Annotated in this window: 76 protein-coding genes; 38 read left to right on the plus strand and 38 right to left on the minus strand. The window is 66.9% G+C overall.

All coding sequences use genetic code 11. From position 1 onward, the window contains the following. Positions 1-80 precede the first annotated feature (80 nt). Together U858_RS0130705 and U858_RS0130710 are read right to left on the minus strand one after the other, a co-directional pair. The gene (locus U858_RS0130705; protein ID WP_025140936.1) at positions 81-935 is read right to left on the minus strand and encodes a 3-keto-5-aminohexanoate cleavage protein; all 855 of its coding nucleotides are present in this window, start codon (positions 933-935) and stop codon (positions 81-83) included. Further along, the gene (locus U858_RS0130710) at positions 932-1,894 is read right to left on the minus strand and encodes a 3-hydroxyacyl-CoA dehydrogenase family protein (RefSeq protein ID WP_025140937.1); all 963 of its coding nucleotides are present in this window, start codon (positions 1,892-1,894) and stop codon (positions 932-934) included. The genes U858_RS0130705 and U858_RS0130710 overlap by 4 nt, the downstream gene beginning before the upstream one ends. A gap of 136 nt (positions 1,895-2,030) precedes the next feature. On the opposite strand from U858_RS0130710, the gene U858_RS0130715 reads away from it, so the two are divergent. After that, on the plus strand, positions 2,031-2,939 hold the full coding sequence (locus U858_RS0130715) for a LysR family transcriptional regulator (RefSeq protein WP_025140938.1): 909 nt from the start codon (positions 2,031-2,033) through the stop codon (positions 2,937-2,939). An 86-nt stretch (positions 2,940-3,025) separates the two neighbouring features. On the opposite strand, the gene U858_RS0130720 is transcribed toward U858_RS0130715, so the two are convergent. Both U858_RS0130720 and U858_RS0130725 read right to left on the minus strand, forming a co-directional pair. Further along, entirely contained in the window at positions 3,026-3,709 is a 684-nt protein-coding gene (locus U858_RS0130720; RefSeq protein ID WP_025140939.1) for a GntR family transcriptional regulator, read from the minus strand. A 20-nt stretch (positions 3,710-3,729) separates the two neighbouring features. Continuing rightward, complete coding sequence (locus U858_RS0130725; RefSeq protein WP_025140940.1) at positions 3,730-5,505, minus strand: IlvD/Edd family dehydratase; 1,776 nt, start codon at positions 5,503-5,505, stop codon at positions 3,730-3,732. A 222-nt stretch (positions 5,506-5,727) separates the two neighbouring features. Here U858_RS0130725 and U858_RS0130730 point away from each other — a divergent pair, with 222 nt between their 5' ends. Next, on the plus strand, positions 5,728-6,723 hold the full coding sequence (locus tag U858_RS0130730; RefSeq protein ID WP_025140941.1) for a tripartite tricarboxylate transporter substrate binding protein: 996 nt from the start codon (positions 5,728-5,730) through the stop codon (positions 6,721-6,723). Between the two features lie 365 nt (positions 6,724-7,088). Next, positions 7,089-9,086, plus strand: coding sequence for a cyclic di-GMP phosphodiesterase (gene pdeR / locus U858_RS0130735; RefSeq protein WP_025140942.1), 1,998 nt, complete (start codon positions 7,089-7,091; stop codon positions 9,084-9,086). A 43-nt stretch (positions 9,087-9,129) separates the two neighbouring features. Here the strand turns inward: pdeR and U858_RS0130740 are convergent, their stop codons facing one another. Continuing rightward, entirely contained in the window at positions 9,130-10,014 is an 885-nt protein-coding gene (locus U858_RS0130740) for a crotonase/enoyl-CoA hydratase family protein (RefSeq protein WP_025140943.1), read from the minus strand. Positions 10,015-10,448: 434 nt separating this feature from the next. Here U858_RS0130740 and U858_RS0130745 point away from each other — a divergent pair, with 434 nt between their 5' ends. Continuing rightward, the gene (locus U858_RS0130745; RefSeq protein ID WP_025140944.1) at positions 10,449-12,548 is read left to right on the plus strand and encodes a TonB-dependent siderophore receptor; all 2,100 of its coding nucleotides are present in this window, start codon (positions 10,449-10,451) and stop codon (positions 12,546-12,548) included. A 117-nt stretch (positions 12,549-12,665) separates the two neighbouring features. Next, positions 12,666-12,989 carry a DNA-binding protein gene (locus U858_RS0130750; RefSeq protein ID WP_025140945.1) on the plus strand — a complete coding sequence of 108 codons (324 nt, stop codon included), beginning with the start codon at positions 12,666-12,668 and terminating at the stop codon, positions 12,987-12,989. Positions 12,990-13,004: 15 nt separating this feature from the next. On the opposite strand, the gene U858_RS0130755 is transcribed toward U858_RS0130750, so the two are convergent. The 4 genes from U858_RS0130755 to U858_RS0130770 form a co-directional block, all read right to left on the minus strand. Further along, positions 13,005-13,988 (minus strand): tripartite tricarboxylate transporter substrate binding protein, encoded by a 984-nt coding sequence (locus U858_RS0130755; protein WP_025140946.1) that lies wholly within the window; start codon positions 13,986-13,988, stop codon positions 13,005-13,007. Between the two features lie 210 nt (positions 13,989-14,198). Beyond that, on the minus strand, positions 14,199-15,179 hold the full coding sequence (locus U858_RS0130760) for a LysR family transcriptional regulator (protein WP_025140947.1): 981 nt from the start codon (positions 15,177-15,179) through the stop codon (positions 14,199-14,201). A gap of 69 nt (positions 15,180-15,248) precedes the next feature. Then, on the minus strand, positions 15,249-16,397 hold the full coding sequence (locus tag U858_RS0130765; RefSeq protein ID WP_025140948.1) for a CaiB/BaiF CoA-transferase family protein: 1,149 nt from the start codon (positions 16,395-16,397) through the stop codon (positions 15,249-15,251). Next, positions 16,394-17,194 (minus strand): enoyl-CoA hydratase, encoded by an 801-nt coding sequence (locus U858_RS0130770; RefSeq protein ID WP_025140949.1) that lies wholly within the window; start codon positions 17,192-17,194, stop codon positions 16,394-16,396. Before U858_RS0130770 ends, U858_RS0130765 begins: the two co-directional genes overlap by 4 nt. Positions 17,195-17,433: 239 nt before the next feature. Here U858_RS0130770 and U858_RS0130775 point away from each other — a divergent pair, with 239 nt between their 5' ends. Further along, entirely contained in the window at positions 17,434-18,279 is an 846-nt protein-coding gene (locus U858_RS0130775) for a dienelactone hydrolase family protein (RefSeq protein ID WP_025140950.1), read from the plus strand. Positions 18,280-18,290: 11 nt separating this feature from the next. Here the strand turns inward: U858_RS0130775 and U858_RS0130780 are convergent, their stop codons facing one another. Continuing rightward, positions 18,291-18,671, minus strand: a complete 381-nt coding sequence (locus tag U858_RS0130780; RefSeq protein WP_025140951.1) for a tautomerase family protein — start codon at positions 18,669-18,671, stop codon at positions 18,291-18,293. An 84-nt stretch (positions 18,672-18,755) separates the two neighbouring features. On the opposite strand from U858_RS0130780, the gene U858_RS0130785 reads away from it, so the two are divergent. Continuing rightward, positions 18,756-19,613, plus strand: a complete 858-nt coding sequence (locus tag U858_RS0130785) for a LysR family transcriptional regulator (RefSeq protein WP_025140952.1) — start codon at positions 18,756-18,758, stop codon at positions 19,611-19,613. Positions 19,614-19,659: 46 nt separating this feature from the next. Here the strand turns inward: U858_RS0130785 and U858_RS0130790 are convergent, their stop codons facing one another. Further along, positions 19,660-20,097, minus strand: coding sequence for a rhodanese-like domain-containing protein (locus U858_RS0130790; RefSeq protein WP_025140953.1), 438 nt, complete (start codon positions 20,095-20,097; stop codon positions 19,660-19,662). Between the two features lie 125 nt (positions 20,098-20,222). On the opposite strand from U858_RS0130790, the gene ftrA reads away from it, so the two are divergent. Both ftrA and U858_RS0130800 read left to right on the plus strand, forming a co-directional pair. Next, positions 20,223-21,230: a transcriptional regulator FtrA gene (ftrA, locus tag U858_RS0130795; protein ID WP_025140954.1), complete on the plus strand. Its 1,008-nt coding sequence runs from the start codon at positions 20,223-20,225 to the stop codon at positions 21,228-21,230. A gap of 29 nt (positions 21,231-21,259) precedes the next feature. After that, positions 21,260-22,030 carry an APH(3') family aminoglycoside O-phosphotransferase gene (locus U858_RS0130800; RefSeq protein ID WP_025140955.1) on the plus strand — a complete coding sequence of 257 codons (771 nt, stop codon included), beginning with the start codon at positions 21,260-21,262 and terminating at the stop codon, positions 22,028-22,030. Positions 22,031-22,115: 85 nt separating this feature from the next. Here U858_RS0130800 and U858_RS0130805 read toward each other — a convergent pair whose 3' ends face one another. From U858_RS0130805 to U858_RS34510, 3 genes are read right to left on the minus strand one after another with little or no spacing between them, the layout of a single operon-like run. After that, positions 22,116-23,042 (minus strand): alpha/beta hydrolase, encoded by a 927-nt coding sequence (locus tag U858_RS0130805; RefSeq protein WP_025140956.1) that lies wholly within the window; start codon positions 23,040-23,042, stop codon positions 22,116-22,118. Positions 23,043-23,096: 54 nt separating this feature from the next. After that, positions 23,097-23,954 (minus strand): alpha/beta fold hydrolase, encoded by an 858-nt coding sequence (locus U858_RS0130810; protein ID WP_025140957.1) that lies wholly within the window; start codon positions 23,952-23,954, stop codon positions 23,097-23,099. 16 nt (positions 23,955-23,970) lie between these two features. Beyond that, entirely contained in the window at positions 23,971-27,114 is a 3,144-nt protein-coding gene (locus U858_RS34510; protein WP_081821788.1) for an autotransporter outer membrane beta-barrel domain-containing protein, read from the minus strand. A 401-nt stretch (positions 27,115-27,515) separates the two neighbouring features. On the opposite strand from U858_RS34510, the gene U858_RS0130820 reads away from it, so the two are divergent. The 3 genes from U858_RS0130820 (at position 27,516) to U858_RS0130830 (ending at position 32,224) form a co-directional block, all read left to right on the plus strand. Next, positions 27,516-29,165 carry a sensor domain-containing diguanylate cyclase gene (locus U858_RS0130820; RefSeq protein ID WP_232786638.1) on the plus strand — a complete coding sequence of 550 codons (1,650 nt, stop codon included), beginning with the start codon at positions 27,516-27,518 and terminating at the stop codon, positions 29,163-29,165. A 252-nt stretch (positions 29,166-29,417) separates the two neighbouring features. Further along, positions 29,418-30,884, plus strand: coding sequence for a DUF1254 domain-containing protein (locus U858_RS0130825; protein ID WP_029954582.1), 1,467 nt, complete (start codon positions 29,418-29,420; stop codon positions 30,882-30,884). Further along, the gene (locus tag U858_RS0130830; RefSeq protein WP_198529772.1) at positions 30,854-32,224 is read left to right on the plus strand and encodes a DUF1214 domain-containing protein; all 1,371 of its coding nucleotides are present in this window, start codon (positions 30,854-30,856) and stop codon (positions 32,222-32,224) included. The genes U858_RS0130825 and U858_RS0130830 overlap by 31 nt, the downstream gene beginning before the upstream one ends. Before the next feature lie 286 nt (positions 32,225-32,510). On the opposite strand, the gene U858_RS34515 is transcribed toward U858_RS0130830, so the two are convergent. Then, positions 32,511-33,890: an HNH endonuclease gene (locus tag U858_RS34515; protein WP_157838884.1), complete on the minus strand. Its 1,380-nt coding sequence runs from the start codon at positions 33,888-33,890 to the stop codon at positions 32,511-32,513. Positions 33,891-34,815: 925 nt separating this feature from the next. Between U858_RS34515 and U858_RS36040 the strand changes: the two genes are divergently transcribed. From U858_RS36040 to U858_RS0130870, 8 genes are all read left to right on the plus strand, one after another. After that, positions 34,816-35,154 (plus strand): hypothetical protein, encoded by a 339-nt coding sequence (locus tag U858_RS36040; RefSeq protein ID WP_198529773.1) that lies wholly within the window; start codon positions 34,816-34,818, stop codon positions 35,152-35,154. Continuing rightward, positions 35,069-35,782, plus strand: a complete 714-nt coding sequence (locus U858_RS0130840) for an imm11 family protein (protein ID WP_051593726.1) — start codon at positions 35,069-35,071, stop codon at positions 35,780-35,782. Before U858_RS36040 ends, U858_RS0130840 begins: the two co-directional genes overlap by 86 nt. A 259-nt stretch (positions 35,783-36,041) precedes the next feature. Beyond that, complete coding sequence (locus U858_RS0130845; RefSeq protein WP_025140964.1) at positions 36,042-37,022, plus strand: tripartite tricarboxylate transporter substrate binding protein; 981 nt, start codon at positions 36,042-36,044, stop codon at positions 37,020-37,022. 35 nt (positions 37,023-37,057) lie between these two features. Beyond that, on the plus strand, positions 37,058-38,014 hold the full coding sequence (locus U858_RS0130850; protein ID WP_081821789.1) for a tripartite tricarboxylate transporter substrate binding protein: 957 nt from the start codon (positions 37,058-37,060) through the stop codon (positions 38,012-38,014). A gap of 22 nt (positions 38,015-38,036) precedes the next feature. Continuing rightward, positions 38,037-38,681, plus strand: a complete 645-nt coding sequence (locus U858_RS0130855; RefSeq protein ID WP_025140966.1) for a flavin reductase family protein — start codon at positions 38,037-38,039, stop codon at positions 38,679-38,681. Between the two features lie 37 nt (positions 38,682-38,718). Continuing rightward, positions 38,719-39,333, plus strand: a complete 615-nt coding sequence (locus U858_RS0130860; RefSeq protein WP_025140967.1) for a glutathione S-transferase family protein — start codon at positions 38,719-38,721, stop codon at positions 39,331-39,333. Positions 39,334-39,346: 13 nt separating this feature from the next. Further along, positions 39,347-39,961, plus strand: a complete 615-nt coding sequence (locus U858_RS0130865; RefSeq protein ID WP_025140968.1) for a carboxymuconolactone decarboxylase family protein — start codon at positions 39,347-39,349, stop codon at positions 39,959-39,961. Further along, the gene (locus tag U858_RS0130870) at positions 39,958-40,854 is read left to right on the plus strand and encodes an amidohydrolase (protein WP_025140969.1); all 897 of its coding nucleotides are present in this window, start codon (positions 39,958-39,960) and stop codon (positions 40,852-40,854) included. The genes U858_RS0130865 and U858_RS0130870 overlap by 4 nt, the downstream gene beginning before the upstream one ends. Before the next feature lie 13 nt (positions 40,855-40,867). Here U858_RS0130870 and U858_RS0130875 read toward each other — a convergent pair whose 3' ends face one another. From U858_RS0130875 to U858_RS0130910, 8 genes are all read right to left on the minus strand, one after another. Continuing rightward, positions 40,868-41,830: a LysR family transcriptional regulator gene (locus tag U858_RS0130875; protein ID WP_025140970.1), complete on the minus strand. Its 963-nt coding sequence runs from the start codon at positions 41,828-41,830 to the stop codon at positions 40,868-40,870. A 63-nt stretch (positions 41,831-41,893) separates the two neighbouring features. After that, positions 41,894-42,865, minus strand: a complete 972-nt coding sequence (locus tag U858_RS0130880) for a tripartite tricarboxylate transporter substrate binding protein (protein ID WP_025140971.1) — start codon at positions 42,863-42,865, stop codon at positions 41,894-41,896. 44 nt (positions 42,866-42,909) lie between these two features. Continuing rightward, positions 42,910-45,240, minus strand: coding sequence for an acyl-CoA dehydrogenase (locus U858_RS0130885; RefSeq protein ID WP_029954586.1), 2,331 nt, complete (start codon positions 45,238-45,240; stop codon positions 42,910-42,912). Further along, complete coding sequence (locus tag U858_RS0130890) at positions 45,237-46,460, minus strand: CaiB/BaiF CoA-transferase family protein (RefSeq protein WP_025140973.1); 1,224 nt, start codon at positions 46,458-46,460, stop codon at positions 45,237-45,239. The genes U858_RS0130885 and U858_RS0130890 overlap by 4 nt, the downstream gene beginning before the upstream one ends. Before the next feature lie 101 nt (positions 46,461-46,561). Continuing rightward, positions 46,562-47,359, minus strand: a complete 798-nt coding sequence (locus tag U858_RS0130895) for an enoyl-CoA hydratase/isomerase family protein (protein WP_115597051.1) — start codon at positions 47,357-47,359, stop codon at positions 46,562-46,564. 36 nt (positions 47,360-47,395) lie between these two features. Then, on the minus strand, positions 47,396-48,616 hold the full coding sequence (locus U858_RS0130900) for a CaiB/BaiF CoA-transferase family protein (protein ID WP_025140975.1): 1,221 nt from the start codon (positions 48,614-48,616) through the stop codon (positions 47,396-47,398). Between the two features lie 83 nt (positions 48,617-48,699). Further along, a complete protein-coding gene (locus U858_RS0130905) occupies positions 48,700-49,602 on the minus strand; it encodes an SDR family oxidoreductase (protein WP_025140976.1) in 903 nt (300 codons plus the stop codon). Positions 49,603-49,694: 92 nt separating this feature from the next. Beyond that, positions 49,695-50,438 carry an SDR family oxidoreductase gene (locus U858_RS0130910; protein ID WP_025140977.1) on the minus strand — a complete coding sequence of 248 codons (744 nt, stop codon included), beginning with the start codon at positions 50,436-50,438 and terminating at the stop codon, positions 49,695-49,697. Between the two features lie 112 nt (positions 50,439-50,550). Here U858_RS0130910 and U858_RS0130915 point away from each other — a divergent pair, with 112 nt between their 5' ends. Next, a complete protein-coding gene (locus tag U858_RS0130915; RefSeq protein WP_025140978.1) occupies positions 50,551-51,462 on the plus strand; it encodes a LysR family transcriptional regulator in 912 nt (303 codons plus the stop codon). Here U858_RS0130915 and U858_RS0130920 read toward each other — a convergent pair. Further along, on the minus strand, positions 51,441-52,835 hold the full coding sequence (locus U858_RS0130920) for a GntP family permease (RefSeq protein WP_025140979.1): 1,395 nt from the start codon (positions 52,833-52,835) through the stop codon (positions 51,441-51,443). The two genes, U858_RS0130915 and U858_RS0130920, sit on opposite strands and share 22 nt — an antisense overlap. 110 nt (positions 52,836-52,945) lie before the next feature. Further along, complete coding sequence (locus U858_RS0130925; protein ID WP_025140980.1) at positions 52,946-55,126, minus strand: TonB-dependent siderophore receptor; 2,181 nt, start codon at positions 55,124-55,126, stop codon at positions 52,946-52,948. Between the two features lie 138 nt (positions 55,127-55,264). On the opposite strand from U858_RS0130925, the gene U858_RS0130930 reads away from it, so the two are divergent. Next, complete coding sequence (locus U858_RS0130930) at positions 55,265-56,023, plus strand: helix-turn-helix domain-containing protein (RefSeq protein WP_025140981.1); 759 nt, start codon at positions 55,265-55,267, stop codon at positions 56,021-56,023. Positions 56,024-56,070: 47 nt separating this feature from the next. On the opposite strand, the gene U858_RS0130935 is transcribed toward U858_RS0130930, so the two are convergent. The 3 genes from U858_RS0130935 to tetR all read right to left on the minus strand — a co-directional run bounded on the left by U858_RS0130935 (position 56,071) and on the right by tetR (position 58,066). Next, entirely contained in the window at positions 56,071-56,880 is an 810-nt protein-coding gene (locus U858_RS0130935) for an aminoglycoside phosphotransferase family protein (protein WP_025140982.1), read from the minus strand. A 49-nt stretch (positions 56,881-56,929) separates the two neighbouring features. After that, on the minus strand, positions 56,930-57,376 hold the full coding sequence (locus U858_RS0130940; RefSeq protein ID WP_025140983.1) for an NUDIX hydrolase: 447 nt from the start codon (positions 57,374-57,376) through the stop codon (positions 56,930-56,932). A gap of 96 nt (positions 57,377-57,472) precedes the next feature. After that, positions 57,473-58,066: a tetracycline resistance transcriptional repressor TetR gene (gene tetR / locus U858_RS0130945; RefSeq protein WP_025140984.1), complete on the minus strand. Its 594-nt coding sequence runs from the start codon at positions 58,064-58,066 to the stop codon at positions 57,473-57,475. A gap of 80 nt (positions 58,067-58,146) precedes the next feature. Here tetR and tet point away from each other — a divergent pair, with 80 nt between their 5' ends. The 5 genes from tet (at position 58,147) to U858_RS0130970 (ending at position 63,220) form a co-directional block, all read left to right on the plus strand. Continuing rightward, positions 58,147-59,325 carry a Tet(A)/Tet(B)/Tet(C) family tetracycline efflux MFS transporter gene (gene tet, locus U858_RS0130950; RefSeq protein ID WP_029954591.1) on the plus strand — a complete coding sequence of 393 codons (1,179 nt, stop codon included), beginning with the start codon at positions 58,147-58,149 and terminating at the stop codon, positions 59,323-59,325. Between the two features lie 122 nt (positions 59,326-59,447). Then, positions 59,448-60,323, plus strand: coding sequence for a LysR family transcriptional regulator (locus U858_RS0130955; RefSeq protein WP_025140986.1), 876 nt, complete (start codon positions 59,448-59,450; stop codon positions 60,321-60,323). Positions 60,324-60,460: 137 nt separating this feature from the next. Beyond that, positions 60,461-61,246, plus strand: coding sequence for an aldolase (locus tag U858_RS0130960; RefSeq protein WP_025140987.1), 786 nt, complete (start codon positions 60,461-60,463; stop codon positions 61,244-61,246). A gap of 41 nt (positions 61,247-61,287) precedes the next feature. Continuing rightward, positions 61,288-62,613, plus strand: coding sequence for an MFS transporter (locus U858_RS0130965; RefSeq protein ID WP_025140988.1), 1,326 nt, complete (start codon positions 61,288-61,290; stop codon positions 62,611-62,613). Between the two features lie 7 nt (positions 62,614-62,620). Beyond that, a complete protein-coding gene (locus U858_RS0130970) occupies positions 62,621-63,220 on the plus strand; it encodes a 2-hydroxychromene-2-carboxylate isomerase (RefSeq protein WP_025140989.1) in 600 nt (199 codons plus the stop codon). A gap of 85 nt (positions 63,221-63,305) precedes the next feature. Here the strand turns inward: U858_RS0130970 and U858_RS0130975 are convergent, their stop codons facing one another. From U858_RS0130975 to U858_RS0130990, 4 genes are all read right to left on the minus strand, one after another. Beyond that, entirely contained in the window at positions 63,306-64,583 is a 1,278-nt protein-coding gene (locus U858_RS0130975) for an ABC transporter substrate-binding protein (RefSeq protein ID WP_051593731.1), read from the minus strand. A 122-nt stretch (positions 64,584-64,705) separates the two neighbouring features. Next, entirely contained in the window at positions 64,706-65,449 is a 744-nt protein-coding gene (locus U858_RS0130980) for a GntR family transcriptional regulator (RefSeq protein ID WP_025140991.1), read from the minus strand. A gap of 11 nt (positions 65,450-65,460) precedes the next feature. After that, a complete protein-coding gene (locus U858_RS0130985; RefSeq protein WP_025140992.1) occupies positions 65,461-67,146 on the minus strand; it encodes an AMP-binding protein in 1,686 nt (561 codons plus the stop codon). A gap of 3 nt (positions 67,147-67,149) precedes the next feature. Then, complete coding sequence (locus tag U858_RS0130990; protein ID WP_025140993.1) at positions 67,150-68,184, minus strand: cyclase family protein; 1,035 nt, start codon at positions 68,182-68,184, stop codon at positions 67,150-67,152. Positions 68,185-68,366: 182 nt separating this feature from the next. On the opposite strand from U858_RS0130990, the gene U858_RS0130995 reads away from it, so the two are divergent. Continuing rightward, on the plus strand, positions 68,367-69,362 hold the full coding sequence (locus U858_RS0130995) for a tripartite tricarboxylate transporter substrate binding protein (RefSeq protein ID WP_025140994.1): 996 nt from the start codon (positions 68,367-68,369) through the stop codon (positions 69,360-69,362). Continuing rightward, on the plus strand, positions 69,359-70,084 hold the full coding sequence (locus U858_RS0131000; RefSeq protein ID WP_025140995.1) for an SDR family NAD(P)-dependent oxidoreductase: 726 nt from the start codon (positions 69,359-69,361) through the stop codon (positions 70,082-70,084). The genes U858_RS0130995 and U858_RS0131000 overlap by 4 nt, the downstream gene beginning before the upstream one ends. Positions 70,085-70,102: 18 nt before the next feature. On the opposite strand, the gene U858_RS0131005 is transcribed toward U858_RS0131000, so the two are convergent. Then, the gene (locus U858_RS0131005) at positions 70,103-70,498 is read right to left on the minus strand and encodes a hypothetical protein (protein ID WP_025140996.1); all 396 of its coding nucleotides are present in this window, start codon (positions 70,496-70,498) and stop codon (positions 70,103-70,105) included. Positions 70,499-70,682: 184 nt separating this feature from the next. Between U858_RS0131005 and U858_RS0131010 the strand changes: the two genes are divergently transcribed. After that, positions 70,683-71,321: an alanyl-tRNA editing protein gene (locus U858_RS0131010; RefSeq protein ID WP_025140997.1), complete on the plus strand. Its 639-nt coding sequence runs from the start codon at positions 70,683-70,685 to the stop codon at positions 71,319-71,321. A gap of 20 nt (positions 71,322-71,341) precedes the next feature. Here the strand turns inward: U858_RS0131010 and U858_RS0131015 are convergent, their stop codons facing one another. After that, the gene (locus U858_RS0131015; protein ID WP_029954596.1) at positions 71,342-72,319 is read right to left on the minus strand and encodes a GlxA family transcriptional regulator; all 978 of its coding nucleotides are present in this window, start codon (positions 72,317-72,319) and stop codon (positions 71,342-71,344) included. Between U858_RS0131015 and U858_RS0131020 the strand changes: the two genes are divergently transcribed. Further along, positions 72,314-72,994, plus strand: coding sequence for a DJ-1/PfpI family protein (locus tag U858_RS0131020; RefSeq protein ID WP_025140999.1), 681 nt, complete (start codon positions 72,314-72,316; stop codon positions 72,992-72,994). The two genes, U858_RS0131015 and U858_RS0131020, sit on opposite strands and share 6 nt — an antisense overlap. Before the next feature lie 57 nt (positions 72,995-73,051). Here U858_RS0131020 and U858_RS0131025 read toward each other — a convergent pair whose 3' ends face one another. Beyond that, positions 73,052-73,534 carry an Lrp/AsnC family transcriptional regulator gene (locus U858_RS0131025; protein WP_025141000.1) on the minus strand — a complete coding sequence of 161 codons (483 nt, stop codon included), beginning with the start codon at positions 73,532-73,534 and terminating at the stop codon, positions 73,052-73,054. Positions 73,535-73,667: 133 nt separating this feature from the next. Between U858_RS0131025 and U858_RS0131030 the strand changes: the two genes are divergently transcribed. Further along, complete coding sequence (locus U858_RS0131030; protein ID WP_025141001.1) at positions 73,668-74,297, plus strand: LysE family translocator; 630 nt, start codon at positions 73,668-73,670, stop codon at positions 74,295-74,297. A gap of 129 nt (positions 74,298-74,426) precedes the next feature. On the opposite strand, the gene U858_RS0131035 is transcribed toward U858_RS0131030, so the two are convergent. The 3 genes from U858_RS0131035 to U858_RS0131045 form a co-directional block, all read right to left on the minus strand. Continuing rightward, on the minus strand, positions 74,427-76,325 hold the full coding sequence (locus tag U858_RS0131035) for an ABC transporter ATP-binding protein (RefSeq protein WP_025141002.1): 1,899 nt from the start codon (positions 76,323-76,325) through the stop codon (positions 74,427-74,429). A gap of 426 nt (positions 76,326-76,751) precedes the next feature. Continuing rightward, entirely contained in the window at positions 76,752-78,644 is a 1,893-nt protein-coding gene (locus U858_RS0131040) for a TRAP transporter large permease subunit (RefSeq protein WP_025141003.1), read from the minus strand. Then, positions 78,641-79,654 carry a TRAP transporter substrate-binding protein gene (locus U858_RS0131045; protein ID WP_025141004.1) on the minus strand — a complete coding sequence of 338 codons (1,014 nt, stop codon included), beginning with the start codon at positions 79,652-79,654 and terminating at the stop codon, positions 78,641-78,643. Before U858_RS0131045 ends, U858_RS0131040 begins: the two co-directional genes overlap by 4 nt. A gap of 235 nt (positions 79,655-79,889) precedes the next feature. On the opposite strand from U858_RS0131045, the gene U858_RS0131050 reads away from it, so the two are divergent. From U858_RS0131050 to U858_RS0131075, 6 genes are all read left to right on the plus strand, one after another. Continuing rightward, complete coding sequence (locus tag U858_RS0131050) at positions 79,890-80,717, plus strand: IclR family transcriptional regulator (protein WP_232786640.1); 828 nt, start codon at positions 79,890-79,892, stop codon at positions 80,715-80,717. 44 nt (positions 80,718-80,761) lie between these two features. Continuing rightward, on the plus strand, positions 80,762-81,934 hold the full coding sequence (locus U858_RS0131055) for an acetyl-CoA acetyltransferase (protein ID WP_025141006.1): 1,173 nt from the start codon (positions 80,762-80,764) through the stop codon (positions 81,932-81,934). Next, complete coding sequence (locus U858_RS0131060) at positions 81,931-83,565, plus strand: acyl-CoA synthetase (protein WP_025141007.1); 1,635 nt, start codon at positions 81,931-81,933, stop codon at positions 83,563-83,565. The genes U858_RS0131055 and U858_RS0131060 overlap by 4 nt, the downstream gene beginning before the upstream one ends. A gap of 90 nt (positions 83,566-83,655) precedes the next feature. Continuing rightward, on the plus strand, positions 83,656-84,420 hold the full coding sequence (locus U858_RS0131065; protein ID WP_025141008.1) for an SDR family NAD(P)-dependent oxidoreductase: 765 nt from the start codon (positions 83,656-83,658) through the stop codon (positions 84,418-84,420). A 215-nt stretch (positions 84,421-84,635) separates the two neighbouring features. Then, positions 84,636-85,058 carry a PCC domain-containing protein gene (locus tag U858_RS0131070; RefSeq protein ID WP_255358834.1) on the plus strand — a complete coding sequence of 141 codons (423 nt, stop codon included), beginning with the start codon at positions 84,636-84,638 and terminating at the stop codon, positions 85,056-85,058. A gap of 2 nt (positions 85,059-85,060) precedes the next feature. Then, the coding region (locus U858_RS0131075) for a PPC domain-containing DNA-binding protein (RefSeq protein ID WP_025141010.1) at positions 85,061-85,391 on the plus strand (331 nt) is incomplete at its 3' end.

Consider the following 85,391-nt stretch of genomic DNA (forward strand, 5'->3'; position numbering starts at 1 on the left):
GGCCGCGCTCGGCAGGCCGCCGACGCCCCAGGCGGCCCAAGAACACAGCCCCAGGCAAGCAACCAAAAACCAACAGCGGCCTAAGCAACCGCCCCATAAATGGCCCGAGCCTGCGCCGCATCCGCCACAGGCCGCCCCAACGCAAGCGCCCCTTCAACCGCCTGCCGAACCAGATCGGCATTCCCCCCCGCCACCGACCCATCCCGCAACTTCAGATTATTCTCGAACCCCACCCGCATATGCCCCCCAAACGCCGCCGCCGTCGTCACGCAAGCATTCTCCTCAGCCCCGAACGCACAAACCGCCCAAGGCAGCGTATGGTCGTAAGCCGCCAGAAACGGCAGCAGATCGTAAGCCGATGACGTCTGCCCCACGCTATAGCGCCCCAGCACGAACAGCACCGACCAGGCCCCCGGCGGCACCAGCCCCCGCGCCCGCAGCGACAGCCAGCGCCGCACATCCCCTTCGTCGTACAGAATGATCTGCGCCATGATCCGGCGCTCTGCCACCCACGCCAGGAAAGCCGCCAGCTCCGCCTCAGGGATCTCCGGCACCGCGATCTCCCGCAATCCCATCGACACCGCTTCCGGCTGCAACTCGCGTACCAATGCGATCTGCTCCGCCGCCTTGTACACCCCCGCCGCCTCGCTCGTCACCTGCACCAGCAGCTCGCGGCCCACGGCGCGGTCCACCGCCGCCAGCGCCTCGCGGTACGCGTGCGCGTCCAGCAGATGGCTGCCGTCCGGCTTGCGCACGTGCATGTGCATCATCGCCGCGCCTGCGTCCAGGCAGGCGCGCGCCTCCAACGCCAGCGCGTCCGGCGTCATCGGCACCGCCGGATGGTCCGCCGCCTTCTTGTACGCCCCGTTCGGCGCCACCGTCACGATCACCGGCGACTCGGCCAGCGCCGCGCGGGCAAACGTAGCCGCGCTCATGGCTGGATCTCCGGCAGTTCCGGCGCAATCAGGTCCAGCCCCGCACGCAGCAGCCGGTCGTAGCGCGCGCGTTCGGCCGCGATCGTTTCCGGCGTCCAGGTATAGAACCCTTCACCGGCTTTCATCCCGTAGCGTCCGTCCGCCGCGCGTTCCGCCAGGCATTGCGCCGGATGGTCATCGTTGCAGAACGTCGGATACATCGTCGCGCCCGCCGCCGCGTGCACATCGATGCCCGCGTGGTCGCGCTGCATCACCGGGCCGGCCGCCAGGAAACGGAAGCCAAAACCGAAACGCACCGCCGCGTCCACGTCTTCCGGCGACGCAATACCGCGGTCGATCAGATTGAACGCCTCGCGCGACAGCGCATGCTGCAGGCGGTTGGCCAGGAAACCCGGCAGGTCCTGGCGCACCTTCACCGGCACGCTGCCGCAGCGGCGCATGAATGCGATCAGTGCATCCGCACGGGCCTCGTCGCTGGCCTTGCCCATCACCACTTCCACCAGCGGCACCAGGTGCGCCGGCATGAAAAAGTGCAAGCCCAGCATGCGTTCCCGCGTCGTCAACCCCTGGCTGATCGCGCTGATCGGGAAACTGGAACTGTTGCTGGCCAGCACCGCATCCGGCCGCGCGCGCTGCACCAGGTCGGCGAACAGCGCCTGCTTGATGTCCAGCCGTTCCGGCACGCACTCGATCACCAGGTCCACACTGGCCCAGTCCACCGCGTCCAGGCTGGGCGCCGTGCCCAGCAGCGGCGCGTTGGCCTCGCGGCCAATGGTCTTGAGGTTTTCCGCCACGCGGGCGGGCAGCGCGGCGGCGCGCGCGGCGTCCGGCTCGATCACTGTCGTGCGGCAGGCGGCGCGCGTCAGCACCACCGCCACGTCGGCGCCCATCGTGCCGCCGCCCACCACTACCGCATGCGCCGCGCCCGGATTGGGCAGGGCCTTCGCGTCCGTCTGCATGGTTTGCTCCTTATTCTGAAACCGCTGCTGCATCAGTATTGGGCGCCGAGTGTAGAGAAGCTTGTTTGATTGATGAATCAGATTTTTTGGATAGAATGATCGACAAATCAGATCAATAATCGAGACCGCCGACAGCATGCAGATCAATCTTTCGATGCGCGATATCGACACCACCCTGGTGCTCGGGCGCACGCTCAACTTTCGCCAGGCGGCCGCGCAGTTGCACCTGTCGCAGTCGGCCCTGTCCACCCAGGTCCAGCGCATCGAGGAAGCGCTGGGCGTGAAGCTGTTCGACCGCACCACGCGCACCGTGCGGCTGACGGCCGCGGGCGAAGTCTTCATGCAGCAGGCCGCGGCATTGCAGGTGGCGTTTCGTGATGCCATCGCCGCCGTCAGCGGCATCGCCAGCGCCGAGCACGGCCAGGTGTCGGTCGCCGCGCTGCCGTCGCTGGCCGCACGGCTGTTGCCGCGCGTGCTGATGGCCTACCGCCAGGCCCACCCGCAGGTCGCGCTGAAAGTACGCGATACGCTGTCCGGCCCCGCCTTCGACCTGGTACGGGCCGGCGAGGTGGACTTTGCCCTGACCGCCGCCGACCCGCAGCACGCCGACCTGCACTACGTGCCGCTCATGTCCGACAGCTTCATCCTGCTGATCCCCCAGGCGCACCCGCTGGCCAAGTCGCGCGGGCCTTTGCGCTGGGCCGACACGGCGTCTGCCGCGCACGTGTCCATGGTGCATCCCAGCAGCGTGCGCCAGTACACCGAATGGGCCTTTCTGCAGAACCGCATCCGCTTCACGCCGGCCTTCGAGGCCGAGCACCTGACCACCATCGTCGCGATGGTGGAATGCGGCTTTGGCGTGGCGGCGCTGCCCGAGATCGCTGCGGGGGCGGTGGCGCAGAACGGCATCGTGCAGCGGCCGCTGATCGGGCCGGTGGCCGAGCGGTCGATCGGCCTGGTCACGGCGCGCAACCGCAGCCTGCCGCCGGCGGCGGCCGCGCTGGTGGCGACGCTGAGGGAATATCTGGCGGACCCGGCGCGCTGACGGCGGGCGGGAAACCGCTGGGGGATCCGCGGGCAGTGCGGGGTGCCAAGGCAAGAGGGCCCCCCAGGCGCGGCACCTCTCGCGGCTCAGGTCCCGCGCCGGGCCTGTTCCGACGCCAGATAGGCGTCACGCGAGGGCAGCAGATGGTCCCGGCACACCGCCATCAGCGTGTCGCGATCACCATCGCGCAGCGCATGGATCATGGCCCAGTGTTCCTGGCGTGCGCGTTCGCGGTAATTGGCCGCGGCCAGCGAGCCGAAGCGGATCGGGTGGGTGCGGCGCGCGTATTCCTCGATGGCCTGGCCCAGCACGGCGTTGTCCAGCAGGCCGAAGAATTCGCGATGAAAGCGCTGGTTGCTGCGAAACACGCGACGCGCGTCGCCATCGGCCACCGCCGCGTCGTGTTCGCGCTGCACTGCGGTCAGCGCCGCCAGCCGCGCCGGGGGCACGGGCAGCGGCATGAGGCTGGCGGCATGCACTTCAAGCACCTCGCGCAGCGCGTACAGTTCCATCACCTCGTTCACCGAAAACGCCCGCACCACCGCGCCCACGTTGCGCTTGCGTTCCACCACCCCCAGCAGCTCCAGGTCGACCAGCACCTGGCGCACCGCGTGGCGCTTCATGCCGAAGCGCGCCATCAGCTCGTCTTCGGTCAGCCGTTCGCGTGGATGCAGCCGGCCGAAGACGATGTCTTCTTCCAGCGCCGCCACCGCTTGCGAGACGGCGTCGGGCGCTTGCGGTTGCAGGGCGTCGGGGGTGATGGCGTTCATGGTGCAGGGCAGGGGCAGGGTTATTTCTTGGGCACCGTATCCCGCGTGACCCCGGCGCGCAGGAAGTCGAAATCGACGCCCTGGTCGGCCTGCGTGACGGTCTGCAGGAACAGCTTGCGGTAGCCGCGGTCGGCGGTGGGGCGTTCGACCGGGCGGGCCGCCATGCGGCGGGCCAGCTCGGCGTCGTCCACCAGCAGCGCGATTTCTCGCCGCGCCACCGACAGGCGGATACGGTCGCCATTTTGCACGTAGGCCAGCGGTCCGCCAATCGCGGCCTCGGGCGTGACATGCAGCACGATGGTGCCGGCCGCCGTGCCGCTCATGCGGCCGTCGGAAATGCGCACCATGTCCTTGACCCCGGCGCGCGCCAGCTTCTTGGGAATCGGCATGTAGCCGGCTTCGGGCATGCCCGGCGCGCCGGTGGGGCCGATGCGCTTGAGCACCAGCACGTCGTCGGCAGTCACGTCCAGCGCCTCGTCGTCGATGCGGCGGGCCATGTCTTCGGCGTCTTCGAACACCACCGCGCGGCCTTCGTGTTCCATCAGCTTGGGGTTGGCGGCCGACTGCTTGATGATGGCGCCGCCCGGGGCCAGGTTGCCGCGCAGCACGGCCAGGCCGCCCACGGGGTAGATCGGGTCGGCGGCGCTGCGGATCACGTCCTGCTTGAAAGGGGCGGGGGCGTCGTCCAGTTCCTCGCCCAGGGTGCGGCCCGATACCGTCAGGGCGTCCAGGTGCAGGAAGGGGCGCAGCTCGCGCAGCAGGGCGGGCATGCCGCCGGCATGGTGGAAGTCTTCCATGTAGTGCTGGCCCGAGGGCTTCAGGTCCACCAGCACCGGGGTCTCGCGGCTGATGCGGTCCAGGCCTGCCAGGTCGATGTCGATGCCCAGGCGGCCTGCAATGGCCGTCAGGTGCACGATGCCGTTGGTCGAGCCGCCGATGGCCAGCAGCACGCGCAGCGCGTTTTCGATGGACTTGCCGGTCAGGATCTGGTCGGGCGTCAGGCGCGAAGCGGCCATGGTGACGGCGGTCGCGCCGGTGCGCTCGGCCACGCGGACCCGGTCGGCCGTGACGGCGGGGGCCGATGCGCCGCCCGCCACCATCATGCCCAGCGCTTCGGTGATGCAGGCCATGGTGCTGGCCGTGCCCATGACCGAACAGGTGCCCACGCTGGCCACCAACTGGTTGTTGACGTCGGCGATCTCGGGCGCATCGATCTCTTCGGCGCGGTAGCGGCCCCAGTAGCGGCGGCAGTCGGTGCAGGCGCCCACGCGTTCACCGCGATGCGAGCCGGTCAGCATGGACCCGGTCACCAGCTGGATCGCCGGCACGCCAGCCGACGCGGCGCCCATCAGCTGCGCCGGCACGGTCTTGTCGCAGCCGCCGATCAGCACCACGGCATCCATGGGCTGGGCGCGGATCATTTCCTCGGTGTCCATGGACATGAGGTTGCGCAGGTACATGCTGGTGGGCTGCGAGAAGCTCTCGTGCACCGAGATGGTGGGGAAGTCCATCGGCAGGCCGCCGGCCAGCATCACGCCGCGCTTGACCGCTTCGATCAGCTGCGGCGCGTTGCCGTGGCAGGGGTTGTAGCTGCTGCCGGTGTTGACGATGCCGATGATGGGGCGCGACAGCGCGTCGTCGGACAGGCCGGCGCCCTTGATGAAGGCCTTGCGCAGGAACAGGGAAAAACCGATGTCGCCGTAGTTGGTCAGCCCGCGCGCCACGCCGCGCGACTGCGCGCCGTCGCTGTCGAAGGGGCCTTTGGCGGGCTTGCCGCCCTGGGTGTCGTCCGTCATTTTTGTTCCCGATAATATTATTGATAATTCAGGGGCATGATCATATCCAGCCTTTGAAAGTCGCCGCAAGCGGTTTCAGCAGGTTTTTTTATTGATCAAAATAAACGATCAGTCGATAGAAAAATTCTGATTCATCTATCAAGTTTCGGCTCCTACACTGGCGCGGTTGACGAGCCGGGCGTCCGTTTCATTCCTATACTCATCCCGGCAGGAGACCTACCCATGTCCGACCTGCGCCTGCGGCCTCGCCGCGCCTTGCTGCTTTCCCTGCTGGCCGTCTGCGCCGGCGCCGCGACCCCGGCGATGGCTGCCGATGCGTACCCCGACAAGCCCATCCGCCTGATCGTGCCGTACCCGCCCGGAGGCGCCACCGACGTGATCGGCCGCGTGCTGGCGCAGGAACTGACCGGCGCGCTGGGCCAGTCGGTGATCGTGGAAAACCGCGCGGGCGCGGCCGGCAACATCGGCGCCGACCAGGTGGCCAAGGCGCAACCCGACGGCTACACGCTGCTGATGGGCGCGCTGACCAGCCATGCCATCAACGCCGCGCTGTACCGCGGCCGAGTCACGTACGACGTGGAAAAGAGCTTCGCGCCGGTATCCATCGTGGGCACGGTGCCGCTGGTGTTCGTGGTCAACCCGACGGTGCAGGCCAACAACCTGCAGCAGCTGATTGCGCTGGCCAAGTCGCGCCCGGGCTACGTCACCATGGCCTCGGCCGGCAACGGTTCGCCGCAGCACCTGGCCGGTGAAATGTTCAAGCGCGCCGCTGGCGTGGACATCCTGCACGTGCCCTACAAGGGCAGCGGCCCGGCCATGACCGACCTGATGGGCGGCCAGGTGCTGAGCATGATCGAAACCGTGCCGGCTTCGCAGGCCAGCATCAAGGCCGGCAAGCTGCGCGCGCTGGCGGTGACATCGCCGCAGCGCGTCGAAGCCTTGCCCGATGTGCCCACCGCGGCCGAGGCCGGCCTGAAGGACTTCGAAGTCAGCTCCATGTTCGGCATCGTCGCGCCCGCCAATACTCCGGCACCGGTCATCGAACGCCTGAACGGCGAGTTGAAGAAGATCCTGGCCAAGCCCACGGTCAAGGCGTCGCTGCTGAACCAGGGCGCCATCGCCGAATGGACCAGCCCGGCCGATGCCCGCGCCCGCGTGTCGGCCGAACTGGCCCGCTGGACCAAGGTCATCGACGAAGCCGGCGTCAAGCCGGAATAAACCGGCAGGTTTCATCAAAAAAAGGGGCGGCACGCAGACGCGGCCGCCCGCCTGCGGCCCCCCGGTATCCGGCGGGCCGCATTGTTGCGTCTGCCGGCTGCCGCTTTTGCGCCACATGCCAAAAATAGTCACAAATTTTCGGCGTTATTGTTTGCGTGCATTGCGGTGCAGCACGCAACGGACATGAAGATTGGGATAGATTGAGGAATCATTCATAGCGCCGATGACGGGCAGGCACGCACACTCGCCGACTATGTTGAAATATTCCGCAATACAGCATCGGCGCCCGTCCGCCGGGTGGTTGACCCCAAACTGACTACACCGTAATGTTCTTTGCAGCCTTCCTAGGACGGCGGGGGACTCCAATGACTGAGACTCAGGACGAAAAGTCGATCCTGTACCTGCATTTCGGTACGCCTAGCCCGTATTGGAGGCTGGCGGCCGACAGCGATGCGATCGAACTATCCGCCGTCAAGGGCGCCACCAACATTGCCATGGCGCTGCAGCCCGAGCAGGCGCAAGCCATTCGCGCCCTGACCGGCATCACCTCAAGCCTGCGTATCGACATCTCGCTGTATGGCGAGCCGGTACGCCTGCACCTGGTCGGCCGCAAGATCAACCCCACCGAATGGGCCGGCACTGCGTCGGCCCATACCGATACCGATTCTGTCGCGCGCGACCTGGTCGAAGGCCTGTCGTTCGCCGAAACCGTGGTGTCCGAAGCCAATTCGGTCATCGTCATCGTCGACCAGCACGGCCGCGTGCAGCGCTTCAACAAGGTCAGCGAGGAATACACCGGCAAGCGCGAACAGGACATCGTCGGGCGCAGCGTGTTCGACATGTTCATGACGCGCGAAGAGGCCGCGGCCTCGCGCCGCAACATCGCCGAGTTCTACAAGCGTGGCCAGTCGTACGAGGTCGAACGGCTGATCAACACGGTCAAGGGCCCGCGCCTGTTCCTGTTCCGCAACAAGTTCGTCACCAGCGGCAGCGGCGAAAAGCGCGTCTACCTGATCTGCTCGGGCACCGACATCACCGAAGAACGCCAGGCGCAGGAGCGCCTGCGGGTGCTGGCCAACACCGACATGCTGACCAACCTGCCCAACCGCCACGCCATCACGGCGCGGTTGCAGGCGGCGCTGGCCGAAGGCGAGGGCGCCAGCGGCGGCGTGCTGTTCCTGGACCTGGACAATTTCAAGCGCATCAACGACCACTACGGCCACGGCTTTGGCGACCGCCTGCTCAAGTCGGTGGCAGTGGCCATTTCCAGCTGCCTGTCGCCGGGCCAGACGCTGGCGCGGCTGGGCGGCGACGAATTCATCGTGCTGCAGGAAGGCGCGCAGGCCTGGCAACTGGAAGCCACCGCCGAGCGCATCATCGAGCGCCTGCGCGAACCGTTCCGCCAGGAACTGATCGAGGTCTACACCAGCTGCTCGATCGGCATCGCCATGTACCCGCAGCACGGCGAAGACCTGGACAGCGTGGTGCGCAGCGCCGATATCGCCATGTACGTGGCCAAAGAGGCCGGCCGCCACACGTACCGCGTGTTCCAGCCCGATATGGACCGCCGCAACGCCGACTACGTCTGGCTGGACACCAACCTGCGCAAGGCGTTGGCTGAAGGCCACCTGATGCTGTATTACCAGCCCAAGCTGGCCGGCCGCGGCGGCGACGTCGACAGCGTCGAAGCCCTGCTGCGCTGGCGCTCGCCCGAGCGCGGCATGATCTGCCCCAGCGTCTTCATCCCCTATGCCGAGGAATCCGGCCTGATCTCGCAATTGGGCGTCTGGGTGATGCGCGAGGCCGCGCGCCAGGCCGCCGCCTGGAAGCGCGACGGCCTGAACCTGCGCGTGGCCGTCAACATGTCGGCGCGCCAACTGGATGACAAGGGCGTGGTCAGCGAATTCATGCGGGCGGTCAGCGATGCCGGGCTGGATCCCTGCCTGCTGGACATCGAACTGACCGAAAGCTGCCTGATCGAAGACGAAGTCGCCGCGATCGAGCTCATGAAGCAGTTCCGCCAACTGGGCGCGCGGGTGCACCTGGATGACTTCGGCACCGGCTATTCGTCGCTGTCGCAGCTGGCGCGCATTCCGCTGGACGCGATCAAGCTGGACGCCAGCTTCGTGCGCGGCGTGAACGAGAACCCGGTGTCGCAAGCGCTGGCGCGGGCCATCGTGGCCGTGGCCCGCACGCTGGAACTGAAGGTGATCGCCGAAGGCGTGGAAACCCAGGAAGAAACCGCCTTCCTGGACACGCTGGGCGTCGATGCCAAGCAGGGCTACCTGTACGCCAAGCCGATGCCGGCGGCGGAATTCACCGCCTGGCTGGCGCAGCGGCGCCGGCTGCACCTGATCGCCTGACGCCGTGCGTGGCGGCGGGCAGGCCCGCCGCGGCCTGCCCCTTTCAATGCATCGTCGCGTCCAGCGTCGTCTCGGCGCCGCCGGACGAGCGCCGGTTCTGCGCCATCACCAGCCGTTCCATGTAGGCCCGATCCTTCGGGTCGATCATGAAGGCGGCGTCCACCCAGTCTTCGGTAATGTCCATCAGCTCTGACCGCGTCAGCTGCAACACGCGCTGGCGCGCCCGCAGCATGGCGCGCATGCCGTTGAGCTTGGGCCGCATCACGTCGATGAAGGTGCGGGTGGCCTTGTAGGCGTCGCCCGGCTCGAACACCACGTCCACCAGGCCGCGGGCCTGGAACCATTCGGCGGTGTGCGATTCGCCCGAACCGATCAGTTCCTCGGCCAGCTTCATGCCCGAGCGCCGCGCCACCAGCGAATAGCCGCCCATGCCCGGGAACAGGTTGAACGCCATTTCAGGAAAGCCCATGCGGGCGTTGTTCTGCGCCAGCACGAAGTGGTGGGCCAGGGCCGCCTCGAAGCCGCCGCCCAGGGCCGTGCCTTCGATCATGGCCAGCGACACGGCGCCGGTGTCAAAGCCGCGCGTGGCCGCGTGCACGCAATCCACGCAAGCGCGCGCATAGGCGCGCAGCGCTTCGCGCTTGCCCGTGCGGATGGCTTCGGCAAAGAAGTTCAGGTCGCCGCCCACGTTGTAGATCTGCGGCACCAGCGAACCGGTGACCCAGAAGTCGATGGGCAGGCCCGAATCCTTGGCGGCGCGCGCCAGGGTCATGATTTCGTCGATCAGTTCATGGTTAAAGCAGGGGCGCGGCTGGGCGCGCAGCATCATCCACATGACGCGTCGTCCTTCTTCGTAGAACGCGGAGACTTGCTTCAGAGTGCCTGCGGCGGTGAAGGGATGGCAATCCGGATGAATGAGTTGATTCATTAGCTTTCGTCCAATCGATCAAGGTGAGTCGGAGTACTGCGGGGCCAGCCTAAACCAGCTGGCGCCCAGTCCCTCTCATGCAAACCTCGTTCGGCCGGCCAGAGTTCTCTGTAGTGCAAACATCCGAGTGATTGTTGGGAAAACTTTGCATCGGCGGCGCCCGGTCATGCACGTGGATGACGTGCGCCTCGTCAATGCGGATGAGGACTGTCGCGAATTCGCGAGGATCGGCGTTGCCGCGATGCGGGGCCGTGGCCTCATGCAAAAGGAGGGGGCAGACGCTTGTCGTGGCGTGCTGGGGCGGTGCGCACGAGGCCTCGTTGTGACGCTGCAACAGAAATCAGGGAATCCCGTTAAATGCGAATAATCTCATTTACTAATAAGATTCATTCTCGATATTATCGCGGCTCGATAAAACCTACACACTGCTCGCGATGTCTTCGTTTCCTGTCCCGCGCGCCCTGATCCTGGGCGCCGCGTTTGCCTTGCCATTCCCCTTTTCTGCCCTTGCCGCCGAGCCGGCGCAGCTGGCGCCCATCAGTGTCGAGGGCGCCAATGCCGACGACCCCCGCCTGCCCGAAACGTCCACCGCCACCCGCACCCAGACCCCGGCCCGCTACGTGCCGCAGGCCATCGACAGCGTCAAGGTCGAGAACCTGCAGAACTACGGCATCCGCACGCTCGGCGACGCCCTGGCCGGCATACCCAACGTCACCAACGCACAGGACACGCGCTTTGACTCGCTGCGCATCCGCGGCTTTGACGCCAGCAACGACTTCTACCTGGACGGCATCCGCGACGACAGCCAGTACGTGCGCGACCTCCACAACATCGAGCGGATCGACGTGCTGAAGGGCCCGGCGGCGGTGCTGTACGGCCGCGGCAGCCAGGGCGGCATCGTCAACCGCGTCAGCAAGGCGCCGCAGCCGGGCCGCGAATCCACCTTCGAAGCCCAGGCCGGCAGCTGGGACCTGCGCAGCGTCTACGGCGACCTGAGCGCCGACCCCACCGATCACGTCAGCGTGCGCCTGAACATCGGCCAGGAAGAGACCAACAGCTTTCGCCACAAGATCGGCGGCACCCGCCAACTGGTCGCGCCGTCGCTGAACTGGCGCATCACGCCTGACCTGGACTGGCTGGTGCAGTACGAATACAGCCGCTACGACCGCACCCCCGACCGCGGCATTCCCAGCGTCAACGGCCGCCCCGCCGACGTGGGCCGCAGCACCGTCTACGGCAACCCCGACCGCGACTACATCGACGACCGCGCACAATCGTTCCGTTCGCGTCTGTCCTACGCGCTGGCCCCGGGCTGGCAACTGCGCTACACGCTGGCCGTGTTCGCGCTGGACAGCGAGTTCGACAACACCTACCTGACGGGCTACAACGCCGCCACCCGCAAGGTCGCGCGCACCCGCTGGCAGCAGGACCTGTCCACCCGCAACCTGACCAACAACCTGGAAACCGAAGGCCTGTTCCATACTGGCAGCATCGAACACCGTGTGCTGTTCGGCGTAGAACTGGCCAACCAGGACCGTTCTCCCAAGCTCTACACCACCGCCACCCGCGGCCCCGGCGCGCAGGCCGTGCCGTCGCTGGACCTGTACGACCCCGACTTGTCGCAGCAGCACAATGGCGCCATGGCGATCAACAGCGACGCGCGCCATAAGGTCAAGAGCCAGGGCTACTACGTGCAGGACCAGATCAAGCTGGACGACGCCTGGCAAGTGCTGCTGGGCCTGCGCATGGACCGCTTCAGCATCGATTCCACCAACCGCCTGCTGGACGCCTCGGCCAACCGCGACAGCCACGGCCTGAGCCCGCGCGCCGGGGTGGTGTGGACGCCGGTACGCGACCATTCCTTCTACGCCTCGTACAGCAAGACGTTCTCGCCCACGGGCGGCGGCACCATTGGCATCACGCCGAACGCACGCGGCAACACCAACGACCTGGACCCGGAACACACGCGGCAGTACGAAGTCGGCGTCAAGAGCGACTGGCTGGACGGCCAGCTGAGCACCACGCTGGCCCTGTATCAGCTGGAGCTCTACAACCGCCGCACCACCGATCCGGTGGACCCGAGCATCGTGCTGCTGACCGGCCTGCAACGTTCGCGCGGCATCGAGCTGACGGCGGCCGGGCGCCTGACGGGCAACTGGTACCTGCGCGGCGGCATCGGCCTGCAGAACGCATCCATCGTCGAAGACAACAACGGCCTGGCCGGCAACCGCGTCAGCAATGTGGCGCGGCGCAACGGCAGCGTGTTCCTGACCTACAAGCCGGCCGAAGGCCTGTACGGCGAAACCGGCCTGACCTTCGTCGGCCAGCGCTACGCCGACAACGCCAACTCGGCCGTGCTGCCCGGCTACGCCACCTGGGACGCGCTGGTCGGCTACCGCACCGGCCGCTGGGACTGGCGCCTGGCCATGCGCAACATCACCGACAAGGGCTATTACGCCTCGGCCACCAGCGCCGGCCAGATCCTGGTCGGCGAACCGCGCACGGTGGTGGCGACGGCGCAGTATCGCTTCTGATCGGGGCGGTTCCGGCAAGACGGACGGGCGCTTCGGCGCCCGTTTTTTATGGGACGTTTTCCGGCTTGTTCAGGCTTTGCCGATGAACGAACATGGCACAGTGATGGAGAACGAATGATGCGAAGCAGGGCCAATGAAGAGGCGATGGCCGAGATGTACCGCGATGACCCAGCCTTTGCGCTGGAACTGGTCAATCAAATTCTCGCGGATGGAGATCAGGAAGAATTGCTTATCGTGCTGCGCCAGATGGCGTTGGCTTTCGGCGGTATGCAGATGGTGGCTGAACAGGCTCGGCTGAATCCGACTCAGCTTTATCGCACCTTGTCGCCCAAAGGTAATCCCGCCCTGAGCAGTCTGCTCGCCATCCTCCGGGCGATGGGGCTGCGGCTGGCCGTGGCACCCCTTGCGCAGGCGGCCCCCGCCCCGGTCAGAATGGGCTGAGGCCGTGCACCGGACTTACTGTGGCTCGATCTTCGCGTCGATTGCCCGCTGGGTCCAGATCTGGCGTTGCGATTGGGCAAACGCCTGGTGTTCGGCCAGCGTATTGGGGGCGACCTGCATGCCCAGGGTCTCGAATTTCGCCACGCTGTCGGGTTCCTGCAGGATCTGCGTGATTTCCCGGTTCAGGCGTTCGACCACGGGGGCAGGGGTGCCTTTCGGGGCCGCCACGCCGACCCATACCACCAGGTCGAAGTTCTTGTAGCCCAGCTCGGCCAGCGTCGGCACCGCGGGAAAGTCCTTGGACCGCGCCTGGCCCGTGAAGGCAATGCCGCGCAGCTTGCCGCTGTGCATGAACGACGTCACCACCGACAGGTCGGCGAACAGGTAGTCGACGTGGCCGCCCAGCAGGTCGGTGACGGCGGGCGGCTGGCTCTTGTAGGGCACGGCGTTGGCGGCGGCGCCGGCCACGCTGTTGAAGGTGGCGCCAGCGATCTGGCTGGTGGGCGAGCCGTAGGCGTAGTTCAGCGGCTTGTCGCGGGTGGCCTGCACCAGCCTGGACACCGAGTCGTAGGGCGAGTCTTCGCGCACCACCAGCATCATCGGGATGGTGGCAATACGGATGACGTGGATGAAATCGCCCGTCGGGTCATAGGGCAGCTTGCGAAACAGGGCCGGCGTGGCCGAGTGGGTCGAGCTGCTGGTCAGGATCAGCGTGTAGCCGTCGGCGGCGGCGCGGGCGGCGGTCGACGAGCCGATGGTGCCCGAGGCGCCGGGCTTGTTCTCGATGACGATCGGCACGCCCAGGCGCGGACCGAGCTTTTCGGTCAGGATGCGCGCGCTGGTGTCGGTGGCGCTGCCGGGCGAGAACGGCACGACGATGGTGATGGGCTTGCTGGGGTAGGCGTCTTCGGCCTGGGCGGGGCCGGCGAAGGCGGCCAGGGCCAGGGCGCAGGCGGCGGCAAACAGGCGCGGGCGGCTGCGGTCCGGAATGGGGGTCATGAAAGTCTCCTGTGTTTTTTCTTGAGGCCCGGCCGTGCGTCGAACCGTGTGCGGGTGGCCCGCGTCGGGTCGCCTGCGGGTCGTCCAGGCCTGCGCCATGATGCGGCCGCCCGGCTTATCCCAACAAGGGACTAATTTTCATAGACCTATTCCGTATCCCGATAAGTGACGGGTCTGGCGGCGATGCCGCGGCGGCAAGGCCGGCCGCGGTCAGCCGTTGTCCGAAGCGCTCACCGATGGGCTGACCGAAGCGCCGTCTGGCGCCTCATCGAACCGCGTCGGATCCGGCGCGGCCTCGCGGGCCTGTAGCGTCGCTTCCAGACTGGCAAGAAAGGCGCTGGCGGCCAGCGGCAGCCGGGCGCTGTGGCGCTGGATCAGCCACAGCGCATGCCCACGCTGGCCTGCGCCGCCAATGGGCGCGGTGCGCAGGCCCAACTGGCGGGCAAAGGCGCAGACGTAGCCGGGCACCACGGTGATGCCCAGACCGGCGCACACCAGGTTCAGCACCGACGTCAGCATGCCGGCCTCGATGCCCGAGCGAAACTGCAGATCCAGTTCGCCGCTGATGCGGTCCACGGCGCGGCGCACGCTGTAGACGTTGCGCAGGGTGATGTGTTCATACGCGGCCAGGTCGGCCCAGCGCACGCTTTTCTTGCGCGCCAGCGGGTGGTCGGGGGCGCAGACGGCGTGCATCGCGTCGCGGTAGATCACCCGGGCGGCCAGGCCGTCGCCTGCGATCTCGGTGGAGACGATGCCGAAGTCGGCGTGGCCGTGGCGCACGTGTTCGATGGTTTCGTCGGTGTTCAGTTCGAACAGGTCCAGCTTCACGCCCGGATGGCTGCGGTGGTAGCGCGCGATCACGTTGCCCAACAGGCCCACCATCATCATCGGCGAGCAGGCCACGCCCACCGTGCCGCGCTCCAACGCCCGCATGCCGGACATGCTGCGTTCGGCGGCGCGCACGGTGCCCAGGATTTCCTGGGCATAGGCGTAGAAGTCGGCCGCGCCTTCGCACGGCGTGACGCTGCGGGTCGATCGCTCGAACAGCGGCTGGCCGACCTCGGCTTCCAGTTCGGCGCACAGCTTGCTGACGGCCGATTGCGTGATGAAGGCCGCGCGGGCAGCGGCCGTGAAGCTGCGCAATTCATACAGCGCGCAGAATGCGCGCAACTGCTTCAAGGTGATATTCATGGTCGGGGCGGGCAGGGGTCAGGCTTGCGGCGGGCCGGGAGCGGCAGGTGTCGTCGCATCCCGGCAAGCCTATTGCCGACCCAGCATATCCCGATCCGCGTCCTGGCGTGGCGCCAGGCTGCGAATCGACCCCGGCGTACGCGAAAAACGCACCGGAATGGACGTGGCCGTCAGGGTGCCCTCGGTGGGGTGCTCGACCTGCTGGAAAAAGCCCGTGGCGGCCAGGTGCGGGTCGTCGAACAGGGCGTCGGGCGTATTGACCCGGGAATGCGGGATGTCGGCATCGGCCAGCCGCGCCAGCCAGTCGTCGGTGGTGTGCAAGGCCACGATGGCGGCCAGGTCCGCATACAGCGCATCGAAGTGGCGGGCGCGCGCGGGCGGACTGGCGTAGCGCGGGTCGGTGGCCAGGTCGGCGCGCCCGGCCAGCGCAAAGAAGCGCTGCCATTGCGCATCCGTATAGGGCAGCAGCGCCAGATGGCCGTCCAGGGTGCGGTAGGGCCGGCGTTCGGGCGACAGGACCCGGCGGTAGCCCATGTCGCCGCGCGGCGGGTCGAAAGTGCGTCCGCCCATATGCTCGATCAGCGTGAACGACACCAGGGTCTCGAACATGGGCACCTCGATGGCCTGGCCGCGCCCGGACTTCTCGCGTTCGTACAGCGCCATCGGAATCGCATAGGCCAGGGTCAGCCCGGCCACCTTGTCGGCCATGATGGTGTTGATATAGGCGGGCGCGCCGCTGTTGCGGCCTTGCAGGTCGGCCAGGCCGCTCATGGCCTGGATGATGTCGTCGAAGGCGGGCTGCGCGGCATATGGCCCGTCCTGGCCAAAGCCTACCGCCGAACAGTAGATCAGCCGCGGGTTGCGGGCGCACAGGCTGGCGGCGTCCAGCCCGGCCCGCGCCAGCGCGCGCGGCCGCACGTTCGAGATGAACACGTCGGCGCCGTCGACCAATTCCAGCAGGCGCTGGCGGTCGTCGGGGTGCTTGGCGTCCAGCGTGATGCTGCGCTTGTTGCGGTTCAGGTTCAGGTACACCGCGCCCATGCCCGGCGAGGCGGCCGGTACCGAGGCCCGGAACACGTCGCCTTCCGGGGACTCGACCTTGATGACGTCGGCCCCCATGTCACCCAGGATCTGCGTGGCGTACGGGCCCATGCCGACCGAGGTCATGTCCACCACCCGCACGCCGGCCAGCGGGCCGGTGGCCGGGGCGGCGGTCATTGCGCCTCCGGGGCGCGCTTGCGGGCCAGGAAGGGCGCCATGTGACGGCGCGGCTCGTCGGTGGTGAAGGCGTTGCCGAAGGCGTCGACGCTGCGGTCCAGACCGGCTTCAAGCGTGGACGTCTCCCAGTAGCGCAGCAGCGCCTTTTGCGAGCGCACGGCCAGCGGTCCGCTGGCCGCGATGGGGCCGACGGTGCGTTCCACCAGGGCGTCCAGCGCCTCGGCGCCAGGTTCGCACAGGAATTGCAGGAATCCCCAGCGCAGCGCCTGGTCGGCGTCGACGGTGGCGCCGGTCAGCAGCAGCCAGTTCGTGGCGCCCGGGCCGATCAGGGCGGGCAGCAGCACGGCGTGGATCACCGACGGAATGCCGACGTGCACTTCCGGCATGCCGAACACGCCATCGCGCGACCCCAGGCGGATGTCGCAGGCTGCGGCCAGTTCCATGCCGGCGCCCAGGCAGAAGCCGGGCAGGCGGGCAATGGTGGGCACCGGCACGTCGCGCACGGCGTCGCACAGGTGGCGCAGGTTGGTGATGAAGGCGCGGCCACCGGCCGGGTCCAGTTCGGCCATTTCATAGATATTGGCGCCGCCGACAAAAGCCTTGTCGCCGCTGCCGCGGATGACCAGCGCGCGGGCGTCGGGCTGTGCGGCGATCCAGCGCACGGCCTCGGTCAGGCCCAGGGTGACGGGCGTGGCCAGGATGTTCAGGCTCTTGGCATCGTGGATCTGCAAGGTGTACACGCCGCGCTCGTCGCGCTGGACGAGGCTGTGGGCAAAGGCGGGAATGGGGGCGGTCATGGCAAGTGTCTCTTTCGTGGAATCGTTGGCGTTGCCAGCCATCCTAGGCCCGGTCGTTGATCACGACAAACAAGTAATTTTCATGGAATAAGTCTGAAGTGGAATGAATCGACGGGGCGGGTTCAAGGCAATGGCGAACCGGCCGCGGCGGGAGTAGTCTTGCCGCTACCCGGGCGACGAGCCTGTTCATGACGAGGGTCTACATGGGTGCTCTGACAAGAATCGCGATGATCGCAAGCATGAGTCTGCTGACGGCCTGCGCCGCGCCGCCGCCCAGGCAGGCCGCCAACGAAAGCGTCGAGAAAGTCCCCGTCAAGGTCGCGCTGGAAAACGGCGGCACCGCCTCGGGTGACCTGGTCGTGACCGTATTCACGCCCGCCGGCGCCGGCAAGCATCCGCTGATCGTCATCAACCATGGCCGGGCGGGCGACCCGGCCGGCCGGGCCAAGCTGGGCCGGGCGCGCTACACGTCGGCCTCGCAGTTCTTCGCGGATGCGGGCTTCGTGGTGGCCGTGCCGGTGCGCCTGGGCTACGGGGCCACCGGCGGCCCCGACCTGGAAAACAGCGGCCCCTGCGGCGACCGCCGCTTCACCCCCATGTTCGACCGGGCCGCCAGCCAGATCAGCCAGGTGGTGCAGGCAATGTCGCAACGCCCGGACGTGGACGCCTCGCGCATCGTCGTGCTGGGCCAGTCGGTGGGCGGAGGCTCCACCGTGGCGCTGGCGGCCCAGAACCCGCCCGGGGTCAAGGCCGCCATCAACTTCGCAGGCGGGGCGGGCGGCGACCCCGTGCGCTCGCCCGGCAAGTCCTGCGGGCCGGAACGGTTGCAAGCCACCTACGCCGCCTATGGCCAGGCGACCCGCCTGCCGATGCTATGGATCTACACCGAAAACGACCTGTACTGGGGCCCCGACTGGCCCAAGCAGTGGGTCGCCGCCTACAACCAGGCAGGCGGCCACGCCACGTTTGTGCCGATGGGGCCGGATGGCGAGAACGGGCATAGCCTGTTTACCCATTCGCCGCAGAAGTGGAAGCCGATCGTGGCGAAGTTCTTGCGCGAGCAGGGGTTTTCGATGGGGGAGTAGCGGGCAGGCGATCAGGCGTATTGCGCGAGGCCATTGCCCATCGACCAGTTCTCTTTCGCCACCTCCACCAGGTTCACGAACACGTCTTCCGGGCGAATGCCTGGGCTTTCGGCGAGCAGTTCCGCCGTCCGCGCAAACAGCGCCTTCTTCTGTTCCAGCGTGCGGGTGTTGTTGGCGGTGATCTGGATGAACACCAGGTCATCGCTACGCGCAACGCCCAGGTACGACTTGCCATAGCGGAAGTCCGCCGCGTCATGCTGGGTAACGGTCATGAACTGATCGTCTTCGGGAACGTTGAAGGTGTCGCGCAGCGCGCGATAGACGCTGTCGAAGATGGCCTGCCTGTAGGCGTCGCTCTTTCCGGTGCGCATTGAGATATGAACGAGTGGCATGTTGGGGCTCTCCTTGGGTTGGACCGCTCCATACTAATCATTCTGATACGCTATGGATGTTTATTTCAACGATAAATATCTGAAATGACTGCGCAATCGCTTGACCTCGATGCCGTGAAAGCCTTCGTCCGCATCGTAGAGCTGGGAAGCTTTACCCGGGCCGCCGAGGCGCTGCAGACGACGCAGGCCGGCATCAGCCTGAAGCTCAAGCGGCTGGAAGACCGGCTGGATACCCGACTGATCGAGCGCACGCCCCGGTATGTCGAGCTATCCGCAAGCGGAGCAATGTTTCTGGAACATGCGCGTGAACTGCTGGCGGCCCATGACCGCGCCCTGGCGGCATTTTCCAGCGCTCGGCAGCGAATCACAGTTGGCATCAGCGATCACGTTGCGGGGCCGGAACTGCCTGCGCTGATCGCACGCATGAACGCGCAAGATCCCGGGTTGTTGATCGACATCCGGATCGGATCGTCCGGCGACCTGCTGCAAAGCTTCGACCGCCGCGAACTCGACACGGTCATCGTCCGCCTGAATGCCGGCCGCAGCGATGGGACCCTGATTGCCGAAGAAAAACTGGGCTGGTTCGCCGCGCCGGGCTGGCAATACCGAGCCGACGAACCCCTGCCGCTTGCCACCCTGGCAGAGCCCTGCGGGGTTCGTGCGCTGGCCGCCAGTCTTCTGGATGCCGCGCACGTCCCCTGGCGAGAAGTCTTTGTCGGCGGCGGCGTGGCGGCCGTCGCGGCGGCGGTCATGGCGGGGTTGGGCGTAGCCGCGCTGGCGCCGAGGATGCTGCCCTTCGGCGCCGTGGATATCGGCGCGAAACTCGGGCTGCCCGAATTGCCGTCTCTGCCCGTCGTGCTTCACACCCGAAGCCAGGATGCCCGCACGCAGGATGCGCTGGCCGCACTTTCCGCTGCGTTTCGCAGCGTGGTGCGCGGGTAGCCGACGCTACCCGCCCCGGCCCGGATCGCCGTCCCGCGCCGGGCCATCAACCCGGCTGAGCGGTTTCACTGCGATTCGTCGCAACGTCCGTCGCCAGCGCGAAGCCTTCATCGAGCCACCCGGTAATCCCGCCGATCATCACCTTCACCGGCCGCCCCAACTGGGCAAACCGTATCGCGCCCCGTGTCGCGCCATTGCAGTGTGGCCCGGCGCAGTACGTCACAAACAGCGTATCCGCCGGGTAGTCCACGAGTTTGGACTCGACGATCTTGCCGTGCGGCAGATTCAGCGCGCCCGGCACGTGGCCCTGCGCATACAGCGCCGGACTGCGCACATCCAGCAGCACGAAACCCGGTGCGCCGCTGGCCAGCGCGCTGGAAACATCGGAACAATCGGTCTCGAACTGCATGGCCGCACGAAAGTGGGCCAGGGCAGTTTCGCTGTGGGCGGCGGGGATGGCGGTGACGGCGTTGGGGGTCGACATGGTTGATCTCTGCGGGAAGGGGTTGTTGAAGCGGTGCCTGGAAAACCAATCCAGTGACGTCATTCTGGCCGTTGGCCGCCATTCGCAGTAGTGGCGTAAATGCCATTCTTCGGTAACATCACGCCATGGCTAATCATCTTGTCGTTGCGCTGGCTTATGACCGGCTCTGTACCTTCGAATTTGGCTGCGTCACCGAGCTGTTCGCGCTGGAACGGCCGGAACTCGGCGTCGACTGGTATCGCTTCGCCGTCTGCGCCAGCGAACCGGGTCCGCTGCGGGCCGCAGGCGGCATCACGGTCGCTGCGCCTTACACACTGAAGATGCTGGACCGCGCCGATACGATCGTGGTGCCCGGTTGGCGCGACGCCGACGAATTGCCGCCCGAGCCACTGCTCAAGCGCATCCGCCTGGCCTACCAGCGCGGGGCGCGGCTGTGCTCGATCTGCTCGGGCGTGTTCGTGCTGGCTGCGGCCGGCGTCCTGGACGGCAAGACCGTGACCACCCACTGGCGCTACGCCGCCGCGCTGCAGCGGCGCTATCCGAACGTGCGGGTCGAGCCGGACGCCTTATATATAGACGAAGGCCAGATCATCACGTCGGCGGGGTCCGCCGCGGGGCTGGACATGCTGCTGCACCTGGTGCGGCGCGATTACGGTGGCGCCGTGGCCAACCGGGTCGCGCAGCGGCTGGTGGTGGCGCCGCACCGAGAAGGCGGCCAGGCACAGTTCGTGCCGCGCCCCATGCCCCAGGACGACAGCGGACGCCTGACCAAACTGATGGACTGGATGCGTCAGCATCCCGCCTTGCCGCACACGCTGCGTTCGCTGGCGGAACGCGCGGCGATGAGCCCGCGCACGCTGCAACGGCAATTCCACGATGCCACCGGCATGGCGCCATATGAATGGCTGGTGCGTGAACGCGTGGCGGCGGCGCGAGACATGCTGGAAGCGCAGACGGCCTTGCCGATTGGACGGATTGCAGAGCTGGCGGGGTTTGGGTCGGAAGAATCGATGCGCAGGCACTTCAGGCGGATCGTGCTGACGAGTCCCGCGGCCTATCGGGAGAAGTTTGGCCGGGGGGCAGCGCCGCTGAAAGACGAGGGTGGCGACGATAGACGGCTGCGCGCAACGTAGATTCCGCCGGAAGACAACAAGTGGACGACATGCATATCCCCGAAATATGGCAGCAAAGACTGGCTGGCGCGGTCATCGAACGACAAGTCATTGGAGAATCCGGAGCGGAAGTCTTTCGCATCCATTGCGATGACGGGCAGGCGCTATTCCTGAAGTCCGAACCTGCGGGCCTGTTGAGTGAGCTTCCTGGCGAAGTCGAACGTCTTCAGTGGCTGCAGCGGTTGGACCTGCCTGGGCCGGCCGTGGTCGGTTTTACGACGGATGACACCCGCCATTGGCTGCTCATGACTGCCGTTCCCGGGCGCGATCTGGCCAGTGCGGATGACCTGCCTTCCGCTCAAATCGTGGATGTTCTGGCGCAGGCACTCCGTCGCCTCCACCAGGTGCCGATCGCAATGTGCCCGTTCCTCCACCCCCTGGAGGAACGTATCGCTGTCGCCAGAGATCGTGTGCGCCAGGGACTCGTCGACGAAACGGACGTTGACGATGAACGCCAAGGGCAGAGCGCTTCGGATGTGCTGGCGGATCTGGTGTCGACGCGTCCGCTGGCCTGCGATCCTGTCGTGACCCATGGCGACGCCTGCCTGCCCAATTTCATGGCAGCCGGCAGCGATTTCACGGGCTTCATCGACTGCGGCCGCTTAGGCGTCAGTGACAGATACCAGGACCTTGCACTGACCGCACGAAGCATCGCGCGCAATCTCGGGCAAGCATGGGTGGCGCCATTCTTTCGTGAATACGGCGTGGAACCCGACCACGAACGCATGGCGTTCTATTGTTTGCTGGATGAGTTTTTCTGAGTGACCGCGTTCAAACACGAAGCAGGAAGCGAGAGCCGGTAGCGCGGATCGCTGGCCGGCCCGCCGTGTCGTGCACGGTGATGATTCAGCGCACTGGCAGCAGATACATCAATCCCCGCGTGAAGCCTCGTGGTGCGACGGTGACATGATCTTCGTCGTTCAAGACCACCGACTCAAGTTTCAACCCTGGGTATTTTCTGCTTTGCAGCGTCTTTTCCAGGGCGCGGTTGTCGGCGACCATGTCCACCGTCTGGTTGTAGCGTCGATCCCCCTTGCGCAAGGCTTCGTAGGCGCCGACATAAAGAAAGACTTTCGCCTTGAGGTCTTGATTGCGCTTGGCGTAGTTTGCTTCGACCTTCAAGATATGTCGTTTGTCGTACCAGAGCGACGGACTGCCGAGGATATAACCGCTGAACAAGTCAGGATCGGTGAAAAGAATCTGCGTCCCCAACAGGGCGCCGTAGGAGTGGCCCAGGAAGATTGCCGTGGCTGGGTCGGTCCGATAGCGAGCGGTGATGAAGGGTTTGACCTGGTCGCGCAGATATTGTTGATAGGCTTGCGAATGGCCGTGGATTGAACCGGGAACGTCCGTGCTCGGGCCGTTGGGTGTCGGTGTGTAATCCCGCCGACGGCTGACACCGCCGTCCTCGCCTTTTCCATACGACAGGCCGACGAGAATGAACTCCTCGATCTTGGGGCCCTCGACATTCAAGCGGCGCGCAAGCTGGCGGATGATCGGGAAGGCGTAGTCGGCGTCGGTCACATACAGCACCGGGTAACGCCGCTGCGGCTGTTTGGCATAGGACGGTGGCAACGCAACGAAGACCTGGTAGCCGCGCTGGGAAACGGGATCAGGCACGTCCCATACTTCGCTGTCGGCGATCTCGTAAGGATGCCCGTTGCCAGACTGCACCTTTGGCGTCGGCGGAACCTGGGCCTGCGTCGAAGCGCTAAGGGTCCCGAAGCCGATCGTCAGGGCGATCACCAGCGCGTGCGGAAAGTGTCGAGGCATAGGTATTCTTCGTCGAAGAGAGAAACCGTAGTCTGACACTAAATTGCGGCCACACTAAATTGCGGCCGCCAGAAATCCTCCGATCAACGCGACCGTGGCGTCGGGGCTTTCTTCCATCAACCAGTGTCCGGCATCCGGGACCACTTCACCGCGCACATTCGTCGCGGCATTGCGCATGACGATCGCCATGTTCTCGCCGAAGGACTTTTCTCCGCCGATGGCGAGCACGGGCATGGTGAGTTTGGTTTTGGATAGTTCGATATTGTCGGCGACGTCTTTCTGGGCGATGGCGTTGAATTGCGCGAAGGCGGCGCGCATGGCGCCCGGCTGGGAATAGAGTTCGGCGTAGTGGCGTCGCGTCGCTTCATCGATTTTGGAAGGCGTGCCGGCAAATTCGTTCCAGAATCGGTCGAGGTAGATGCGTTCTCTGCCCGCGACCAGCCGCTCGAAATCCGGCCCGCCGGCATTGAAGTGCCACAACGCGGGCCACAGGATGATCTGGTCCCAAGGCGCAATGCCCGGCACTGGCGCGTCCATCACGACGAGCTTGTCGACTTTGTCGGGGTAGCTCGCGGCATACGCATAGGCCACCATCGTGCCAATGTCATGGCCGACAACGGCAGTCTTGTCCTGGTTGAGCGCCGTGACCACTGCACGGATGTCGACAGCCTGCGATTTCTTGTCGTAGCCGCTGGCGGCCTTTGACGAATGCCCCATGCCGCGCAGGTCCGGCACGATCACCAGGTGCGTCTTGGCAAGGGCTTGCGCGAGCGGGCCCCACATGTCGCCGGTATCTCCGAACCCATGAATGAGCACCACGGCAGGTCCCGCGCCGCCGGACCGGACGAAAATGCGCTCGCCATCGGCCGTGGTCACGGTCTGGTTCTTGAAGTGGCTGAAGTGATTTTTCATATCGGTACTCCGAATATCACCAGGTGTACTTCACGCCGATCCGCCCGACATATTGATGGTAGTCCTGCGCGCCCCAACTGCCCGACGCGTTGACCCAGCCCGCCCAGCCCTTGGTGAAGTCGCCATGGACGCCCACCTTCAATTCATAGCGGTCCTTGGGATACAAACCACCGACGGGCAGTTGGTTGAACGACACGGAACTGTCGACGCTGCTGTGCCACCAATTCACGGTCGCGAAGGGTTGGGCCTTGCGGTTGTTGCCCAGGTCCAGCGTGGTGAAGGTGCGCACCCCCAGGCGGGTGATGGTGCCGCTGGAGTCGGCGCGGTCTACCCGGGTGCCGTTCTGTTCCGTGATGCTGTCCGTGTTGCTGTCGACATAGATGATCTGGGCCTGCGGCTCCAGCATCCAGTTTTCCCGCAGCTTGAACGCGTAGCCGGCTTCCGCGGACACCGCCCACGCTTGAGAGTCGTAGTCGACTCGTGGCAGGTCGGTTCCTTGCACCCGGTTGTTGAACCAGCCGTATTGGAACCAGGTGTCCACATAGGCGCCCAGTTTGGTTTCGTCGTTTTGAAACCAGGTGCCGTACAGGCCCGCGCTGTACCCGTTGACGCGTCCCTTGGCCTTGTACGGGTTGCCGTCGGCGCGGGCCGTGCTGTCGGCCGTGCCGTAGCCGAGCATGGCCCCCAGATGCAGGCGATCGGTCTCTGAAAACAGTTTCCACTGCGCAAGATCGCCGCCGCCCTGCAACAGGAACAGGTCGGTGCTGACGTCAAAATTGCCGTCGCGGCTGTGGCTGCCTTCCCATTTGCCCACCGCGCGCAACCAGATCGATTTGCGCTTGCTGTCGTCATTCGGGAACGCTTGCGACTCGATGAACTGCGGTTCTCCCAGCCGGTCGTGCATGCTCTGCACGAACATCTGCCCGACCAGGCGCTGGTTGGCCAGGTACGCCGCGACTTCGGGCCGGTACAGCGGTTCGGGATCGGGCGTGGGGCCGGGCGGGGCAGGGGGCACGGGCGGATCCGGTTCCTTTTCCGACCGCAGGTACCAGCTCTGATCGGCAGGTGCCGCGGGCGAGCCCTGGTAGAGCCGATATTCGTAGGGGCCAGCGACAGCCCGTCCGGTCAAGGAGAATGCGGACGCCTGGGTCGTGGCCCCGTTGATGGCGTCGACGACCTTGATGCCGGCGGCCGTGGTCAAGGCCCCCGGCCCGCCGGCATTGGCGATGCGCAAGCCCGTGGCGCCTGTCGCGGCGCCGCCATCGATGACCAGCCGGTCCGAGGGGGAACTGTCGTCCCCCAGATAGGTGTTCAAGCCGATCAGGCCCCCGCCAGATCCGGTGTAATTGGCGGCGGTCAATGTCTTGAAGGCGCCCGACGACGGCGCCGTGAACAGAATCTGGCTGGCGTTGTTGGTCAGCGAGGTCACGTTTGAACTGCCGGACATGTTCCAGACCGTGCCATTGCTTAGCGAGACGGTGGACGTGGTGCCGGCCTCGGTCAACGCCGACCCATTGAGCGTGGCGCCGGACGCGTTGATCGTGGCGACACTCGTCGGCCCCGCCGCGGGCGCGCTGACGGCGCCTGGCAGAATCGTCACCCCCACCCCGGAAAGCCCCGTCGAGTTGACCCCGGTGGCGGTCGTCCCATCCGGCGCCGCCAGCGGGTTGGCGGCCAGCGTCGAAGTGCCGATCACATGCAGCCAGCGCGGCGCGCCCGTCACTTGCGTGCCCGTCAACGTGACTTGGGCGGTGCCGCCATTGACGGCGATGGCATCGGATTGCGCGCTGGTCAGCGTGCCGCCCGTCAGGGTCGCGGTGGCCGTGACCCCCGCGTCGCTGCTCAGTCCCAAACCTGTCCCATCGACGCCGCTTGCCTGCAAGGTGGCATTGCTGGCGTTCAAAGTGCCGTTGATCACGCGCGCGGCAAACGCGCCCTGGCCGCTGGTGGTGACCGACGTGCCATCGACAGAAAGGGTCGCCAGCGCGCCGCGGGCGTACAGGCCGTGGGAATTGGCGCCTTGCGTCTGGACGGACCCGCCGGTGAGACTCAGTGCCACATTGTCGGTGGCCGTCGTGCCCCAGGCCGTCGCGCCGGGCGCATTGCTGTTCGTGGACAGCGCCGTGACGTTGGTCCCGATCACGCGAGAGTTCGCGCCGTAACTGAGCAAGTTGTAGCCGGAGCTGCCCTGGGTCGTGACGCGTGCATCCTGCAGCGTGATGGTCGACCCCATGACCGCATAGGCGCCGTAGCCCGACGCCCCGGAGGTGGTCACCGCCACGTTCGATGCGGTGATTGTGCCCGCGTTGGCGAACAGGCCGCTGCCGCTGGCGCCCGTCGTGGTGATGGTGGTGCCGTTGATCGTGGCGTCCGAGCCGATGGCGCCCACCCCGTAGGCCACGTCGCCGGCCGTCGAGATGGTGCCGCCCGTGACCATCAACTTGCCGCGCACGCCATTCAGGGCGTTGGCCAGCGCCCCATAGGCGCCATAGGTGCCGGTGCCGTCCCGATAGGCGTTGCCCATCGTGCTGATGGTGACGTTGTTGAGCGTGACCTGGCTGCCGAAGGCATAGGCGCCCGTCGCGCCCAGGCCTTCCGTGAGGATGTTGGCCTGGGTCAGGGACATGCTGCTGTTGTGGCTGGCGACGACGCCGTAAGAGCCGACGGGCAGGCCGCCGACGATGCCGTAGCCGCCGGTGGTATGGATGTTCAGCCCGCCTGGCGACGTCGCCGATACCCCGGTGTTCTGCGTCCACAGCGCGGCTGCCGCATTCCCCGTGGTCGTGATGGACGTGGTGATGCCGGGCGCGGCGCCGCTGCGGAAGGTGATCGTTCCGCCTGTGGCGTAGATGCCGAACGCATTGAAGTTGCTTGCCGAGAATGACACCGATCCGGGGCTGGGGCCCGCTGCGGGATCGACGATCAATGTCCCGCCGGACACGGCCGATGACGTCCCTGGCGTGGTGATCGTGGTGCCGCCCACCACGGTGGTGGTGCCGCTGCCCACGTTGACGGGCGTGCCGATCGGTCCGGGACCGACCGTCTGCGCACAGACATCGTTTACTGCGGGGAATAGCGACCCCGTGGCGACTACGGGATATAGCCAGTGCAGCGCCGAACGCCGCGGAAATAATGAGCCTGATACTAACCAGCGTTTCATAGCGACACTCCAGAAGTTGCGGTAGACAACTCACACGGTCAGACTTGATGAAACTGGCAATATCTGTAACTAGGCGAAAAGGCTAACACATGACGGGGGAAATGGTCGCAAAAAAGAGACTATCGGTTCGAACCACGTATATTGTCGGTATCTCACTGTTAAGTATTGTCAACAAAAAAAACGAAGCCAAGCGGCTGCGATATGGTGTCGATGCTTGTTCCTGCTCCAGCGAGCCGATAAATCCAACGCGAGACGCGTCGGTGCACCTATCGCGATATTTTTGAATATCGCCTGGGAGAATGGGCAGGACGGGTCCACGCGCATACTGCTGCCAGCAGCGAGAAGGTCACACATACCGAATAAAGCGCTTTTCGACGATTGGCGAGGCGAGGGAGAACGACGTGTTGCTGCAGCAAGGCGGGCGTGAACAACAGACGTGGCGCACCGTGCGCCGCGTCACGCTGGGTTTCGCTGTCGTCTGGCTGGCGCTGGTGGCCGGTCTGGGATGGTGGATTTCGCAGGGAATCGTGTCAGCGCAATTGGCGAGGTCGGCGGCTAGCGCCGAATACGAAGCGAAAACGACTGCGCGCGTCATGGACCGGCTGTTCACCGAGATGGCGAGCGTGGCCAATATGGTGGCGCGGCAGGGCCTGGTGATTGAACTCGCCATGCGTTATCGCACGGATCCCCCTGGGGCCGCCGCGCTGACACGGCAGCAGCGCGCTGCGCAGTTTGCGAGCGATCCGCTGGTGCGCAGGGTCGGCGATTTCATGAACGCGCTGGCCAGTGACCTGCGCTACGCCCGCATTTACATGAATAACATGTCGGACGACACCGTATCGGCCAGCAACTGGGCCGAACCCGACAGCATCGTGGGCATGATCTATTCGGGGCGGCCCTATCTGATTGACGCGTTGCGTACCGGCAATGGTCATTATTTCGGTATCGCGCGTTTGAATAAATCCCCATCCTATTTCGTGGCCAGTCGTATCGAGGACGCGAACGACGTGCCGTTGGGTTCCGTCACGGTCAAGTTCGACGCGCCAGAGGTCGCGCTGTATTTGACAGGGCGCCATGTCGCGCTGATCGTGAATCGTCAGGGGCGGGTGATCACGGCGTCGTCAGAGCTGTTCATGCTGCGCAATGTCGCAGCGCTCCTGCCGCCAGGCATGGTGCTTGCGCCGGATGGTGAGGAAGATCCAGGCGAACGCATGGACGTGCGCCCGGCAGGCGACTCGGACCTTGCCGACCAATGGCTCATCGACGGCCGGCCTTATCTGCTGCGGCGCCAGCCGTTGTCGGGTACCCAATATCAGTTGCTCACGCTGGCGACGCTGGAGCACCTGGCACCCATGCGCAGGCAGCACTTTTGGATCGCCGGGTTGGTTGCGGTGGTCGGCCTGGTCCTGATTCTGCTGACGGGCCATGTCGCTAGGCAGATCGTCATGCGCCGACAGGATGAACGGTATGCCGCCAACTATGACGCGCTGACCGGCCTGCCGAATCGACGCGCAGTGTTGGCTGAATTGGAGCGGTTGTTCGCGCTGGCAAAGCGGACACAGCAATGGGTTCTGGTAGCGTTTATCGATCTGGATGGGTTCAAACCCATCAACGACACCTATGGGCACGAGGTCGGCGACAGATTCCTGATCGAGGTGGGCCGGCGCATGTCGGCCGGTCTCCGTGCGAGCGACATGCTGGGTCGATGGGGCGGCGACGAGTTCGTTGTGATTGGACTCGTGGATCCGTCCAGGTCCGACAATCCGCAAAGGGTCGTCGACGAGATGCGCAACCGGCTGGCGCAGCCGCTGATCGGTACCTACACCGCCGCCGACTGCAGTTTCCACTATCGAGGTGCAAGCTTTGGCATCGTCACCGTGGACCCCGCCGTCAGTTCGTTGCAAGCCGCTCTCAAACAGGCTGATCAGCTTATGTATGCAGACAAACAGGCACGGCGGGCGCAGCAGGCTGTTAAAGGGGGGCAGGCGGTTGACGTTATACATGAAGCACGTTCAGCAGATAACGGCATTCCTCTCGTGCGAAATAGCTGACAGCCTTGTCAACGGCAAAGTCTAGTTCATGACCAAAATGGTGTCAGACTACGGTTTCGCCAACAATACTGTAGTCTGACCCGTTATTTTTTGATGCCACCTTGGGTTTATCGCGCACACCATACCGAGTTGTTTTTAGGTAGCTGTCGATCCGGAGCGCGCGTACACGGAAATCTGATGTGGTACTTGCATCGCCCCGTATTTGCTGATCTACTTTTCTGAGGTTGGGACAGTCAAAGGAGGCGAAAGATAATGGGCCGCTTTCAGCGTATTGCATTGACCGTAATACTCACTCACCTGATCTGGCCCGCGACGAGTTCGGGCCAGACTGCTCCAATCTTGTCGCCTGGCTGGTCGCAGGCGCTCCCTGCAGGCCCAGACACTCGCGTCAAAATCACCGAGGAATATGCGCGCCACGTCGGTGGCGATGCGTATTTCTGGGCGTGGCCGATGCTCAACGTCTACAAACGCCGGCTCGGTTACGCGCAGGTGCAGCAGACGGCGCGTGCGGGTCCTTTGATGGTCGTCCCGCTGAACCGCGTCGGCATGTTCACCGATTACGTCGATCCATTGGAGCGCGCGGTTGCCTGCCCGAACCAAGACGTGGTCTACGGAATCGGCGCATTGGCGCTTGATGTTTCACCTGTCGTCGTCCAGGTGCCCGATTTCGGAGAACGCTTTTGGGTCTACCAGATCGTCGATCTGCGCACGGACAGCTTCGTGCAGCTGGGCAAAATGTATGGCACGACACCGGGTTTCTATCTGCTTGTCGGCCCCAATTGGCACGGTGAAGTGCCCAAGGGAATCACCAAGGTGTTTCGCTCGTCGACCAACACGGGTCTGGCTGCACCGCGCGTCTTCCAGGACGATACGCCGCAGGATAAGCAGGCCATCCAGCGCGTGCTGCCGGGCATTGCTATCTATCCACTCGCCGAGTATGACGGTCACATGAAAAGGACCGACTGGGCCACTCTTCCGACGGTGGCTGCACCGCCAGCCAGCGATCAGGAAACACAATGGGTGGTGCCGGAGAGTTTTGTCGACGAGTTGCCCCTTGTGTTGGCCGATGCTCCACCCATGCCGGGCGAGGAAGCTCGCTACGCACAGGTGCTCGCGGTGCTGGCAGCAGCCAGGAACGACCCGAAGATCAGGCAGGCGATGATCGAAGGCGCGAAGGATGCGGACGACAAGCTCGTCAAGCCGCTTTTCCAGTTCCGCAACTACGGGCAGCAGTTGCCGCAACACTGGAGCACGATCTCCAATGAATCGGCCTTCGGCACCGACTACTTCACGCGCACGGCGGTTGCCAAGTCCAATATCTTCGTCAATTCACCGAACGAGACGAAGTATTTCTACCAAGACCTGGACACCGATGGCACCCGGCTGAACAGTAAAAACCGCTATACCGTCACCTTTCCCAAGGGAGGAACGCCGCCCGTCAATGGTTTCTGGTCGCTGTCGATCTACAACGAGCATCATTTCTTCGTTGCCAACCCGATCAATCGCTTTTCCGTCGGTACGAAGAACAAGGACCTGCAACTGTCACCCGATGGTTCGCTGACGATCTACGTGCAGGCAGACGAGCCGCGTGACGCCGCACAGCGCGCCAATTGGTTGCCAGCGCCCCAAGGCGATTTCTCGCTCTACATTCGGGCCTACTGGCCGCAGCCTGCGGTAATGGAAGGTACGTGGACACCACCCGCCGTGCGGCTGAACTGAACTTGAGCAAGGAGACTGCAATGCGCGTGAAATCGTCATTTGTGGGCGGACTGGCCGCGGTTCTTTTCTCGGGCATGTTAGGCGCACAGCCGGTTACTGCACCTGCCAGCGAGCAGGTAATTAGTGACAGCTATATCTACTTGCTGAGTCGTCTGCTCGTGTTGCGTCAGCAGCAGCTCGACTTCAAGGAGGGTTTCAAGTGGAACCAATTGATGCATCGCAAGCCCGGCGAGGTTGCGTGGCCCAACCCGAACCTGGACGTGGCCTACTCAGAAGCTTGGGTGACAGTCGACGAGAAGAGCTGCGCACTGGTGACAGTGCCCAAAATCTCCGGCCGCTACTACACCATGCAGTTCCTTAATGGCTGGGGCGAGACGGTGCTCAATCTCAACGAGCGGTTGTATCCACAGCATCCATACGGAGAATTTGCCGTATGCCTGCGAGGTGCCGACGTCAAGCTGCCAGCGGCGGCGCTCCGCGTTGACGTGCCGGTGAAAAATATGCGCGTGTTATCGCGCGTCGAACTGGGCGCGAACTGGGATGAGGCGGTGGCGCTGCAGAAGAAGTTTGAGATCCGCTCCACTGGTAAGCCCGTGCCGCCGAAGGTGCCGCACACGGTGATGTTTGACATAGGAGAACTGCCTGGCGTCGAAGCTTTCGAATCGGCGCAAGCGGCACTGGACAGTGAAGCCGACATCAATCCGGGCATGGAAAATATGCAGGCTAGCACGCGCATGATTGCCCTGGCCGTCAAGGATCCGGCTGAGCGCCAGCGTGTGGACCAAGTGGTCCGCCGCAAGGCATTCGCTGACCTGAACCAGGCGATGTTGACGATAGCTGGCAGCCCCAAGCATAACGGTTGGGTGCTGCCAAAAATATCTGGCTCCTACGGCAGTGATTGGCTTATGCGTACGCTCATCAACGACGGTGGCATCTGGGCCAATGTCCCCGAAGAGGTGATCTACTACAAAGCCTTTGTCGACCCCGACGGACAGCGGTTGTCAGGCGATCATTCTTACACACTGCACTTCAGCAAGGAGCAGCTTCCCGCGCAGTTTGCTACCTACTTCTGGTCTGTGATCGCGGTCGATGGAGTGCATAGGCGCGTGCTCCCCAATTCACTTAAGCGCTACCTGATCAGCAAGGAATCGCATCTGCAGTACGCACAGGACGGATCGCTAACGTTGTATTTAGCCGACCAGAAACCTGCAAACGCGCCAGAAGGGAACTGGTTGCCGACACCAAAGGGGTTGAGCTATAGCCTGACGTTCCGCTTCTATCGTGGACAAGGAGCGGTCGCGCAGCGGACTTACTTCCCGCCAGCGCTACTCAGGCAATGAAGCAAATGCGGTCGGATTCAGGATTCCCTTGGCCATATAGTGTTGATTTGCGCGGAAAACCGACCGCTGGGTCCGTTTCGGATGCAAATCAAGATCGTTTGATCGCCAGATTTCGAAAACGTAGTCTGATACTTTATCCTCGGGTACCTCTCGCTGGTAGCTCCAATCAGGACGTCTCCGCTAAATATTCTGGTGTCGCAAGCTCGCCAAAGCGCTTCCAATAGAGGCAAAAATCTATTGCGGTGTTGAACCAATGAGTGCGGTCCAGCGTTGCCCGATGCTTCTCTCAAAGATCATGCCGCGCACGGTGCCTCGCGAGCGTAGCTCGAAGCGCTGCTTTGTCGCACTCTGGAAGGTGATCCCAAGCAATCCGCAGACCGGGATGGACTCCAAAATGTTTACGGGTATCGGGTGTAAGCTTGGTGGGCAAGATGATGGCTCCGGCATCATCGAATGAGATCAGGCCGCGGTCGAACAAGTTGTCCAGTGGCACGGATAGCAGCAGGCCGTTGTTCACGTCGCCGCGAAGAGCTACGTCAAGACTCCACGCGACGATGTGCGACGCACGGAGCTGGTCATTGCAAGTGACGCCGTGAACCGAGCACTTGTCCGACCATCGGCGTTGAAGAGCTCGCCGAAAAGCTGCATGCTGAGGTCCGCGGACCCAAACTTCCCGCAGTAGCTCTGATGCAACAGGGTCTACCGAGCCGCCGTAGCCGCTGCTTGCAGGCAACGCTCCCGCTATTAGCAGTTCCTTCACGGCTTGCGCCTGCGCAGCCTCAAGCTTAAGTGCGCTGAGAATGGCCTGGAAGCCAAGAGCGTTTTGTTTGAGGCTTGTTGTTGCGTAATGAACGTAACCCTCGATGGCCTGAATCACGTTAGGCACTACGCGCTCTCCAAGCCGAGTAATGATCGCGTCGACAAAGAGCTGCAGCCCGAAAGCGCGCATCGGTGCCTTAAACGTTTCCCCCGCGACTAGGCATCGGAAATTGTTGAAGTTTGCACTGGCAGTGTCTTTGTTGATGCCATGGATTTCGCTCAAGGCCTCAAGTTCATGTGCGCGTTTGGAGTCCTGCAGATACGTACGTACTGCTGCATCGCGAATCGCCAGGTAGTCATTGTCAGGAAGAATATGGCCTCTGGATTTACGTGTCGGCCCCGAGCCATCGAGGGCTTGTGTGTTCGGAAGAGCGACCTCCTCGTACCCGGTGCCAGTGCCTGCCATTGGCACTTGCAGCTTGAGCCAAAGGGCGGAACCATCGTCCTGGAGCCGGACATCAGTGATGTCAAAGACGTGGTCCGGCGAGCAACGGCGCGTCTTACCATCTTTCAGGATGGCCCTCATTGGGAAAGGCTGTGGCATGGCTGCAGCGATATGCAGCGCATCCCACAATGACTGCCGGTGCTGTGAGGTGGACCGGTCACGCTCTTTCGCAGCACGGTACCAGTACTCCCCCGTCTCAGGGTTCTTTGTGATACCCCACCGCTCGAACTCCCGCGTGCCGTTAATGCAGTGGAAGTTCCAGATCGTCATGCCAAATCGCTTGGCGTTCCCGTTGCGGGCATCACTCATCGGCACATCGAAAGAAAACCAGCGCTGCCCAGCCTTCAGCACTTGCAATTTCTCCAGATATGCGCGGTCGGATGGAAGCGAGTAGATCGTCACTAATGGTCCTCAAAAGGCCGTTTGAATCAAGCAATGGTGTAATCAAGCAATGGTGTCTGACACCTTATCCTTCAGGCTAGTCGGAGAGTTAACTGTCATATGTGGGTTTTTAGGTAGCTCGCGTAGAAAGGCGATGCTCGCATCGGCTTAAGTGCCCAGTGATACTTGGCACCGCTCCGCTTTCCAATGACGTAGTCAAGCTTGTCTTGACTGTAGTTATGATGCTGAAAGCGTCGACGCTCAAATTGCTTGTTCCACAAGGGCGCGGACCCAAAGCGCTCGCCGAATCTATGCAGAACGGCCGCTTCACAGTCGAGGTACGTGTTGGGCTGATTCCTCACTCTTGGCGTTGCTACGCAAACTTGGAATTTAAACTCACCCACTAATTCTTCGAGCTTACGCGCCCATTTTTTGTGAGATGCAATCCTGCTGCCGAAGCTGCCCTCTCCTACGTACACAACAGGAGACTCCCCATCTGGGTAGCTAATAGCGAAGTTTCCAGCGAGGCGAATGACATAAACGCTGCGATCCAGGCGCTTAGAAATTGCTCCGGCATTTACCAGCCTCGGCAAGAGTGTTTTGCCCCAAGTCTCATGAGGAAGCCAATCAACGCAAGTCCAGACGAGCGGTACTGTTATGACGTCCGACATCAATCCCCCAGCATAATTACAAATAGACGATAAGCTACTGGGCAGAATTAATAGCTTAAAAATATGGAGCCCAATCGATCTTATTGGGGCAGAATCTTGCCGATGTTTGAGCAAACCAAAAGAGTCTCCTGGTGACTGTCCGCTCTTGGCCGAGAGCGGGCGTCGTCAACGGGCCGAGTCCGACGGATTGCGGTCTTCCAGCCAGTAATTCCGGCCCAGAATTGCAACTTAGCCGACCGCACTGGTGTTGGTTTAAATCAGCGAATTAGCCTTTTTTGAAATCCCAGGTCATCTCTCTTTCTCTTGCGGTCGATGCAGACCATCTCTCCAAAGCCGCCCGTGAAGCATTCATGAACGAGAGCGGCCACAATTTACTATTGTGGACCCCATGCAAAGCCGCTGGACACACCCTGCGCAGCAAAGCAAAGCAAGGCGAGGCATTGCATCCAATGAGATACCCTCGAAAATTGCTTAACAGCTACGAAGTTCTGCCGCAGGCTATGTATATCCAGTTCACTCCGAGCAAAAATGGATGCCTCAAGATTGGCTTCAGCGAAGTCGACCCCTTTAGCCGCCACGACGGAAGCCACCGTGACCGAACCAACCGCCACTGAAATTTCAGCCGCAGCCGCCTCTCAAAAGGGCGAGTTTTTCCTGATCGACGCCAGCTTCTTGAGCAACGGCGGGATTCCCGGCATAGAAATCGCCAACGAAGAAAAGTTGATCCAACCGGGAATGCATGTCGTCTCGCGCCCTGACGGAACGCCAAATCAGTATCCAGAGCGTCCCCACCTGGTTCATGTACCGGGGAAGGGCGCAATGCCACGCGATCTGGAAGAGTTCGCCGGCATATGGGTTGTGTCCGAGCCGTTGAAGCGGCTGTTTGAACAAATGGACGCCGAGGCGTTTGCATTTGTGGCCTGCGACTTCAGCCTTGCTGACGGCAGCCCCGGTCCTCAGTACTACCTGGGCAATGTGCTGCGCAGAATTGATGCCCTGGATGAAGCCTCCTCTCGCGTGAGGATCAAGCTCGACCACAATGATCAGACCGGCGAGGAGGAGAAGCTCTATAGCCTCGTCGGCGGGGCCAGCCTGGTGTTCAGACGGGATGTTGTGGGGGATGCCCATATCTTCCGCCAGGACCGCATGGGCGCGCCTCCCATCTGCGACCGCGCGATGTTTGACGCATTGCGTGCGGCTAACTTCTCCGGCGTACGGCTGCGCGATGTCGCCGATCTCTAAGAAAGGCGCCTTCAAACGGATTCTTGAATGAGGTTGTGCGCCGGCATTCAGGCGCGACGCCAATATTCGGCGATGACGCCCAACGTCGGCCGCACCGCGGCCTCCCCAGTCTTGCGTGAGGCGGGTGTTCCCGTCGTAGTCGCACCGCCGCCCCATTCCCCGACGTCGAGCAAAGCAGATATGCGGTCCTGCGCATAGCGCCGTATCTGCGTCGCGCCTACCATGCTGCAAACACAAGAACCCCCAGGGTGGAGACAGCATGAGAATGGCAAGTGCGCTGACCGCGGTCAGCCTGTGGCTCGGTGCGGGCCTGATATCGGCGGCGGTGGCGGCCGGGGCGTATCCTGACCGGCCGGTCAAACTGATCGTGCCGTTCCCGGCCGGCGGGGCCACCGACCTGATGGCGCGCTCGCTGGCGCAAGGGCTGGGCGAAAAGCTTGGCCAGACCGTCGTGGTGGAAAACCGTGGGGGGGCTGGCGGCGCCATCGGCGCCGAGGCCGTGGCTGGCGCCGCGCCGGACGGCTACACGCTGCTGTATTCGACCATGGGCGTGCTGACCATCAATCCGTCGTTGTATCCCAAGCTGCGCTATGACCCGCAGCGCAGCTTCGCGCCGGTGTCGCTGACCAACCTGACCTCCAACCTGCTGGTGGTCAACCCCGCGCTGAAGGTCGACTCGGTGGCTGCGCTGGCCGAGATGGCGCGCGAGCGGCCGGGCGAGCTGACCTTCAGTTCGTCGGGCAACGGCACCACCAGCCACCTGGCGGGCGAGATGTTCAAGACAGCGGCGCATGCCGACATCCGCCACATTCCCTACAAGGGCACGTCGGGCGCCATCAATGACTTCCTGGCCGGCCGCATCTCGATGATGATCGACACCTCGTCCAACTTCATCGAGCAGGTCAAGCAGGGCAAGGTGCGGGCGCTGGCCGTGACCAGCCGTCAGCGGCTGGCGGCGCTGCCCGACGTGCCGTCGATGTCGGAGACGCCGGGGTTCGAGGACTATGAGGTCAGCCTGTGGTCGGGGGTGCTGGCGCCGGCGGGCACGCCGCGTCCGGTCATCGACCGCCTGAATGCCGACATCCAGGCGGTGATGACGTCGCCGCAGATGGTCGAGCGCATGGCCGGCTATGGCATCCAGACCACTCACAGCACGCCCGAGGCCTTTGCCGAACGCATCCGCGTCGATACGGCGAAATGGGCGCGCATCATCGAACAGTCCGGCGCGCGCGCCGATTGAGGCCTCGGCCCTACTAGGGAAATCCCATGCGTACGATGCTTCGATCCCTGCTGGCGACGGTTGCGCTGTCCGTCGCTGGCGCCTCTGCCGTGGCGGCGTATCCCGACCGGCCCGTCATTCTGGTCAATCCCTATGCCGCGGGCGGCCCCGCCGACGTGGTGGCGCGCAGCCTGGCGCGGGCGCTGGAAAAGCGCCTGGGCCAGCCGGTGGTGGTGGAGAACAAGCCGGGCGGCGGCGCTTCCATCGGCACCGGCTTCGTGGCGCGCGCCAAGCCGGACGGTTACACGCTGCTGCTGGGCACCTCGGCCGGCCACGTGGTCACGCCGCTGATGCAGAAGACCGTGTACGACGGCGTCAAGGGCTTCGCCTTCTGCGCGGTGGTGGCGGTGCAGCCCATCATGCTGGTGGTCAATCCGTCGCGCGGCATCCGTTCGGTGCCGGCGCTGATCGCTCGCGCCAAGGCCGAACCCGGCAAGTGGAGCTACGGCTCGGCCGGCGTGGGCGGCGCCACGCACCTGGGCGCCGAACTGTTTCAGCAGGTCGCGGGTGTGCAGCTGAACCACATTCCCTATGCCGGCGCGTCGCCTGCCATCAACGACGTGGTGGGCGGCCAGACCGACCTGGCCATGCTGAACCTGTCGGCCAGCCTGCCGTTCATCCGCCAGGGGCGCCTGGTGGCGCTGGCCTATGCGTCGGACAAGCGCTCGCCCTTGCTGCCGGACGTGCCGACGCTGGCCGAAGCGGGCGTGGCGGGCGCGGACGCGGCCACCTGGTATAGCCTGGCGGCGCCGGCCGGCACGCCTGCCGAGATCGTGCGCACGCTGAGCGAGACCGTCCGGGCCGTGAACGACGATCCCGACTACCGCCGCGTGATGCAGGAGCAGGCGATAGCGTTGATGGCGTTGTCGCCGCAGGAGGCGGACGCCTACGTCGCCAAGGACCAGGCCGACATGCGCCGACTGCTGGGCGCGCTGGGGCTGCTGGCCAAATGAGGACGCAAGGGACGCATCATCCATGAATTTCGATTTCAGCGAACTGAGCACGACCAATGCCTTCAAGCTGCTGTCCAGCGTGGTGGTGCCGCGGCCCATCGCCTGGGTGGTGAGCCAGTCGGCGCAGGGGCAACGCAACGCCGCGCCGTTCTCGTTCTTCAACGTGGTCAGCAGCGATCCGCCGATCGTGGCGCTGGGCATTGGCCCGCGCGGCGGGCAGCTCAAAGACACGTCGCGCAATATTCTTGAGACGGGCGAGTTCGTCATCAATCTGGTGTCGGCCGAGCTGGCCGCGCAGATGAATCACACCAGCCTGGACTACGTGTCCGAGGTGGACGAGCTGACGCGCGCCGGGCTGGCGACCGAACCGTCGCTGGTGGTTGCGCCGCCGCGCATCGCGCTCAGCCCGGCAGCGCTGGAATGCCGGGTGTGGCAGGTGCTAGATGCCGCGCCGCAGCGGGTCATCGTGCTGGCGCGGGTGGTGGCGTTGTACCTGCGCGACGACGCGCTGTTGGACGCGCAGCGCTTTCATGTGGACACGCCCGCGCTGCGCCTGCTGGGCCGCATGCACGGCGCCGGTTGGTATGCGCACACCAGCGACCTGTTCCAGATGCGCGCGCCGGACGCCGCCAACGATCCGGCGGTGCGGCCGGCCCAGGGCCATTGAAGCGCGTCACGAATTCGAATCCATAGGGAGCCTTTTGATGAAACTGCATTGGTCGCCGCGCTCGCCCTTCGTGCGCAAGGTGATGATCGTCCTGTACGAAGCCGGCATTGCCGACCGCGTGACGCTGGTGCGCACGCCGGTGGCGATGGACAAGCCCAACCTTGACCTGGTGGCGGACAACCCGTTGATCAAGCTGCCCACGCTGGTGCTGGACGACGGCACGCCGGTGTACGACTCGCGCGTCATCTGCGCCTATCTGGACGGCCTGGCCGGCGCCGGCTTGTTACCGGCGGACCCGGCCGCGCGCCTGCTGGCCGAACGGCGCCAGGCGCTGGGCGACGGTTTCCTGGACGCGCTGCTGCTGTATCGGCAGGAGCGCAACAAACCGGTCGACAAGCAGACCCCGGCCTGGCTCGATGCCTTCGCGCTGAAGACGCGCGCCGTGCTGGCCGTGCTGGAAGCCGAGGCGCCGGCGCTGCGGGCCAGCCGCTTCGACCTGGGCCTGATCGCCATCGGTTGCGCGCTATCGTATCTGGACTATCGTTTCTCGGACCTGGCCTGGCGCGACGGCCATCCGGCGCTGGCCGCCTGGCACCAGGACTTCAGCGCGCGGCCCTCGGTGCAACGCAGCCAGCCCGACGAAACCCCTTGAGCGAAGGACGATGATGAGCCGCATTCCCCTGCCCACGCCCGACAGCATGAGCGACGACCAGAAGCGCGTCTACGAGCGCATCGTCTCCGGCCCGCGCGGCCGGCTGGTCGGCCCCTTGCGCGCGGCGCTGCACAATCCCGAGCTGGCCGAGCGCTGGCAGGCGCTGGGCGCGTTACTGCGCTTTGGCACCAGCCTGCCGCCGCGCGTCAGCGAACTGGCCATCGTGGTCACCGCGCGGCGCTGGAACAGCCAGATCGAATGGCACATCCATGCCCAGGCCGCCCGCGCCGCCGGCATGTCGGATGCGGTGCTGGACGCCATCCAGGCCCGCCGCGAACCTGCCTTCGACAACCGCGACGACGAGATCGTCTACGCCTACGCCTGCCAGTTGCAGGAGACCGGCCAGGTCGAGCCCGCGCTCTACGCCGAGGCGGTGCGGCGCTGGGCCGCGGTGGGGGTGGTCGAGCTGACCGCCGTCATCGGCTACTACACCATGGTGTCGATGACGCTGAACGCGCATGAGATCCCGATGCCGGACGACGCGCCCGCGCCGCTGGACGTGCCCGAGCAGGATGGCCGGCCGGCGCTGAGCCGGTTGGCACCGCTGGCCGGGCAGGGCAAGGCATGACCGCCGCCAGCGCCTACGTGCCCGACAGCGTCGAGACACCGCGCATGCCGGCGGCCCCCGCCCAGCCGCTGCCGCCGCAGGCCTGCGACACGCACTGCCACGTGTTCGGCCCCTACGACCGTTTTCCGCTCTGGCATCCGTCGTCCTATGCCGCGCCCGACGCGTCGGCGCAGCGCTACCTGCGCATGCTGGACACCCTGGGCGCCGCACGCGGCGTGCTGGTGCAGCCCGCGCCCTACGGCACGCATCCCGACGCCTTGCTGGACGCGCTGGCGCTGGGCGGCGACCGCCTGCGCGGCATCGCGGTGGCCGACCCGTCGGTCAGCGACGCGCAACTGCAGGCCCTGTATGACGGCGGCGTGCGCGGGCTGCGCTTTGTCGAGGCGCGCGACCCGGCCGGGAACCTGTTTCCGGGCAGTGTCGGCTTCGACCAGGTCGCCGCGCTGGCCCCGCGCATGAAGCAATACGGCCTGCACGCGCAGCTGTGGGCGCCGTGCGACACCTATCTGCGGCACCTGCCGACGCTGGCGGCGTTGAACCTGCCGCTGGTGATCGACCACCTGGGCAGCCTGGTGCCCGCGCGTGGCGAGCAGGATCCGGCGTTCCAGCTGCTGCGCGGCCTGCTGGCCGATGGCCGCCTGTGGATGAAGCTGACGCTGTGCCGCGTGGGTAGCGCGCCGGACTACGAGAGCGCGCGTTTCATCCACGACGCCTTCGTCGCGGCCAACCCCGACCAGGTGCTGTGGGGCTCGGACTGGCCGTTCGTGCGCATGGGCGAGGCCGCGCCCTCGGCCGACGCCCTAGTGGCCGTGGCGCAGCGCTGGCTGGGCGATGATGCCCTGCGCCGCAAGGTGTGGGTCGATAACCCGGCGCGGCTGTACGGCTTCGCCTGAAGCGCCGGCCCCGTCAGGGGCTGGCATGCCACACGCCTTCGCCGCCGATCTCGCGCACCAGGCTCTGGATCTGCGCCGCCACCTCGGTGACGGTGCGGCCGGGCCCCTTGGCGCGGGCAAATGCCATCGAGATGATGCGGCCCATGGCCGGATCGCGCAGCGCGGCGATGCCCAGGCGGCCTTCCTGCACCTCTTGCCAGACCGCGTGCAGCGGTAGCACCGTGTACATGTGCTCGTGCTCGACGATGGACTTCATCAGCGGCAGCGAATCGGCCTCGATGAGCGGCGCGATGGTGATCTTGCGCGCCCGGGCCAGTCCGTCCAGTGCATTGCGCAGGCCGTTGGGCGCGCCGGGCAGGATGAAGGGCAGGCCGTCCAGCTGTTCGAACGCGACTTCGCCGCCGCTCGTCAGGGGATCGCCCGCGGCGCCCACCAGGTACGAATCGACCGAGGCCAGCGCTTGCTCGCCCGGCGGGCATTTGTCGCCATAGCGGTACAGGATGGCGATGTCGACCCGGCTGTCGGTCAGCCATTCTTCGATCTGGCCGCTGGAGCCTTCGAGAATCTTCAGGTGTACCTTGGGGAACTGTTTGCGCAGCCGCGAGAACAGCCGCCGGATCAGCGGATGCGCGGTGGACGGCAGCAGCCCCAGCGTGACTTCGCCGGCCGGTTCGCGCGCCTCGCCGTTCAGTTCCAGTTCCAGCCGCTCGGCGTCGCCAAGCAGCGTGCGCACCAGCGGAAACAGGCGTTCGCCCACCTCGGACAGATGCACGCCGCGGCCGGTGCGATTGAACAGCCGCGCATTGCACTCGCGTTCCAGCGCGTTGATGCGGCGGCTCAGCACCGACTGGTCCTGGTCCAGGTACAGGGCGGCGCGCGAGATGCTGCCCAGTTCCGCGATGGCCAGGAAGGCCCGCCACTTGTGCAGGTCGGCGGTGACGTCCAGGCTCAGGCCCGTGGCTTTGGCAGGCGGCATGATCGATAAGGCGGCAACGAATTAGACGGCATAAGGGTACGGCAAAAGCGGGCCGGCATGGGACTATTCCAGCCCCAGCTTGCCGCGCCGGATCACCTCGCCCCATTTCTTTGACTCGGCCTGCATCAGCGCCTGGTAGGCCTCGGGCGTGGTGGCCGTGGGAATGGCCCCTTGGTCAATCATTTTCTGCCGCAGGGCCGGCTCGGCCAGCGTTTGGGCAATGGCCTGCGACATCTTCTGCACGATCTCGGGCGGCGTGCCGGTCGGGGCGATGATGCCGTAGTTCGATTCCACGATCACATCGGGAAAACCCGCCTCTTTGGTGGTCGGCACATCGGGCAGGCCCTCGAAGCGCGTCGGGCTGGCCACCGCCAGCGTGCGCAGCTTGCCGGCCTTGATGAAGCCCAGCACCGCCGAGGCGTCGCCCGGGAACATCTGCACCTCGTTGGACAGCAGCGCCGTGACGGCGGGCGAGGCGCCCTTGTACGGCACGTGCATGATGTCGATGCCGGTCTGTTGCTTGAGCAATTCGCCGCCCAGGTGCGGGGTGGTGACGTTGCCGGCCGAGCCATAGTTGTACTTGCCGGGCTGGCGCCGGGCGCTGGCGACGAAGTCGGCCAGCGTGGCGTCGGGCAGGGACGGGTTGACCACGATCACCAAGGGAATGCGCGCCACCAGCGACACGTACTGGATTCTGGACACGTTGTACGGCACCTTCATCACGTGCGGCAGGCCGGTGATGGCGCCCGGCACGCCGAAGCCGAAGGTGTTGCCGTCGGGCGTGGCGCGCACCGTGGCGTCCACGCCGATGGTGCCGCTGGCGCCGGCCTTGTTCTCGATCACGATGGTCTGGCCCAGCCGCTGGCCCAGCGCCGGCGCCAGTAGCCGCGCCAGGTTGTCGACCGAGCCGCCGGGCGGGTAGGGCACGATCAGCCGGATCGGCTGGCTTGGCCAGGGCGCGGCGGCCTGGCCCGGGGCGGCAAAGGTGGCGCCCAGCAGCAGGGTGGCCACCGTCAGTGCGGTTGCTTGCTTCATCTGTCTCTCTCCTGTGGCGCCGGCTCGGGGCCGGCGCATCGTTGTCATGCGCCTTCCAGGCCGAGCTGCTTGGCGTAGATATTGCGCTGGATCTCGTTGGTGCCGCTGAAAATGGTTGCCGCCAGCGCGTTGACGTACGGCGCCAGCGCGTGCACCTGGCCGTTGCCGTAGCCCAGCCGCATCGCCGCGCCGCCGTATTCCTCGGCGATCTGGATCAGCAGGGCGCCCAGCCGTTCGTGCGTCTCGGTGGCCCAGACCTTCAGCAGCGACAGCTCGGGCGGCAGCGGCCGGCCGGCCTTGGCCAGCTCGGCGAAGACGCTGTACATGGCGGTCAGGTCGGCCGCGTCCAGCCGCAACTCGGCCAGCCGGTCGGCGAATGCCGGGTCGGCCAGCAGGCCGCGCTGGCGCGCGATGCTGTAGATCTGCTGCAAGGCATGGTTGGCGTGCTTGGGGCTGCCGCTGAACAGGCGCTCGAAGCCCAGCAGCGCCTTGGCGATGCCCCAGCCGGCGTTCAGCTCGCCGACGACGTTGGCGCGCGGCACGCGTACCTGGTCGAAGAACACCTCGCAGAATTCCTCGTGCCCCGACAGCGTGCGGATGGGGCGGCGGCTTACGCCCGGGCTGGCCAGGTCGACCAGCAGGAAGCTGATGCCGGCCTGCTTCTTGACGGTCTTGTCGGTGCGCACCAACATGAACATGTGGGTCGCGTCCTGGGCCAGCGTCGACCAGGTCTTCTGGCCGCTCACCACCAGTTCGTCGCCGTCCACCAGCGCCTCGCAGCGCAGCGAGGCCAGGTCCGAACCGGCGTTCGGCTCCGAATAGCCCTGCGCCCATACCGCTACGCCCGACAGGATGCCCGGCAGGAAGCGGGCGCGCTGTTCCGCGGTGCCGTGGCGGATCAGGATCGGCCCCAGCATCACCAGCCCCTGGTCCGGCGCGCGCGCCACGCCGTGGCGTTCGGCTTCTTCGATGAAGGCAATCTGGCGCGCTGGCGACAGCGCCATGCCGCCATGCTCGCGCGGCCACGACGGCGCGATCCAGCCCTGGCGCGACAGCGTGAAATACCAGTCCTTGATCTCGTCCCAGTGCAGCCGCCAGGGCACGTGGCGCAGGTGCTCGGGATAATGGGCGCGGAAAAAGCCGCGTACCAGCCGGCGGAAATCGGCTTCCGGCATGCCGTTCCAGTCGGCCTCGCGCGGGAAGTCGATGGCGGGCGCGGCGGTGTCGTCCTCGGCGTCTTGCGCAGGCAGCGCCGCCAGTGCGCCGTAGCGCTGGCGATGGGCCGCTGCATTGCCCAGCCACGCCGCCAGGTGCAGCGCGCTGCGAAAGTACAGGCTGACGTCGCATTCGTCGGTGTAGCCGATGGCGCCGTGCAGCTGGATCGCCAGCCGCGCCGCTTCCAGGCCGGCGCGCGCCGCGCGGGCCTTGGCGCGGCTGGCCACGCTCTTGCGCAAGGTGGCGTCGTCCGGCTGCGCGGCCAGCGCATCCAGCGCGTCCAGCAGGCTGTTGGCCGCCAGCTCGACCTGCATGGCGGCGTCTACCAGCCGGTGCTGCAAGGCCTGGAACGACGCCAGCGGCCGGCCGAACTGCTGGCGCGTGTTCAGGTAGGCCACCGAGTCGGCCAGCACCTGCCGCGCCACGCCCACCAGTTCCGCCGACTGCATCAGGCGGCCCAGGTCCAGCGCTTCGTCCACCGCGTCCAGCACGCCGTCGATTGCCAGCAGCGCGTCCGCCGGCACCACGGCCGACTCGATCGCCAGGTGGCAGGCGGCGGTGCCGTCGGCGCGCTCGTGGACGTGCGCGGACACGCCCGGGGTGTCGGCCGCGACGTAGAAGAGGGCGCTGCCGTGCTCGCCATCGGCCGTGACCAGCCAGCCGTCGACGCCGGCCCCGGGGACCACGTGGCGCTTCTCGCCATTGAGCACATAGGCGCCCTCGCATTCGATGACGCTGACGCCGAAGGCCGTGGCGGCCTCGCCGGCCTCCAGCTGGCCCTCGGTCTCTTGCCAGGCCAGCCCGATCAGCATTGCGCCCCCGCACACCGCTTGCAACAGCGCGTCGCGTCGCGCCGCATCGACCGGTTCGATGCTCGCCAGCAGCGCCGCCGGCAGCACGCCCGCGGCCACCAGCGGTTCGGGCAGTTGCGCGCGGCCCGCTTCCTCCAGTACCGCCGCCATGGCCCGCCAGTCCAGCCCAAGGCCGCCTTGCGTTTCGGGCACGCTCATGCCGAGCCAGCCGACATCGGCGATCTCGCGCCAGTAGTCGCGGTCTGGCGGGGCGGCGCTACGCTTGCGCTGGCGCTGGTCGCGCCGCTGCAGGAAATCGCGCGCGCTGTCGCGGATCTCTTCGATCAGGCCAGGGTCGATGCCGCTCATACGATGCCCTCCGCCCGCAAGTGGGCAATTTCGTCATCGGCCAGCCCCAGTTCGGCGCGCAGGATCTCGGCCGTGTGCTCGCCCAGCAGGGGCGGCGGCAGGCCGCCCGTGATCGGCGTGCCGGAAAAATGGATCGGATTGCGGATGACCGGCAGGGTGCCCAGTTGCGGATGCTCGACGCTGCCCAGCACTTCGCGGTGGCGCACCTGCGGGTCCTCGAACACCTGGTCCATGGTGTAGATCGGCCCGCAGGGCACGTTGGCCGCGGCCAGCGCCTGGTTCCAGTCCTGCACGGTGCGGGCGCGCATGGCCGGCTCGATCAGTCGCGACAGTTCCGGCTGCGCGGCGGCGCGCTTGGGGTTGGTGTCGAAGCGCGCATCGCATCCCAGGTCAGGCAGCCCGATCACCTGGCAGAAGCCGCGGAACTGCGAGTCATTGCCCACCGCCACCATCAGGTGCCCGTCCTGGCATTCGAACGCCCGGAACGGCGCGGTGATCTGCGAGGCCGAGCCCATGCGCGCCGGCAGCTGGCCGCTGGCCAGGTAGTTCATGCCGATGTGAGACATGGCCGCGATCTGCGCGTCCAGCAGCGCCAGGTCGATGTGCTGGCCCGTGCCGGACACCTGGTCGCGGTGCCGCAGCGCCGCCAGGATGGCGCACACCGCATAGAACCCCGCCGTCAGGTCCGACACCGAATAGCCCGCCTTGACCGGCCCGGCGCCCGGCTCGCCGTCGGGCACGCCGGTCACGCTCATCAGCCCGCTCATGGACTGGAAGATCGGGTCGTAGCCCGGCAGGTGGCTGTACGGCCCGCTCTGGCCGAAGCCGGTGATCGAGCAATACACCAGGCGCGGATTGACGGCCGCCAGCGCCGCGTAGTCCAGGCCGTAGCGGCGCAGGTCTCCGGCCTTGAAGTTTTCGATGACGATGTCTGCCTGTTGTGCCAGCTGCCGCACCAGCGCCTGCCCCTCGGGTCGGGAGATGTCGATGGTCAGCGACTTCTTGCCGCGGTTCATGGCCACGAACGACGAGGTCTGCGGGCTGGGTGCGCCGTCGCGGCCGGGCATCGGGTAGCCCTGGTGACGCACGTCGTCGCCGCGCCCGGGGCGCTCGACCTTGATCACCTCGGCGCCGAAGTCGGCCAGCATCTGCGCGGCCCACGGCCCCGAGAACACCCGGCTCAGGTCCAGCACCTTCACGCCGTCCAACGCGCTCGTCATGTCGTCTCCTTGTGTCTTTTTTCTGCGAAGTGCCGGCAGCGCCCGGCCTTGTTCCGACGGCGCCACCGCAATAGCTGTCATGCGTCCCGCCTGGGGCGGCGCTAGCGGCCCTGGAACACCGGCGCGCGTTTTTCCAGGAAGGCGCGGCGCGCCTCCATCGCGTCGTCGGTCTTGGCGATGGCCGCGGTCATGTCCTGCTCGTAGCGGTAGCCGTCGCGCAGGCTCATGTCCTCGATGGCGTTGAGCGTCTGCTTGGCCAGCATGGTCGCCAGCGGGCTCTTGGACGCCAGCTCGCGCGCCAGTTCCAACGCGCGTGGCATCAGGGCCTCGGCCGGCAGCGCTTCCTCGACCACGCCCAGCCGGTACAGCTCGTTGCCGTCCACCCGCAGCCCGGTCAGCATCATGCGCCGCAGGCGCGAATGGCCGAACAGCCGCATGCCATGGCGTCCGCCGCCCAGCAGCCCGACGTTGATCTCCGGCAGGCCCACCACGGCGTCGGACGCCGCCAGCAGGATGTCGCACGAGGCCACGATGGCCAGACCCGCACCCAGCGCGGCGCCGTTGATGGCGCCCACCACCGGCTTGGCGCATTCGCGGATGGCATGGAAGCACTCGCGCGTTCGGCGCGAATGCTGCGGCAGGTCGCCCGGCCCCTTGATGGTGGCGGCGCGGTTCTTCAGGTCGGCGCCCGCGCAGAAGGTCTTGCCTTGGCCCGACAGCACCACCGCGCGCACCTCGGGCGTCTCGGAAATGCGGTCCAGCACCCACGCAAGCTCGTTCATCATTTCAGTGCTGAGCGCGTTGACGGGGGGATTGGCCAGCAGGAGGGTGGCGACGCCGCCGTCCAGGCTGACGTCCAGCGCGGTGTAGGGCCCGGCCAGGTTTTCCGGCATGGTCATGATGTGTCTCCTTGTTGTCCGGTCTGTCGAGGCCGGTCAGATGATCTTGCGGTCGCGGTAGTCCTGGATCTGCGCGGCGCTCAGCCCCAGTTCGGCCAGCACTTCGTCGGTGTGCTGGCCCAGCAGCGCCGGCGCGCGGTCCACCCGCAGCGCCGACTGCCCGAAGCGCAGCGGGTTCATCACCTGCGGCACCTCGCCTGCGACGGGGTGGGGCAGGCGCCGCAGCATGCCGCGGTGCCGCACCTGCGGGTCGTCGAACACCTCGGGCACCGTGTTGATCGAGCCGGCCGGCACCCCGGCCCGCTTGAGCAGGTCCAGCCAATGGGTGCGTGGTTCGCGGATGAAAATGGCGTCCAGCAGCGGATCGAGCGTGTCCAGGTTCTTCACGCGCTGGCTGTTGCTGACGTAGCGTGGATCGCGCGCCAGGCTGGGCTGGCCCAGCGCCTCGCACAGGGTGGCGAACTGCGCGTCGTTGCCCACCACGATGACGATGTCGCCATCGGCGCAGGCAAAGGTGCGCTGCGGCTGGATATTGGGATGCGCCGTGCCGGTGCGGCGCGGCACGCGCCCGCCCAGCAGGAAATTCATGGCCTGGTTGGCCAACAGGCCTACCTGCACGTCCAGCATGGCTACGTCGATGTACTCGCCCAGGCCGGTCTGCGAGCGCCGCAGCAAGGCGGCCACGATGCCCAGCGCGGCATACACGCCGGTCGTCAGGTCCACGATCGGCACGCCCACCTTCTGCGGTCCGCCGCCCGGCTTGTCATCGCGTTCGCCGGTCACGCTCATCAGCCCGCCCATGGCCTGGATCAGGAAATCGTAGGCCGGCTCGGCCGCGCGCGGCCCGGTCTGGCCGAACCCGGTCACCGAGCAGTACACCAGGCGCGGGTTGATCGTCGACAGCGACGCGTAGTCCAGCCCCAGCCGCGCCAGCGTACCGACCTTGTAGTTCTCCAGCACCACGTCGGCATCGCGGCACAGCTGCTTGACCAGCGCCTGGCCCTCGGCCGTCTGCAGATCCAGCGTGATGGAACGCTTGCCCCGGTTGGTGGCCACGAAGTAGGCGCCGTCCGCCGTGTCGCGGCCCTGCTCGTCCTTCAGGAAGGGCGGCCCCCAGGACCGGGTGTCGTCGCCCTGGCCAGGCCGCTCGACCTTGATGACGTCAGCGCCCAGGTCCGCCAGGATCTGGCTGGCCCAGGGGCCGGCCAGCACGCGGCTCAGGTCGAGCACTTTCAGGTTGGATAACAGCGATTGCAACGAACCTCTCCTTGACTGCGATGATTGGCAGCCAGTCTAGGAGTTGGTGCGCGCCGGGGGATGGGCCTGGGGGCGCAAAGCTGTTATGCGGTTTGCGGCGTGATCACCGGCCGCAACAGATCCGCAATCCCGATCCGCTCGGCAAACGCAATCCGCAAGTCCTCGGCCAGTGCCAATACTTCCTCGGCCCCGTCCCCCACGAAATCCACCACCGACCGTGCCGGCCGGCTGCCGGCTGGCAGGCCGACAATGCGCGCCACCTCATCGGCCACCGCCTGCGGCGTGGCCTCGTCCGGCGTCAACGCGCTGAGCCGTTCCCCGACCCGATCCATCACGCCGTCGTAGCGCGCATACGCCGCCACGCGCGCCGTGTCGCTGGGTTTGCCGGCGCTGGGAAAGTGCTCGGTGCCGCGCGTGAACGCACCCGGCACCACGATGGACGTTTCGATGCCGAAGCGCGTCAGTTCGTACGACAGGCTGACCGCCAGCGAATCCATTGCCGCCTTGGCCGCGCCGTAAGGCCCCATGAACGGCGGAAAGCCGCCCTTGGTGGTGGTGCTGCTGATCCACAGCATCAGCCCGGATTGCTGCTGGCGCAGCTGGGGCAGGGCGGCGCGGTTGACGCGTTGGGCGCCGTAGAAGTTGGTGTCGAACGCCCGGTGCATGTCCTCGGCCGTGAAGGCTTCGGTGGGGCCGATGACCAGGTGGCCGGCGTTCTGCATGACGACGTCCAGGCGGCCGTGGGCCTGCACGATGGCGGCGACCGCGGCGTCGGCGGACGGTTGCGACAGCACGTCCAGTTCCAGCGGCCGCAGGTCGGCGTGGTGGGCCGCGGCCCAGTCGCGCATGGCCTGGGCGCGCTCGGCGTTGCGGCCGGTGACGTCGCGCATGGTGGCGTAGACGGTATGGCCGGCCAGGGCCAGGGTTTCGGCGGATAGCTTGCCGATGCCGCTGCCGGCGCCGGTGATGAGGATGACGGATGACATGAGAGAAGTTCCAGGAAGGTCCGGCGGTGCCGCCGTCGCTGCGCGGCACTTGGCCGTTGAATCAGGGGGACGGCCAGCACCCGGCCGTCGAATCAGGCAATGCCGCCGTTGGCGCGCAGCACCTGGCCGTTGATCCAGCCGCCGTCCTGGCTGGCCAGGAAGGAGACGACGCCGGAGATGTCTTCGGGTTCGCCCAGGCGTTCCAGGGGCGGCATCTTGGCGAAGTGCTCGATCAGCTCGGGGCTCTTGCCTTTCTTGAAGAGGTCGGTGGCGACGGGGCCGGGGGCGACGGCGTTGACGGTGATGCGGCGGCCGCGCAGTTCCTTGGCGAACACGCGGGTGAAGCCTTCGACGGCGGCCTTGCTGGCGATGTAGATGCCGTAGGTGGGCATGTTCAGCGCCAGGGTGGTGCTGGACACGTTGACGATGGCGCCGCCGTCGGCCAGGCGGGCGCCGGCTTCGCGCAGGGTGTTGAAGGTGCCGCGGGTGTTGATGTCGAAGGTCTGGTCGTATTGCTCGTCGGTGGTGTCGGCCAGCGTCTGCAGCTTGAGCACGCCGGCGTTGTTGACCAGCACGTCGATGCGGCCCAGTTCGGCCTGGACGTGATCGAACATGGCGCGCACGTCGGCGCTCTTGGACACGTCGGCCCGCACGGTGGTGGCGCGGCCGCCGGCCTGGCGGATTTCGGCGGCCAGGGCGTCGGCTTCGGTGGCGCCGGTGGCGTAGTTGATGGCGACGGCAAAGCCGTCGGCGGCCAGGCGGCGCACGATGGCGGCGCCGATGCCGCGGGATCCGCCGGTGACCAGGGCAACGCGTTGGGGGGCTTGGGTGTTCATGTAAGGCTCCGTGGGTGAGGGGGTGAGACGAATCATCGACTATTCCAAACGAAAGATAATTACCCTGGTTTTGCTAACATAATTTCATTTACTTTAATAATTGGGGCCAGTTATGGATCGCTTCCAGGAAATGCAGGTGTTCGTGCGCATTGCCGAGCGGCGCAGTTTTTCCCAGGCGTCGGAAGACCTGCAGATTCCCCGCGCGACAGTCACCAACCTGATCAAGCGCATGGAAAAGCGGCTGGGGGCGCGGCTGCTGGAACGCACCACCCGCCAGGTTCGGCTCACGCACGACGGCGAGGCGTATTACCGCCGCTGCGTGCGCCTGCTGGCCGATCTGGAAGAGGCGGACGGGGCCTTTCTGAACACGGCGCCCAAGGGGTTATTGCGGGTGAATGTGCAGGGCACGCTGGCGCGGGTGTTCGTGGTGCCGGCGCTGCCGGCCTTCTTGGCGCGCTACCCGGACATCGTGCTGCACCTGGGCGAAGACGATCGCCTGGTGGACCTGGTGCGCGAAGGGGTCGATTGCGTGCTGCGCGCGGGCACCTTGCAGGATTCGTCGCTGGTGGGGCGGCAGATTGCGCTGATGCCGCAGGTGACGGTGGCCAGCCCCGCCTACCTGGCGCGCCATGGCGAACCCACCACCCTTGACGACCTGGCAGGCCACCAGGCGGTCGACTACCTGTCATCGTCCACCGGCCGCAGCCTGCCGCTGGATTTCATGGTGGACGGGCGCAATGTGCTGGTGCGCCCGGCGGCGGTGGTCAGCGTGACGGGCGCCGAGCTCTATGCCAGCGCGGCGCTGGCCGGCCTGGGGCTGGCGCAGGTGCCGCGCTACCGCGTGGCCGATGAACTGGCCAGCGGGCGGCTGAAGGTGGTGCTGCCCGATTGCCCGCCCGCGCCGATGCCGGTGTCGGTGCTGTACCCGCAGAACCGCCAGGTGTCGGCGCGGGTGCGGGTGTTCAGCCAGTGGCTGGCCGAGATTTTCGGCCAGGCGTTTGGTCAGACGATGCCGGTCAGGTAGTTCACCGCGATCACCAGGAAGACGGACAGCGTCGAGATCAGGGTGATGGCGAAGATGTCGCCGTACGACTGGCGGTGGGTCAGGCCGGTGACGGCCAGCAGGGTGATGACGGCGCCGTTGTGGGGCAGGGTGTCCATGCCGCCGCTGGCCATGGCGGCGATGCGGTGCAGCACTTCCATGGGAATGCCGGCGGCATTGGCGCTGTCGATGAAGGTCTGCGCCATGGCCGCCAGGGCGATGCTCATGCCGCCCGAGGCCGACCCGGTGATGCCCGCCAGCGACGTGACCGCCACGGCTTCGCCCACCAGCGGGTCGGGGATGGCCTTGAGCGCGCCGGCCACCATCAGAAAGCCTGGCAGCGCGGCGATGACGCCGCCAAAGCCGTATTCGGCGGCGGTGTTCATGGACGCCAGCAGGGCGCCCGACACGGCGCTTTTGCTCCCTTCGGCGAAATGCGCCTTGATGCTGGAAAACGAGAACAGCAGGATGGTGACGATGCCGGCGATCAGCGCGCCCATCACCGCCCACAGCGCGACCTGGTCGTCGGCGTTCACGGGCATGGGCTGGGCCAGGCCGGGCAGGTCGACCTGCGAGCCGGCGGGGTACCAGCCGGGAATCCAGCGCGTCAGCAGGTAGTTGGCCACGCCCACGACCACCAGCGGCAGCAGGGCGATCAGCGGGTGATGCTCGCGTCCGCCGGCCGGGGTGTCGGGTTCGTTGCGCAGGTCGGTGCCGTAGGTTTCACCGGCGGCCGCGGCGCGCTTGCGGCGCCATTCCAGGTAGCTGATGCCGGCCGTCAGCGTGAAGATCGCGCCGATCAGGCCCAGCCAGGGCGCGGCCCAGGTGGTGGTCTCGAAGAACGTGGTGGGGATGATGTTCTGGATCTGCGGCGTGCCGGGCAGCGCCGTCATGGTGAAGGTGAACGCGCCCAGGGCGATGGCGCCGGGCATCAGCCGCTTGGGGATGCCGCCCTGGCGGAACATCTCGGCCGCGAAGGGGTACACGGCGAACACCACGACGAACAGCGATACGCCGCCGTAGGTCAGCACGGCGCACACCAGCACGATGGCCATGATGGCGCGCTCGGCGCCGATCAGGCGCAGCACGGCCTGCACGATGGCCCGCGAAAAGCCCGACAGTTCGATCAGCTTGCCGAACACGGCGCCCAGCAGGAAGACGGGGAAATAGAGCTTGGCGAAGCCCGCCATGCGCTCCATGAAGATGCCCGAGAACACGGGCGCCAGCGCTGACGGGTCGGTCAACAGCACCGCGCCCATGGCTGCGATGGGCGCGCAGAGAATCACGCTGTAGCCTCGATACGCCGCCAGCATCAGAAATGCCAACGCCGCCACCACGATAAACAATCCGGTCATCCGGTACTCCTGGAATGAGAGGTCAAGGGGTGTGGAGCTACACCTTAACAAATCAATCCAGGCGGCCGTTTGACAGGGCACAGGCCCGCGCTGCCGCGGGCCCGAGGCGCTTAGTAGGTGGCGCGCAGCGTCAGCATCACGTTGCGCGGTTCGCCATAGATGCCGTAGTAGCTGGATGGCACGCGGGCGTAGTAGCTGCGGTCAAAGACGTTGTTCAGCGTCAGCGAGGCGTCCAGGTTGCGGTTGATCTTGTAGCCGACCTGCGCATCGACGACGGCGTAGCCGCCTTGCCACGAGACGTTGTTGCGGCTGGTGCGGCTTTGCGTGCGCACCCCGCCGCCCACGCGCCAGCCCGGCAGCACGTCGGGGGTGAAGCGGTAGGTGGTCCAGACCTTGAACAGGTGCTTGGGCGTTTCGGGATTGACGATCTGGCCTTCCTGCGTGGGGTCCGACAGGTAGCGGGTCTGCAGGTAGGTGTAGCCGGCGTACAGGTCCCAGTTGGGCAGCAGGCGGCCGGTGATTTCGGCTTCCACGCCCTGGCTCTGGGCTTCGCCCTGGGCCAGGTAGCGGCCGGGGTTGGCGTCGTCCGCCACGGCGCGGTTCTTGTCGCGGATACGGAACAGCGCCAGCGAGGCGTTGGCCGCACCGTCCAGGAATTCGCCCTTCAGGCCGACTTCGTACTGCTTGCCGGTGCGCGGCTTGAGCGGTTTGCCGTCGGCTGTCATCTGCCAGGCTTCCGAGAACGCGTAGACGTCCGAGTAGCTGGCGTAGGCGGACAGCCACGAATTCAGCTGCGCCACCGCGCCGTAGTAGGGCACGAACTTGCTCACCTCGGGGTCGCGCCGGGTGTCGCCCGGCGTGGGCAGCACCGCCTGCGTGGAATTGCGATACCAGCTCTGGCGCCCGCCCACGATCAGCGTCAGCGGGTCGGCGACGTTCAAGCTCAGCTGGCCGTAGACGCCCATCTGGCTGGACTTGGACTTGTCGCCCGAGGTGTAGGGCAGGTCCGGGTTGGGCACGTCGATGTCGTAGATCGACACGTTGGTGTAGTTGGCGCCGCCCGAGCGGCTGTCCTGGTTACGCTCGGCGTAGTTGGCGCCGATCATGGCCTGATGGGTGCGGCCGAAGAGTTCGAACGGACCCGTGGCATGGGTGTCCATGCCCAGCCAGCGGATCTGGTCTTTCTGCACTTGCACGCGGTAGCCGGCGCGGTCGTTGGCGGGGTTGACCGGGCCGTTGACATAGCCGTAGCGGCTGTCCAGGTCGGTCGAGCGGTAGTTCATGGACACCTGGCCGGTCCAGCCATTGGCAAAGCGGTGGCTCAGTTCGGTATAGATTTCGGACAGGGTGGTGTCGCCGCGCGCCCAGTCGGTGCCGTAGAAGCCCTTGCGCGGCGAGTCGACGAACTTGCCGTTCGAGTAGATCGACAGGCCGTAGTCGAACGGCGCCATGCGCTGGCGCTGGTAGGCGGCGGACAGGGTCAGCGTGGTGTTGGCCGTGAGGTCGAATTCCAGCGCGCCGTAGACCAGGCCCTGGCGGGTGTTGGCCTTGTCGAAGAAATAGTCGCGGTCCTGCGCGGCGAAGCCGGCGCGGGCGCGCACGCGGCCGTCTTCGGTGATCGGGCCGGTGGCATCCAGCTCGGTGCGATAGTTGTTCCAGGAACCGGCCATGACCGCGCCGGTCAGGCTGAAGGCATCCTGCGGGCGCTTGCGCACCAGGTTGACGGTGCCGGCGGGGCTGCCAAAGCCCTGCAGCAGGCCGGCCGGGCCGCGCAGCACTTCCACGCGGTCGTACAGGGCCAGGTCGAACTGCGGCAGGTATTGCAGGGCGCCGTTGGCCGGGATGCCGTCGAACTGCACGTCGGCCTCGTAGCCGCGCGCGGTGAAATAGGCGGTGCCGTCGCCATAGGTCATGGCGCTGACGCCGGTGGTCTGGCGCAGGGCGTCTTCCACCGTGACCATGTTCTGGTCGTCCATGCGCTGGCGCGTCACGATCGACACCGAATTGGGAATGTTGCGCACGTCGGCGCCGGTCTTGCTGACGGTGGCCTTGTTGGCGGTGTAGGACGGCACGCCTTCGGTCTGGCCGGGGTCGGACATCTTGTCGGCCGAGCCGGTGACGCGCACCGGGCTCAGTTGCGGCACGGCGTCGTCGGCGCGGACCAGGGCGGGCAGGCACGCCTGGGCCAGCAGGGCGGCGGCCAGGGTCAGGCGCAGGCGGTGGGGGGCGGTGTGGGGGAAGGCAGCGGGGCGTGGGCCAAAAGCGACAGGGAGGAGTGCGGCGGGGGTCATTTTCTTTTGAAAACAATGGGAATCATTTGCATTAATGATAAAAAGCAAGTTCCCCGAACGCAGGACAGAAAATGTCGAAAAACGGACATAACTGTCCGGATGCGCGTCGTTTGACCCATTGCTATCGAAAACCCGCCAATGCGAGAGTTTCCTTCCGAGGCGCCACCGGTGGTGGCGCGCTCGTTTCACTATGAAGACGGCCAGCGCCAGGAGCCGCATTCGCACGAACGCATCCAGCTGATGTATTCGCCCACCGGCATCATGCGCGTCATGACCGAGGACGGCGCCTGGCTGCTGGCGCCGATGCGCGCGCTGTGGATTCCGCCGGGCGTGGCCCACGAAGTGCGCATGGTGGGCAAGGTCACCATGCGTTCGGCGTTCATTGCGCCGGATGCCGCGCCGTGGCTCTGGAAGGATACCTGCGCGCTGGACGTGGCGCCGCTGATGCGCGAACTGATCCTGACGCTGAACCAGCCGGCCGCGCGCCATGGGCCGGTGCAGCGCCTGAGCGCCGAACTGCTGCTCAACCTGCTGGCCGGCACCGAACGCCAGCACCGCCAGCTGCCGCTGCCGTTCGACCGCCGCCTGCGCAAGGTCTGCGCGGCCGTGCTGCAAACGCCGGGCAATGACGACACGCTGGAGCAGTGGGGCGAGCGCATGGGGGCCAGCGCCCGCACGCTGGCGCGCCGCATGAAGGACGAGACCGGCATGACGTTTCACCATTGGCGCCTGCAGGTGCGCATCGACGAAGGCATCTGCCGGCTGTTGCAGGGCCAGTCGGTGGTGAGCGTGGCGCGCGCGCTGGGCTATGCCAGCGCCAGCGCGTTCGTGTATATGTTCCGCAACCTGATGGGGGTATCGCCTACGCGCTATCTGGAGCAAATTGCGCCGACGTAGCGGGGTGGGCCGGGGCGTGGCCGGCCGATCTTCGTGGCGCGAACCCGCTAGCCTTCCAGCAGCGCCAGCGCCTGCGCGGCGATGTTCAGGTCGATGGCCGCCTCGTCGCCATCGCCCAGGAACCACGCGGCCGACAGGCCGCACCAGGCCACCACCCATTGCAGCAGGCGGCGGCGGTCCAGGCCCGATTCGTCGACCATGATGTTCAGGCGCCGCTCGAAGCAGCCCGGCACGATGGCAACCGCCGGGTTCGGGTCGGCCAGGTCGGGGTTGCAGAACACGTTGGCGTAGTCGAACCCGCGTTCGCCATAGAGCCGCTTGGGGTCGATGACCAGCCAGCCGCGGTCGCCGAAGTCCAGGATGTTGTCGTGATGCACGTCGCCGTGCAGCACGACCAGGTCTTGCGGATCATCGAGCAGCGCGCGGGCGTGGCGGGCGCTGTGGGCCAGCAGGCCGCCGCGCGCTTGCGCCATCGGCCACAGGTCGACGAACCATTCGCGCAGGGGCCGCAGCGGCGGCAGCGGCTTGGCGCGCGGCGCGTGCAGTTCGCGCAGCACGCCGCAGATGATGCGGGTGGCTTCGTCGTCGCGGCCGGTGCGAGCATAGGCGGCCAGCGAACGCGTGCCGGTGGCGCGTTCGAGCAAGATGGCATCCGCGTCATGCGCCAGCACCCGGGCCGCACCCTGGCCATCCCACCAGGTCATCAACACGCCGCCCTGGCGCTCGTCTTCCTCGACCGACACCTTCAGCATGGCGGGCACGCCTGCCTGGCGCACCGGCAAGAGCCGCGCGGCGGGCGTGGTGAGGGGGGCGCCGTCGGGCACGAGGTTCCAGCGGGACAGGTAGGGGTCGAACATGGCGGGGGGCGGTTGCGGGACCGTGGGCAGGGCAGGCGGCGAGCCTGTCTTACAGGATACCGGTTTGCGCCATGAGCGCGGCCGCCTTGTGCGCGATCCTGGCCACGCCGAAGCTGGTCGCCAGGGCTTGACCGTCCAACTCGGCAAGCGGCACCCAGCGGGCGTCCTGCGCGTCGTCACCAGCCACCGGTTCGCCGGACTGCCAGCGACACAGGACGGCGATCAGGATGAAGTGCCGGCGCAGCGCGCCGCTGTCGTTGCGGTCGAACACGTCGACGGCGTCGAAGACCCGCAGCGGCTCGGCGCGCACGCCGCATTCTTCGAAAAGCTCGCGTGCGGCGGCATCTTCCAGGCGCTCGCCGCCATCGATCTTGCCGCCGGGAAAGGCCCAGCGGTGCTGGTCGGGCGGGTTGGCGCGCTGCACCAGCAGGATGTGGCCGTCGCGCACCACGGCGGCGATGGTGGCGGCGATGGGACGTTGCGGGGGGGATGGCATGGGAACTCCGGAATGTAGGGGAGGGGCGCGGGCGGCGGCATGGCGGGGTCAATGGGGCCTGGGACCGATCAATGCGGCAAGCATCCCCGTATTGGCCTAGCCGGGCGTCAACCCGTTGATCATCATCGCCAGGCCGTATTCAAAGGTGGCGTCGGGGCCTTGCTTGTCCAGTGCCTTCATGGCGCGGGCCAGGGCGGGCGGCGGGCTGGAGGGCTCGGCGCGGTCGGGCGCGGCGGCGTCAAAGGCTTGCTGCTCCATGACCGAACCGACCACATAGTGCCCGATCACGAGCAGGGCGTTGGCGGCGTGCAGCGGCGTGAAGCCGGCATCGCACAGCAGCGTCAGCTGGGCCTGGACGCGGTCGTATTGCGGTTCGGCGGGGCGGGTGCCGGCGTGGATGCGCGCGCCGTCGCGGTAGGCGAGCAGCGCCTGGCGGAAGCTGCGCGCGTTGGCCAGCAGGAATTCCTTCCAGGGGCCGCCGGGCGGCGGCATGGAATGCATGTGGCCGCGCATCATGGCGTCGGCCAGGGCATCCAGCAACGCCTGCTTGCTCTTGAAATGCCAGTACAGCGCAGGCTGTTGCACGCCCAGGCGTTCGGCCAGTTTGCGAGTGGTCAGGCCATCCACGCCCACCTCGTTCAGCAGTTCAAGCGCGCTGTCGATGACGGCGTCGCGTTGCAATTTGGCCATAGAGTCTCCGGTTCGGCTTGGTAATTTATCACTGATCAATTTATGATGCGAAAATTTATCATTGATAAATTATCTTCGTCATGTCCGACCGTGCCATTGCCTTGCTGCTTTTCATCGTGACCCTGGACGCCGCCGGCGCCGGGCTGATCATGCCCGTGCTGCCGGGCCTGCTGGACAAGCTGGGCGACCCCGCGTCTACGCCTGCCCACTACGGCGGCCTGCTGTCGTTGTATGCCCTGGCGCAGTGCCTGGCCGGACCGGTGCTGGGCGCGCTGTCCGACCGCTACGGGCGGCGGCCGATTCTGCTGGCGTCCCTGGCCGGCGCGGCGGCGGACTATCTGGTGATGGCTGCCTCGCCAGCGCTGTGGGTGCTGTATCCGGGACGGATCCTGGCGGGCATCACCGGCGCGACCGGCGCGGTGGCGGGTGCCTGCATTGCCGACGCCGGCGACCCGGCACGGCGCGCGCGCCGCTTCGGCCTGCTGTCCGCCAGTTTCGGGCTGGGCATGATCCTCGGGCCGGCGCTGGGCGGCCTGGCGGGGCTGGCCGGCGAACGCATGCCGTTCGTGGCGGCGGCCGTGGCCAACGGCACGGCGTTCCTGCTGGCCTGGGCCTGGCTGCCGGAATCGCGGCTCGGTGCGCGGGCGCCGTGGGCGTGGGGCACGCTCAATCCCTTGGGCGGCCTGCGCCAGGCGTTGGGCGGCAAAGGCATGGCCGGCCTGTTGTGGATGTTCCTGGTGATGCAGATGGCGGGGCAGGTGCCGGGGGCGCTATGGGTGCTGTACGGGCAGGACCGCTTTCGCTGGGACGCGGCCGCCGTGGGCATGTCGCTGGCGGGTTTTGGCGCCTTGCACGCGCTGGCGCAGGCGACGCTGCCGGGGCCGCTGGCCACGCGTCTGGGCGAGCGCGGCGCCTTGCTGGTCGGCATGGCGGCGGACGGGCTGGGCTATGTGCTGCTGGCGTACGCCACGCAAAGCTGGATGGTCGTGCCGCTGATGCTGTTGCTGGCGGCTGGCGGCGTGGGCGCACCGGCCTTGCAGGCGTTGCTGTCGGCGCGTGCCGGCGATGGCAAACAGGGGCAGTTGCAGGGCGCGATGACCAGTCTGGCCAGCGTTGCCGCCGTTGCCGGTCCGCTGGCGTTCACCGCGCTCTACGCAGCCCGCCTCGGCGGTTGGACCGGCTGGCCGTGGCTGGCGGGGGCGGCGCTGTATCTGCTGTGCGCGCCCGCGCTGGCGGCCCTGGGCAGGCGTACGGCGTAGCGTGAGGTCCTGGCGCAAATCCCGATAGTGGCGCCGCGCCCCTTGGGGCACACTGTCAGCCGCGCCGCTTCGAGCGCGATCGACAAGGATGGGGCCTGCCGACAGGCCTCGCAGGGGAAAGCATGGACACGCCAGACCGCCAATTGCGCTATTTCGTGCGGATCGCGGAATTGAAATCGCTGTCGCGCGCGGCCGAAGACCTGGACCAGACGCAGTCGGGCCTGAGCCGCCAGCTGGCCGCGCTGGAAGCGCACGTGGGCAAGCCGCTGTTCGTGCGCACGGGCCGGGGGGTCGAACTGACCGAAGCCGGCACGCGCTTGCTGGACGGCATCCTGCCCGCCTACCGCAGCATCGACCAGACGCTGGAAGCCGTGCGCCAGCGCGAAGGCGTGACGCAGGGCTCGGTGCGGCTGGCCACCGTGCATACGCTCAGCTACTACTTCATGGCCGAGGTCGTGGCGCAGTTCGTCAGCAGCCGCGAACACGTCAACCTGTCGGTCATGGGCCGCAGCTCGCCCGAGGTTGTCGCGCTGGTGGAAAGCGGCAAGGCCGACATCGGCTTTGTCTACGATGCCGCGGTGGCGTCCGATGCGCTGGCGTCCACGCCGCTGTTCGACGACGACATGTGCCTGATCGTGCGGCGCGGGGTCGACGTCGCCGATGGCGTCGACCTGGGCGCCATGGCGCTGCGGCTGGTGGGCTTTCCGCCGCATTACGCGCTGCGCAAGATGATCCACAGCGCGGGCCTGCAGCCCGAATTCGTGGCCGAAGCCGAAACCATCGATGCCATGCTCAAGCTGGTGTCCTCGGGCGTGGGCGCCTGTATCCTGCCGTCGCGCATTCCCGAAAAACTGCTGGCCGACTACGAACTGCGCAAGGTGGCCATTGCCAGCCCGGTGCTGCGCCGCCGGGTGGTGGCCATTACCCCGGCCCAGCGCCAGCCGCTGCCGCTGGTGGGCGAACTGCTGGACTGCGCGCGCCGCATCGCGCGGGGATAGGGGCGGCAAGGCCGGCCCGCGGCGGCCGCCGAATACCTGCTATGACCCGCGCTGCATGGCTTGATGCCGCCAAGGTTTCCATACTGCTTCCCATGGCGCGGGGTCCGTCCGCGCCGTCCGCAACATGAGGAGACAGCATGGACAACGCCCTGCGCGAGAAAGCCTATTTCGACACCCGCGCCACCAAGGAAATGGCGCAACACCTGCGCGCCGTGCCGCGCACCACGCAGGAAACCATGGCCTACGCCTGCCGCATCCTGGCGATGACCGAGCAGGAAGCCGGCCTGGCCGGCCAGATCAGCGTGCGCTCGGACCGCCCGGGCGCCTACTGGACGCTGCGCTTCGGCCTGGGTTTTGACGAGGCCACGCCGGCCGATTTCATCGAGGTCGATCGCGACCTGAACACCCTGACGGGCGACGGCATGGCCAACCCGGCCACGCGCTTTCACCTGTGGGTGTACGAGGCCCGGCCCGACGTGCGCTCGATCATCCACACGCATTCGCCGTGGGCCTCGGCGCTGGCGGCGGCGCGCCAGCCGCTGGTGATTTCGCAGATGGACATGACGCCGCTGCACGACGACTGCGCGTTTCTGGGCGAGTGGCCCGGGGTACCCATCGCCGACCAGGAAGGCGTGATCATTTCGGCCGCGCTGGGCGCCAAGCGCGCCATCATCCTGGCGCACCACGGCTACCTGACGGCGGGCGCCAGCTGTGAGGAAGCGACGTATCTGTCGGTCTACCTGGAACGCGCCGCCCGCATGCAGATCCGGGCGCAGGCCTTCGGCCCGCTGACGCCGGTGGACGACGCCCTGGCGCGCGAAGCGCACGACTACCTGCTCAAGCCTTCCATCGTGCGCGCCACCTTCGATTACTGGTGCCGCCAGACGCACGGCATCGCGCCGTTGCCGTTGCCCAGCCGTTAAGCGCGGCTTTCCATACCAACACTTCAAGGGGAGTCACGCAGATGACGTCCAAGACACCACGCGCGCGCACGCGCCGCGACTACGTCACGGCTGGCCTGGCCAGCATGATGGGTACCACCATCGAGTGGTACGACTTTTTCCTGTACGGCACGGCCGCCGCGCTGATCTTCAACAAGATCTTCTTTCCGTCGTTCGATCCGCTGACGGGCACGCTGGCGGCCTTTGCCACCTATTCGGTGGGCTTTTTCGCGCGGCCGCTGGGCGGGGTGATCTTCGGCCATTACGGCGACAGGATCGGCCGCAAGTCCATGCTGCTGATCACGCTGCTGCTGATGGGCGTGCCCACCATCCTGATCGGCCTGATTCCGTCGTACGAGCAGATCGGCTACTGGGCCGCGGTGCTGCTGGTGCTGATGCGTTTCCTGCAAGGCATCGCGGTGGGCGGCGAATGGGGCGGGGCGGTGCTGATGGCCGTCGAGCATGCGCCCGAAGGCAAGAAGGGCTTTTTCGGCAGCCTGCCGCAGGCGGGCGTGGCGCCGGGGCTGATCCTGTCGTCGCTGGCGATGGGGGCGGTGGCCGCGCTGCCCGAGGCCGACATGCTGGCCTGGGGCTGGCGCCTGCCGTTCCTGGCCAGCGTGGTGCTGTTGCTGGTGGGCTGGTTCATCCGCGTCAAGGTGGCCGAATCGCCGGACTTCGAGCAGATGCGCGAGCAGGGCGCCAAGGTGGAAGTGCCCGTGGCCGTGGTGCTCAAGCACCACCGGCGCGCGCTGCTGACGGTGGTGGGGGCCCGGCTGGCCGAAGTGACCTGGTTCTACACGGTGGTGACGTTCTCGCTGGCCTATGCCACGGGCACCCTGGGCATCCCGCGTTCGGTGATGCTGGACGCCACCATCTGGGGCGCGGCGCTGGCGCTGTTCACCATGCCGCTGTTCGGCGTGCTGGGCGACAAGGTCGGCCACAAATGGGTCTTCATGGCGGGCGCCGTGGGCATCCTGGCCTGCGCGCCGCTGTTCTTCCAGCTGCTGGCCACGGGCCAGACCGCCTGGATCATCACGGCGGTATGCCTGGCGGTGGGATTGGTCTACGCTTGCCTGTACGGCCCCGAGGGCACGCTGTTTTCCAGCCAGTTCCCGGCCGAGGTGCGCTACACCGGCATCTCGCTGGCGGTGCAGGTGTCCGGCGCCATCGGCGGCGGCCTGGCGCCCATCATCGCGACCTGGCTGCTGGCCAAGGCGGGCGGCGATCCGAAGTACGTGGTGGCTTACCTGAGCGCGCTGGGCGTCGTTGCCGTGTTCAGCGCCTGGCGCATGCGCGGCGACACGCCGGCGCAGGTGGCGCGGGCCGTGCCGGCCGGCATCCGAACCTGAGGACGACATGAAGACGATCGACTACTACTTCTGGCTGAATTCCGACTGGGCCTACCTGGGCGCCGACCGGCTCGAAGCCCTGGCAGCGCGCCACCAGGCGCGCATCCGCTACCTGCCGGTGGACCTGCCCGACGTGTACTCGCGCACCGGCGGCGTGCTGCTCGGCCAGCGCGCGCCCGAACGCCAGGCCTACCGCGTGGCCGAGCTGGCGCGCTGGTGCCGCAAGCTGGGCATCTTCGTCAACCCCAAGCCGGCGTTCATGTGCCCGGACGCGGCGCTGGCTTCGCGCATCGTCATCGCGGCGGATCGCGCCGGGTTGCCGGTGGCGGCGCTGTACAAGGCCATCCTGAAAGCCGAGTGGTGCGACGAGCAGGACATTTCGTCGCCCGCCACGCTGCACGCGATCGTCAGGCAGCAGGGCCTGGATGCCGACGCCTGGCTGGCCGCCGCCGAGGGCCCCGAAGCCAAGCAGATCTACCGCCAGAACACCGACGCCGCGGTGGCGGCGGGCGTGTTCGGCTCGCCGTCGTACGTGTATCGCGGCGAGCTGTTCTGGGGGCAGGACCGGCTGGACATGCTGGAAGAGGCGGTGGCCGCGCCGGTATAGCGACGCGTGGCCTGATCGGGCCGGGGCGGGCGCGAAGCGCGGCTGCCCGGCCCGGCCATCCTGACGGACCGGGCCCAGGCGCCGGCTACTTCGCCGCCGTCTTCACCAGCGGGCAGGTCGACTTAGCCAAAGGCATGAAGGCCTCGTCGCCCGGCACCGTGGCCACCAGGTGGTAGTAGTCCCAGGGCCGTTTGGATTCAGACGGCTTTTTCACTTCGAACAGGTACATGTCGTGCACCATGCGGCCGTCTTCGCGGATGCGGCCATTGGTGGCGAAGAAGTCGTTGATGGGCATGGCCTTCATCTGCTTCATCACCGCGTCCGGCGCGTCGGTGCCGGCGGCCTGCACCGCCTTCAGGTAATGCATCACCGACGAATACGTGCCGGCCTGGCTCATGTTCGGCATCTTCTTGAGCTTGTCGTAGTAGCGCTGCGACCAGGCGCGCGTCTGGTCGTTCATGTCCCAGTAGAAGGCCTCGGTCAGCATCAGGCCGCTGGCCGCATCCAGGCCGATGGCGTGGATGTCGTTGATGTACAGCAGCAGGCCGGCCATCTTCTGGCCGCCCTGGGTCAGGCCGAATTCGCTGGCCGCCTTGATGGCGTTGACCGTGTCGCCGCCCGCGTTGGCCAGGCCCACCACCTGGGCGCGGCTGGACTGCGCCTGCAACAGGTACGAGGCGAAGTCGCTGGACCCCAGCGGATGGCGTGCGGCGCCCAGCACGGTGCCGCCGCGGGCCTTGACCACGTCGGTGGCAGAGGCTTGCAGCGTATGGCCGAAGGCATAGTCGGCTGTCAGGAAGTACCAGCTCTTGCCGCCACGGTCGACGATGGCGCGGGCGGTGGTGTTGGCCAGCGACCAGGTGTCGTAGGTGTAGTGCACCGAATAGGGCGAGCACAGGTCGTTGGTGATGCGTTCGGTGCCGGGGCCGCTGAAGACCACGATCTTCTTTTTCTCGCGGGCCACTTCCAGCACCGCCAGCGCCGGAGCCGAGCCGGCCACGTCCATCACGGCGTCGACTTTCTGCGTGTCGTACCACTCGCGGGCGCGGGCCGCGGCGATGTCGGCCTTGTTCTGGTGGTCGGCCACCAGCAGGTCGATCTTCTTGCCCAGCACCGTGCCGCCGAAGTCGTCGATGGCCATCTGTGCGGCGGTGGCGCTGCCCTTGCCGGTCACGTCGGCGTAGACGCCGCTCATGTCCAGGATCAGGCCCAGCCGGACGATGTCGTCCGAGATGGCGGGGGTGGACTGGGCCGCGCCTGGGCCGCTCCAGGCCAGGGCGGCGGCCAGGACGGCCGCGCACGGCGCAAGCCGCGCGTAGCGGCGGCGGGTTCGGGGGCTGCGTTGCTGCGAAATCCGGGGCATCGGGGTCATGGTTGTCTCCATTTATGGTTATGCCGGATACGTGCGGGGAACAGCGGGCGCTTGGGCGGTCAGCCGCGCCTTTTCGGAAATAGCGGGGGGCGCCGCGTGCGCCACAGGCGCGGCTAGCGCTGCGTCAGCAGGTCGAATTCCATGCGGACCTTGCGGAACGGAAACTCCAGCCGCGCGAAATACACCACGCGGCCGTCGATGCAGGCGTAGCGGCGCAGTTCGGCCACGGGCGAGGACACGGGAATCTGCAACGATTCCGCGGATTCCTGGCCGGCCTCGATCACGTTCAGCACCTGGCGCGCTTCGCTGATGCGGGCGCCGTAGAACTGGTCCAGCACCGGCGCCACGGTGCTTTTCTGGATGCGGGCGCGGTGCTTGCGAAACAGGCTGCTTTCCAGGAACACCTCGCTGTAGCAGAAGGGGCCGGCATCGGTGGTATGCACCCGCCGCAGGTACTGGAAACGGCCACCGCGGTCGGCCTCGCACGGCATGCCCAGGGTGTCCGGCAACGGCGAATCGGCGCTGGATTCCACCAGCGACACGGTGCCCAGCTGATTGCTCAGTTCCACCGTTTCGGCCCAGGTCTTGGGGATCAGCAGCGTGGGCGTTTCGGGCAGCGCGGCATTGACGAAGGTGCCCGACCCGCGCGAACGCCGGATCAGGCCGTCCTGCTCCAGCAGGCCGAAGGCCTGGCGGATGGTGGCGCGCGAAATGCCGTAGGTGTCCATCAGCGATTCCAGCGGCGGAATCTGCTGGCCGGGCCGCCAGGTGCGGTTCTGGATATGGCTGCGAAACAGCGCGGCCGCCTGCAGGTACAGGGGCTGGGGACTGTGCGAGAAAAGCTTGCGCGCGGGCATGGGGGGCAGGATCAGGAAGAGAGAGGGGCGGCGAGCAGGGCGTCGGCCATGTCGCGCAACCGGTGTTTCTGGATTTTCACCGAATTGGCGCTTTCCACCGACGGAAAGGCCTCCAGCGCGGTAAAGCCCACGGGCACCTTGAAGCCGGCCATCGCCTGTTTGCACGCGGCGGTCCAGCCGGCCGCATCCGCCGTCGCACCCGGGTGCAGCAGCACGAAGGCGTAGGGCACGATCTTGCCGTGGCGGGTGGCCCCCACCACCTGGCAGGCGCGCACGCCGGGCAGGGCTTCGACGACCTGTTCGATTTCCACCGGGTTCACCAGAAAGCCCGACAGCCGCAGCGAATCGCCCATGCGGGTCTGGAACACGAACTGGCGCGGATTCAGCGTGTAGCCCAGGTCGCCCGTCTTGAAGTAGCCGTCTTCGGTAAAGGCGCGGGCGGTGGCGTCGGGGTTGTCCAGGTAGCCCTGCATCAGGCTGGGTGACCGGATTTCCAGTTCGCCCGATTCGCCGTGCGGCAGCACCGCGCCGCTGGCCGGGTCGCGCGCCCGCACGCGGGCGTCGGAGTAAACCAGCGTGCCGCCGGGCTGGTGACGGGCCGACACGTCCCCTTCGGCGGCCTCGCGCGGCTGGCCGGCCACCAGGGCGATCAGTTCGCTGGATCCATACAGCCCGGTCAAGGGCACGCCGGCCTCGCGGGCCAGGTCCAGCATGTGGTCCAGCGCGGGCGTGAAGCTGGCAAAGCCGAACAGCCGGGCCGAGGCAAAGCCGCCGGGAGCGGCCGCGCGCATCATGGCGACCAGCGCTTCGTTGTTGGCATAGGTGTGCGTGACGCGGTGGCGCGCCACCGCGGCGGCGGACTCGGCGGCATCGAACACCGGCGCGCACACCACCGGCGCGCCTTGCGCCAGGCCACCCACCAGGGTGGCAAAGCCGAAGGCGCCGCAGAATGGCGCGCTGGCCAGCACGCACGTGCTGTCGTCGTAGCCGAAGGCGTGGGCCACCGCCGCGCCGTGGCGCAGCAGCGTCGTCTGGTCGTGCAGCACGAACTTGGGCTGCGAGGTGGTGCCGGACGTGGTGAAGCACAGCACGCCGGCATTGGGCTGGGCGGGGGGCGGGGCGTCGGGGCAGGCCAGAAGGTCGGCGTAGCGGTAGAGCGGCCGGCCGTTCTGGGAAGCCTGGGAAGACGCGTCGTCCGCCCCGCTTTCGTCGGCGACCGCCACCACGCCGCGCAGCCGCGCCAGGTGTTCGGGCGCGACGTCGTTCAGGATGCCCTGGAAGTCGATGCCCTTGAACCCCGGCCAGAACACCAGCCAGTCGGCGCGGCCACGGCCGAGGATGTCGGCGACTTCCAGCGCGCGAAAGCGCGTGTTCACCGCCAGCACCAGCGCGCCCAGGTGGGCGGCGGCCAGGAAGGTCTCGACCCAGGCGGCGCAATTGGGCAGCCACACCGCCACGCGGTCGCCGGGGCGGACACCGGCGCGCGCCAGGCCAGCGGCCAGGGCGCGGCTGCGGGTGCGCAGTTGTGCGTGGCTGATGGGCTGGTCTCGGTCGATCAGCGCGGGGGCATCGGGCTGGCGCGCGGCCAGGGCGTCCAGGTGTTGTGAAAAGGTGGTGGCGATCGGCGTGAGGCGCGGCGCGGCGGGTGTGACGACGGACTTGGCGGCGGACGGGGCCGGGGCAACAGGCTGCGTCATGGCTTACACCGTGGCGATGGGAGTGACGGGCGAACCCACTGCGCCGGGCATGCGCAGCGGCGGCGCGGTCAAGAGAAAGCGGTTGCGGCCCTGCGTGTGCAGCCAGTCGGCCAGCGCCTTCAGGTACCACAGCTCGGCCAGCGGCACGCCCAGCTTGAACAGGCAGTGATGGTGCAGCGGCAGGATCGAGTGGCCGGGCCCCGAGGTGCGCGCCGGGTACGCTTCCACCGCGTAGTTGTCGGCGCAGATGGCCGCCACGCCGCTGTCGGTGATCCAGCCCAGCAGCGCCGGGTCGGCGCCGTCCAGCACCGCGCCGGTCTGCTCGAGCCGGTGCGGATCGGGCTGGCCGTTCATTTCCACCAGCGTTTCGGCAAAGCCCGTGCGCAGCACCAGCATGTCGCCGGCTTCGACCACCACCTTCTGTTCGCGCATGGCCGCCTGCAACTGCGTATGGCCGACCAGCGTGCGGCCGGGGCCGAAGGCGCGCGCCAGGTCGATCAGCACGCCGCGGCCCTGCATGCCTTTTTCGGCGTAGCGGTGGATGCCGAGCTTGCGGGCATACGAGCCGCCGGGCGGGCAGCAGTCGCCCGGGGCGGCGTCGTCGCCGCCGAACACGTCCACGCCGGCCGCATAGCCGTTGTAGTAGACGCGGCGGGCCTCGCCGTCGCCCTGGATGTCGAACTGCGCGCCCACGTGGCACAGGCCGTCCCATTGGGTCGAATACTGCATGCTGAGCGTGACCTGGTCGTCGGACAGCACGTCCACGGCCTCGGGCTGCAGGCGCGACATGGCGAAGTTCAGGTAGGGCGCGCCGTCGCGAAACGTGGGCTTGAGCACTGGCGGATGGCGGCGCGGATTCAGCACGTTGCCGCCGGGCAGGTCCAGCGGCAGCGACAGGCAGAACACCTTGCCCGCGCGCACCTCGCGCACGGCTTGCAGCACCTTTTCCTCGGTCAGGAGGTTCAGGCGGCCGATCTCGTCGTCGGGGCCGAAATCGCCCCAGGTGGATCCTTCGGGCCGTTGCGTCCAGCGTTTCATGGGCATGTCTCCGGTCTGTTTTTCGTGTGCTTGTGAATATAGTCCGTATTTACGTACTATAGGAAGCACCTGCTGGCCGCACGCGCCGCAAGCTGCGTTGACCGATGGGAAAAAAATGGCAATCCGCCGCCGGTGGAGCCAACAGAAATCCGCAATCAGCGGATTCGCGAGGAGACAGATCCATGACGCATTCCCTGCATCGCCGTGCCGGGCGGCAGGCGCTGGCCGCGGCCGCCCTGGCCGCGCTGACCCTGTCCGCGGCGCACGCCGCGGGCTATCCGGAGCATCCCGTCACCGTGGTCGTGCCGTATCCACCGGGCGGCGGCGCGGACATCTTCGGCCGCGCCATCGCCAATGCGCTGCAGCCGGGCCTGAAGCAGACCGTGCTGGTCGAGAACAAGCCCGGCGCCGGCGGCAACATCGGCATGGCCTACGTGGCCCGCGCCAAGGCCGACGGCTACACGCTGGGCCTGGGCACCATCGGCACGCAGAGCATCAACCAGTTCCTGTACGCCAACATGACGTTCGTCCCCGAGCGCGACCTGGTGCCGATCGCGCTGGTGTCCACCACGCCCAACGTCATTGCCGTCAGCGCCAAGTCGCCCTACAAGACCGTGGCCGATGTGATCCAGGCGGCCCGGCAGTCCAAAGACAAGAAGCTGACCTATGCCTCGCCCGGCATCGGCTCGTCGGTGCACCTGACCGGCGCCTATTTCGAGGCGATGGCGGGGGTGACGATGCTGCACGTGCCGTTCAAGGGCACGTCGGCGTCGCTGCCGGCGGTGGCGGGCGGTCAGGTGGACCTGCTGTTCGACAACCTGCCGGGCGCGCTGGCGCAGATCAAGGATGGCAACCTGGTGCGCGGCGTGGCCGTCACTTCGGCCACGCGTGATCCGTCGCTGCCCGACCTGCCCACCGTGGCCGAGTCCGGCCTGCCGGGTTTTGACGTCACGGCCTGGTTTGCGCTGTATGCGCCGCGCGGCACGCCGGAAGCGGTCGTTAGGCAACTGATCGAGGCCGCGCGTACGGGCCTGGCCAGCCCGGCCATCGCCACCAATTTCGCCACCATGGGCGCCCGGCCGGGTACGCTGTTCGGCCCCGACCTAGGCGCCTTCGAGCGCGACGAGCGCAAGAAATGGGGCGGCCTCATCAAAGACAAAGGAATCACCGCGCAATGAACCCTACTCCCATCGCATTGGTGACCGGCGGCAGCCGCGGCATCGGCCGCGCCATCGTCGCGCGCTTGTTGCAGGACGGCTTTCGGGTCGTCAATTTCAGCCGCCGCGCGCCTGACGAAACCTTGCCCGGCGAGACCTTCCAGTCTGTCGACCTGGGCGATGCCGCGGCGACTGTCGCGGCGGCCGGCGCGCTGGTCGCCGCGCAGCCCGTGCTGCACCTGGTCAACAACGCCGGCATGATCCAGGTCGCCGATATCGAATCCGTCACGCAGGAAGACCTGGCGCGCACCGTGGCGCTGAACCTGACCGCGCCGCTGCTGCTGATGCAGGCGCTGCTGCCGGGCATGCGCCAGGCCGGCTACGGCCGGGTGGTCAACATCGGCAGCCGGGCGGCCCTGGGCAAGCCCGGCCGCTCGGTCTATGGCGCCACCAAGTCGGGCCTGGTCGGCATGACGCGCACCTGGGCGCTGGAACTGGGCAAGGCCGGCGTGACCGTCAACACGGTGGCGCCGGGGCCCATCGCCACCGAACTGTTCGACCAGTCCAACCCGCCGGGCGAGCCGAAGACCGTGGCGCTGGAAGCGTCGATTCCCGTGGGGCGGATCGGCCGGCCTGAAGACGTGGCGCATGCGGTTTCCGGATTCATGGACCCGCGCGCGGGCTTCATCACCGGGCAGGTGCTGTACGTGTGCGGGGGAATGTCGGTGGGGTTGGCGGGGTAGGGGCCAGGCGGAGGCCTGTCAGCCGATGCCGTCGCTGCCGTCCAGCGGCCACGGAAAGTCCGGCGTGATGCGCAATTCCAACCCCGCCTGCGACAGCAATTGGTGCAGCCGGATCACTTCATGCGCCAGCTGGTCTTCGGCTACCGGCAGGTGCTGCGTGATCAGGTCGCGCGCCCGCTTGACGCCAATGCCCAGCGCCACCGACAGCCGGGCGATGGCGGTGGCCGTGCCCAGCGCGCCGGGCGTCGCCCACAGCGTGTAGGGCGTGCGGTCGTGGAAGGGGTGATTGGGGTTGGTCGTGGCCACCATCCAGCCGCAGGCTGTGCACCGCGCGATCAGGCTCAAGCCCTGTTCGGCCACGCTCTGGGGCTGGCCGCACTCGGGGCAGGGCGATTGCGTGATGCGTTCGGTCATGGTCGGGGTACGAGGGCAATAGGGGGGCCTGCGGCAATCATCAGGAGGCGGAACCGGTAGCGTAATCCGTTCTGGCGCAATGCGGGCGCCGCCCGCTGTACAGGGCGGCATCCGACAAGGTGTACCGGCGCCTGCCGACCTGGCGTGGCTATGATGCGGGCATTCTTCGCCCGACGTTGCCGTGATGACCCGCAAGATATTCTGGCAAGACCCGTACCTGACCGCGCTCGACGCGCAGGTCACCGAGGTGGCAGGCGCCCAGGTGCTGCTGGACCAGACGATTCTGTTCGCCTTTTCTGGCGGCCAGGAAAGCGATGCCGGCACGATTGCCGGCTATCCCGTGCTGCAGGCGGCCAAGCGTGGCCTGGACATCGTGTACACCTTGCCCGCCGATAACGCGATCAAGGTGGGCGACAGGGTGGCCACGCAGCTTGACTGGGACCGCCGCTACCGGCTCATGCGGCTGCACTTCGCGGCCGAGATGGTGCTGCAGCTGATTTACCAGCGCTGTCCCGGTATCGTGCGGACCGGCGCGCACATTGCGCCGACCAAGGCCAGGATCGATTTCACCAGCGAGCACAGTCTGGCGCCGCTATTGGCCGGCATCGCTGGCGATGCGCAGGCGCTGATCGACGCCGATCATCCCATCGTCACGGCCTTCAGCGACGCTGGCGCCGAGCGTCGCTACTGGCGGGTCGACGGCTTTGCGCAGATGGCGTGCGGCGGCACCCATCCCCGCCGCACGGGTGAAATCGGCGGCGTGTTGCTCAAGCGCAGAAATCCGGGTCGCGATCGCGAACGCGTGGAAATTGTGCTGGCCTGAAGGGCGCGGCGGCGTTCGGATCAGGCTGCGGGCCGGTTCCGGCCGATCACGTGCCGCAACGTCTTGCCGGACACCTTGCCCAAGGCCTGCAAGGCCTCGGCGCGTTCCTGCCGCAGCCGGCGCAGCACCTCGGCCGGCGTCACGCCGAAATGCGCGGCGAACTTGCGCTGGAAGGTGCGGCGCGACATATGGCAGGCGTCCGCCATGTCGTCCACCGACCAGCGCGCCGACAGGCTGGCTTCGATCTTTTCCACCAGGTCGCGAAACGGCGCGGCCATGCGGTCCTGCAGTCGCAGCGATTGGCTGTACTGGCGCTGGTCGCCATTTCTGCGCATGAACACGACCAGGCGCCGCGCCACGTCCTGCGCCACCTGCGCGCCGACATCGCGTTCGATCAGGGCCAGCGCCAGGTCGATGCCTGCCGTCACGCCCGCCGACGTCCAGATGGCGCCGCTTTCGATGTAGATGCGGTCGTCTTCCACCCGCAGGCCGGGGTGCAGCTGGCGCAGCCGGTCGGCTGAACGCCAGTGCGTGGTCACGCGGCGGCCCTCGAGCAGGCCGGCCGAGGCCAGCAGGAAGGCGCCGGTGCAGACGCTGCACGTGCGGCGCGCCTGCGGGCTGCGGCGGCGCAGCCAGGCCAGCGTTTCGCCGTGAGCGCTGGCCTGGTCGATGCCGGGGCCGCCCGGCACGAACAGCATGTCGATCGGGGCGTCGTCGTCCTGGGCGAAGGTGGCGTCGGCCTGCATGCGCAGGCCCTGGTCCCAGGTGGACACCACCGGCGTGGCGGCCACGGTGGCCAGTTGGTAATAGGGGGCGCCGCCTTCTTCGTTGGCAGCGCTGAAGGCCTGCCAGGGGCCGGCCAGGTCCAGCGGCTGGAAACCGTCGTACAGCAGGAACACAATGCGTTTTGGCGCGATCGCGGACGCATTTGGCGCACGGTCGCCGGCGCGTCCGCCTACGCTGGCGTTTCCATTCTGCGAAGGAGCATCGTCATGCATGTGAATATTCTCTTGTTCGAAGGGCTGACCCAGCTGGATATGACGGGGCCGTACGAGGTACTGGCCGCCGCGCCTGGCTTCACCGTGGATTTTGTCGCAAAAACGCTCGCCCCGGTGCGTAGTGATCGCGGCCTGCGGTTCGTGCCGACCCAGACGCTGGATTCCGCGCCGCCGTGCGATCTGCTGGTGGCGCCCGGCGGGCCGGGCACGGATGATGCCATCGTTGATCCGGACTGGGTAGCCTTTACCCGCCGGCAGGGGCTGGCGGCGGGTCACGTGTTCGGCATCTGCACGGGGTCGCTGCTGCTGGGGGCGGCAGGCTTGCTGCGTGGCAAGCGCGCGTCCAGCCACTGGCGGGCGCGCGAGTTGCTGGCGCATTTCGGCGCCATCCCCACCGACGAACGCCTGTGCGTGGACGGCAAGTTCTTTACGGCGGGCGGCGTCACGTCCGGCATCGACATGGCCCTGAAAGTGGTGGCCACGCTGTGCGGCGACGACGTGGCCAAGCAGATCCAGCTGCAGATCGAATACGATCCGAAACCGCCGTTTCCGGGCGGCACGCCCAAGACGTCGGAGCCGGCCATCGTGCAGCGCTACCTGGATATGTCACAGGCGCGGTTCGAGTCGCGCCGGGCGGCGGTCGAGCGCGCCGCGGCGGCAATGCCGCGGGACTAGGCGCCTGTTGCGCGGGCGGGGGCTTGGCGCCGGCCTGCCCAGGCCGCGGGTGGGCGCCTAACGCCCCAGATGATCCAGCGGCAGCGGACCATGCGGCTTGACGGTCTGGATCGCGAAGTTGCTGCGGATGTCCTTCACGCCGGTCAGTTTCAGCAGGGTGCCGAGCAGGAAGGTTTCATAGGCGCGCAGGTCCGGCACCACCACCTGCAACAGGAAGTCGGATTCGCCTGACACCAGGTGCGCAGCCACCACTTCGGGCAGCGCGCTGACTTCCTTGCGGAACTGGGCGGCGTCGCGCTCGTGGTGGCGTTCGACCTTGACGCCCACGAACACGGTCAGGCCCAGGCCGACCTCGTCAGGCGCCAGCCGCGCTTCGTAGCCCTGGATCACGCCGGCTTCTTCCATCAGGCGCACCCGCCGCAGGCAGGGCGACGGCGACAGGCCGATCTGCTCGGCCAGTTCCACGTTGGTCAGGCGGCCGTTCTTCTGCAGGGCTTCCAGAATGCGGCGGTCGTAGGCGTCCAATTCACGTTTTGGCATGGAATTGATTATGGATGTTATTGATTGGTGAAGTATGCCAATAATGCTACTTCAAGTGGCATGAATAGAAAGCACATGCCGATGCCTTTTCCCTAGAATGACCCTCATTCCAAGTCGTTGAAAGAGGGTAGTCATGGCCGATATGGCGTTGTTCCTGGGGGCGTTGCTGGTGGTCTATGTGGTGCCCGGGCCGGACATGATCCTGCTGCTCGAAACCGGCGCCTTGCGCGGCCGGGCGCCGGCCCTGGCCGTGGCGGTGGGCCTGGCGATTGCCCGGGCCGCCCACGTCACGCTGGCCGCGCTGGGGCTGGCGGCGCTGTTCAAGACGCATCCGTGGGCGTTCGACGCGGCGCGCACGGTGGGCGGCTGCTACCTGGTGTGGCTGGGCGTGCGTCTGCTGCGCGCCGGACCGCTGTCGTATGACGTGGCGACCCAGGCGCAGGCCGCCGCGCGCGGCAAGGGCCTGGGCGCAGCGCTGCTGAGCGGCGTGCTGACCAATGTGCTCAATCCCAAGGCGCTGTTGTTCTGCTCGGTGCTGCTGCCGCAGTTCGTGTCGCCGGCCCAAGGCAGCATCGGCCAGCAGTTCGCGGTGCTGGGCGTGGTGCTGGTGAGCCTGGGGCTGACGTTCGACGTGCTGTGCGCCTTGGCCGGCGGTGCGCTGGGCCGCTGGCTGGCGGCCCGGCCGCGGGTACGCAAGTGGCAGGGCGCGGTGTTCGGCACCTCGCTGATCGGGTTCGGCTTGAAGCTGACCTTGAGCCGGTAGGCGCAGGGGGCGGCTCGGCCAAATAAAACGGGCCTGACGAATGGGCCAGACGAATGGATCCAAAAAGCCAGAAAAAAATGGGCCTGACTTACATCAGGCCCATTTGTCATCTGCAGCGTTGCCGGCGCATTACTTGCCAAAGGCAAAGGATGTTTCGTCCTGGCCCTCGGCCTCGCCGTCCGTTTTCACCGGCTTGGGCTGGGCGCCATCGGCCAGCATTTCCGCTTGCGTCAGGCCCTTGGTCAGTTCCAGGGCCTGGCGCTCGAACAGGCGCCGGTACAGGCCGCCCTTCAAGCGGATCAGCTGGTCGTGGCTGCCTTCTTCGATGATGCGGCCACGGTCCATCACCAGCAGGCGGTCCAGCGCGCGCACGGTCGACAGGCGGTGCGCGACCACCAGCGTGGTGCGGCCGACCATCAGGCGTTCCATGGCTTGCTGGATCAGCACTTCGCTTTCGCTGTCCAGGCTTGAGGTGGCCTCGTCCAGGATCAGGATAGGCGCGTCCGCCAGGAACGCCCGCGCGATTGCCACGCGCTGGCGCTCGCCGCCCGACAGCTTCACACCGCGCTCGCCCACCAGCGTTTCATAGCCCTTGGGCAGCGCCATGATGAACTCGTGCGCGCTGGCCAGCCGCGCCGCGTGCTCGATCTCGGCCTGCGTCGCGCCGGGGCGGGCGTAGGCGATGTTCTCGGCCAGCGTGCGGTGAAACAGCACCGGTTCCTGCTGCACGATCGCGATCTGGCTGCGCAGCGACGACTGCTTCACCTGGGCGATATCCTGCCCGTCGATGGTGATGCGGCCGCCGTTCACGTCATACAGGCGCTGGATCAGCTTGATGAACGTGGTCTTGCCCGACCCGGAATGGCCGACCAGCCCGACGCGTTCGCCCGGGGCGATGCGCGCCGAAAAATGGTCGTACAGCGCCGTGTCGTGCCGGCCGTAGCGGAACGTGACGTCCTCGAAGCGGATTTCGCCCGCACCGACGCGGATGTCGCCCGCGCCGGGCCGGTCGTCCACGCCCAGCGGATGCCGCGCCATGGCCACCAGTTCTTCCATGTCGTTGACCGAGCGCTGCAGGTTGCGGATGTGCATGCCCACGTCGCGCAGGTGGCCCTGCAGCATGAAGAACATCGTCAGCGCGAAGGTGATGTCACCGACGCTGGCCTGGTTGCGCGACCACAGGAACAGCGACGCGCCCAGGATGCCGGCCTGCATCGCCACCAGCATCGCGCCCTGGACGCCACCGTTGATGGTGGCGCGAACCCAGGTGCGGCGCGTGCGGCGGCGCCACTTGTCGACCACGCGGCCCAGCCGGGTTTCTTCGCGCGTTTCGGCGCCGAAGGCCTTGACCACGGGGTTGCAGCTGACGGCATCGGCCAGGGCGCCGCCCATGCGCGTATCCCAGGCGTTGCCCAGCCGCGCGGCCGGGGCCACGTAGCCCAGCGACAGCGCCGCGGTGACGGCGATGTACAGCACCGACCCTACGCCGACGACCAGGCCCATGATCGGCCAGTGCACGCCCAGCAAGGCGGTGGCGCCGACCAGCATGACGACGGACGGCAGCAGGGCCACCAGCAAGGTGTCGTTGAGCACGTCGACGGCCCACATGCCGCGGGTGATCTTACGCACGGTCGAGCCGGCAAAGCTGTTGGCATGCCAGTCGGTGGAAAAGCGCTGCACGCGGTAGAACGCGTTGGACACCATTTCATTCATCATCTTCAAGGTGAAGGTGATGATGTTCTGGAAGACCCCCTGGCGCAGCAGGGTGCCGCCGATGCCCAGCGCGATCAGCAGCCAGAACGAGGTGATGGCCGCGCCCCAGATCATCTCGTCGGCCGCGGCGCCGGACGCGACGGCGTCGACCAGGCGGCCGGCGTACAGCGGGGTCAGCACGTCGGCCAATGCGGACAGCAATGCCAGGCCGATGATGACGGCGGTGCGCCAGGGCTGGGCGCGCCAATAGCGGAAGGTAAAGCCGAGGACGTCCTTGAAGGCTTGTCCTCGCAGATCGATTTTTGTTCGATTCATTGCGATTGGCCGGCAACGTGGGGATGCCGGATTCCTTGTGGGAAAGGGGGTGATACGACCTGCGCAGCGAGGCGCAGGCATTGCGTTCAAGGGGTTGGAGCGGGCACGGAGGACCAGTCGCCAGGTAACCAGGCGATGGGTCCGCGCGGGCGACGACTACTTAATGGCGTCGCGGAGATACGCGCGGGATGGCGGTATGCGGATTCATCATCTTGCGCCTCCCAGGTGTAGGTGAAGGGAAAAAACGTGGGCGTAGGCCCGGATTGATGATTCTATAGAAATGGTGTAGGGGAATCAACCGGGTGGCGTCGCGATCAGGGCGCGTGTGGGTTTTTTTCAACGGTGGCGGCCCGCCGGCAAGGTGCCGGCGGGCCGCGTGGCGCGACTGACCCAGGGCGCGCCCTGGCGGGGCGGCAGCGCGCGGCGCTACTTCAGGAACCCCGTCGAGATCCAGGGCACCGCGGCGATGACGACGATGCCGACGGCCATCGAGCCCAGGTAACCCATGATGGGCCGGATGCCGGCTTCCGGCGCGACCCGGCCGATGGCGCAGGCGGCGTAGTAGCCCACGCCGAACGGCGGGGCGAACAGGCCCAGGCCCATCGACAGGATGACCACCATGGCGTAGTGGACTTCATGGATGCCCATCTGGTGGGCGATCGGGAACAGCAACGGGCCGAACAGCACGATGGCGGGAATGCCTTCCAGCACGCTGCCCAGGATGACGAAGGCCGCGATGGAGACGCCCATGAAGGTTGCCGCGCCGCCGGGCAGGCCGGACATGGCCTGGGCCAACTGGGTCGAGAAGCCGGACTGCGTCAACGCCCACGCCATGGCCGTGGCGGTGCCGATGATGAGCAGGATCGAGCCGGACAGGCAGGCCGTGTCGACCAGCATCGGCTTGAGCCGCTTGGGGTCGAAACAGCGGTAGACCAGCAGCCCGACCAGCGTGGCGTAGACGATGCCGATGGTGGAGACCTCGGTGGCGGTCGCCACGCCTTCGACCACCGCCGCGCGGATGACGAAGGGCAGGGCCAGCGCGGGCAGCGCAACCAGCAGCGCGTGGCCGATCTGGCGGCCGGTGGCGCGGCGCACGGCGCTCAGGTCTTCGTGGCGGTTGCGCCGCCACACCACCAGGCACAGCATCACGCCCAGCACCAGGCCAGGCAGCAGGCCGCCCGTGAACAGCGCCGTGATCGACACGCCGGTGACCGAGCCGATGGTGATCAGCACCAGGCTGGGCGGCACGGTTTCCGTCTGCGCGCCGGTGGCCGAGAGCAGCGCGACCAGGTCGCCTTCGTTGGCGCCGCGTTCGCGCATTTCGGGAAAAAGCACCGGGGCCACGGCCGCCATGTCGGCCGCCTTGGCCCCGGAAATGCCCGAGACCACATACATGGCGCCGATCAGCACGTACGACAGGCCGCCGCGCACGTGGCCCAGCAGGCTGGCCAGGAAAGCGACCATGCGCTTGGCCATGCCGGTCATCTCGATCAGCACGCCCAGGAACACGAACAGCGGCACCGCCAGCAGGATCAGGTGCGACATGCCTTCGTCCATGCGCCCGACCACCACCATCATCGGCACCTCGGTGGTGAGCGACAGGTAGCCGAAGGTGGCCAGCCCGAATGAGAACGCGATCGGCACGCCGGTGAACACGGTGGCGGCCACGACCCCGACAAAGAAGATCAGCAGGTTGGCGTTGCCCAGGCCGGCCAGCACGGGCTGCAATGCCATCATGCCGGCCACGACGCCGCCCACCAGCAGCAGCGCCAGTCCGGTGATGCGCCACTGCGCCCGCTCCACCAGCCGCAGCAGGGCGATCAGCAGCATCAGGGCGGTGCCCACCGGCAGCGCCGCGGCGCGCCAGATATTGGGGATTTCCAGTGCGGCGGTGGTGACGTAGCGTTCTTCCGACGCGTATTCGTAGCCTGGCGCCAGCACGAGTGCAAGGAAGGCCAGCGCCGCCGCCACCGCCACCATGTCGAGCAGCGCGCGGGTGGCGGGCGAGGCGCGGTTGACCAGCGCGCCCATGCGCATGTGTTCGCCGCGGCGAAAGGCCACCACCGCGCCCAGCATCGCCAGCCACAGGAACAGGATCGAGGCCAGTTCGTCCGACCACACCAGCGGCGTGTGCAGGGCATAGCGCGCGACGATGCCCGAGAACAGGATGACGATTTCCGCGACCACCAGGATGGCCGCGGGAATCTCCACCAGGTGGCCCAGCGCCTTGTCGGCGGCCACGGCCCAGGGCCGCCGGACGCCCGGCGCCGCGCCAGCGTCGCCCCGCAGGTCCGCCGGGTGGGTCAGCGCAGCCCTCATGACAGTCTCCCGGCCGCCTGCTCCAGCAGGCCCCAGGCCTTGTCGCCGTACTTTTCCTTCCAGCTTGCGTAGAAGCCGGCGTGGCGCAGGGACTCGCGGATGGGGCTGGGTTCGGGGGTGTTGAAGGCCAGGCCTTCTTCGGCCAGCTTGGCTTGCAGCTGGGTGTTGAGCGCCAGCACGTCGGCGCGCTCGGCCATCCCGGCCGCGTTGATGTGCCGGGCGACGACCTCGCGGATGTCGGCCGGCAGCTTTTCCCAGGCGCGGCGGTTGCCCAGGAACCAGAAGCCATCCCACATGTGGTTGGTCATGGAACAGTATTTCTGGACTTCGTACAGCTTGGCGGTCTGGATGATGGCCAGCGGGTTTTCCTGGGCGTCCACCACCCGGGTCTGCAACGCGGAATAGGTTTCGTTGAAGTTGATGCTGGCCGGCGACGAGCCCAGCGCCTTGAACATCGACGTCCAGAGCGGGCTGACGGGCACGCGGATCTTCAGGTCGCGAAAGTCGTCGGGGCCGCTGATCGCGCGCGAGCTGGTGGTGACCTGGCGAAAGCCGCTGTCCCAGATGCGGTCCATCACGAACAGGCCTTTGGCGTTGATCTCGCCGCGGATGTGCGCGCCCAGCTCGCCATCCATCGCTTTCCAGACCGAGTCGTAGTCGGGAAAGGCAAAACCTACCCCGCTGATGGATGCGCTGGGCACCAGGGTGGACAGGATCAGTCCGGACAGCGTGAAGAATTCGACCGCGCCGGCCCGCAGCTGGCTGAGGGTATCGGTGTCGGACCCCAGCTGGCTGCTGGGGAACACCGCCAGTTCGAAGCGCCCGCCGGTGTCCTTCAGGATGTTCTGCGCGGCTTCGTTGGCGCGCAGGTTCATCGGGTGCGAAGGGGGCAGGTTGTTGGCGTACTTGTAGCGAAACTGCGGCGCCGCCAGCGTTCGCTGGAACGGCGCCAGGGCCAGGATCGCGCCGCCTCCCGCGGCGCTCATGAGTTTGCGTCGAGTGGTGTTCATGCTGTCTCCTTGGTTATGAGATCCGGCCGCCATCGAGGGTGGCCGGATAAAGCGCCTTGCCAGGCTTCTTGCTTTATCTTTGCATGAGGTCCATTATGTGGACCTACTTACTACCCTTAAATTTATTTAATCACATCGATTTACTGGCGTAAATCAATAAAACTGGTGCAGAATGAAAAAACAAAATCAGTTTGATGGTCCACAAAATGGACCTCTGGAAAAATCAGGCGGAGACGTGACGGAGACCTCATCCCAGGTCGGTGGCGCCCAGGCGATCTCGCGGGCCATGCTGGTGCTGCGCGCCGTGTCGCGCACGCGCAGCGACGGCGCGGGCTTGCTGGCGCTGACGCGCGACACCGGCATGAGCAAGCCGACCGTGCACCGGATCCTGGCGGCCCTGGCAGCCGAAGGCATGGTCGAACAAGACGCCGCCAGCCGCCGTTACTTCCTGGGCCCCGAATGCCACGTGCTGGGCAATATCGCCAGCGAACGGTTCGGCATCAATCGCCTGGCCGCGCCGGTGGTGGCGCGGCTGGCGCACGAATGTGGCGATTCCGCGTTCTTCTCGCTGCGCCGCGACGTGTTCGCAGTCTGCGTATTGCGCGAAGACGGCGACTATCCGCTCAAGACCCACGTGCTGCTGCCGGGCGACCGGCATCCGCTGGGCATCGGCGCGGGCAGCCTGGCCATTTTGGCGGCGCTGCCCGACGACGAGGTCCAGGCCTGCCTGCAGGCCAATGCCGGGCTGATCGAGCGGCGCTATCCGCATTATTCGGTGCCGCTGATCCGCACGCTGGTCGATGAGGTGCGCGAGCAGGGGTACGCCGTGAATCGCGGCCTGGTGGTGCCGGGCTCGTGGGGCATCGGCATGCCGCTGCGCGACGAAGCGGGCCACGTGCTGGGCGCGCTGAGCATTGCCGCGGTCGAGTCGCGCATGGATGAGGAAAGGCAGTTCCAGCTGGCCAAGCTGTTGTCACGCGAGGCCAAACGCCTGCTTGCGCAGGCCAACCCGGCAGGCCGCGAGGCGCGGGTGCGCCCGCCGGCCGCCAAGCCCAAACCCTGAAGCGCCGCGTCGGCGCGGCGGGGTTGCCACCAGAGGAGACAGCAATGAGCAAGCGTGCCGTCATCGTGGGATGGTCGCACATCCCGTTCGGCAAACTCGACGACCCCGACACCGAAAGCCTGATGGCGCGGGTGTCCGGCGCCGCGCTGGATCACGCAGGCATCGGCCCCGACGCCGTGGACGGCATCTATGCCGGCGTGATGAACAGCGGCTTCCAGAAGCAGGACTTCCAGGGGGCGCTGGTGGCGTTGGCCGATCCGGCGCTGGCCCACGTGCCCGCGACGCGGCTGGAAAACGCCTGCGCCACAGGATCGGCGGCGCTGTATGCGGCCATGGACTTCATCGAAGCCGGGCGCGGCCGCATCGCGCTGGTGGTGGGGGCCGAGAAAATGACCTCGCGGCCCACGGCCGAGATCGGCGACATCCTGCTCAACGCCAGCTACCGCAAGGAAGAGGCCGATATCGCCGGCGGTTTCGCGGGCGTATTCGGCCGCATCGCCGCCGCCTATTTCGAACGCCACGGCGACCACAGCGAGGCCCTGGCTGCCATCGCCGCCAAGAACCACGCCAATGGCGTGGACAACCCCTACGCGCAGATCCGCAAGGACCTGGGCTTTGCGTTCTGCAACACGGTGTCGGACAAGAATCCCTATGTGGCCGCGCCGCTGCGGCGCACCGACTGTTCGTTGATCTCGGACGGCGCGGCGGCGCTGGTGCTGGCGGATGCCGACACGGCGGCCAGCCTGCGGCGCGCCATCGGCTTTCGGGCACGGCGCCAGGTCAATGACATCCTGCCGCTCAGCCGGCGCGACCCGATCGCCTTCGAGGGGGCGACGCGGGCCTGGCGCGACGCGCTGGCCGACGCCGGCGCCACGTTGGACGACCTGAGCCTGGTCGAGACGCACGATTGCTTCACCATCGCCGAGCTGATCGAGTACGAGGCCATGGGCCTGGCGCCGCGCGGGCAGGGGGCGCGGGCGTTGCGTGAAGGCTGGGTCCAGCGGGGCGGGCGCCTGCCGGTCAATCCGTCGGGCGGGCTCAAGGCCAAGGGCCATCCGGTGGGCGCGACGGGGGTGTCGATGCATGTGATGGCGTGCCTGCAACTGGCGGGCGAGGCCGGGGGCATGCAGGTGCCGGGCGCGACGCTGGCCGGCGTGTTCAACATGGGCGGGGCGGCGGTGGCCAACTACGTCAGCATCCTGGAGCGCGTCAAATGAGCGGCCCGTCGGATCAGGCCGCGGGGCCGCCGCTGGGCGGCGTGGCGCCCGTGTCGCGCCGGGCGATGAACCTGGCGCATTTCCTGGTGCAGGCGGCGCGCCGCCATCCCGCCCGGCCGGCGCTGGTGTGCGGCGATGCCCGCTTGAGCTGGCGTGAGCTGGATGCGCGCACGGCGGCGCTGGCGCAGGCGTTGGCCGAGCGCGGCGTGGGCAAGGGCGACCGGGTGCTGGTGCACGCGCGCAACAGCTTCGCGTTCGCCGAAACCCTGTTTGCCGTGCTGCGCCTGGGCGCGGTGTGGGTGCCGACCAATTGCCGGATCTCGCCGGACGAGGCGGTCTATCTGGCGCAGGCGGCCGGGGTCAAGGCGTTCCTGTGCGAAGGCCAGTCGCCGCAGCACGCCGCGGCGGTGGCGACGGCCATGCCGCAGCTGGCGCTGCTGGCGCGGCTGGGCCCGGGCGACTTCGGCGAGGCCGATACCGCATCCCTGATTGCGGCGCGGCAGGGGGCGGCGGCGCCAGCCTGTGCCGACGTGGCCTACGACGACCCGTGCTGGTTCTTTTTCACGTCCGGCACCACGGGCCAACCGAAGGCGGCGGTGCTCACGCACGGACAGATGGCGTTCGTGGTGACCAACCACCTGTGCGACCTGATGCCGGGCACGACCGAAACCGACGTGAGCCTGGTGGTGGCGCCGCTGTCGCACGGCGCAGGCATCCATTTCCTGACACAGGTGGCGCGCGCGGCGTGCACGGTGCTGCCCGAGGGCGACCGGTTCGATGCGGCCCAGGCGTGGCAGCTGGTGCAGGAACACGGGGTGACCAACCTGTTCACCGTGCCCACCATCGTCAAGATGCTGGTGGAGCATGCGGCGGTGGACGCATTCGACCACGGCAGCCTGCGCTACGTGATCTATGCCGGGGCGCCGATGTACCGCGAAGACCAGAAGCGCGCCCTGGCCAAGCTGGGTCCGGTGCTGGTGCAGTACTTCGGGCTGGGCGAAGTCACCGGCAACATCACCGTGCTGCCGCCGTCGCAGCACCACGCCGGCGACGGCCCCGAAGCCCGCGTCGGCACCTGCGGCTACGAGCGTACCGGTATGCAGATCAGCATCCAGGACGACGCCGGCCGCCCGTTGCCATCCGGGCAGACGGGCGAGATCTGCGTGGCCGGGCCGGCGGTATTCGCGGGCTACTACGCCAATCCGCAGGCCAACGCCAAGGCTTTTCGCGATGGCTGGTTCCGCACGGGCGACCTGGGCTACCAGGACGACGAGGGCTACCTCTACATCACGGGCCGTGAGTCCGACATGTATATCTCGGGCGGCTCCAACATCTATCCGCGCGAGGTCGAGGAAAAGGTGCTGGCGCATCCGGCCGTGGCCGAAGCGGCAGTGCTGGGCGTGCCCGACCCGGTGTGGGGAGAGGTGGGCGTGATGGTCTGCGTGCTGCGTCCCGGGCAGGCGCTGGACGCGGACGCGTTGCTGGATTGGCTGGGGCCGCGCATGGCGCGCTACAAGCTGCCGCGCCAGGTGTTTTTCTGGGACGCGTTGCCGCGTTCGGGCTACGGCAAGATCACCAAGAAGCTGGTGCGCGATGTCCTGCGCGAGCGCGGCTGCCTGCCTGCCGGCTGACCGCTGCCGGGTGCCTGTCGCGAATCAAGGGAGACGTGGAAGTCGATTCAGCAGCAACGACGCAGTGCATCACAACGAGGAGACAGAATCATGGATGTGACGCAGGAAGCAGTGCTGGTCACGGGCGGCGCGTCGGGCATCGGCCTGGCCGTGGCCCGCGGTCTGCTGGGGGCGGGCCGCCGGGTGCTGGTGGCCGACGTATCGCAGGAGCGGCTGGACGAGGTGCGCGGCATGGCGCCGCCGGACCGACTGGGCTGCGCGCGGCTGGACGTGGCCGACGAGGCGCAGGTGATGGACACGCTGGCGCGGCTGGAAGCGGATTTCGGGCCGATTTCCGGCTTGGTGAATTCCGCCGGGATCGGGCGCGACGTGCCGTTCCTGGACACAGACGCGGCGTTGTTGCGGCGCATCCTGGAAGTGAACCTGGTGGGATCGTTCGTGGTGGCGCGCGAGGCGGCGCGGCGCATGCGCGAGCGCGGCCGCGGATCGATCGTGAACATCGCGTCGGTGTCGGGCATCCGCGGCAATGCGGGGCGCGCGGCATACGGGGCGTCCAAGGGCGGGGTGGTGACGCTGACGCGGGTGATGGCGGTGGAGCTGGCCGCCTATGGCATCCGGGTGAATGCGGTGGCGCCGGGGCCGATCGAGACGCCGCTGGTGGGGCAGATGCATACGGACGCGGCGCGGGCGGCCTGGCGCCAGGTGGTGCCGCAGCATCGCTACGCGGCTCCGGAAGAGCTGAACGGCACGATAGGCTGGCTGCTGGACGAGTCGCTGTCCAGCTTCGTGACGGGGCAGGTGATTTGCGTGGATGGCGGGTTCACTGCGGCGGGGATGCTGCCGGCGGTGCACTGAACCCGCTGATGTCGATGTCTTGATCCGGTTTTTTCGATTCCAACACTGCGCCACAAGCGCATGGAGTGCACATCATGCGAGCCACCACCGTGGATCGTTCGCTGCGGGGATCACCGAGTTTGCCCCGTCCCAGAACGCTGATACACCCGGGTGCCTTCAACCCGGTACGAATACATAGCCGCTGCGCGCGGCACGGCCGTCACATCCGCCTGGCCTTGCGGCCTGGCGCCAGCCTGTTCGAGGCGCTGGTGGCCCCGCTTGCAAAGGCGGGTGTCGAGAACGCGTCGATGACGCTGCTGGGGGGCGCGTTCAGCCACCTGGACTACTGCACGGCGCCGCCCGACCCGGCGCATCTGCGGGTGGTGGCCTATACCGAGCCGATCGCGGCGGGGCCGGCCTGCCTGATCTTCGGCAATGCCACGCTGGGCAAGAGCGATACGGGTGCGCCGCTGGTGCACTGCCACGCGGCGTTTTGCACGGACGACGGCAAGCTGCTGGGCGGCCATCTCATCGCGCAGACGACGATCGTGGGACCGGCGCCGGTGACGGTGCTGGTGACGTCGCTGGACGGGTTCGAACTACGGGCGACGTACGACGCCGAAACGAATTTGCGGCTGCTGCAGCCGCGGGAGGTCTGACGATGATGGCGGCCGAGGTGGAAAACGGAAGCATGGGGCGGGTGGCGTATGCGCGCATCGGTCCGAACGAGGATCTGGTGCAGGGGGTGGAAAAGCTGTGCCTGGCGGAGGGGTTTCGCAATGCGTTCGTGCGGGGGGCGTTGGGGAGTCTGGTGGATGCCTGCCTGTATGCGCGGGACGGCGGGGTGCGGCAGGTGGCGGGGCCGGCGGTGGAGATCGTGAGCCTGGCGGGGGAAGTGCGGGCGCAGGGGGATGGGTCGGTGGTGGCGTCGCTGTCGGGGGTGGTGGCGGATCCGGTTGGGCGGGTCCATGGGGGGGTGTTTGTGGCGGGGG

Origin of the sequence: Achromobacter sp. DH1f (assembly GCF_000633435.1) — a bacterium.
In the GTDB taxonomy this organism is placed as follows: Bacteria; Pseudomonadota; Gammaproteobacteria; order Burkholderiales; family Burkholderiaceae_B; genus Achromobacter; species Achromobacter deleyi.

Excerpts from the sequence above, each read along its gene's own strand:
- U858_RS0130865 (WP_025140968.1), top strand. The coding sequence starts at position 39,347 with ATGAGCCGCATTCCCCTGCCCACGCCCGACAGCATGAGCGACGACCAG.
- U858_RS0131015 (WP_029954596.1), bottom strand. The coding sequence starts at position 72,319 with ATGCATGACGATGCTCCTTCGCAGAATGGAAACGCCAGCGTAGGCGGA.
- U858_RS34510 (WP_081821788.1), bottom strand. The coding sequence starts at position 27,114 with ATGAAACGCTGGTTAGTATCAGGCTCATTATTTCCGCGGCGTTCGGCG.
- U858_RS0131065 (WP_025141008.1), top strand. The coding sequence starts at position 83,656 with ATGGATGTGACGCAGGAAGCAGTGCTGGTCACGGGCGGCGCGTCGGGC.
- U858_RS0131060 (WP_025141007.1), top strand. The coding sequence starts at position 81,931 with ATGAGCGGCCCGTCGGATCAGGCCGCGGGGCCGCCGCTGGGCGGCGTG.
- U858_RS0130880 (WP_025140971.1), bottom strand. The coding sequence starts at position 42,865 with ATGAAGCAAGCAACCGCACTGACGGTGGCCACCCTGCTGCTGGGCGCC.
- U858_RS0130875 (WP_025140970.1), bottom strand. The coding sequence starts at position 41,830 with ATGCCGCCTGCCAAAGCCACGGGCCTGAGCCTGGACGTCACCGCCGAC.
- U858_RS0131040 (WP_025141003.1), bottom strand. The coding sequence starts at position 78,644 with ATGAGGGCTGCGCTGACCCACCCGGCGGACCTGCGGGGCGACGCTGGC.
- U858_RS0131045 (WP_025141004.1), bottom strand. The coding sequence starts at position 79,654 with ATGAACACCACTCGACGCAAACTCATGAGCGCCGCGGGAGGCGGCGCG.
- U858_RS0130805 (WP_025140956.1), bottom strand. The coding sequence starts at position 23,042 with ATGCCTCGACACTTTCCGCACGCGCTGGTGATCGCCCTGACGATCGGC.
- U858_RS0130890 (WP_025140973.1), bottom strand. The coding sequence starts at position 46,460 with ATGACGAGCGCGTTGGACGGCGTGAAGGTGCTGGACCTGAGCCGGGTG.
- U858_RS0131025 (WP_025141000.1), bottom strand. The coding sequence starts at position 73,534 with ATGCCAAAACGTGAATTGGACGCCTACGACCGCCGCATTCTGGAAGCC.
- U858_RS0130785 (WP_025140952.1), top strand. The coding sequence starts at position 18,756 with ATGACTGCGCAATCGCTTGACCTCGATGCCGTGAAAGCCTTCGTCCGC.
- U858_RS0130725 (WP_025140940.1), bottom strand. The coding sequence starts at position 5,505 with ATGACGGACGACACCCAGGGCGGCAAGCCCGCCAAAGGCCCCTTCGAC.
- U858_RS0130955 (WP_025140986.1), top strand. The coding sequence starts at position 59,448 with ATGGACACGCCAGACCGCCAATTGCGCTATTTCGTGCGGATCGCGGAA.
- U858_RS0130765 (WP_025140948.1), bottom strand. The coding sequence starts at position 16,397 with ATGACCGCCGCCCCGGCCACCGGCCCGCTGGCCGGCGTGCGGGTGGTG.
- U858_RS0131020 (WP_025140999.1), top strand. The coding sequence starts at position 72,314 with ATGCATGTGAATATTCTCTTGTTCGAAGGGCTGACCCAGCTGGATATG.
- U858_RS0130850 (WP_081821789.1), top strand. The coding sequence starts at position 37,058 with ATGCTTCGATCCCTGCTGGCGACGGTTGCGCTGTCCGTCGCTGGCGCC.
- U858_RS0130755 (WP_025140946.1), bottom strand. The coding sequence starts at position 13,988 with ATGACCCCCATTCCGGACCGCAGCCGCCCGCGCCTGTTTGCCGCCGCC.
- U858_RS0130750 (WP_025140945.1), top strand. The coding sequence starts at position 12,666 with ATGCGAAGCAGGGCCAATGAAGAGGCGATGGCCGAGATGTACCGCGAT.
- U858_RS0130860 (WP_025140967.1), top strand. The coding sequence starts at position 38,719 with ATGAAACTGCATTGGTCGCCGCGCTCGCCCTTCGTGCGCAAGGTGATG.
- U858_RS0130770 (WP_025140949.1), bottom strand. The coding sequence starts at position 17,194 with ATGACCGCCCCCATTCCCGCCTTTGCCCACAGCCTCGTCCAGCGCGAC.
- U858_RS0130855 (WP_025140966.1), top strand. The coding sequence starts at position 38,037 with ATGAATTTCGATTTCAGCGAACTGAGCACGACCAATGCCTTCAAGCTG.
- tetR (WP_025140984.1), bottom strand. The coding sequence starts at position 58,066 with ATGGCCAAATTGCAACGCGACGCCGTCATCGACAGCGCGCTTGAACTG.
- U858_RS0130970 (WP_025140989.1), top strand. The coding sequence starts at position 62,621 with ATGAAGACGATCGACTACTACTTCTGGCTGAATTCCGACTGGGCCTAC.
- U858_RS0130910 (WP_025140977.1), bottom strand. The coding sequence starts at position 50,438 with ATGAACACCCAAGCCCCCCAACGCGTTGCCCTGGTCACCGGCGGATCC.
- U858_RS0130825 (WP_029954582.1), top strand. The coding sequence starts at position 29,418 with ATGGGCCGCTTTCAGCGTATTGCATTGACCGTAATACTCACTCACCTG.
- U858_RS0130990 (WP_025140993.1), bottom strand. The coding sequence starts at position 68,184 with ATGAAACGCTGGACGCAACGGCCCGAAGGATCCACCTGGGGCGATTTC.
- pdeR (WP_025140942.1), top strand. The coding sequence starts at position 7,089 with ATGACTGAGACTCAGGACGAAAAGTCGATCCTGTACCTGCATTTCGGT.
- U858_RS0130940 (WP_025140983.1), bottom strand. The coding sequence starts at position 57,376 with ATGCCATCCCCCCCGCAACGTCCCATCGCCGCCACCATCGCCGCCGTG.
- U858_RS0130710 (WP_025140937.1), bottom strand. The coding sequence starts at position 1,894 with ATGCAGACGGACGCGAAGGCCCTGCCCAATCCGGGCGCGGCGCATGCG.
- U858_RS0131005 (WP_025140996.1), bottom strand. The coding sequence starts at position 70,498 with ATGACCGAACGCATCACGCAATCGCCCTGCCCCGAGTGCGGCCAGCCC.
- U858_RS0130870 (WP_025140969.1), top strand. The coding sequence starts at position 39,958 with ATGACCGCCGCCAGCGCCTACGTGCCCGACAGCGTCGAGACACCGCGC.
- U858_RS0130975 (WP_051593731.1), bottom strand. The coding sequence starts at position 64,583 with ATGCCCCGGATTTCGCAGCAACGCAGCCCCCGAACCCGCCGCCGCTAC.
- U858_RS0130730 (WP_025140941.1), top strand. The coding sequence starts at position 5,728 with ATGTCCGACCTGCGCCTGCGGCCTCGCCGCGCCTTGCTGCTTTCCCTG.
- U858_RS0130935 (WP_025140982.1), bottom strand. The coding sequence starts at position 56,880 with ATGTTCGACCCCTACCTGTCCCGCTGGAACCTCGTGCCCGACGGCGCC.
- U858_RS0130790 (WP_025140953.1), bottom strand. The coding sequence starts at position 20,097 with ATGTCGACCCCCAACGCCGTCACCGCCATCCCCGCCGCCCACAGCGAA.
- U858_RS0130840 (WP_051593726.1), top strand. The coding sequence starts at position 35,069 with ATGGATGCCTCAAGATTGGCTTCAGCGAAGTCGACCCCTTTAGCCGCC.
- U858_RS0130965 (WP_025140988.1), top strand. The coding sequence starts at position 61,288 with ATGACGTCCAAGACACCACGCGCGCGCACGCGCCGCGACTACGTCACG.
- U858_RS0130775 (WP_025140950.1), top strand. The coding sequence starts at position 17,434 with ATGAGTCTGCTGACGGCCTGCGCCGCGCCGCCGCCCAGGCAGGCCGCC.
- U858_RS0130885 (WP_029954586.1), bottom strand. The coding sequence starts at position 45,240 with ATGAGCGGCATCGACCCTGGCCTGATCGAAGAGATCCGCGACAGCGCG.
- U858_RS0130980 (WP_025140991.1), bottom strand. The coding sequence starts at position 65,449 with ATGCCCGCGCGCAAGCTTTTCTCGCACAGTCCCCAGCCCCTGTACCTG.
- ftrA (WP_025140954.1), top strand. The coding sequence starts at position 20,223 with ATGGCTAATCATCTTGTCGTTGCGCTGGCTTATGACCGGCTCTGTACC.
- U858_RS0131030 (WP_025141001.1), top strand. The coding sequence starts at position 73,668 with ATGGCCGATATGGCGTTGTTCCTGGGGGCGTTGCTGGTGGTCTATGTG.
- U858_RS0131035 (WP_025141002.1), bottom strand. The coding sequence starts at position 76,325 with ATGAATCGAACAAAAATCGATCTGCGAGGACAAGCCTTCAAGGACGTC.
- U858_RS0130915 (WP_025140978.1), top strand. The coding sequence starts at position 50,551 with ATGGATCGCTTCCAGGAAATGCAGGTGTTCGTGCGCATTGCCGAGCGG.
- U858_RS0130995 (WP_025140994.1), top strand. The coding sequence starts at position 68,367 with ATGACGCATTCCCTGCATCGCCGTGCCGGGCGGCAGGCGCTGGCCGCG.
- U858_RS0131055 (WP_025141006.1), top strand. The coding sequence starts at position 80,762 with ATGAGCAAGCGTGCCGTCATCGTGGGATGGTCGCACATCCCGTTCGGC.
- U858_RS0131010 (WP_025140997.1), top strand. The coding sequence starts at position 70,683 with ATGACCCGCAAGATATTCTGGCAAGACCCGTACCTGACCGCGCTCGAC.
- U858_RS0130780 (WP_025140951.1), bottom strand. The coding sequence starts at position 18,671 with ATGCCACTCGTTCATATCTCAATGCGCACCGGAAAGAGCGACGCCTAC.
- U858_RS0130705 (WP_025140936.1), bottom strand. The coding sequence starts at position 935 with ATGAGCGCGGCTACGTTTGCCCGCGCGGCGCTGGCCGAGTCGCCGGTG.
- U858_RS0130715 (WP_025140938.1), top strand. The coding sequence starts at position 2,031 with ATGCAGATCAATCTTTCGATGCGCGATATCGACACCACCCTGGTGCTC.
- U858_RS0130745 (WP_025140944.1), top strand. The coding sequence starts at position 10,449 with ATGTCTTCGTTTCCTGTCCCGCGCGCCCTGATCCTGGGCGCCGCGTTT.
- U858_RS0130925 (WP_025140980.1), bottom strand. The coding sequence starts at position 55,126 with ATGACCCCCGCCGCACTCCTCCCTGTCGCTTTTGGCCCACGCCCCGCT.
- U858_RS0130740 (WP_025140943.1), bottom strand. The coding sequence starts at position 10,014 with ATGAATCAACTCATTCATCCGGATTGCCATCCCTTCACCGCCGCAGGC.
- U858_RS0130720 (WP_025140939.1), bottom strand. The coding sequence starts at position 3,709 with ATGAACGCCATCACCCCCGACGCCCTGCAACCGCAAGCGCCCGACGCC.
- U858_RS0130985 (WP_025140992.1), bottom strand. The coding sequence starts at position 67,146 with ATGACGCAGCCTGTTGCCCCGGCCCCGTCCGCCGCCAAGTCCGTCGTC.
- U858_RS0130810 (WP_025140957.1), bottom strand. The coding sequence starts at position 23,954 with ATGAAAAATCACTTCAGCCACTTCAAGAACCAGACCGTGACCACGGCC.
- U858_RS0130920 (WP_025140979.1), bottom strand. The coding sequence starts at position 52,835 with ATGACCGGATTGTTTATCGTGGTGGCGGCGTTGGCATTTCTGATGCTG.
- U858_RS0130930 (WP_025140981.1), top strand. The coding sequence starts at position 55,265 with ATGCGAGAGTTTCCTTCCGAGGCGCCACCGGTGGTGGCGCGCTCGTTT.
- U858_RS0130960 (WP_025140987.1), top strand. The coding sequence starts at position 60,461 with ATGGACAACGCCCTGCGCGAGAAAGCCTATTTCGACACCCGCGCCACC.
- U858_RS0130845 (WP_025140964.1), top strand. The coding sequence starts at position 36,042 with ATGAGAATGGCAAGTGCGCTGACCGCGGTCAGCCTGTGGCTCGGTGCG.
- U858_RS0130760 (WP_025140947.1), bottom strand. The coding sequence starts at position 15,179 with ATGAATATCACCTTGAAGCAGTTGCGCGCATTCTGCGCGCTGTATGAA.
- U858_RS0131000 (WP_025140995.1), top strand. The coding sequence starts at position 69,359 with ATGAACCCTACTCCCATCGCATTGGTGACCGGCGGCAGCCGCGGCATC.
- U858_RS0130895 (WP_115597051.1), bottom strand. The coding sequence starts at position 47,359 with ATGACCATGCCGGAAAACCTGGCCGGGCCCTACACCGCGCTGGACGTC.
- U858_RS0130905 (WP_025140976.1), bottom strand. The coding sequence starts at position 49,602 with ATGTCATCCGTCATCCTCATCACCGGCGCCGGCAGCGGCATCGGCAAG.
- tet (WP_029954591.1), top strand. The coding sequence starts at position 58,147 with ATGTCCGACCGTGCCATTGCCTTGCTGCTTTTCATCGTGACCCTGGAC.
- U858_RS0130800 (WP_025140955.1), top strand. The coding sequence starts at position 21,260 with ATGCATATCCCCGAAATATGGCAGCAAAGACTGGCTGGCGCGGTCATC.